Below are 115343 nucleotides of genomic sequence, written 5' to 3' on the forward strand. Positions count from 1 at the left end.
CTTTATGATAGGTTACGTTTAACAAGGGATTAAAATCCCTTGTTACAAAATAAATCATTCCTACGGAATTTATGGATATTTAAAAGTTAATTTTGTAAATTTTAACGTGTTAAATTTTTTGTTATGTCGAAATCCAGATAGAATAAATAGAGACCATTCTGCTCTCTTTGTATGTAGATTGATGTTATAACGAGGAAAAAAAACGCACAGTAAATTAAAGAGCCATCGGCTCGTCTTGTTTTGTAGATCGATATTTTAATACGGTTTCAAGAGAATGAATAACCAATTCAAGAGCCATTTGGCTCGGCCCATATTGTTTATCCGTATTTCGATTTGGTTAAAAAAGCGTATCACAGATCAAGAGCCATCGGCTCGACTTGTCTTGTAGATAGATGTTTTAATGGGGTTTCAAGAGAATGAATAACCAATTCAAGAGCCATTCGGCTCGCCCAAAATGTTTATCCACATTTTAATTTGGTTAAAAATGGGTATCACAAATCAAGAGCCATCGGCTCGACTTGTCTTGTAGATTAATGTTTTAATGCGATTAAAAAAAAACATAACCAATTCAAGAGCCATTCGGCTCGGCCCATATTGTTTATCCGTATTTTAATTTGGTTAAAAATGGGTATCACAAATCAAGAGCCATCGGCTCGACTTGTTTTGTAGATTAATGTTTTAATGCGATTAAAAAAAAACATAACCAATTCAAGAGCCATTCGGCTCGGCCCATATTGTTTATCCGTATTTCGATTTGGTTAAAAAAGCGTATCACAAATCAAGAGCCATCGGCTCGACTTGTTTTGTAGATCAATGTTTTAATGCGATTTAAAAAATAAACATAACCAATTCAAGAGCCATTCGGCTCGTCACATTTGGTACAATCGTATTTTAATCCGGTTAATTTATAATGATTTATATTGATTTTAGAAAAACCAGCTCGCCACAAAAATAGCGGTAATCACACAGATTACATCCACCAAAAGCATAGTGCCCAGAGCATAACGGGTATTTTTAATGTTTACAGAACCAAAGTAAACGGCTATTACATAAAAAGTACTTTCTGCGCTGCATTGAAAAATACTGCTTAGTCTTCCTGTTAACGAATCTGCACCAAACGTATTCATCGAGTCAATTAAGAAACCTCTTGATCCTGCAGAACTAAAAGGACGTAACATGGCTACCGGTAATGCATCTGTAATTTGTTTGTTTACGCCCATATTCGAAAAGATAAAAGCAATACTATCACTGATGATTTCAAATAAACCACTGTTTCTGAATAAAGAAATGGCAACCAACATCCCTAAAACATAAGGAAAAATAGTTACTCCGGTTTTAACACCATTATTGGCTCCAACCACAAAAGCATCAAAAACCGTCGTACTGGCTTCGGTAAATTTTTTCTCATGAAGGAATGAAAAAATCAAAGTAAAAGCGATAATTCCAACCAATATTAATCCCGAAAGATTAGAGGTAAAGTAGTTTTTTCCAATTAAGTCCAAGTGATTTACGTACATCAATAAACCGACAATGGCTGCAATTAGTACCATTAAACCAATAAGCAGGGAAGCGCTTTTGAAATTGATTTTCTGTTTGATTCCAACGATTAGAAAAGCAGCAATAGTACCAATAAACGAAGTAATAATACACGGTAGCATTACATCGGCAGGATTGCTGGCGTTGGCCGCAGCACGATAACCAATAATCGAAGTTGCGATTAAAGTAAGACCCGAAGCATGCAGACACATAAACATAATCTGAGCATCACTGGCTTTGTCTTTGTCGGGGTTAATTTCCTGTAAACTTTCCATGGCTTTTAAACCAAACGGAGTGGCCGCAGAATCTAATCCTAAAAAGTTCGCCGCAAAGTTTAGGGTCATATAAGAGATAGACGGGTGATTTTTAGGAATACTCGGGAATACTTTTACGAAAACCGGACTCAAGGCTTTTGCCAGTTTTCCGGATGCTCCCGAAATAATTAAAAGTTCCATCAACCCGCAGAAGAAGGCTAAATAAGCCATAAGCGGTAAAACCAAATCAAGTAGTGTACTTTTGCAGGTAGGCAATAAACCATCTGATTTTTGGACACCACTGAAAATTTTTACGGTTTTGTTTTTATAAACATAAGTGGTATCGGCATTAAGCGTATCACGATTGATGATTAGCGTTTGATCCGGTGCTTTTTTGATGCTGTCTTTGATAAAAGCAGGAAGTTGCTCGATGTATTTTTCTGAAATCAGGATCGGATCGTCTTTTTTTCCATTCAAAACATAATCAATAGTATACGTATTGGCAGTAAACAAGCTGATTACAATAAAGACAATTGAAGAAATAAAAATAGCCAACCAAAATCTACTTAATACCATAATTTTGTTTTTTTTGTAAATGTAATTATTTAGCCATAATAAGCGCAAAGATTTTGCTAGCGAAAACAGAAGTATTTAAAGAAAACCGAATGACTTTGCTGCAATTTTAGCTTATTCAATACTGATTTTCGATTCTAAATAGTTTTCAAAGGGTTTAATGGCTTCAAAAACCAGGCTTTTTTTATCAGGATTGATGGTCTCAAAAAAGCTGGTTTCTATTTTTGTATGTTCCTTTTTAACCGTTCGTTTCCAGGTTCCGATTACTTTTTCATTCTCAATAATTATCGGCCAGAAGATACCATTGTTGGTAAAAGCGTTTGGCTGATGCTCTTTGGCAATTGTAATTTCTCTGGTTTTATACGAGATTAGAATTTCGTCAAAAGAAGGGAGGAAATGGATTTTTTTAGAAATGGAAGTTTCTGTAGACAGGCCTTTCTTAAACCAGTATTTTGTACCATCAACCTCGATTGTGTCAAGCTCTGACTCGACTGAAAGAACTGCAAGTTTAGCTACGGTAGCAGGAAACCCCGACCACCAGATAAAATCGGGTAATGTTGCGGGGCCATGACTTTCAAAATAGCGTTTGACAAGTCGGGCTAAGCCTTCTTCTTTAGTCAGTTTGGTTTTTGTTTTTGGAACTTTTTCTTCCAGTAAAGAATAGGTTATTTGTCTGCCTTTCATGTTTCCGTTGCAGACAACACCATCTAACTCGGCATAACCCATGATCAGTGTACTTGAAAAATTTTGATCCGTTTCTTTCTTAAAACCCAGCTCGCGTATGATTTCTTCGCGAGTAAGACTTTTATGATTGGATAAAATCTTTTCGATTGAGGTATTGATTTTTTTAAGCTTCATCTCGTCCAAATCATATTTTTTAGCGGCCGAAAGAATAATTTTCTTCACCTGAGGCCCGGAAATGTCAAGCATCCAATGAATGTCAGTTGCCGAAACAAAATGCCAGGTAGGGCGTAAAATATGGGTGCGGATGATTTGACCTGAATTAATAGCCTCTTCAATCATTTTCTCTGAAGCGTCACATCGGGAGCCAATTGCCCATTTGGCCATGGTATAATCCTGTGCCTGCATGGCGCCTAAATGCTGTACAATTTCCTGAGGTTCATGAAAGTTGGTTTTCAGGATTTTCTGAGAAGCCATTCTGAGAAGTGCTATTTCCGGATGTGTCATATTTTAAACCATTTAGTGGTGTTTTGGTAAATCATTTACTGCTGCCTGGGGAACCATATAAGTGATGTAAGTTCATTTAAAATGTGTGTGAAAATATAGTTGAGAGAATTTATCTCGAAAAGTCGCAGAGGCGCAAAGTTTTTAGTTTTGTTACTCTGAATCTTTGCAAATTTTAAAAAAAAATTAAAAGTGTTATTTCCCCATGTGCCCTATTTAAACCATATAAGTGATGTAAGTTCATTTAAATCTGCTTAATCTGCCAAATCTGCGTGAAAATTTAATTTTAAGTATTAAAGAGATTTATCTCGCAAAGTCGCGAAGTCGCAAAGTTTTTATTGCTAATCTTTAACCTTTGTAACTTTGCATCTCAGGAACTTTGTCTCTTCAAAAAAGCTATACATGAATAATCTCATCTTCAATCAATAAATCTTCCCTACGCAAACGCAGAAAAATCTGTGCAACGGCTATTGTGTCTTTTTCGCAATAGGTTACAATACGGTCAATATCTTTCTCTACATAAAAAACATGAGCAACCTGACTTCCGTCGATATCGCCTTTTGGTGATGGAATGCCAAGAATCTTGGTCAGTAATTTTAGAGACGTAAAATGTTTATAATCGCCAAATTTCCATAACTCCAAGGTATCGAGATGGGCAATTTCCCAAGGTTTTTTCCCGAATAAGTTAAGTTTGTTTGGAATCGCAATCTGATTGATAATCATACGTCGTGCAATAAACGGAATATCAAACTCTTTAGCGTTATGTCCGCACAAAATATGCTGTGGTCCGTTGAAATGATTGTTCAGCAGGTTATTGAAGTCGCGGAGTATTTTCTTTTCTTCTCCAAAAAAGGAAGTCACTCTAAAATTTCGAATGTCGCCTTTGATGATAAAATAACCCACCGAAATACAAACGATTTTACCAAACTCTGCCCAAATACCGGCACGATCGTAAAATTCTTCAGGAGAGAAATCGTCTTTTCGCTGATACTGGGTTTTGTGATCCCACAAAGATTGCATCTCAGCATCCAGAGAAGTAAAGTGCTCCTCTTCCGGAACGGTTTCTATATCCAGAAACAAAATGTTGTTAAGGTTTATTTTTTCAATCATTTCTTTTGAGACTTCTTAGAGCATTAGACTTTTGCAAGTTGATTTAGCTTACAAATATGCGTAAAATTCTTACTATTTGGATAAAGAATTAGAATAAACTTTGCTGTTTAACAGGATTCTCATGTTCTAAAAGCCACTTTTTGCGCCAGATTTCTCCGGCGTAACCGGTAAGAGATCCATCTGTACCGATAACACGGTGACAGGGCACTACAATCCAAAGCGGGTTTTTGCCATTTGCCGATGCAACCGCGCGAATTGCTTTTACATCGCCCAGTTTTTTGGTCTGGTCCATATAACTTACAGTTTTTCCATAGGGAATCTCGAGCAGTGATTTCCAGACTTTTTGCTGAAATTCAGTTCCCTTTGGGTTTAGCTTTAAAGTGAAATCAACTCTTTTGCCTTCAAAATATTCCTGTAATTGCACAACAGCCTCTTGCAGTACTTCGGGTATTTCAACAGAAACCTGTCCATCCTTTGTTACCGAAATAACCGAGATGCCGTCTTCATCACCAACAATTGTTGTGATCCCGAGAGGAGATTGTATGTATGCTGTTTGTTCCATGTTTCTTTTGGCTGGTCTTTCACAAAGTTCGCAAAGTTTTTTTATTAAACATAACTATTTAAACCATATAAGTGATGTAAGTTCATTTAATACTGTTGCCTTTAGAGAATTGAACACAAAGTTTAAGTGTACTTGTTTTAGACATAGATATTTAAACCATATAAGTGATGTAAGTTTATATAATGCTGTTGTCTTTAGAGAATTGAACACAAAGTTTAAGTGTACTTGTTTTAAACATAGATATTTAAACCATATAAGTGATGTAAGTTCATATAATGCTGTTGTCTTTAGAGAATTGAACACAAAGTTTAAGTGTACTTGTTTTAGACATAGATATTTAAACCATATAAGTGATGTAAGTTCATTTAATACTGTTGCCTTTAGAGAATTGAACACAAAGTTTAAGTGTACTTGTTTTAAACATAGATATTTAAACCATATAAGTGATGTGAGTCCATATAATGCTGTTGTCTTTAGAGAATCAAACACAAAGGTTAAATGTACTTACTTTAAACATAAATAATTTGACCATATAAGCGATGTAACTGCATAAAATAATGGTGTTGCGTTAAGAGAATTAAGCGCAAAGTTTAAATGAACTTACATCACTTATATGGTTTAAAAAATCACACCGCTAATAATTTTCCAGCTTAAAGCTATAATCTAATAAAGTTTCAATTTTTTTACTTGAAATGATTTTCCGGTTATTTGATTTTTCGGAGCTGAATTTTGGTAAAGCTAAGTTTAAATCAATCGCTTTTTGTGTGTAATATTCCTCACGGGTAGGATGGAAGGGAGCAGCAGCATTGAAAACTTCGTTCCATTTGGCGAGGGTAATTATTTCTTCAATGATTCCAATACAATCCTTTTGATGAATCAGATTGACCGGAGCATCCGGATTTGTCAGGTTTTCTTTTCCTGCAAGAAACTTTACAGGTTGGCGATCTTCACCAATTAGTCCTCCAAAACGCAGAATCGTAGTTTCAAAATTGGGATTGTTTTGTAAAACTGCTTCTGCTAAAAGCAATTGTTTCCCGCTTTCGGTATCCGGATTTGGATTTGTTTCTTCGGTAATAGTGCTGTTTTCGTTTCCGTAAACAGAAGTTGAGCTCACAAAAAGTACTTTTTTTACGCTTGCTTTTTCAATAAACGGAATCAGATTTTTTATTTTTTCTACAAAAACTTTCTTTTCAGAATCCTGATTTTCTGCTCGTAATTTAGGTGGAATGTCAATAATTAGAACATCACTTTTGTCCAAAAACGGAATTATTGTTTCTGAAATTTGACCCTCTTCAATCGAAACTAAAAACGCATTTATTCCGGTATTTTGCAGAATTGAAAGTTTGCTGTCAGTAGTGGTCGACCCGTTTATCCGATTTCCTTTTGCGATTAATTGCTTCGCCAAAGGTAAACCCAGCCAGCCGCAGCCTAAAATACTAATTTGTGTCATTTGTAATTTTTATTCGCCTATAAAGGTAATGTAAAACGGACTTTGTCTTTTCCTTTTGCGCCAATTCTGTTGTAGAATTTGATTGCTCTTTCGTTAAATTGTGGTGTTTGCCATTGTATATTGGCACATTCTTTTTCAACGGCAATTAGCTTAAGTCTGTCGATCAGGAGTTCCCCAATTCCAAAACTTCGTACTTCTTCTTCCAGAAACAAACAGTCCATGTACATAAAATCGGCAGCATCCCAGGTTGAATAGTCAAAGGTATAGGAAGCGTAACCCACGATGGTGTCAGTAGTTGCAACAACTAAACAGTTTAGTTTTTGGTTTTCGCTAAATAATGCTTTTTGTAAGGCTTCTTCTTTTCCGGAAATTGAAAAATCAGCTTTTTCGAAGGCGGCATGTTTTTGGCATAAAAGGACTAATTTGGGTAAGTCTGCAAGTTCGCAGTTTCTTATTGAATATTCCATTGAAGATTGATTTCGGTTTGTAAAAAGGTAATAAAATGGTGAAAATAGTCCGGATACAGTTCCTTTTCGCGGATTGCGATAAAGTGTTTTCTTTTTAAACCGTTTTTGCCAATTTTAACCGCCTTGATCGGACTCGTTTTTAAATGCGGCAATAACGCCCATTTTGCCATAGACATAACCCCCATATCGGCTTTGACCATTTCTAAGGAAGCTTCCGTCAGAGGTAAAGGAGTGATTTTTTTTGGGACCACTTTGGCGGGACCCAGAATAAATTGATGAATGGTAACCGTTTCCATCGGAAGGGAATGAATCAGCAAATGTTCGTTTACAAAATCTTCTGCAACAACATATTTTTTGTTGGCCCAGGCATGGTTTTCGGAAACAGCCATGACAACTTCGTCCTGAAAAAGTTCCATGTATTTAATGTTATTGTCTTTTATCTGATCACTTACAATGGCAATATCAATGGTGTTTTCTAATAACTTTTGTAGTGGTATGTGAGTTGCCTCTGTAACAATTTTTAGTTCAACGTTCGGATATAAAAGATGAAATTGTTTTAGTACGGAAGGCAACCAGTGGTAACTCGAAAAACACTCGGTGCTAAGGCGGATTTCACCGTATTCGCCAAAAACCATTTGTTTGATTTGAGTCTCTGTTTGCGAAAGTTTGTCGAGAATTTCATTGGCAATCTGATACATTTTTTCACCGGCCTTGGTCAGAACCAGTTTTTTATTGATTCTCGAAAAGAGAGGAGTACCCAATTGATACTCGGCTTCTTTAAGTTGATGGCTCAGAGCTGATTGTGTCAGATGAAGTTTGTTAATTGCTTTGGTAATGCTTCCTTCTTCAACGATCGCTTTTATCAGTCTTAAATGACGTGTTTCCATTTTTAGAGAATTTATAGGTAAAGGAACAAAATTTTACGATGCCTTTTCCATGAAAAATAGTAATCAAGTAGATGAATTCTTTTCGTTTTTATGGTGTTTGATGTTCGAGTACTTTTGGAAAAACAAAACATTAAAACTGTAATTAAAATGGAAGCACAAATTAAACATTATGAAGACAAACTGGCTTACGAAATGGATCCGTCTGATTTGTTTGAAGCTTTGAATAGCGGCGAAAAAGTAGTTGTAATTGATGCCAGAAAAACATTTGGTTTTGAAACAGAACACATTCCCACAGCGATTAATATTCCGCATCGTGAAATGACGATCGAAAGCACTAAAGAGCTGGATAAAGAAGTGCTGTATGTAACCTATTGTGACGGTATTGGTTGTAATGCATCGACTAAAGGAGCTTTAAATATGGCAAAATTAGGGTTTAAGGTAAAAGAACTAATTGGTGGTATAGAATGGTGGAAATTTGACGGATATGCTACCGAAGGCACCAATGGAGTAAAAGCAGGATTGAAAATAGAGTGTGCTTGCTAAAGAAAAAGGACAGATTTTCGAATTGAAATCTGCCCTTTTGCATTTTTAAAATATCGTTTATGATTCGACTACTGCTTTTAGACTTTGCAGAATTGGACTTTCTTCGCCTTGAGGTTCTTCTTGGACGGCTCCCTCTCGCTTATCTTCCTGAATGATTTCGAGTTTTACCTTCTGATCTTCTTGAGTTAAAAGATAGGTCATAAGGAAATAGTTTTCAGGTTTGTCTTCTAATCCAGGTCTCGGAAAAAACAGGGAATACTTGATTTTTTTATGGTGAACTAACTCCAGAATAGTTCCCCATTGCTGAAAAACGTGTCCGTCCCATTCATTTCTAAATCGAATTTCGCTGCCTATTTTCCAGTCTGTGATTAAATCACTTTCGTATTGCCATTGTTTTACTAGAACAGGCTGTGTTAAAGCAGCCCAAACTTTTTCTATTGGAGCGTTAAAGACTATTGTTGAAATGTTTGTCGCCATAAAACTTCGTGTTTATTTTGGTTGAACAATAGATTTTAAACTGTCTTTTGAAACACTTGTACTGTCTTTTATTGGAGTTGCGGCAACAGGAACATTTACTGGAGCTGCTTCTCTTTTTATTTTCTGTTGCACCAAAACGGCATCATTCAAAACAAAAGGGGTTGGCATCATCCAGTCACTTCTTGGTTTGATGTTTAATAACGGGTTGGTCATTAAATCAAATGAACTTTCAATCAAATCCATATCAAAAACAGTTAATTTGTTGATGTAGAATTCCAAAACAAGAGGTTCGTTGCCTACAACATAATAACACAATACCTTAACATCATCGCGTTCTAAACGATTTCCTTTTTGTCCGGAAGTCGAAACGCCATTTGCTTTAAAGTTAAAAAACGTCATTTTGGTATTGGCATAAATATCGTAACGATTTACTTTCCTATTGGGTGTAATTTTTATTTTTAAGTACCTGTTGTTTCCAACGACACTGTCTTTTAAGAATGCTATTGTTGGTTTTGGAACCGTAACAATCGGTGCAATCGCACTATAAGTAAAACCAGAACCATATTTGCTGGTAATAGGTAGTGTATTTAAGCCTACTGCTTTATGATCGGTTTGTCCCAGATACGTTTTGGTCCAATCGTCTAAGTTGGTGTCGTAAGTAGTCCAAAGGGCTGAGTTGGTGTTCGCATTATAAACATACAATAAACTATTTGATTTTGCTTTTCCGTGTTCATATCCTGAGTTGATACCAGCGTAAGTGAAAAAGCCGATTGACAGGACAAAAAATAATATCGTCCAAACTCCTTTTTTGAAAAACGCACCAAATAGGGGTAGCAAAAGACCGAATAACAATACGGTCAGTATAGCGCTTACAAAAAGTATTTTTAATCCCAGACCAACAGGGAACATTATTATAAAAGGAGCAATAATGGCTAATGCCGGGATACTGAATAATAAATTTATACCTAAACTGTAATGTTGAGTGATTACAAAAATTCCAAATAAAAACACTCCAAAGTAAACCGGAATAATAAGGAAACCGGCTCCTGTCAGACTATTGGCTAGAAGAGCATTGATGATTATCCAAAGTAAAAGCGGTGCTACAAAATGGTTCATTGTAGTTTTTGCCTCCGAAAAATGGTGGTAGAAAGCAAAACAAATGGCGATACTTAATGTTACAAAAGCCCCGATATAGGCATGTCCATTGTAGGTAAATCCATTTAATAGGTCATTGTATTGCGGGTAAATTTGTAAAAGTATTTTCCAGCCTAAAAAAGTAACCAATCCGGAGATTATTATAGAACCAAATAACGGAACAAATCCTCTGAAGATTTCTCTAAAGGTGATGACACGTTTCGCTTTTCCAATAAAAATAAAAAGAATTAATAAACCCAAGGCTATGAAAGTCATTGGACCAACCCATGAAAATGGATAGCTAATAAAAAAGCCAAAAGGAACAGTAAAATAAACATTGTCTTCCGTTGCAGTTGTTGCATTTAGATCAATATTTGAAAAATAGTCTAACAAGGGCATTAAATACGTTCCCTGATGCGCCAGCGTATTTTTGCTTAAATGCTGAATGTCATCCTGTTGGGTGTGGTAGTTAAAATGACCATCGATAAAAGCAAAGTTAAATCCCTGTATGTTTCCTTGTTCTCTAAAAACGGTTAGATCGGTGTCGTTTGGAAGCATTTTGTAAATGCTGTACATAAGTGAATTAGAAACCGGGAATTTTGTTTTTGCGTTTGAAAATTCTTTCACCAATGTTTCATTTCCTTTATTGGTCTCCATTAACATATAACTTGGGCCTGAAGAGCCTCTGGCTTCAAAATTTAAAACTAAGCCCACCTCTTTTGCCCAAGGATGTTGATTTACAAAAAGAGCAGCGCCATTTAGTCCTAATTCTTCGGCATCTGAAAAGAGAATGATAATATCGTTTTTGTGCGGTTTTTTAGCATATAAAAAAGCACGAACACCTTCAAGAATAGTGGCAACTCCAGAGGCATCATCGCTAGCTCCTTTAGAGAAAGAATGCGGTGCGCTGTCATAGTGAGAAAGCAATAAAAGTGCTTTTGAATTGTTTGTTCCTTTTATACGGGCAAGAATATTCTTAGATTTTACGAGAAGACCTTTATCGTTAAGGGTGAATCCTTCCTGAACTGACGTTTCCAAACCGATTCGGTTGAGCTCAAGTTTAAGATAATTGGCTACTAATTCATGATTTGTCGAGCCTACATAATGGGGTTTTTGGGCTATGATTTTAACTTGATTTAGCGCGCGTTCGGTCGAGAATTCGGCAAGAGCTTCTTCATTTTTAGAAACCCATTGGGGCATCATTGTGGCGTATATAATGGCCAGAATGGCTATAACGCATAGAAAGGCTAGTATCGAAGTAGGATTTTTTTTCATGTTGAATATACTAAATTTCTTTTTTCACGAGCATATAATAATCATTGTCCAAAGAGCGATATCCCTGGTCGTATAGAAAATAATAAGTGTTCCCCGTTTTGGTCTGCAAAATATTAGTAAAAAAATCAAAATCAAAGCCTTTGTTCAACATTTTATCTTTTCTTGCTTTTGATTTTCCTTCTGTGTTTAACTCGGACAAAATACGGTAATTTTTGCGTAGCTTATTGTTTATATTTCGCATGAAATTTGTGGTGTCCTTATTGATTTTGTTGTTGTAGGCATTTCGGCAACTATCTGAACAAAATTTCTTGTCTTCACGGCCTACAATCTTTTCGGAGCATTCGAGGCATGTCTTCATGGATCCAACTTTTTAATTTCATATAAATCATTTCTTCGGTCTTTTAAGATTCGTACACTTCCGTGCTCATGGAGTTGTTTTAGTAAATTCAAATCAACATCTACAATTAAGGTCATCTCTGTATTTGGGGTTGCTTCGGCTTTTATTCCATTACTTGGAAAAGCAAAATCTGAGGGGGTAAATACAGAAGCTTGCGCATATTGAATATCCATATTGTTTACTTTTGGTAAGTTGCCCACACAACCAGCAATAGCAACATAACATTCGTTTTCTATAGCTCGTGCTTGCGAACAATGTTTTACACGGGTATAAGCATTTTGTGTATCTGTGAGGAAGGGAACGAATAAGATATTCATTCCTTCGTTGGCCATAATTCTTGAAAGTTCGGGGAACTCCACATCATAGCAGATCAGGATTCCAATTTTGCCACAGTCGGTATCAAAGGTTTTAAATTGAGATCCACCCTTCATTCCCCAATGTTGTACTTCGTTTGGAGTCACGTGAATTTTGGTATACATTTCGGATGTTCCGTCTCGTTTGCATAAAAAACCAACATTGTATAAATTACCATTATCTAAATACGGCATGCTACCGGTAATGATATTGATATTGTATGAAATGGCAAATTCCTGAAAACGTTTCCGGATCGGGTCAGAGTAACGAGCCAATTCCCGAATCGCTTCCGCTTCTGATAAATGATTGTAATCGGCCATTAATGGCGCAATAAAAAGCTCGGGGAATAACGCAAAATCACTTCCATAACCGGAAACAACATCAATAAAAAACTCGGCCTGCTCAAATAATGCTTCCACATTGTTTAACTGACGCATTTGCCATTGAATTAATCCCAAACGAATAACGCTTTTTTCGAGATTGATAAGTTTCGGACTCTCATCGTAATAAACATTGTTCCATTCTAAAAGCACGGCAAATTCTTTGGATTCTTCGTCACCTTCTAAATAGTTTTTAATGATGCGCAAAACATGAAAATCATTACTCAGCTGGAAGGATAGTACCGGATCATGTAATTCTTTGTGTTTTACTTTGTCGATATAATTTTTTGGAGTGAGTTTTCTGGCATGTTGTGCATAATTCGGAATTCGCCCTGCAAAAACAATGGCCTTTAGATTCAGTTGCTCACAAAGTTCTTTTCGGGCATCGTACAAACGACGGCCTAAACGCAAACCGCGGTATTGCGGGTGGATGAAAACATCGATACCGTATAGAATTTCACCATTTGGATTGTGAGTAGAAAAGGTATAATTGCCGTGAATTTGGTTGTAGTTATGTCTTTTATCGACCAATGTCTCATCGACGATCAAGGACAAGGCAGATCCTACCACTACTCCGTCGGCCAGAATAACTATTTGACCTTCAGGGAATATAGAGAGTAGTTTTTTAATATCGGCAGATCTCCAGTATGAATTGGCCATTTCGGGATACGATTCTACCATTGAGTTCTTCAATTGTTTGTAATCGTCAAATTCCAAATTTCGCAGTTCAACTTTATTGATTTGTGTTTGCATATCGTAGGGCTTTTCTCAAATATACAAAAATATTTCCATTTGCAAACGGTTACAAATAATTACAACCGAAAGTAAATGGTTGGTTACCGAATAGTTATTGAAAGCTGTAGCATCTTTGCCCTGTTGAATTTAATGTACGAATTAACTTATAATAACATTTAAATAGTATACGCCATGAAAAACAGAGTACAATTAATCGGGAACGTAGGAAACGATCCGGAAATTAAAACATTGGAAAACGGAAAAAAATTAGCGCATTTAAACATTGCAACAAATGAGAAGTACACCAATGAAAAGGGAGAAAAAGTAGAACAAACAGAATGGCATCGTGTGACAGCCTGGGGCAAAACAGCCGAAATTATCGAGAAATATGTTGTAAAAGGAAAAGAAGTTGCAGTAGAAGGAAAGCTTACACACAGAAGTTATGACGATAAAAACGGAGAGAAAAAATACGTCACAGAAGTAGTGGTCAACGAAATCCTGTTTTTAAGTAAATAATGTTTATCAACGTAATCAAACCCGACAGGTTTTTAAAAGCTGTCGGGTTTATTTTTTATAAAATTGAAGCGCCATTTATGTCAGTCGTCAATATTTCACTCATATAATCAAAAAAGGGTTTCATGTTCTTGAAGGTGTCCAGTGCCTGCTCTAAAAAAAGCGGACTCAATACTTCCTGATCTGTAAATCGTTTAATAAGTAAAAACTGTTTGTAGCGAAGTAAGTCAATAGCTTCATGATCGATATCAAATCCTTTGGGCTTTGTTTTAAGCTGTTCGCCTTGTAAAGTTCCAAATGTGCGGATAAAAGATTCTGAATGCAGTATTTTTTGCATAGGTTCCGGATCGTGGGCAAATTCGCTTCTCACGCGTTTTAAATCTGCCGCATTTGGTCCCCAAAAACCACCGGCGATAAAGCTATTTCCTTGTTCCAAATGATAATAATAACCACCTCGTCTTTCACTCGTGGCACGGGTATAACTACCGCCCCAAAAGCTTTTAAAAGGCGTTTTATCTTTAGAAAAACGAATATCACGATAAATTCGGTATACACTTTTTTTCCCGGAAGCGGTTTCTAAAACATCGGTTTTGGAGAGCTCCTGCAGTAAAGCACCTGCAAAAGTTTCAATATGATTTAATTCGTTGAGGTAAGTCGTTTTATGCGCATCAAACCAAGGTTTGTTATTGTTTGCTTTAAGCTCTTGCAAAAAATCAAGACTGGATTTTGGGATAGTAATTTGGTTTTTCATAATGAAACAACGGACTCTTAAGATTTATTTAATCAGGGAACTAATTTACAACTGTTCTTTTATTTTTTCAACGAAAGTGGAAATTAGATGTGATTGAATGCGATTTCAACCGCTAAGTTCGCAAAGATTTCGCCAGGTTCGTAAAGAAAAAGATTTCAAATGAGCTAATAGGACTTATATGGTGAAGTTAACGATGAAGTTCACAAAGATTCCGCGAGGAACACAAGAGAAAATCTAAAATGAGCTACTATCCCTTATATGGTGAAAAAAAATTGCTTTGGATAATATGTTTCTTAAACGAATAAAGGACTTTGATTTAAACTAAAAACCCATCAGTAATCTGATGGGTTTTCATATATATTTTAAGCTGTCTTTTTTATTAAGTCAAACATAGGACAACGAGAGCAACGTTTCTTTTCACTCTTTTTAAATTTCTCACAACAGCTGGATTTGCAGTTTTCGAGTTTTTTAATCTTGTCAAGGATTTCCTGATTTTTCTTCTTCTTTTTATCCTTTTTTTTGTCCTTGTCCTTAACCTTATCTTTCTTGCTCACAGTACCTCTCAATTATAAAATCGAGGCAAATATAAAAGAATAAAAGTTATTTTTATATGTTCTAAATAAACTTTAACTTTTTTATTTTGGGTTAATAGCTATTGAACTTGTAACGGTTAATTGCTGAATATCACGGTCAAACAAGTAAAGACCGCCTTTGTCGTCTCCAATTAAATTAATTTTATCTAAAATTGACTTCGCTGTAGCCTCTTCTTCGATTTGTTCCGATACGTACCATTGTAAGAAATTATGTGTAGCATAATCTTTTTCTGAAAAGGTAATATGAACCAATTCATTAATAGACTCTGACACAAAAAGTTCATGGTTGTAAAGCGTTTCAAACATTTCTTTAAAAGTCGAATAACTTGTCTTTGGCTCTTTAAGATCTGTAATTTGTGCATGTCCGCCACGTTCGTTTACATACTTTATCAGTTTAAGCATGTGCGCGCGTTCCTCATCTGATTGTGTGTACATAAATTGAGCAATTCCTTCTAATCCGTGTACCTCTGCCCAACAAGCCATTGAAAGGTAAGTTTGTGAAGACTCGGCTTCAATTCTGATCTGCTTGTTCAGTGCTGCTTCTATATTTTTTGATAACATAATCTTGATTTTTTTGTAAAGTTATATAATTTTAGGCAATTAAGAACCTGATTGCCTTTTGTAGGAATTAATTCAGATTCAGACTAAATACATTGAAATCAGCTTCTTCTAATTTAAATGTAGCTTATTTGTTTTTAATTCCGGTGGAATCAGTTCCATCTAAAGACTTCGTTTGGGTTTCAATTATAGCCGTCTGTAAATTTAAGCATTTTATATTCTTTGGTATCCGTATCATAATAACCCAGAATGAAATAATCTTTAAACTTTATGATACTTTGAAACGAAACTTCATCATGTTTGTCTACAAATAAATTGATTTTATCGGCTGCAAGAGGCTGCTGTTGCTCTGTGGTATACCCCAATTTTTTATCCCAGATACTTTCAAAGTACACAGTCTTGCTTTGAATATCCGGATAAGAAAACCCGTCAAAACTCTGATAGCTTGGTTTATTGATCCCTCCAAAAGTGATAAACAGATTCGTTTTGTTTTTAAAAACAGATAACCCGATGTCTAAAGTAGCCAGGTGTTGTAGAAATTTAGCCGTGTTTTTTAATTCTTTCGGACTATAGATGTCTCTTTGGATTAACAAAGGAGAATTTTTGAAACGTATTGTGTCATTTTTCGAAACAACAATGCTCTTTAATACTTGTTCGGACTCAAGATCTTTTATATCAAACAAAAATTCATCTTCTGTTGTGTTGATCTGATATAGTTTGTTCTCGTGATAAAAAGAGTTAGAGGATCTGGCCCATTTTTTAGCAGGAGGCTGCAGGAAATTCTTCTCTTTTATGTCCAGACTAGTCAGATTAATGTCGAACAATTGTGTGTTGGTGACATTCTGGTCCAAAGTCAGGATGAGACGCTGCGGCAATAAATACAATTTGGTTTTACTAACGGTTTTAAACAAAGGATTGTATTCACCGGATTCCATTTTTTCAATAGGGTTTTCGGTAAGAATCTGATTGAACGTTCTGGATTGTGTTTTTCGGTCTTTGAAGGTAAAAGGAGAAAAATCGAGTTCTCTTTCTTCCACAGTTCCATTCTTGAAGACGTATAGAATTAGTTTTGGCTCTGTTTTATGTTGCGTTAACAGATTAAATGCATTGTCTTTTTGATATTGGGTAACAATGGGCTGAATCTTTGCAGGAAAATTAAACTTCAAAGCCTTAACTGTTTTGTCTTCAAAATAATATTTGACAATTATAATGTCTTTCAGCTCTTCTGAGTACCAATACAAACTTGGATTTCCGTCTTCACCAAAGCTGTAGCCAAGCAAAGACCTTTTTTCATAATAGGTCATTGCACCGGCAAATTGATCTCTTAGAAACAGGGCGCTATTGTACTTTAAAATCGTAAAATTTCCCTGTGATGCCACAAAGACAAATACTTCGTGTGTTACAGCGTTTTCAAAATTTAAGATCTGATCGTTTTCCCGTATCTTTTTTAATTCCAGCGAATAAGAAGCCAGTACAGTCTGACTCAATAGCATAGATTGGTACATTACAGCTAAAAACAGAATTATTTTTCTCATATTTTTTAGAATAGAATCAATTCAAAATCGCGGACTTTATTTTGTTTAGGAATTCATTAACTCCTGAAAAGAGTCAACAAACTGTCCCAGGTGTAAACCATCCATTAGGCCATGATGCACATATACAGCCATCGAAATGGTTCTTTTTCCTGTTTCTGCCGTCATCATTTTCCCAAAAGAAACTTTAGGGCAACTATCTGGATAGGTAAAACTGCGGGCATGGGTAAGCGAGGTGAAATTTAACCACGGTATTGCCGAAAAATGAATGACATTATCGTCTTTAAATTCACGGGTATAAATTCCGGTTGTATTTTGAACCCGTTTGACTTCTGCTAAAGCATTTTGCTCAAAAATTTTGAAATCAGGATGATACTCCATTAAAGAAAACCCAAAAGTCCCATCTTCGCGACCAATTGTTGCCGAAGCATCAATACGATCGTGAATGTAGATTTTGTCCTCTGAGATTCGATATCTAAAATTCTCAATTGCATTTACGGCAACCAAAGTTTTATGTAAGTAATAGATAAAAAAAGAAGTATTCAGGTCTTTAGCGGATTGATAGGCTTTGGTACAGTCAATCTCAACGGTAGCGCCAAAAAAGGGTTCTTCCATTTGTTTAAAATGGGCAAAATGTTCTTTTCTATTCCAATTTTCCAGGTCTAAAAGTGTTTTCATTACAATAAATTATTAAGCACTTCGGTTATTTTTTCGAAGGAACTAAAATGTTGGTGTTCTACTTTATGATTGATTTTTTCGTGTTCCCAAGTGGTATGAAAAGGAATATGTACGGCATAACCGCCAATTTCCAGAACAGGCAATACATCTGATTTTAGAGAGTTTCCAATCATCAGAAATTCATGGGACTGAATGTCCAAACGACCTAATAATTTCTCGTAATCAATTTGTTGTTTGTCTGACATTACCTCGATATGGTGAAAATAATGACCTAATCCCGAGCGATGCAATTTGCTGTGCTGGTCTTTTAAATCTCCTTTTGTGGCTACTACCAATTTGTATTTGCCATGCAATGCCTCTAGTGTTTCTTCTATTCCGTCCAGAAGTTCAATGGGTTTCTCGAGTAATTCTTTCCCATATTGAATAATTTTCTGAATTACCTCAACCGGAATGGTATTGTTTGAAATGATCATCGCCGCTTCAATCATCGAAAGAATATAACCTTTGATTCCGTAACCGTATAAAGGTAAGTTTTGAATTTCTATTTTAAACAATTCCTGCGAAATGCCTTGGTGCGAAAGATAATCTTCCATCAAAGCACAGAATTTATGTTCGGTTTCCTGAAAGTAAGGTTCATTAACAAACAAAGTATCATCGGCATCAAAGGCGATTACTTTTAAATTTGGAATTTTGTTTTTATGTAACATATAGGGAGGTGTTTTTTTTTGTTTCAGGTTTTGCCGCCGACTAAAATGATTTTGAATACATCTGCTCGATTAGCTAGATCTGCGTGTTTTTTTGTTTCAGGTTTTGCCGCCGATTACAATGATTTTAAATACATCTGTTCGATCAGTTCAATCTGCGTGCTTTTTTTGCCACAGATTAAAATGATTCCAAAGATTTTCAAATAAATCTGCTTAATCGGCTAAATCTGCGTGCTAATTTTTTTGCCATGAATTCACGAATTATTTGTTCAAATCTGTTTGATTCGTTTCATTTGCCAGCTAATTTTTTTGCCACCGATTAAAATGATTTTAAAGATTTTCAAATAAATCTGCTTGATCAGCTAAATCTGCGTGCTATTTTTTTGCCACTGATTAAAGTGATTTTTTATAATTCAAATTCAAACAAAATCAGTGTTAACCTGCTTAATCAGTAAAATCGGTGTGTGAATTTCCCACCCCAAGTTCGCAAATAGTTTCAATTCAAATAAAAAAAAGAATCCGCGTAAATCCGTTTAATCCGCAAAATCCGAGTGCAATTTTCAGACCGCAATTTCACAAATGTTACTTAGAAAAAACCTTTTTCAACGAAATGGACTTATCATAAAACGTGATTCTGATTCCGAAAAGCAAAATGATTCCGCCAAAAACCATTTGTAAAGTTATTTGTTCTTCCAAAAACAACCAAGCTAATATCGAAGTAATTACAGCCTGACTCAATAAACTTAACGAAACCCTCGTTGCGCGCATGTGTTGCGTAGCGTAACTTATCGAAAGCCAGGCACACAGTTGACAAATTACCGCCTGAAGCACCAATACAAACCAACCCATATCAGAGAATCCTGTAAAAGGTTGATTTAGCGAATAACAAAGAATTCCCAAATAAATGCTGGAGGCCAACAAACTAATGGTCATAAAGGATAAAACATCAACATGAGAAAGTACATTTTTGCTGACTAACAGATAAATCGAATAAAGGATTCCGGATAGCACTGCAAAAAGAAAAGCCTGATCGAAGTTTAATTCCATGAAAAAACCAAAACCAACCAAAGTTATCATTCCGAATAAGGAGACAGCTGTTCCGATCCAGAAGTTTGTGGCGGGTTTTGTGTTCAAAAAGAAAAAAGAACCAATTCCAACCCAAAGTGGGGACAAGTTGGTTAGTAACGAAGCTTGTGTGGCACTTGAATCCTGAATGGCGATGTTCCAAACGGCAACATCCGAAGAGAATAAAACACCACAAAGTGCTGCCAAAAGAGTAAATCTTAAAGTTGGCATTTTAAAATTTTTACTCAAAAGCACATACGGTAAAAGCAAAATGACTGCAAAAAACATTCGGTAAAAAGCCGAAATTAATCCCGGTGCTAAACGTAATTTTACCAATATCGGGAAAATCGAAATACAAAGTATTCCGCCGATTAAAGCTAATCTTGGTTTTGTTATTTTCATTTGGAATGTCCTAAGCTTAGTAGCGCCGAAGCAAAGCTTAAATTATTGGAGTTAGGTTACTTTATTTGATTGTTGTTAATCTCAAAAAAATCAGGTAAACTTTCAGAGAAATAAAATCTTAAACGAAGTCGAAGATTTTTAAACAGTATGCTGAATTTTTATTTGGAATACGATACTATTCGAGAATATTTCCTAGTTGAGGTTTAACAATTCCCGGATTTCTGAAATTACTTCATCATTTGTATGAAAATCACTTTTTTTAATTTCGTTTCGCCCATTTTCGATAACTGTGTTTTGTTCAGATGACAATTCATAAAGAGCTTGCTCAGACGAATCAAATATAGTTTGAAGGGCATTGAGGAAATTCAAATCATTAGAATCTTTAATTCTTGAGATCAGGTTTTTTTTTATTTGTGCAGTCATGTCCATAACCTTTCTTTTATACTCAAATTTAAAGATTTATTTCTAAAATAGTTAGATTGGTTCCGATTATTTCTTAGAAGATCAAAATACAAAGTATTCCGCCAATTAAAGCTAGTCTTGGTTTGGTAAGTTTCATTAAGTTATTTTTTGCATTAAATGTATTTTACTATTGCAAAAAAGCCAAGGTTTTTTAACTAAAAATTCCCGGACGCTAATCCGGAAATTTTTATTTTTTAGTCTGCAAATTTTCTGATGATGTATTCTTTTGTTGTATTGTCGTAATATCCTAAATAATAATTGGAATCCATTTTAAACAAAGTTTGAGAAGAGACATCGGTAATGTCATCAAAAAATGTTCTGATTTTGTCAAATGCAAGTGGCTTGAGCTCCGTTTTGACATGATTGTTATCTTTGTCAAAGAGAGATTCTATTTTTACAACTTTTCGGTTGTTATACGAGTTAAAACTATCCATTGTAGGGTTGTAATAATATATTGTAGCTAGCGCAATGCCGCCAACAAGTCCAAATGCGCTAAAAGCCACTACTTCTGCTCCCGTATTTTTTTGTGCAGAGACACCTCCAAGTGTAATCAAAGTATTTTCACCAAGGTGATAACATGAAATTCCGGAATTTAGACTGTTTATTTTTCGGATAAACTGTGAACTGGTTTCTAAAATTCTTTTTCCTCCAAAATCACCACCTTCCTGATAGATCTCAGAGTTTTTAAAATCGATTGGGCTGCCTGCATCAACATGAAATTCTTTTAAATTATTTCCGTCTAAATCTTTTATAGTAAAGAAAAATGAATCTGATGAGCTTTTGATTTGATAGAGCTTATGGTCAAAATAGAATGAGTTTGAATTTAAGTCCGTACGGGGTATGATAAGAATGATTGGTTTGCCAATGACTTTTTCTGTTGCTGTAAAGTTTTTTAAATCTATGGTAATAAGTTGGGTATAATCTACATTAGCGTCAAGTGTAATTATCAATTGATTATTAGAAAAGTAACATTTTCTCTTTTTTGCACCATCAGTTATAGAAGTTGGGTTCTCGCTGATGATGTTTTGTAAAGAAAAAGGACTTTCAAACGGAAGTAAATTTTCCGCAAAAATCCCGTAGAGATTTGTTTTGGTATAATTGCTTTTATAAAAGCGAGAATTACTTAAGTCTATTATCCTTGTTTCATACTTACCTCCCTGGTCAAAGATGTGAAGCTTAAAAAGATTACTTTTTTTAATGACAGTTAAAATATAGAATTTATCTTCTGAACTAAATTTTTGTAAATAAATTTCGTCTTTAAAAGGCAAAGTATATTGGTGTATGACAATCTTGCGGGTTTGGAAATTATACAATTGTGAGAAAATCTGTTTGTAGTCATTAGAGGACCAATACAATCTAGCATTCATCTTGTTGGTATTGTAACCAATCATATTGTCATATAATTTTATGTTTGGTCTTTCGGCAGAAATACTATCGATAATCTGCATTTTTTCATTAAGAACAAGAGCCTTTACTTTTTGCTTATCACTAATGAATAAAGTGGTTTCTTTTTTTGTATTATTTACGATTTGAAAAACATCTCTGTTTCGTTTTAGTTCAATAGGAGTATAATTTACCAGATCTTGTGAAAAAGAGTTAATAGTATTGAGGAACAGGCAAATAAATAATAATTTTTTAATCATGGGTTTAATCTGAATTTTTTGGCGAAGATCTTGTTTTTTAATGAAATTTGAAGAGGTAGAAGAGGTGTTTTTTGATAATTATTGAAGTCCTGAGATTGTGCCTTTAATAAATTTAAAAAGAGAACGGTTAAAAATAAAAATTCCCGATTTTATCGGGAATTATATTTCTAGTCTACAAATTTTCTAATGATGTATTCTTTTGTTTTGGTATCGTAGTAACCAAAATAATAGGCATCTGTTTTAAATAGTGTCTGAGATGAAACATCATTGTCTTTGTCGAGAAAAGTTCTGATTTTATCAAATGCCAATGGTTGCAAATCTCCTTTCACGTGTTTTCCTTCTTTATCGAAAAGACCTTCCATTTTAACCACTTTTCGGTTAGAATAAGCGTTAAAACTCTCCATAGTAGGATTAAATGCGAAAGATCCGATTAAAGAACCAATAAATCCAAATTGGTTCATTACAGATTGTCCGCCTGATTGCTGAGATCCGGCAGAAACACCTCCGAAAGTTATTAAAGTAGTATCACCAAGGCGATAACACGCAAGAGCTGAATTTAGATTAGTTGTTTTTCTAATAAATTGAGAAGAAGTTTCGAGCGTTTTTTTGCCACCAAAGAATTCATTGCCTTCCTGAGAAATCTCTGAATTTTTAAACTCAATTGGTTTATCTTCCGTAGCAGTATATTGCTGTAGCAGATTGCCGTCTAAATCGTTTATAGTAAAATGAAGGATATCAGACGAAGATTTTGTCTGGTATATTTTATGGTCAAAATAGAAAGAATTTGAGTTGATGTAGATCGAAAATCCTGAACTGCTTATATCAGAAATAGGTGGAGATTTAATAATTTTTTCAACGGCAGAATATTTCTCCAGATCAATTACAATGACTTGTGTGAAATTTACATTCAGGTCAATTGTTATAACGAGTTGGTTTTTGCTAAAATAACACTTTCTCTTTTTCGAACTATCGTTTAACGAAACAGGGTTTTCAGTATTGATGTTCTGTAATGAAAAAGGGGCTTCGGCAGGTAGTAAATTTTGTTCCAACACACCATATAAGTCAGACTTTACATACTTGCTTTTGAAAAAATGAAATCCTTCCAGATCAATAACTTTTTCGATGTAATTGCCTTGTTTATCAAAGATGTGAAGTTTTAGACTATTACTGTTTTTTAGTACAGTAAGAATATAAAAGTTGTCATTTTCGCTGAACTTTTGCAAAACTTTTTCGTTTTTTAATGCTAAAGTATATTCTTTGGTGGTGATTTTTCGGCTAGTGAAATCATACAACTGAGCAAAGATATTTTTATAGTCATCAGAAGACCAAAACAGTCTCGTGTTGTTGCTGCTTCTATTGTAGCCAATCATAAAGTCGTATTTTTTTGCATCAGGTTTTGCTGTAGAAATACTATCTGTGATTTGCATTTTTTCATTAAGCTGAATAGCTTTTACATTTGTCTTGTCACTTAGAAACAAAGTAACTTCTTTGGTATCATTGTTTACAGACGGAAAAATATTGAGATTCTTTTTTAAAGTAAGCGGAGTTGAACTCACGATGTCCTGAGAAAAAGAAGTCATGCTGTTTAATGTCAAACAGATGAATAGTATTTTTTTGATCATGATATAGTTTTTTGCAAATATCTTGATTTTCTGATAAAAAAAGGGTTATGTTGAATGTTAATTATTTGATATACTGTTAAATATACGAATCTGTTAAGTGAGTTTCATACGCTTTCTTGTGAAAATATCATTTTGAATAACCTCCTGCTTTATCTCAACGTCATTAAGTTAAGGATCGCTTTAAAAAAGTCTCACGCAGATTTTAGCAGCATGTAATAAAAAAAATCCGCAAAATCCGCAAAATCTGCAGAATCTGCGTGAAAAAATCTCTTAACGAAATGACATTGAGCTTTAGCTGGAGGAATATAGTTACGATTAAACATTAAATGGCTTTAGCCAAAATATATCCAGCTTCTTTTGGCTAAAGCCAATTGCTCATCTCTCAATCAATGTACCTCCAGCTAAAGCAGGAGGCTATTCAAATAGCAACAAATGGAAAAAGAATAATTAACTAGCAACTTTTGTACAATCGATAATAATAGATACACAAAACCCTCGCTTTAGATGTGCAAAAATACTCATATGAGTAGATTTCCCGTGTTTCCGTAGGGTCATCATGGCGAGGGAGTGTTTATGTTAATTTTAAACGTAAGTTTAATGGTTATATCCTCTAATTCTGTCATTTCGACGAAGGAGAAATCACACCAGAAATTCCACATAGAAAATCGCCAATCTTTGTCGAGTTACGCGTGTGATTTCTCCTTCGTCGAAATGACAAAACGAGGTTTTTTTTTAATAAACTAAATTTTTACATCCAATTTTTTAGTTCTCCACAGTTTTTGAAATTGATCCTTTTTTTAGACAATTAATTATTGGTATAAAAAATAAAACGCGCGAATCTATTGGTAGTTTCACGCGTTTTGTTTTAGTCGCTAGGCATTCTTAATTTGATTACAAGCCTGCTCAATTTGTTGCTCCGAAAAGGGCTCCAGCGCTTTTGCTAACATGCGACTGGTTTTTAGACAGCCTTTCATCTTAGTCCTTAGTTCGAGGTTATTACCCATTTCAGTTTCCAGAATACTATCGAAGATTTCGTTTAGATAGTCTGGTTGGTCTCTGAACTCTCCTTCAAACCAAAGGGCGGAAAGGAAGTTTGCTACGGATAGCATTACATCTTGATGAGATGTGTTTTGATTTTCTTTAGTCATAATCGAAAAATTTAAAACGTACGAAACCCTCGCTTTAGGTGTGACTAAATATCTCGAAAGATAGATTTAGGGCAGTTTCCTGCTCCCGCACCATGGCAAGGGTTCGCTTATGTTAACTTTTAATAAAATTTATTGAAAGTTTTGTAAGATATTTAGTCGATACAAAAGTATTAATAAATATCGATTGGACTGCTTAATAAGTAAGAAAATTCCTTAATTATTTATATCCGTAAAGGTCTAATTTACCGTTTCACCATTCGGAGCATCAGCATCCGGATTAATGAAAACCAATTTGCCTTCTGCATTTGTAGTCATCAGAATCATTCCCTGACTTTCTACACCGCGTAAAGCTCTTGGGGCTAAATTGGCCAGAACAGAAACTCGTTTTCCGATAATTTCTTCGGGAGTAAAGCTTTCTGCAATTCCCGAAACAATCGTACGAACGTCAATTCCGGTGTCTACTTTTAATACTAATAGTTTGTTTGCTTTTGGCATTTTTTCAGCCTCGAGGATCGTTCCCACACGAATGTCCATTTTAGCGAAATCTTCAAACTGAATTAAATCTTTTTGAGGCTCAGCCTTTTTGTTCTCAGCGATATTAGCCGTTTTGGTAGCTTCCAATTTATCTATTTGTTTTTGTATTTCTGAGTCTTCTATTTTTGAAAATAAAACATCAACTTTCTCCGTTTCAATTACGTGGTCAGGAGAAATTAATTCTTCTAAGCTTATAATATCATTCCATTTAATGTTGTTGTTTAGTTTCAAGATAGCATTTAGCTTTTTCGCAGTAAAGGGTAAAAAAGGCTCAGATAGAATACTCAATGCTGTTGTAATTTGCAATGCTACATACATTTGAGTTTTTACTCTTTCCGGATCTGTTTTTATTAATTTCCAAGGCTCGCCGTCTGCTAAATATTTATTACCAAGACGCGCTAGGTTCATTAACTCATTTAATGCTTCTCTAAATCTATAACGTTCTAAAGAACTTGCTATTACAGCAGGATAAGCTTTTAATTCTGCCAAAGTTGTTTCGTCAACTTCTGTAAAAACATTTGGTTGTGGAACAGCTCCGTTGTAATATTTTTGAGTTAAAACAACAACACGATTAACAAAGTTCCCTAAGTTATCTGCTAATTCATTATTGTTTCTTGCCTGAAAATCTTTCCAGGTAAAATCATTATCCTTTGTTTCCGGAGCGTTAGAAGTCAATGCATAACGCAAAACATCTTGTTTTTCCGGGAATTCTTCTAAATATTCGTGTAACCAAACCGCCCAGTTTTTAGAAGTCGAAAGTTTATTTCCTTCCAAATTCAAAAACTCATTTGCAGGCACATTGTCCGGTAAAATATAACTTCCTTCTGCTTTTAACATCGCAGGGAAAATGATACAGTGAAAAACGATATTGTCTTTTCCGATAAAGTGCACCAATTTTGTGTCTTCATCTTTCCAATACGGTTCCCAGTCTTTTCCTTCACGCGCCGCCCATTCTTTGGTCGACGAAATGTATCCGATAGGAGCATCAAACCAAACGTATAGTTTTTTGCCTTCAGCACCTTCCACCGGAACATCAATTCCCCAGTCTAAGTCACGCGTTACCGCACGAGGTTCTAATCCACCGTCTACCCAGGATTTAACCTGTCCGTAAACATTCGGTTTCCAGTCGTTTTTATGTCCAACCAAAATCCATTCTTGCAAGAACTCAGTATATCTGTCTAAAGGTAAAAACCAGTGTTTTGTTGATTTTAAAATTGGAGTTTCTCCTGTAATCGTTGACTTAGGGTTAATTAAATCGGTTGCATTTAGCGTAGAGCCACATTTTTCACACTGATCGCCGTAGGCTTCTTCGTTACCACATTTTGGGCACGTTCCAACTACAAAACGATCTGCCAAAAACTGATTTGCTTTTGCATCGTACAATTGTTCTGTAACTTCTTCAATAAAATCGCCTTTATCATACAACGTTCTAAAGAATTCCGAAGCGGTATCATGATGAATTTTAGCAGAAGTTCTGGAATAATTGTCAAACGAAATTCCGAAATCAGCAAATGATTTTCTGATAATTCCGTCGTATTTATCAATAACTTCCTGCGGTGTAATTCCTTCTTTTTTTGCTTTCATCGAAATGGCAACACCATGTTCATCACTTCCGCAAATAAAAGCAACATCTTTTCCTTGTAAGCGTAAATATCTTGAATAAATATCTGCAGGCACGTAAACCCCCGCCAAATGCCCAATGTGAATAGGTCCGTTGGTATAAGGCAATGCAGCTGTAATAGTATATCTCTTTGGATTCTGTATCATAACTCAATTTTATTGGGTGCAAAAATAAGCAATAGAATCGAGATTTTAGTATGTCACTGAGATTCGGTATGAAAAGACAGAATTTTAGAGAGGAGATGTTTGGTGTTTTTTTAAGCGTTTTGAATTAATCTCGCAAAGTCGCGAAGTCGCAAAGTTTTTTTCGGTTTTGTGTTTCTTTTAAAAAAGGGGTGAAGTTTTTTTGAATTAATCTCGCAAAGTCGCGGAGTCGCAAAGTTTTTTTTTGGTTTGGGGGTAAAGTTTGGAGTCTTTTTCTTCGCGTCTTTGCGACTTTGCGAGATTTTAATGATCAGTGAGATTCGTTGCAAAAACATAGAACTTTGCAGAGAAGATGTTTTGTAAGTCTAAGGAAAGCCGAACAGTCAGGCTAAGCGAAGTCGAATTGTCAGGCTGAGCGAAGTCGAAGCCCCGATTCCTCTAAAGCTAACAAACACCAAAAACCGTATATTTGCAAACGCAATTACTAAGAGTAGAAATCATGGCAAAAGGACCCGAAAAAAACACCAAAAACAAGGCTTTACATACCAAATTGCTAAATCGGAAAAAGGCTAAAATTCAGGAAGAAAAAAGAGAAAGAGCCTTGCGATTGAAAGAGCTGGTAACAAAAATGAATCAGAAAAAGAAAGATGACGAGGCTAATAACCAATAAATTCTATTGTTTTTAAGTTGAAAAACGTTCGTTTAAATAGACTTAATTTAAACTAGCCTCTTTGGGCTAAAAAACCTCCTGTTCTTGCAAATCCTTAGCAATATATTTTGCAACCTTTGCCAAAAAAGCAAAGTTATGAGCAAGACTAAATTAATCATCAATAAAAACGGATCTATTAAGATAGAAGGTGATTTCGAAATAATGGATTCAGAAGGTACAGTATACGGATTACAAGGAAGAGCTGCATTAGGTCTTTGCCGTTGCGGATTATCAGCAAACAAACCTTTTTGTGACGGTGGACACCGTAATAATTTCGAACACGATTCAATTGCATTCGATTTGCCACCAATGAAAACGAATTAAGAATTTGATTTTTAGTTTATTTAAAATATAGAAAAACCGCATTACTGATGCGGTTTTTTTTATGTATTTGTTTTTTGAAAGAGCAATAAAAGCTGCTGATTTACATGGCATTTCAATCGATTATAAAAAGCTTGTATGATATTATAAATTGATTACTAATGGTTGTAAAGCATACGTTTAATTAAAGCATTGGTTTTTATTTGTTATGCGCCATTCTTTATCGTGATGATTTGGCTGATTATAAGGATTATGAATATTATTTTGTTCTCGCAATAATTGTTTCTTTGTAATTGCGGCGATTTGTTTTGGTGGCGACACGATTGATACCGCATTAAAAGGCATACAGTATTTTTTATATCAGGGAAAGGAATATTATCTTCGAATTATCGTTCATATTGTTTTATGTTTGGAAGTGATAAAAGTTCAAAACAACGTTTTTCATGCTGTTTTGGTAGCATTATTTATTGTTTGCGAACTTTCGTTTATTTTCAGATTATTTGATATGGACTAGAAGACCAATTTATTTGTAATAAGATATGGTACAAAAAAGAGTTAAAATATTATTTTTTATTCTTGTTTTTCTAAACAAAGGAATAGCTCAAAACAAGATAAATCTTTTTTCAGAAATCAACTACAATTCAATTCCCTCGCTAGCTTTAAAGGAATACAAATCGGTTCAGGATCGTGACAGCAGATTTCAAAATCCCAAGATTGCTTTAGGAGTCGGAATTTCAGGAGGTGGATCCAGAGCACAGTTTTTTAGTATGGGGGTGCTTTTGGGGCTGGAGGAAATAGAAGAAAGCAATTCGCAGCGTAACTTTTTAAGTGAAATAGACTATTTTTCAACCGTTTCAGGAGGCTGTTATTCAGCCGGATATTATTTAACCATATTGAAAAATAAATTGCATCATGACAACTGTAGTTTTAATGAGTTTTATTTTTCTAAAGCAGACGCTTACAAATCAGATATAAATAAATCAGCCAATGTTTTCTCGCTTCTCAATAATAGCAGAAACGAAAAAGGGGAAAAAGTATCCATGTCACAGCGTTTAGATTTGGAGGTTTTGCAGTTTGACAGTTCAAATCCGGAAAACCCGGAGAAATTTAAAACTCAAATGCTTTTGTCTGATTTTTTTATTCCAAAAGAAAGCAAGCAGAATCCCGAGTTGCCAATGCTGGTTGCCAACGGAACGGCTTATAATAATGGGGAGCGTTTCCCGTTTATGCCGCACATAATTCGGGGTTTAAAAATAAATTCTTCACTGGCTCCCAATAAAGCGCCGATTTCACTTAATGAAAATAACATCAATGATGGTTATGACTTCGCGTTGACGTATGCCATTACAGCTAGTTCCGCCTTCCCTGGTGTGCTTCCCAAAACAAAATTCGGGATCAAAGGTCAGGACAAAATACTATGTGTGATCGATGGCGGGGCTTCTGATAACATGGGATATCAAACCCTAATAGAATTACTTCATGACGATGTCAAAGTAGAAGATAAGAACAAAAAAGCCCTTTTTATAGATTGTTTGGGACAGGGAAAGAAGGAGCCCTTTATAAATGATGTAAAAATCAGATTGATTTCCTTGTTAGAGACCGCTTCCTTATATACCGTTCAGACGCGATACATCACTTTTGAAAATGATGTTGAAAATGTGTTGGAGAAGTATAAAATACCAATTAGCAATTACCAGGTGATTGGTTTTACAACATTACGGGATTACTTATCAAATTTGAAGAAAGATCAGGATTATGAAGATTTGGTTACAGAATTAAAAAACACGGATGACACAGCCAGTAACTGGTTGAAACTACAAACGGATTTTAAAACACAATTAGCTGCAAAGTTTGGGACTGATCGTTTTGCAAAAGACAAAAATGGCGAAGTAATTCTATCCAGTTTAGGAAAAGATATGTTTAAAGACTTTGGAGCGAGTGAAGTTTTAATGTTATATGAATATGCCTCCCATGTGGAAACAAAGTTGAAGACAAAAAACGAAGAAAAAGAGATGTTGTTATTGGCCGGACGTTTTGCGGTTTTTATAAAAACTAACGAATTAAAGGAGTTGCTAGTGGAACATAAAGGATTTTAGAAAGGACTAAAAAGCCGCATAATAATGTGACTTTTTAGTAGAAATAAGTAGTTAGATGTACAGTTCACCACGCATTGTAATAACAGAAGAACCTCCAACCAAAATATCATTTTTGCGTTCCATAACCTCAATCAAAGAAGCCTGGTTTAGTTTGACACCTTGCAGGATTTTATATTCTTTATTAGGTTCTGCATATCTGTTTTTTGTTAAAAAACCAATTAAAGGCCCAGCTGCAGTACCTGTAGCGGGATCTTCTTCAATTCCGATAATAGGATTAAAAAACCGTGCTTCAACAATATGATCCTCAGATTGATCGGAAATGGAGAAACAGTAGAATCCTTCAAATTGATATTCTTTTGAGATTTCTATTAAAAGTTTACTGTCTGGAGTACACTCATTAAGTAATTTACTATTTCTCAACGGAACCATTGTATGTGCAACCTCTGTCTCAACAACGGTCGGAACTAACATGTCGATTTCTAAGTCTTTTATTTTTAAACCAAGCGCAATGGCAATTTTATAAGTTGGTATCTGTTGTTTAATAACGGCAGATTTTTGGTGCATCTGCACAATAGGGTAGTGTGTTTCGGGATCAAATTTTACGGTTATAGGTATTGGAGCATTTTTCATAATCACAAAACGATTGTGCTCTTCTTGTTCTTCAAATATGGGGATTTTTTTTAATAATGCACCACAAACTGCACCAAGCAGATTGTGTCCGGCACCATCAATTTCAAAACCAATCGGCGTAAACGATCGTACATTCAGCGCTTTTTGTTCTGCAGAATAATAAACAAATGAAGTTTCAGAATAGCCAAATTCTTTCGCAATATTTTGATAGACTTCTAATTCTAAATTACCATCGGTAAAAACAACAGACAATGGATTGCCTTTATAACTTGTATTAGAGAATACATCTAAAACATAATATTCTAAAGCGATCTTTGCTCTCATTGATTTTCTTTTTAAATAGATTTTTCTTGATACGAACTAATTTCTTGATTTTATAAAATGCTACAAGTTAGCAATTGTTCTTATTGCCCATAAAAATAGTGTAAATAAGATAAAGTAAAGTAGTACTTTGTTTACTTTTTGGTTTTCAAACTTCATAACAAAAAATAAAAGGTTTGTAAAAGTGTCATTTCGAGCGAAGTCAAGAAATCATGCCTGAAATTCGACAAAACAATAAGTAGTATAGATTGAGTAAGCTAAGGCTTCTACTTGTTATAAAGGGCAAGATTTTGAAAACCAAAGGGCTAAAAGAATTATTGACAGAGTATTAAGGATTTTAGTTTTTATTTTTATCTCGTAGTGGCTTTAAGAGTAGGAAATATCTATATATTTGCGATCTTAAAAAAAATAAATAAAGCCATTTATGATGAAAAATCTAAAGAAAATTGTGTTTTTTGCTATCGCTGTTTTTGCGTTTGTTCTATCGTCTTCTTGTAGTAGTGATGACGCTCCAAAAGAGAATCCGGATGAAATCCAAACAAAAGGAGAATTTATCAAATTCAAATACAAAGGAACTTCTTATTCTTTTGAACCTGGAGTATCGAGTTCATTAAATTTGCTTATAAAGGGAAGTCAAGGAATAGACAATACCTACAAAAGTATTGGTTTATGGATGCCTTTGAATGTAACAAAAGGTAGTCACCCGATTGTTCTTGATTTGTCAAAGCTTGAAACAACCTATCAGGTAGATTTTGCCTTTATGCCAGAATTTAGTAATGTAAATGCAACATCAGGGACAATGAATATTACGCTTGTAAATAGCGAAAGAATTGAAGGAACATTTAATTTTTCTGCAACTAAAAACGGAGCAGCGGTTGAAGTTACAGAAGGTAGCTTTAGCGTGAAAGCACTAAGATAGATTTTAAGAATAAAAATTGTGATAAAAAGCAGCAGTAAGCAAAAGTTTACTGCTGTTTTTTTTTAGTAGCACTTTTCTTTTCTCCATTATTTTAGTCGAAATTTGCATCAAAACCCATTAAAACAAAACTCAAAATGGAATTCGGTAGAATCATTATTTCAGAAAGCGCAGCAGAGAGTGCAAACCCTCAGGACATTATCAACTCAAATATATCGGTAATTAATCTGATGCGTGAGGAAAAAATCGACGACGATTTGATTCACGAAGATGCGCTGATGAGTTATTATTTAGATTATTATACATCACAATATACCGAAGGCAATTTTGCACAATTCGTTTACAATTCAGGATGGAACAAAGAATTGAATGAATTGATCGAAGAAGGGCTCGCTTTAATTGGTGCTGAGAAACATTTAGAATTATTTCAAACACAGGCTAAAAGAGTTCGATTATTAAGCAGCGTTAAAATTGGTAAGTTTTTAAAAGGAAAATTAGAAGGTGTAAACCCAACAAGAGATTTATTAAACAATGATACCTTTTTCGAATTAGAAGAAAATCTGGTTACCCTTAATGCGGAATTTCTAAAATCACATCCCGATACAGAAGTGCTTTCGGTAGATGAAATGTTTGCGGTTTTAGAGGAATTTGTGGGGCATGAGATTAAGAGAGCTTAGTTTTTTTGTTCCACAGAGATTCGCAAAGAAAAAGTACAGAGAGACATAGAGTTTAATTTTTTGTTTCACAGAGATTCACAAAGAAAAAGCACAGAGACACACAGAGTTTAATCCAAATCTTTGCGAATCTCTGTGTCAGCTTCGCGCAACTTTGTAGTATTAAGAGAGTTTAGTTTTTTATTCCGCAGAGATTCACAAAGAAAAAGCACAGAGACACACAGAGTTTAATCCAAATCTTTGCGAATCTCTGTGTCAGCTTTGTGCAACTCTGCGAAATTCTCTTTCTAGATAATTTAAGCTCACGAGATTAAAAGAGCTTAGTTTTTGTTATTCCACAGAGATTCGCAAAGAAAAAACACAAAGAGACACAGAGTTTAATATAAATCTTTGCGAATCTCTGTGCCAGCTCCGTGCAACTCTGTGGAATTCTTTTTTTGGAGAATTGTGGCTCACGGAGTCCTATATAAATCTTAGCGAATCTCTGTGTCAGCTTCGCGCAACTCTGCGGAATTAACCTGAATTTTGGTAAATCGCCACATTAGTTTTACGAAACTCCGTGAAATTCTCTTTTACACACAACTTTGTCCTTAATCTTAACAAACATTTCCTTAAATTTGCTTCCTTTATATAAAAATAAAATAGTTACAAAAATCAAGCTATGTTACAAATCGCATTTATTAGAGAAAATCAGGAGAAAGTAATCAAGGCTTTAGCAAAACGAAATATCGATGCTAAAAGCGTTGTTGAAGAAGTGGTGCAATTAGATGAAAACCGTCGTGCTGCGCAGGCAGAATTAGACAATGTTTTATCTGAATCTAATAAATTGTCCAAAGATATCGGAGAACTGATGAAAGCGGGAGAGAAATCGAAAGCCGCAATCTTAAAAGAAAAAACAGTTTCCTTAAAAGAAAAAAGCAAAGAATTAGCCGAAAAAGCAGAAGCCTTGGCGGTCGAATTAACGAACAAATTATACACATTACCTAATCTTCCCGCAGATATTGTTCCGGAAGGAAAAACACCGGACGACAATCTGAATGTTTTTGAAGAAGGAGAAATTCCGGTTTTGCACGAAGGTGCACAACCTCACTGGGATTTAGTGAAAAAATACGATATCATCGATTTCGAATTGGGTGTAAAAATCACAGGTGCCGGATTTCCGGTTTACAAAGGAAAAGGAGCTCGTTTGCAACGTGCTTTAATCAATTACTTTTTAGATAAAAATACAGCCGCAGGATATAATGAAGTTCAGGTACCTCATTTGGTAAACGAAGCTTCAGGATACGGAACAGGACAATTGCCGGACAAAGAAGGACAAATGTATCACTCAACGATTGATGATTTGTATTTGATTCCAACAGCTGAGGTTCCCGTGACCAATTTGTTCCGTGATGTTCTTTTAAGCGAAAGTGAATTACCGGTTTTACATACGGCATACACACCATGTTTCCGTCGTGAAGCAGGTTCTTACGGAGCACATGTTCGCGGATTAAACCGTTTGCACCAATTTGATAAAGTAGAGATCGTTCGAATCGAGCATCCGGACAATTCTTATAAAGCACTTGACGGAATGGTAGAGCATGTAAAAAACATTTTACAGGAATTGAAATTACCCTACAGAGTTTTACGTCTTTGTGGCGGCGATATGGGTTTTACTTCAGCTTTGACGTATGATTTTGAGGTGTTTTCTACGGCACAAGATCGTTGGTTAGAAATCAGTTCAGTATCTAACTTCGAAACTTTTCAGGCCAATCGCTTGAAATTACGTTTCAAAGACAAAGACGGTAAAAACCAATTGGCACATACACTTAACGGAAGTTCATTGGCGTTACCTAGAGTTTTGGCCGGAATTTTAGAAAACTACCAAACTCCGGAAGGAATCGTAATCCCGGAAGTATTACGTCCTTACTGCGGATTTGACATTATAGATTAACTTTTATAGTTACAATACAAACCTAACAGGCTTTTAAAACCTGTTAGGTTTAATTTAGTAACGGCAACTACAACTCAAAAAAACTGAAATATGAAAAACATCTTTATCTATATCGTTTTGTTGTGGTCCACCCTTACATTTGCACAAAATGAGCAACTCGCTCAATATTACTACGATAAAGGCGATTTTGAAAAAGCCAAAGTCAGTTACGAACAGCTTTTAAGCGGTTCACCATCCAACAGTCAGTATTTTTTAAGAACTGTAGATTGCTACCAGCAATTACAGCAATTTGATATTGCCCAAAAAGCGATTCAGGAAAGATACAACCGATACAAACAAGGTATTTTCTTAGTAGAATTAGGATATAATTTTCAACTTCAGAAAAACGAATCCAAAGCCAAAGACTATTACGAGCAGGCAATTGAAAAAATCCGAACAAACCCAAATGATGTTTACGGAATCGGAAATTCATTCGAGAAAAAAGTATTGTTGGAATATGCTTTAAAAGCGTATCAGACAGCAATGGAAATACAGCCGAATTACAATTTTAATTTTCAAATCGGAATGTTGTACGGTCAGTTAGGAAAGACCGATTTGATGATTGATCTTTTGTTAACCGAATCCTACCAGAATCCGCAAAATGCCAATTTAATTCAAACACAATTGTCCCGTTTTATGAATGGCGAGGCAGATAATACGAGTTTTAAAGATGCCATGAGAAAGGCATTAATCCTGAGAACACAAAAAGATCAGGACGTGTTCTGGAATCATTATCTGAGCTGGTTTTATGTACAACAGAAGGAATTCGGAAAGGCTTTTATTCAGGAGAAAGCCATTTATAAAAGAGAACCGGAATCGTTGATGAGTATTGTGAATTTGAGTCAGTTTGCACTGAATGAAGACGACACCGAAACGGCCTCAGAAATTCTAAATTTTATTCTTTTAAATACCAGAGATTTAGATTTGTTGATTCAGACAAACGCACGTCTGATGGAGATTAAAATTGCAAAAGCACAAGAAAAAGACTACCCTGCAATCGATGCAGAACTGCAACAATTGCTTACAACCTATGAAATCACTCCTTTTACCTTATCTTTGCAAATAATTCAGGCACATTTTCTGGCTTTCAATTTAAAAAAACCGGAAGAAGGCAAGGCAATTATTAAAAAGGCATTAGAGCTTAATCTGAACGATTATCAACAGGCTGATGCTAAAATGGAGTTGGGAGATATCTTGCTTTTGGAAGAAAAATTCAATCAAGCCTTGATTTATTATTCGCAAATTCAATTGGATTTAAAGAATGATGTCATGTCACATGAGGCGAGTTTGAAAGCTGCTAAAACAAGTTATTACAAAACCGATTTTGAATGGGCTTTAAAACAGTTTAAAGAACTTAAATCGGCCAATACACAATTGATTGCCAATGATGCTCTTGAATATTTTTTGCTGATAAACGATAATACCGTTGCCGATTCGACACAAACGGCATTGAAACAGTTTGCTAAGGGTGATTTTTTGCTATATCAAAATAAAAAACAGGAAGCCATAGCCCAGTTTCAGGGGATTTTGAAAACCTTTAAAGGACAGGAAATTGAAGCTGTTACTATGTTGCGTTTAGGTAAAATTTATGAAAGTCTGGCAGATTATAGTGCAGCTTTAAGTCAATATCAGCAAATTATTGACCATCACAGCGAAGGAATTTATGTAGACGAGGCGTTGTACTTTTCAGCAGAAATTTACAACGATGAATTGAAAGACACAGAAAAGGCAAAGCCTTTATATGAAAAGATAATTTTTAACCATCAGGACAGTATTTACTTTGTTGATGCGAGAAAAAAATACCGCCAATTGCGGGGAGATACCAATTTGTAAAATTCCAAAAAAAGGAAATTCCAAATTCCAAACTCTGAGAATAATAAGAATTAAAAGAAGAGACAGAATGATTATTTACAACGTTACCACAAACATACACGAGAGCGTTCATGACCAATGGTTAAAATGGATGCAGGAAAAACATATACCGGAAATTTTAGGGACAGGGAAATTTTCTTCCGCCAGAATTGTAAAGGTTTTAATTGAAGAGGAAATGGGCGGTGTAACCTACTCTGTTCAATATGTTACGGATAGTAAACAGACTTTGGAGCAGTATTATATGGAAGATGCACCAAAATTTCGTCAGGAGGCTTTAGAGCTTTTCGCAGATAAAATGCTTTCTTTCAGAACAGAACTGGAAGTAGTTTCGGAACATTAGTATTTCAGTCTTAGTGTCAGTCTCAGTCTCCGTTTTCAGTTTCGATCTTTAAGATATAAGGATTCATTTTTATAAATAGATAATCTAATGGAAATTCGATTTCAAACTAAAGAAGAAAGCAATAAACAACAGCAAGAGGAATTTTTTAAGTTGTCTAAAGTAGAGAGATTCTATAGCTTTTTGCGTTTAATGGAGAGAGTTAGTCGATTTCCTGTGAAAAATAAGATTGATAAGAATAAAGACAATTTTCTTATTGTAATTAAAAGAGACTAGATATTTGTGAAATATTCAGCAGTTACAAGAAATAAACAAAAAATAAAGAGTTGTGTCTTAGCGCCTTCGTGGCTAAACCAAACCTTGTAGGCCTTTGTGGCAAATAAAATAGAATAATGGAAAAAGTAAAAGCTAAAAAACATTTAGGACAGCATTTCCTGAAAGATGAAAGTATTGCCAAAGCAATTGCAGATACTTTGAGTTTAGAAGGATATGATGAGGTTTTAGAAATAGGACCGGGGATGGGTGTGCTGACTAAATATTTGCTTGATAAACCAATTAATACCCATGTGATCGAGATTGATACAGAATCAGTGGTGTATTTGGGTGAAAATTATCCAAAACTTAAAGATAAAATTATCTCTCAGGATTTCCTGAAATACAATATTAACGAGGTTTACGAGAACAAACAATTCGCTATTATTGGAAATTTCCCGTATAATATTTCGACTCAGATTGTTTTCAGAACCTTGGAGTTCAAACATCAGATTCCGGAGTTTTCGGGGATGTTTCAAAAAGAAGTTGCAGAACGAATCTGCGAGAAAAAAGGATCAAAAGCATACGGAATCTTATCCGTTTTAGCTCAGGCTTTCTATCATACAGAGTATTTGTTTACTGTTGACGAAAATGTTTTTATTCCTCCGCCCAAGGTTAAATCGGGTGTGATGAAAATGACCCGAAAGGAAGATTATAGTCTTCCTTGTGGTGAAAGGTTGTTCTTTACAGTGGTGAAAACTGCTTTTCAGCAAAGACGAAAAACATTACGTAACAGTTTGAAAACATTAAATTTATCAGACCAATTGCGAGAAGACACTATCTTTGATAAACGTCCCGAGCAGCTGAGCGTTGAAGAATTTATTGTTTTGACTCAAAAAATAGAAGCCGATGGAGTTCAAAGTTAGCAAAGAATTAGTCCAACAATTAGAAGAGCACATTGTTAGTAAAAACGACAAAGAACTTGAAGTTTTACTGAATGATATGCACCATGCCGATATCGCCGAAATCTTAGATGAATTAGATTTTGATGAGGCAACTTACATCTTTAAAGTTTTAGATAGTGATAAAACGGCTGAGATTCTTTTAGAGTTGGAAGATGATTTGCGGGAGAATATCTTAAGCCGACTTTCGCCGAAAGAAATTGCAGAAGAGCTTGATGAGCTTGAAACCAATGATGCGGCAGATATTATCGCCGAACTTTCTCAGGAAATTAAAGCCGAAGTAATCTCAGAGTTAAATGACGTTGAACACGCAAAAGACATTGTCGAATTATTGCGTTACGATGAAAACTCTGCCGGTGGTTTGATGGGAAAAGAGTTGGTAAAAGTCAATGAAAATTGGAATGTACTAACTTGCGTGAAAGAAATGCGTATTCAGGCAGAAAACGTATCCAGAGTACATTCTATTTATGTTGTTGATGACGAAAACCGATTGAAAGGAAGGCTTTCGCTAAAAGATTTATTAACAACTTCCACTAAAACTCAAATTAGTGATATCTATATCCGAAAGCTGAATTTTGTAAACGTAGATACCGAAGATGTTGAGGTGGCACGTATCATGCAGAAATACGATTTGGAGGCGATTCCTGTTGTCGATGAATTAGGACGTTTGGTGGGCCGTATTACGATTGATGATATCGTAGACGTGATAAAAGATGAAGCCGACAAAGATTACCAGTTAGCAGCCGGTATTACACAAGACGTAGAGTCAAATGACAGCGTTCTTGAACTGACAAAAGCACGTTTACCTTGGCTTCTAATCGGAATGGTGATTGAAATTGTCGCTTCCTTTGTGCTGAAAGGCAATGAAGCAACCTTTCAAAAATATTCAACTTTAATTATTTTTGTGCCTTTACTTTCTGCAACAGCAGGAAATATCGGTGTTCAGGCATCGGCAATCGTTGTTCAGGGTTTGGCGAACGGAACTTTAAAAGAATTTAGCCGCGGATATTTCAGCAAAGAAATTAGCGTATCGATGATTTCGGGAACGATTATCTCGTTACTTTTATTAGGCTACCATTCGGTGATGTATCAGCAATATTTAGTAGGATTAGCAATTTCAATTTCGATGATCGTGGTAATTTTGTTTGCTGCAACCTTAGGAACTTTAGTGCCGCTTTTTCTACATAAAAATAAAATCGACCCGGCAATTGCAACAGGTCCTTTTATCACCACGACCAATGATGTCTTTGGAATTATGCTCTACTTTGGAGTCGCCAAATTGATTCTTGGATTTTAAATTTTTGCCACAAATTGATGGATTTCAGTGATTTAAAATGAATAAAATCTATGTAATTTGTAAGCGGAAAACAAACTGTTAATCAGCTCAGAAAACAGACCAAAAAACAACCAAAATGAAAGTACACATTATAGGAGGAGGAAACCTTGGTGTTTCTATTGCGCTCGGAATTGCACAATTCTCTAAACACAATCAGGTTACTGTTACAAGGAGAAATACAGCCAGTATTCAGTATTTGTCTGAATACGGAATTACAGTTTCATCCGACAATAAACAAAATATTCAAGAGGCTGATGTGGTGATCTTAACCATTAAACCGTATCAGGTTGATACCGTTTTGGCAGAAATTTTGCCGGTGATCAAAAACCAAACTATCGCTTCTGCTGTGAGTGGCTTATCTCTTGAGATGCTTCAAACTAAAACAAATAATGAATTTCCGGTGATCCGAATTATGCCCAATATTGCGGCTCAGTTTGGAGAATCGGCTACCTGTATCTCTTTCCCGGAAAAAGACAGAGAAAAAGCATTGCCAATTGTAGATTTGTTTCAGGATTTAGGGACTGCTCCTATAATCGATGAAAAACTGATGGATGCTGCAACTGTTTTGGGAGCTTGCGGTACAGCATATGCATTGCGTTATATTCGTGCTTCTATGCAGGCCGGAATCGAGATTGGATTTGACTCAAATACCGCTTTAGCCATAGCAGCGCAAACGGTGAAAGGAGCTGCAAAAATGCTTTTAGAGGAAAAGGTACATCCGGAACAATTAATCGATCGTGTTACGACACCGCAAGGTTGTACCATTGTGGGACTTAATGAAATGGAACATAACGGATTTAGTTCTTCTTTAATAAAAGGAATCAAAACTTCGCTGAAACAGATAAAAGGATAAACTTCGGGAAGTAAAATCCCAATTTTTTAAATCCCAAATTCCAACTTATGAACGTTGGGATTTGGGATTTTTTCTTTTTTGGCTGATGATAGTTTAAACTTTTCCTTTATCAAATTTCTCAAGAGAACATACGAGTATAATTTTTGTTTTCACAGAAATAAAGTGAATAAAGTCGGTATGATAACCGAGAAGTACTTTGCATTGATTTATAAATTTTTGCAAGGATGAAAACAAAATTATTTATTTTATTATTTCCAATACTTGGTTTTGGACAAACACAAGTTGGAGTTGATATTGTCGGGGAGCTTAATTCTAATAGCGGCAGAAGTGTTTCGCTTTCCGCAGATGGTAAGACACTGGCTGTTGGGGCACCCAGCGCTTCAGATAACGGAACATCTTCAGGTCAGGTTCGAGTGTATAGAAATACTGCAGAAGGCTGGACGCAGGAAGGTACTGCAATTAATGGAAAAGCGGCTTACGAAACCGTTGGTTCTTTTGTTTCTCTTTCTGCTGATAGTAATACGTTGGCTATTGTAACGAACAATGGTTTGATTCGGGTATATAAGAAAGAGGATGGAGATTGGAAACAGCAAGGGATTGATGTTAAAGTCGCTTTTTCTAATGGTTGTTTTTACGGTAATGGTCTTTCGCTTTCATCAAATGGTAATGTTTTTGCTGTTGTGGCCAGGGGACAATCAGATGGTGATGCCATACAAGCGAAAGTCTATAAAAATTGGAATGGAAATTGGACACAGATTGGAAATACAATTATTGGAGGAGCAAGCAGCTATTGCAGTACACAAAGTATTTCCCTTTCTGTAGATGGTAGTATCCTTGCTATTGGAGCCAGTGCCGGTAATGCCAATGGTGAAAATTCAGGTCAGGTACAGGTCTATAAAAATAATGATGGGAATTGGGTGCAATTAGGGACTACTTTTAATGGTAAAAAGGGGAGTTATTTTGGCGCAAGTGTTTCCCTCGCTGCGGATGGCGGTACTTTGGCTATAGGAGCATATGGTGCAAAGTCTAATGGGGAGTACTCAGGACAGGTTAAGGTATATAAATGGAACTCAACACGCTGGACGGAGTTAACAACAATTAATGGAGAAGCAAGCGGTTATTATTTCGGTATTAGTGTTTCGCTCTCTGCAGCCGGTAATGTATTGGCGATTGGAGCTACGGGAGGCAATGTCAATGGTGTCAATTCCGGTCAAGTGAAGGTCTACAAAAATAGGGTGGAAGGTTGGACACAGGTTGCCTGTATTAATGGTAAAGCCAATGATTATAGCGGTAATAGTGTCTCACTCTCGGCAGATGGTAGCATTGAGGCTATTGGCGCAACCTCAAGTAATAATGGTTTTAGCGGCAAGGTCAGGGTATTTGGTCCGCTACATCTTTAGACTGGAATTGTTTTGCAATTGTAAGTACTTTATATAGACCAATTTTTTAATCCAAAATTCCAACAACGTTAGGTTGGAATTTTGGATTTCGTTTTTTTCTTTTGATTCAAAGTATATTTCAAATAACAGAAGCCAAATAGTCCGGAAACTACAGAGGCGATTAAAATGGCTATTTTAGAAAAAACAATGGTTTCGGGATCGTGAAAAGCTAAAATGGTAATGAAGATTGACATGGTAAAACCAATTCCTCCAAGCATTCCCGCGCCTATGACATGAGCCCATTTGAGGTTTTTGGGAAGTGTACACATACCGGCACTTACTCCGATCAAAGAGAACAAAAAGATTCCAAGAGGCTTTCCAACTACTAGTCCTAAAATAATACCGTACGTGTTGGGATGGTTTAAACCTTCGTGCCAGTCCGATTCAATGGGGATACAGGTATTTGCCATAGCGAATAAAGGAAGAATAACAAAAGCAACAGGTTTGTGCAGGAAGTGCTCCAGTTTATGAGAAACAGAATTTTCGTCACCATTTCCAAAAGGAATTACAAAGGCTAGTATAACTCCCGTAATAGTAGCGTGAACACCGGAATTAAGCATAAAATACCACATCAGGACACCACCAATTAAATATGGAATAATATTGTAAACTTTCATTCGATTCAAGACAAATAAAAGAGCCCAAATTCCCAATGCAATGGCAAGATTTACAAAAGCTATCGTTGTGGTGTAGAAAATGGCAATAACAATGATCGCTCCTAAATCGTCGATTACAGCCAATGCGGTTAAAAATACTTTTAAAGAGGCAGGAACGCGGCTTCCCAAAAGCGATAAAATTCCGATGGCAAAAGCAATATCCGTTGCCATTGGTATTCCGGCCCCGTTTTGCGTAGCGGTACCAAAATTTAAAGCAAGGAAAATTGCTGCAGGAACAAGCATACCACCAAAAGCAGCCATAATTGGCAGTGAGGCATTTCTGATGCTGGACAGCTCTCCATGATAAATTTCACGTTCTAATTCTAAACCAATCAATAAGAAGAAAATCGTCATTAAACCGTCGTTAATCCAGTGTGTGATTGAATGTCCTCCCAAATCGTGATCCCAGAAACTAATATAATCAGCTTGCATAGAAGAGTTAGCCAGATAAAGGGACAGTATAGTGACAAAAAGTAAAAGAAGCCCTCCTGATTTTTCGTTTGCAAAAAAGGCTTTAAAAGTTTTGGTTAATTTCATGTGGAATATATTCTAAAGATGCGGAAACAAGAGAAAGGCAAAAAAGCCTGAGATTTCTCGATTATTCAAAGTTAAAAAAAATAAAGCCAATAAAAAAGTCAGAACGTTTTGTTTGGACGGAAACTATGTTTTTTGGAATTCAAAAATGAAGAATATGCTGTATTTTTGTTTTTCAATTCGTATAATTAAATTTATTTATGAGCACAAAAATTCTACATATCGACAGTAATAACCCTATTCTCTGGAAACAATTAGAGGAAGCTAATTTTGAAAATGAGGCCGATTTTAAATCTACTAAAGAAGAAATAGAAGCTAAAATTCACAATTATAATGGAATCGTAATCCGAAGCCGTTTTAAAATTGATAAAACCTTTTTAGACAAAGCCGTTAATCTGCAATTTATTGCCAGAGTGGGAGCGGGTTTAGAAAGTATTGATTGTGAGTATGCTGAAGCAAAAGGAATTCATCTGATTGCAGCACCTGAGGGAAATCGCAACGCTGTTGCAGAACATTCGTTAGGAGTAATTTTGTCTTTGTTTAATAATTTGAATCAGGCAGATACAGAAATAAAAAGCGGACAATGGAACCGCGAAAGTAACCGTGGTCATGAACTTGATGGCAAAACAGTGGGTATTATTGGGTACGGAAATATGGGGAAAGCTTTTGCGAAGAAACTGCGCGGATTTGAGACAACGGTTCTTTGTTATGATATTTTGGATAATGTTGGTGATGAAAACGCTAAACAGGTTTCTTTGTCGGAGTTGCAAGAAAAAGCTGATGTGTTGAGTTTGCATCTTCCATGGACTCCCGAAACAGATAAAATGGTCAATGCCGATTTTATAAAAGCATTTGCAAAACCATTTTGGATTATCAATACCTCTCGAGGTAAAAATATTGTAACGGCCGATTTAGTGGAAGCGATGAAAATGCAAAAGATTTTAGGGGCCGGTTTAGATGTTTTAGAATACGAAAAGTTATCTTTTGAGACGCTTTTTCAAGATAAAAATACACCCGAGGCTTTCCAATATTTACTGGAAGCAAAAAACGTTTTGCTGACACCTCATATTGCCGGATGGACATTTGAAAGTCATGAACGTCTGGCTCAGGTAATTGTCGATAAAATAAAAGCGCTTTATTCTGTTTCTTAACCTTTATTTTGGGTTTTAATAACGAGTCTTTTCCTGTAAATATTGTGACGATAATTAGTTTTATTTGTTAATTTTTAATAATATTGTTTTCGATTTTTTGAAGAATCAATCTAAATAGGATTTCTTTAGAATCTGAAGGAGTAACCGAAAATCCTAAAGAGTAGGAATTAACTAACAAACGATATTAATTATGATTGAATGGTACAAAAAAGTGGTTTTTGAAAACTATGCAAATTTTGATGGAAGAGCAAGAAGAAAAGAGTACTGGATGTTCTTTTTGGCAAACATTATTGTAAGCATTATATTTGGATTTATAGTAGGTTTTATTGCTGCATTAATCTCGCCTAGCATTACCCCTTTGGCAAACGTCTATAGCTTAGCCGTTTTTATTCCATCAATTGCTGTTGCAATCAGAAGAATGCATGATATCGGTAAAAGTGGTTGGTATATTCTGATTCCTATTTATAATATCATATTGTTGGCTACGGAGGGAGATAAAGGTACAAATGAGTATGGTGAAGATCCTAAAGGATATAGTGATACAATTGATGAAATTGGAAAATCAGAGCTATAATAATCTATAAAAGAACTATAATATGGAAGAGACAAAAACAGAATCCTGGAATACTCCATTAGCTCCAAGACAAGAAAACAAAAAAGTTCTTGCCGGAGTTTTGGGAATAATCTTTGGGTATTTAGGAATTCATAAATTCGTTTTAGGATATACCAAAGAAGGGGTAATTCAACTCGTTTTAAGTATTGTAACCTGTGGTATTGCAGGGATTATTGGTTTTATAGAAGGAATCATTTATCTTACAAAATCAGATGAAGATTTTTATCAGACCTATCAGGTTGGTAAGAAAGGATGGTTCTAAAAACATACAAATCCCATTGTAATAAATGGGATTTGCGCTTTTGTTCAAGAAAGTGTTTTGATAAAAATATACAATTAAATAAGGTTTGAAAGGAGTAAGTAAAAATTCCGGAGAACAGAAATTAACTAATAAACGATATTAATTATGATTGAATGGTACAAAAAAGTGGTTTTTGAAAACTATGCAAATTTTAAAGGACGTGCACGAAGAAGTGAGTATTGGTATTTTGCACTTGCTAACGGAATAATCTTTACTTTATTAATTGTAATAGGAGTTATAATTGGTAGCGTTCTTGGAGATGCATTAACGGGAGTTATTATAGGATATGTTCTTTTTGGAATTTATAGCTTGCTGACACTTGTTCCTACTTTGGGAGTTGTGGTTAGAAGATTGCATGATGTTGGTAAAAGCGGTTGGTTTTATTTAATTGCTTTTATTCCATTTATCGGAGGAATCTGGATTCTTATTTTGTTCTGTACCGAAGGAAATCATGGACCAAACCAATACGGGTCAGACCCTAAAAATCCGACTGAGGAGATTAATGAAATTGGAAAAGTTGAATTGCAATAATTAAAAGAAAAAACAATATAAAGATGGAAACTACAAAACAAGAATCATGGAATGCTCCACAAGGAGTGAAACAAGAAAATAAAAAAGTGGTTGCAGGAGTTCTTGCAATTTTATTAGGTGGATTAGGAATCCATAAGTTTTATTTAGGTTATACAAAAGAAGGAGTTATTCAGTTGATATTAGGTCTTTTGTGTGGAATTGGTGCCGTAATAGGACTTATAGAAGGAATTCTATATTTAATAAAAACAGACGACGAGTTTTATGAGACTTACCAAGTTGGTCAAAAAGGCTGGTTCTAAATAAGACAAGAACCATTTATTACGATGGTTTTTATACGAATACAATTCATCTCAAAAGAGATGGATTGTATTTTTTTTATGCAATTTTTGAAGGAATGTCTTTGGTGTTGTTATTGAGAAAGATAGCGGTATAATTTGGTTTTGGAACGAATTATTTCTGTGAAAGTTAAATCCAAAGGAGGAACTGAAAATCCTTAAGAGTAAGAAAATTATTAAAAAAAAAGAATAATCATGATTGAGTGGTACAAGAAGGTAGTTTTTGAAAACTATGCAAATTTTAGTGGAAGAGCGAGAAGAAGCGAATATTGGTACTACTGTTTAGCTAGTGCGCTAATATCTATGATTTTAGGAGTGCTTGATTATTTTGCTAACTTAAGCCCGGGAGGTTTGGAATTGGGAGTTTTTAGAGGGTTATACGGTTTAGTAGTTTTTATCCCAGGTTTAGCAGTAATGGTGAGAAGATTGCATGACGTTGGTAAAAGTGGGTGGTTTATATTTATTATTTTAATTCCCTTGATTGGTGTAATATGGTTCTTTATCTCCCTTTGTACGGAAGGAGATGATGGGCAAAATGAGTATGGTGCCGATCCGAAAGATGAGTTTGATGAAATGGACGAGATTGGAAAAGAATTAGCCTAATCCGTTTTAAGTAAAAAACAAAAAAACCGTTTCAGTTCGAAACGGGTTTTGTTTATTTAGTGTAAAGCGCTAATCTTCTTTTTCAGATAATTTACGCTCTAATTCTATTTGAAACTCTTCAATAACGGGTTTCATAGTGCTTTCCGGAATATCGGCGATTCTGATGTACATTAAGCCGTCTACAGCATTGTTAAACAACGGATCAACGTTAAAAGCTACTACGCGGGCGTTTTGCTTGATGTATTTCTTAATTAAAACAGGTAAACGTAAATTCCCCGGTTCTAGTTCATCAATGATTTTATCAAATTTGTTTAAGTCAGATTCGGCTTCATCAAATATAAAATCTTTATCAGCATCTTTCAATTTAACCTTATAGGCTTTTTTCGGATGTATGTATTGCGCGATATATGGATCGTAATAGTTTGATTTCATAAACTCAATCATCAGCGATTTAGAGAAATCAGAAAATTGGTTACTGATACTTACCCCACCCAAAAGATATTTATGCTCAGGATAACGCAAAGTGGTATGAATAATTCCTTTCCACAACAAGAACAAAGGCATCGGTTTTTGTTGGTAATCTTTAATGATAAAAGCACGACCCATTTCGATCGATTTATGCATCATATCATGTAATTCCGGTTCAAATCGGAAAAGATCATTCAGATAAAAACCTTCAATACCGTATTTTGGATAAATTTCAGAACCCAATCCCATGCGGTAAGCACCGGCGATTCTTTTGGTATCATCATCCCACAAAAACATATGGTGGTAGTATTTGTCGTACTGGTCTAAGTCAATAGACTCATTGGTTCCTTCTCCAACTTCACGGAAAGTAATTTCACGTAAACGACCAATTTCATGCAGCACATTCGGAATTGCTTTCGCTCTGGCAAAAAACACTTCGTAATTCTTGCTTTGCAATAAACGGCAATCACTGGATCGCAATGCGTTTACTTCAGCAATCATGGCGCTTTCACTTGCGGGTGTCACGATTTTTTTAGGTGCTTTCGGTATTTTTAAACTTGCAGTATCTATTAATTTGCTATCCTTTTCGAAAGGATTAGCAAGCATATAGGTTTTCTTTCTTAAAAATTCGGAATATTCTTCAAACGATTCAATTTCGTTTTGTTCGTTTACAGAAATCGGTTTTCCAATACGTACTTTGATAACGCGATCTTTTTGCGTTAACAGTTCAGACGGTAATTTTGCTGTGCGCAAAGTATCATCGATTTTGGAAAGCCAATAAAATAATTTGCTGTTTTTAGCGTGAAAATAAATGGGAACAACCGGAACTTTTGCTTTTCTAATCAGCTTCAAAGCACCTTCTTCCCAAGGTTTATCTACGACTAATTTTCCATCTTTGTAAGTAGAAACTTCTCCTGCAGGGAAGATTCCCAAAGGCTTTCCGTCGCTTAAATGACGTAAAGTTTCTTTAATTCCAACCACACTTGATTTGGCATCCTTATGATTTTCAAAAGGATTTACAGGCATGATGTATTTTTTAAGAGGAACGATTCTGTGTAACAGGAAATTGGCGATAATCTTAAAATTAGGCTCTCTTTCAAGCATTAATTTCAACAACAAAATACCATCAATTCCTCCAAGTGGGTGATTTGAAATGGTAATATAGGCGCCGTCTTTTGGTAAACGCTTTAGATCTTCTTCAGGAATTTCAAATTTAATTTGCAATTCATCAAGAACTCCGTTTAAAAACGGAACATCCTCTAAATGTTTATTGTGGTCGTAGATCTTATTGAGGGTTGATATTTTTAGAACCTTCATAAGCATCCAACCCGAAAAAGTACCTAATACTCCGTACTTGTCAACATTTATTGCCTTTGCAACTTCTTTCGCGGTAACTAAACCCATGTACTATTTTTAATTTATTAGAGCAGCGAACAAAGATAACAAAAAACTCTACTTTTTGCTGTTTCAAACGCAAACTTTCCACTTTTTTATTACATTTGAAATCCTAAAATAAAACTGTAATGAAAATCATTTCTTATAATGTAAACGGAATCAGAGCCGCAATTTCAAAAGGATTTATCGATTGGTTGCAACAGGCCAATCCGGATGTTATTTGTCTTCAGGAAATAAAGGCAACACAAGAACAAATTCCGGTAGACGACATAACAGCAGCGGGTTACCCGTATCAGTACTATTATCCTGCGACAAAAAAAGGGTACAGTGGCGTGGCTATATTGTCTAAGATAAAGCCAAATAATGTCATTTACGGAACCGGAATTCATCATATGGATTTTGAAGGACGTAACCTTCGTGCTGATTTTGACGACTGTTCGGTGATGAGTTTGTATCTTCCGTCGGGAACAAATATTGAAAGATTAGACCATAAATTTATGTTTATGGATGATTTTCAAACGTATATAAACGAGTTAAAACTTACAATACCAAATTTGGTTATTTGTGGGGACTATAATATTTGTCACGAAGCGATAGATATTCATGATCCGGTTCGTAACAAAACCGTATCGGGATTTTTGCCGGCCGAACGTGCCTGGTTGGATACTTTTATGAAATCGGGTTTTGTGGACAGCTTCCGTCATTTCAATAAAGATCCGCATCATTATTCCTGGTGGAGTTATCGTGCAGGAGCCCGAGGCAATAATAAAGGCTGGCGTATCGATTATAATTTGGTAAGCGACTCCTTGCAACATAAATTAAAGCGTGCCGTTATCCTTCCGGATGCCGTGCACTCCGATCATTGCCCGGTTTTAGTAGAGATTGAGTAATCTTGGTATCGTTATTGTTATAAAAATTACGTTTTCAAGTGATGCCCCTGCTTTATGCTGTGGTTTTTCTTTGTTCGAAAGGACAAGTAAAAAGCACGGTTATCGTGGAGCTTCAGTAAACAAGATGTTTTAAATTAGTAAACGCCTCAAATAAAAATTAAATAAAATGATTAAAAAAGCCTCAATCGGATTGCTAGTATTAGCCTTATCTACAACTTCTTGTGTCTCTAAGAAAATTTACAACGATCTGGAATCTAAGTATTCAGATCTAAAAAAAGAAAATCGTTCTGTTAGTGATGAAAATGCAGATTTAAAGAAAGCAAAAAATCAGTTAGAATTAGACCGTGATAAATTAACTAAAGATTTAGCAGGTACCAAAGCCGATCTTGAAAAACAAAAAGCGGATCTGGCTGCAGAACAAAAAAAATACAAAGTGTTACAGGATTCGTACAATGCACTTGAAAAAAACAGCAATGATGCTTTGGAAAGCAACATGAATAAAAACCGCGAATTGTTGGCACAACTAGAAGCAAAATCAAAAAAATTAGCCGAAGAACAAGCGCGTTTAGACAAAACTGCAAGCCGCTTAAATGAACTTGAAGCTATGATTGCTGCCAAAGAAGCCGCAATGAAAAAACTAAAAGATACCTTGTCTAAAGCTTTAAACGGTTTTGAAGGAAAAGGTCTGACAGTAGAACAGAAGAACGGAAAAGTATACGTTTCTATGGAAAATAAATTACTTTTCAATTCAGGAAGCTGGGCTGTTGGAGTAGAAGGTAGAAAAGCGGTTGTTGAATTAGGTAAAGTATTAGGTGATAATCCCGATCTTTCGGTTCTTATTGAAGGACATACTGATGATGATCCATATGTAGGTTCAGGGCCAATTACAAACAACTGGGACCTATCGACAAAAAGAGCAACTGCAATTGTGGCTATTTTGACTGAAAATGAAAAAATCAATAAGCAAAAATTAACGGCTGCCGGACGTAGTGAGTTTTCTCCTCTTGCCAGTAATGCGACTCCGGAAGGAAAAGCGAAGAACCGTAGAATTGAGATCATCTTAACACCAAGATTAGATGAAATCGCAGAGATGCTGAATAGTATTAATTAAGTTGCTAAGGTTCTGAGTTGCTGAGACTCTAAGATTTATATGCAAAAGGCTCAAGGATTTTCTTTGGGCCTTTTGTCATTTCAATGAAAACTTAAAGTTATAGTTTTTCAATAGCTTAGATAAATTATAGTTTTTCGTAACTTTGATTTTTTAAAACCTAAAATTATGGGACTTCCGGAATTAAAAGATAAGATAAGACTTCAGTTGGATTTGGCAGATGAAAGAGTGTTGCGAATTGTATCTTCTGTTTTTGATAATTATTTAAACGAAGTTGTTTCGTATGATGCAAAAGGATACCCTGTATCATTATCTGAATACCATAATAAAGTTGAAGAGGGACTAGATGATGTCAAGTATAATCGAATAGTCTCAAAAGAAAATTTATCAAAAGAAATGGAAGATTGGGATAATGGATAATGTTATGCCTGAAGTTTTTTGGACAGATAATGCCAAGTAAGACCTAAAAGAGGTTTATTCTCAACTAAAAGAAAGATATTCAAAAGAAATTGCTTTAAAAATCAGAGGTGAATTGTTTAATAGTACTGATAATATAATTTTTTTAGAGCAATTTCAATTAGATGAATATCGATTAGACTGCAGAAGAATTATTGTTAGAAATTATAAAATTTTATATCAGATTAAGGAAAATTCTGTTTTTGTAATTAGGATTTTTAATTCAATACAGAATCCATTAAAAAGCCTGAAATGACTGAAGTAGTTTAGGTTTTGATATGCTGAGACTCTAAGATTTATATCAAAAAGACTCAAGGTGAAATCTTGAGCCTTTTATCGTTTCAAATAGAAAAACTCAGCACCTTAGCAACTCAGCACCTCAGCACCTTTAAAAAAAAGTGTAACTTTTTTTTAACTTTTGTCCTACTCCCCATTGCTAATTCCCTTTGTATATTTGAAGTCTTATAATTCAGAACAGGCAATCTCAGAGCCTCAGAAACTTAGTAACTTAGAACCTCAAGAAAAAAAATGAAATACACAACGTTACCGCACACCGATATAAAAGTTAGTAAAATCAATCTTGGTACAATGACTTTTGGTCAGCAAAACACAGAAGCCGAGGGACATGCTCAAATGGATTACGCACTCGAAAGAGGAGTGAATTTTTTTGATACTGCCGAAATGTATTCGGTTCCGGCGCGTCAGGAAACTTATGGAAGTACCGAAAAAGTCATTGGTTCCTGGTTTAAAAAATCAGGCAATCGTGATAAAGTAGTTTTGGCTAGCAAAATTGCAGGTCCAAATCCGGGTTTCACCTATATGAGAGATCAATTAGATTTCTCGCCTGCTAGTATTAAATATGCGGTAGAAAATAGCTTAAAACGCCTTCAGACCGACTATATCGACTTGTACCAAATGCATTGGCCGGAACGAAAAACCAATTATTTTGGGCAACGTGCTTTTAACGGTCATGATGATGTTTGGGAAGATAACTTCAGAGAAATTCTGGAGACTTTTGATGTATTGATCAAAGAAGGAAAAATAAAACACATTGGAGTTTCTAATGAAAATGCGTGGGGAATGATGCGTTTGCTGGAAGAAAGTAAATACAATAATCTGCCAAGAATCAAAACCGTTCAAAATCCGTATTCGTTATTGAATCGTCTTTTTGAGGTGGGTTCTGCTGAAGTTTCAAAATATGAAAATATCGGTTTATTGGCTTACTCTCCTTTGGCGTTTGGTGTATTGACCGGTAAATTCTTAACCGGAGAAGAACATCCAAATGCAAGAATCAAACTTTTCCCGCAATACACGCGCTATAACAGTGAGCAATGTACACAGGCTACCCGTTTGTATCAGGAAATTGCACACAAACACGGTTTAACTCTGACTCAATTGGCAATGGGATTTGTGTTACAACAGCCATTTTTGACCAGTGCGATTATTGGAGCTACAACTTTGGAACAATTAAAAGAAAACATCGATACAATTGATGTGGTGCTTTCCAAAGAAATTATTGCTGAAATTAATGAAGTTCAGGCAATAATTCCCGATCCGGCACCGTAATATAAAACTAAACCCGACAGGTTTCAAAAACCTGTCGGGCTTAATTGTATAATTTTTAAAGATCAAATTCGTCATCTACTGATAAAGAATCAACAGGAACCGCTGTTGAATCCGGTGCTTTAATTCGCAATAACGAACGGGCATTTCCGGATATATAAACCGGTAATTGTCCAATAGTATCTTCGGGAATTAAAAGACCCCTGCGAAACATCAAATTCCGTAAGAATTTCTGATTCTTTATGGCGTAGTCTTTCAAATTACCCTGGTCATTAAACTGGTACATGAATTTTCGTGGTTTAGGAATAATCGTCGCTAAATATAAACATTCATCAACATTTAAAGCCGACGGACTTTTCTGGAAATAAAAATGACTCGCCTCTCCAATTCCGTATACGTTAGGTCCCCATTCGATAATGTTGAAATACACTTCGAGCATTCTTTCTTTGCTTGCGATGCGGTTATTTTCTAAGATATAAACCAATAAAATTTCTTCAAGTTTGCGTGAAAGGGTTTTTTCACGCGTCAAAAAGACATTTTTAATCAGCTGCATGCTGATGGTGCTGGCGCCACGCGAGAATTTTTTGGTTCGGATGTTTTTTAGAATCGATTGTTTAAACGCTTCATTGATAAAGCCACGATGCGAAAAGAACGAAGGGTCTTCCGTCGTTAAAACACATTTCCTTAAATAAGGCGAAATCTGGTCTAAAGGTGTGTAATTTGGATTTCCATTTCCAACTAAAACCGGACGCTGCATTACATTTTGAATAATAGCGCGATATACAAATTCACCATTTAATTTATTCAAGTCAGCCTCCCCATACTTTGTAATTCTTAAATCTTCTTTGTTTAGTTTACTGTCAAAAACCAGCGTGTTAGGTTTGTTTTTGTTGAATTTGAAATCTAGTTTGTAATCAAAATTCCCTGTTGCTTCCATTCCCTGAAAATGAGTAAACAATCCATCGGGAAGCGAGACAATAAAATCCTGCGCTTTCATTTTCGGAATAGCAACTTTTAAGGTGTAGATGGTATCTGATTCTGTATTATAAGAAACATATGGACGCACTTTTATTTTGTTCAACTGCATGGTCGAAGTACTGTCGATCGAGATAAAATCATTACCCAATAAGAAACGATAGTCAAAACGCGCATTTTTAATCACTACATCCTTGCTGGCGATTTTAGGGTGATTTATTTTTAGATTTGAAATCGAAGTGTAACCGTCAATGTGCAATTCGCTTCCGCTTTTCTCAATGTTTTCTACATTCAGACGTATAGAATCAAAACTCGCTTTTAGATTATAACGTTCATCCAAATACGGAACTTTTATAGCGCCGGTGTCTAAATTGAAAAAACGAATGTCTGCTTTTTTGTTTCTTGGATCAGCAAATCCTTTTATGTTCCAACGCTGGTCAAAATCTTTGCTTTGTACATGGAGATTGGTTTCGAGTTGTTTGTTGTTTAAAACGAGTTTATTTATGGCAACAGACGTTTTTTTGCCATTGTCGTCAATCTTAAAAATCAGGTTTTCCAATTTCATATCCGTAGGAACCAAATTCAGCAATTTGGAGATAATACGATAAGCAAAAGTAGCATACTTGCGTTTTTCGTTTTTATCGGTATCGGAAGGGTCTTTTTTAAGAAACGCATCAAAGTTGCGGATTTTTCCTTTTTTGACCAATTGAATGTATCCGTTATCTATTTTTAAAGTGCCAACCTGAACGTCACCAATTAATAAATTAGACAAGCTAACGCTGGTTTCTATTTTTTGAATATGAAAAAGAGTGTCCGCATTTTTTGGAGCCAGAATCACATCCGTCAATTTAATGCCGGATAAACCTTCAAAAGAAGCAGATTTTACAGAAAAAGTACTGTTGTATTCCACATTCATTTTGCGGGTTACTTTTGCAATGGCTTGTTTTAAAAGCGAATCACGGAAAAAGTAAAATCCTAAAAAAAGCACTGCTAATACCAGGGCTAGTATTAAGAGTGCTTTTTTTATTTTTTGTTTTGGAAATTTCATAAAGTAGGTTTATAGAAAATTAACCAAAAAGAATACTGGCTACATCTTCAATTTTAGCCACGAGTTCAATTTTGATTCCTGTGTTTTTTAAGGCAATTTTATTGTATTTGGAAACAAAGATAGTATTGAAACCTAATTTTTCGGCTTCCTGAATTCTTTGATCTACCCGATTTACCGGACGAATTTCTCCCGATAAGCCAACTTCACCTGCAAAACAAAATCCTTTTGTTACCGGAATATCTTCGTTTGAAGACAAGATGGCTGCAACGACCGCTAAGTCAATCGCGGGATCATCTACAGAAATTCCTCCCGTTACATTGAGGAAAACGTCTTTAGCGCCTAAACGAAATCCGGCTCTTTTTTCTAAAACGGCCAGAATCATGTTTAATCTTTTGGCGTTATAACCGGTTGTGCTTCGTTGTGGAGTTCCGTAAACTGCCGTACTTACAAGCGATTGTATTTCGATCATCAACGGGCGCATGCCTTCAAGAGTGCTGGCAATCGCAGTTCCCGATAATTCTTCGTCTTTATGTGAAATTAATATTTCTGATGGGTTGCTTACTTCCCGTAAACCACTTCCTAACATTTCGTAAATCCCCAGTTCGGCTGTTGATCCGAAACGGTTTTTTAACGAACGTAAAATTCGATACACATGATTTCGGTCGCCTTCAAATTGTAAAACGGTATCGACCATATGCTCCAGGATTTTTGGACCTGCAATGTTTCCGTCTTTCGTTATATGTCCAATCAGAATAACCGGAATGTTGGTTTCTTTGGCAAACTTGATCAGTTCGGCAGTGGTTTCTCTAATCTGAGAGATACTTCCGGCAGTTGATTCGATATAATCCGTATGTAAAGTCTGAATCGAGTCAATAATAACAATTTCAGGTGCCATCGCTTCGATCTGTTTGAAGATGTTCTGCGTTTTGGTCTCGGTCAATATATAACAGTTGTCACTATCCGGCGTGATTCTTTCGGCACGCATTTTTATTTGTTTCTGACTTTCTTCACCGGAAACGTATAGTGTTTTATAAGGTAATTTTAGGGAGATCTGAAGTAAAAGTGTACTCTTTCCAATTCCGGGCTCTCCTCCCAAAAGTGTTAAAGAACCAGGAACAAGACCACCGCCAAGAACACGGTTAAGTTCTCCGTCGGTTGTATTCATTCGAATCTCCTGAGCCGAATCAATTTCATTAATCTTTAACGGACGTGGTGCTTTACCCGTTGGAGTGGGTTCGCTCTTCCAGGCTACTTTTTCCTGTTTTTGAATAATTTCCTCGGCTATAGTATTCCATTCTTTGCAGGCATTACATTGTCCTTGCCATTTGGCATATTGAGTTCCGCAGTTCTGGCAAAAAAAAGAAGTTTTAACTTTTGACATTAGTTATGGTTTTTTTGAAAGCGTATTCATTTCGTCAATTTTCTCATACATCACATCCTTATTCAAATCTCCAATAGGCTCCATTTGGGAAGCATTTTGGTATTTTTTTGAGGCTCTTTTCGGGTCACCCATTTTTTCGTACATCAATCCTAGCTCGTATTCACCCAACATTGCTTTAGGATAATTGACATTTCCGATTTCTGCCATTTTGCCTAATTCGTCGTAAGCATTCTTTTTTAATATAATGTTCTCAATTACTTTAAAGTCGGTCATTCTAACCGGAATCTGGACTCCTAAAACTTTAGACATTTCATTGTACTTGTTTTCCAGGTAATCGGCGTAACCAGTTTCGAGGATTGCAATTTTGTTGTTGTATTCGTCTGAGTTTATCGGTCTGTAAGCCTCAAAAATTTGATATAACGCACTTGGTATCGAATGCAGAACTTCGGTGTAATGAGTGGTATTTTTAAAAAGATCGTATTTGTAATTTATCAACGGATTATTGGCAATTTTAATGTTGCCATCTAATTTCTCTATTGGTTCTTTGATCTTTTTGATATCACCGTCGGCTACCGAAAGATAGTAAAAGAATGGTGTTTTTAGTTTTGCTAGTTGTTCCGGAATTCGAACTTCCATTTTAGGAGCAAGTTCTGGACTTAAACAAATATAGGCATTAAAAAGAGGTTGTTCTTTGTACAAATAAAAATTGATAAAACTGGCTGTTGTATCATGTCCGGCAATAAGTCTGAAAGGAGAGGTGCGGTATTTTTTTTCAATATAAGGAACTAATTCAGCGCCAATAAATTCAAAAAAATCAGCTCCCTTTTCAAAAGGCAATCCGGTGTTTTGATCAATAGTAGTATCGTCGTAGCGTTCGCCATCTTTGTTTTGATGAACACCAATAATAATCATTTCGGGTAAATCGTCCCAATAAACACCATAATTTACAGCTCCTGAGAACGGATCAAATAAATAATCGCCGTCTAATAAGTATAAAACCGGGTATTTTTTTTCGGGATTAGCTTCGTAAGAGGCAGGAAGTCCGATAGTGATTCTTCTTTCTTCTCCCAGTTTCTCTGATTTGATGTTGTCAAACTTTTTCTGAGAGAAAACAGAAATTGAAATTAACGTAAGTAGTAGGTAAACTTTTTTCATGATTTGGGGCATTTCAGTGAATTAAAAAGTATTGAAATAGTGTAGCAATATAACATTTTATTTGCTTTTTTAGTATTTCGGAATTCTAAAAACGGTAATGCCTTAATTATCACTTACTATTTACTTTGGATAGGGGTAAAAGAATTCCTCTCTGATAAAAAAAATATCAAATGCTGAAGAAATACGGTGTAAAAGAAAAGCTTAGGTTAGCGAATTATCGTTTTCATTAGGGAAAATGATCCACGGTTTGAAGGTTTTAGCTTCTTCAAATTCCAGGGTTGCATAAGATATGATGATGATGATATCGTCTTTTTGAACTTTTCTGGCTGCAGGACCATTCAGGGTAATATCACCTGAATTTCGTTCTCCTTTAATAGCATAAGTTTCAAAGCGTTCGCCATTATTGATATTTACAATAGCTACTTTTTCGCCTTCAATAATGTTTGAAGCTTCCAGTAGTGTTTCGTCAATAGTAATACTGCCAATATAATTTAAATCGGCTCCCGTTACTTTCACACGGTGAATTTTGGATTTTATAACTTGAATTTGCATGGTGCAAAGGTAATTTAATTTAATGAAATGGTGTCAATCAGTCTTATAGAATTAACAAATACCGCTATAAACGCACGGTAGTTTTTGTCTTTATTTCTGTGGTCGATAGGTAATAAGGTAGCTTCATCAGCAATAACAAAATATTCTAAGGTAAACCGCTCATTGTTTTGGAAAGATTCTTCAACAAAGGCAATAGTTTCCTCGGGAGTACTGGTTTGAAAAAGTTCTTTAGCAGCTGTCAAAGTTTTGTAAATTAGGGCAGCTTCTTTTCTTTCTTCCGGTGTTAAACGTTCATTTCGGGAGCTCATTGCAAGTTGATTGTCTTCTCTGAAAATAGGACAACCAACAACATTTACCGGCATATTGTTTTTTTCTACCATTTTTTTGACGATTTGCAATTGCTGAAAATCTTTCTCTCCAAAATAAGCATTTGTCGGGGTTACAATTTCGAACAAGCGTTTTACAATTGTTCCGACTCCATCAAAATGTCCGGGTCTGAATTTTCCTTCCATTTGATTTTCTAATCCGTCGAAATCAAAATGCTGAGAAACCGTATCGCCTTCATAAATATCCTCTACAGACGGAGCATATAGAATTATTTTGTCGCTCAGAACACGCATTTTTTTGACGTCTTCTTCGAGAGTTCTAGGATATTTTGCCAAATCTTCAGGATTGTTAAACTGAGTTGGATTTACGAAAATACTAACTACAGTATCGTCGTTTTCTTTAAGAGATCTCTGCATTAAAGCCAGATGCCCCTGGTGTAAAGCGCCCATTGTTGGTACAAATCCGATGGTCGAATTTGTGGTTTTGATAGTTTTTAAATAGGCTATCAAAGCTACTTTACCGTAGAAAATATGCATGTCGGTATTATTAAAATTTAGTGCAAACATAATATATTAGTTAATAACTGCATAAAATTTTGTAATTTTGCAACGTTTTTATTACCAAAAATTAAGTAAAATACTATTATGAAAGATAAGAGGATATTATATGTATCATCTGAAGTCGTGCCTTATTTGGCTGAAAATGAGGTTTCTTTAATGTCTTATGACGTGCCGAAAATGATTAATGATCAAGGCGGTCAGATAAGAATTTTCATGCCAAGATATGGAAACATCAACGAAAGAAGACATCAGTTACACGAAGTAATTAGACTTTCAGGAATGAATTTGGTAGTGAATGATTTGGATATGCCATTGATTATTAAAGTTGCCTCAATTCCTAAAGAAAGAATTCAGGTCTATTTTATAGATAATGATGAGTATTTTAAACGTAAAGCAACTTTTGCTGACGAAGAAGGGGTTTTGTATCCTGATAATGATGAGAGAGCGATCTTTTTTGCCAAAGGAGTTGTAGAAACCGTAAAAAAACTCAATTGGGTTCCTGATATTATTCATGTTCATGGTTGGTTAGCCGCTATGCTTCCAATTTATATGAAACATTATTACAAAAATGAAGCATTGTTTTCTGAAACTAAAATTGTGACTTCTGTTTACGGACAGTCATTTGATGAAAATTTAGATTTGGAAATGATTAACAAGGTGAAATTTGATGGTGTGCCACACGAATCAGTAGCTGATTTGGAAACACCAAATTATGAGAATATTTTAAAGGCCAGTATATTGCATTCTGATGCTGTCATTATTGCATCACCGAACGTATCTTCAAGTTTAACAAAATTTATAGAATCTTCAGGAAAACCTTTTTTACCTTTCGCCACGAAAGATGCATTCGCTGATGCGTATACAAATTTCTACAAAAGTATGGGTCTTTAAATTTTAACATTATTATAAAACATGTATAATACTTCTTTTTTTAAGAAAACGCTATTAATTGCATCAGTTGTTCTTTTATATTCTTGTGACAAAGATTTTAACGCCATTGGCGACGATTTGATTGGAGATAATCATTTCGGATTAGAATCTGAAAAATACGATGTTGTGGCTTACGATCAGGAAATTAGTCCGATTCAGTCAAATGCATTCACAAATAGTGCTTTAGGTATTTATAACGATGGTGTTTTTGGAGAGCGAACAGCGAGTTATGCTACTCAGGTTGCACTTGAGAGTTACGCTCCGACTATTAGTAAGGATCCTAATCCGGAAGTTGAAACTGTAACACTATCTATCCCTTATTTTAGCCATGCGACAAGTACTAATAATGGTGTAACGACTTATGTGTTAGATTCTATTTATGGTAAACCCGGAGAAAAGTTTAAATTAAGTGTTTATGAATCAGGTGTTCAAATGCGTTCTTCTTATTTTGATAACGGATCTCAGTTTGCACAGTTGTACTATACGGATCAAAATGCTGATTTTAACACATTTAAAGATCAGGTGAATAGCGGTAAACTTTTGAATGATAGTGGCGATAAGTCACAAAATGCGGAGTTCTTTTTTGATTCATCTGAGCGTTCTGATGATGTAAGAGACCCGACGACGGGTGTGATAACTACAACTAAAGCTATTCCCCAAATGCGTCTGAATTTGAATAAGGAATTTTTTAAAACTAAAATTTTAAAAGCGACTGCTGCAAATCTTTCTTCGCAAGATGTGTTTCAACAGTATTTTAAAGGCTTGTATTTTAAAGTTGAAAAAGCAGTCGGTAGTCCTGGAAATATGGCTTTGTTGAATTTTGCGCAAGGGAAAATTACGATAAAATACAAAGTGAAAACGGATAGCACTACGGATCCGGAAGCTACAACAGAGGATAAATCTATGGTTATTAACCTAAGTGGTGCAACAGCAAGTTTGTTGAATGATGCTAAGGTACCGACTTATCAAAGCGCATTAGATTCAAAAAATGAAATTCTTGGCGATGAATCTCTTTATTTAAAAGGAGGTCAGGGATCACTCGCTATTATTGAGCTTAAGGATTTTGGTTCAAACTTAAAAGATATTAGAGAAAAAAAATGGATGGTTAATGAAGCTAATTTAGTTTTTCATATTGACTCAGAGAAGATGCTTGGAATACCGGATGCAACAGCTGGTACTCGTGAACCTAAAAGAATTTATTTGTATGATTTAACAAATAACACCCCTATTTTAGACTATTTAACAGATGCTACCGGTAGTGGAGCAGCGATGGGGAAAGTAGTGTATAGTGGTATAATTAATGTTGATCCTACCAGTAAAAAGGGAACTACTTATAAAATCAGGCTAACAAATCATATTCGAAATATTATAAGAAACACTACGGCAGTTAATGTTAAATTGGGCTTGGTGGTTACCGGAGATATAAGTACGGCCGGTTCAAATAAATTGAAATTGAAAAATAATTTTATTACTGATGCGCCAAAAGCATCCGTTATAAGTCCGTTAGGAACAGTATTGTTTGGAGGAACATCCACGGTTCCTGAGGCTAAAAGGTTGAGGCTTGAAGTTTACTACACGAAACCAAATTAATAAATATATATGTGTGGAATTGTTGGATATATAGGTCATAGAGAGGCGTATCCTATTATTATTAAGGGATTAAAACGACTCGAATACAGAGGATATGATAGTGCCGGGGTTATGTTGTATGACGGCCAGGATAGCATAAAACTTTGTAAAACAAAAGGTAAGGTTTCAGATCTTGAAGCTAAGACTAAAGAAGGATTTAGTACAAACGGAACTATAGGAATCGGACATACCCGTTGGGCAACTCATGGGGTGCCAAATGATGTGAATTCGCACCCACATCTTTCTAATTCCGGAGAATTGGTAATTATTCATAATGGAATTATTGAGAATTATGCACCTCTTAAAGAAGAATTAATAAAAAGAGGCTATACTTTTAAATCAGATACGGATACAGAAGTGTTGGTAAATCTGATTGAAGAAGTGCAGAAAAATGAAGGTATCAAACTTGGTAAAGCAGTTCAGATTGCTTTAAATCAGGTTGTGGGTGCTTACGCAATTGCGGTTTTTGATAAAAAGAATCCAAATGAAATTGTGGCGGCAAGACTAGGTAGCCCTTTGGCTATTGGTGTTGGAGAAGGTGAATTTTTTATTGCTTCTGATGCATCTCCTTTTATTGAGTATACGTCAAATGCAATTTATCTTGAGGATGGTGAAATGGCAAACATCAGATTGCATAAACCACTTAAAGTTAGAAAAATAAAGGATGATTCTTTGGTTGATCCTTACATTCAGCAGCTTCAGATGAATTTGGAGCAGATTGAAAAAGGAGGCTATGATCACTTTATGTTAAAAGAGATCTACGAGCAACCAAGTGTAATTAAGGATACATACAGAGGAAGACTTCATGCAAATGAAGGAATTGTTCAGATGGCTGGTGTTGAGGATAATATTGAGAAATTCTTAAATGCAAAGCGTATTTTAATCGTGGCTTGTGGAACTTCTTGGCATGCCGGTTTAGTGGCTGAGTATATCTTTGAAGAATTCACTCGTATTCCGGTTGAAGTAGAATATGCTTCTGAATTCAGATACCGTAATCCGATTATCAATAAAGATGATGTGGTAATCGCTATTTCTCAATCAGGAGAAACGGCTGATACTATGGCGGCTATTAAATTAGCAAAAGAAAACGGTGCTTTTGTATTCGGAGTTTGTAATGTGGTAGGTTCTTCTATTTCAAGAGAAAGCCATGCAGGTGCTTATACACACGCAGGTCCTGAAATTGGAGTAGCTTCAACTAAGGCATTTACAACTCAGATTACGGTTTTAACAATGATTGCTTTGCGATTAGGTAAAGCTAAAGGAACTTTATCAAATAGTGATTTTCATGCCTACTTACAGGAATTAGAGATAATCCCAGAGAAAGTAGCCGAAGCATTAGAAACAAACGATCGTGCAAAGGAGATTGCAGCAGCTTTTAAAGATGCTCCAAACTGTTTGTATTTAGGTCGTGGGTATAATTTCCCTGTAGCGCTTGAAGGTGCTTTAAAACTTAAAGAGATCTCTTATATTCATGCAGAAGGATATCCGGCGGCAGAAATGAAGCACGGTCCAATTGCCTTGATTGATGAGCATATGCCGGTAATTGTAATTGCACCTAAACAAGGTCATTATGATAAGATCGTAAGCAACATCCAGGAAATTAAATCACGTAGTGGTAAAATTATCGCTGTTGTGACCAAAGGGGATACTCAGGTTCGCGAATTAGCGGATTATGTGATCGAAATTCCGGAAACTTCGGATGCTTTATCTCCGCTAATTACTACTATACCATTGCAGTTACTTTCGTACTATATTGCAGTAATGAGAGGGTGTAATGTAGATCAGCCACGTAATTTGGCAAAATCAGTTACAGTAGAATAGATACTAAAAACATATAGATTTTAGAAAAGCGAGATTTAGGTCTCGCTTTTTTTGTGGCAAACTTTTGTCGCATTTTTTTGTTTTCTTTTTGATTAATATAATGTCTCGGAGTATTTAGGTTTTTAATTATTATCTGGTCATCATGCTGTATAATAAGAGAGGTTGAAATAATTAAAATAAGAACTGGTGATGCCTTAGGTGAGTTCGGAAATGTTTAAAAAAGTGTAGGTTTTGTAAGGAATTAAGTCGGGAAGTTTGTTAGTTTAGAAAAGTACATGTCAAAAGATAGTTATATAAATGCAAAGAATGCTATAAGTAAGGTAATTGATATTGCGATTTATTGTTTTAGAAATTATACACCTAATGAGTGGGACACTAAAACATTAGATGTTTTTGTAGAAGCTTATTTAGAATGTAGAGAAAGAGCTTTAAACCCGGAACCACGATATGAGACTTTGAAGAGTTTGAAATATGTGATTAATGATGTGTTTATATACTTTCAAGAAGGTGGTGGTAATTGTGTTGAGGAATTTTGGAAAGAAATAAAAAAGCAAAACTTGCCTTATAAACGAGAGAATAAGGTGGTGAAGATCCTAAAGCGAAAAAAGATTAATAACATTCGTGAATATGATTTTGTAATAGATGTGATTGTACCTTACCAGCAAGAAGGATTGATTAATAGTGAGGAAGTGACATTGTTAAATGAGTTAATAGGTAAATTTGAAAGGTTAGGAAAAAAATAAAGAGCGCGCATGATAATGTTGATCAACTACGTAACCTAACAAAATCAGTTACAATAGAATAAAAGATTAAAATATATTAAATGTTAAAAAAGCGAGATTTAGGTCTCGCTTTTTTTTATTATCAGATTTTTTTTCTGAACGGTGTATTTTTAGTAAATCCGTAATTTTTCCTTCAAAAATAATATGTGTGCATAGTAATTGTTTTGCATAAGGTTTATTATTTGATTTTAATTTAATAAAAGGCATTGCTAAATCGTCATAATTATCAATTAAAACATGTCGAATATCAGTTTATTTTAACATTTTTTTATACATATGGAAATTATTTGTATTTTGGTAGTATAAACTAACAAAAACTAACCAAATGAGAGTCTATTTATTAATTATGTTGTTTTTCAGCGGAATATCTTTTGCGCAGAATTCAATTACCGGTTCTGTTACCGATGCGAACAGACAAGCAATCCCAGGTGCTAATATTGTCGTGGTTGGAAGTTCTACCGGAGCTTCTACCGATTTTGATGGTACATTTAAATTGAATGTCTCTACTAAACCGCCTTTTACAATTAAAGTGACGGCTGTAGGTTTTGAGGCTAAAACAATCAATGTAACCTCCTTGAATCAAAAAATAGAGGTAATGTTAAAAGAAGAAGAAACTAAATTGAATGAGATTGTAGTTTCTGCTTCCAGAACTCCTGAGAGAGTGCTTGAATCTCCGGTAACTATTGAAAGAATGGGAATTCAGGATATTAAAAAAACAGCTTCTCCTTCTTTCTATGATGGTTTGGAAAACCTCAAAGAAGTACAGATGAATACCAGTAGTATGTCTTTTAAATCAATCAATACAAGAGGTTTTGCGACTGTAGCAAATACCCGTTTTATGCAATTGGTAGATGGTATGGATAATTCATCTCCTCTTTTGAATTTCGTTTTAGGGAATTTAATTGGTGTTTCAGAAATAGATGTTCAAAGTGTTGAGTTGTTGCCGGGTGCATCATCTGCTTTGTATGGGGCGAATGCTTTTAACGGAATTTTATTTATGAATAGTAAAAGCCCATTCAATTATCAAGGAGTATCTGCTTATTTTAAATACGGAATGACCTCACAAGATGCTGCAGGAGTAAATAATTACTACGATTTTGGAGTGCGCTTTTCACATGCGTTTAATAAATATTTTGCTGCCAAAGCCAACTTTACTTATATGGAAGCTACAGATTGGTATGCTACAAATTATAATGATAAAACAATTGCGGGAATTGACAGAAGCAATATTAACTATGATGGAATAAATGTATACGGAGACGAAGTTTCTACAAATATAAAAGGCGTAGGACAGTCTTTAGCTGCTTTAGGTCTATTGCCGGCGGCCGCAGTAAATTTATTGCCAAATACAAATGTTAGTAGAACAGGTTATAACGAAATTGATCTTACCAACAACAAAGCCGGAAATACTAAAATCGATTTTTCATTACACGGAAGACCTTTTGGAGATGACCGATTAGAAATTATCTGGCAAAGTAAGTTTGGTACCGGAAATGCGGTTTATCAAGGAGCGAATAGATATTACTTAAATGACTTTTTTATGCAACAACATAAAATCGAATTTAAAGGAAGAAACTTTTTCTTGAGAGGATACACAACTTCAGAAGATGGTGGACATTCTTATGATATGGTATTTACAGGGATAAATGTAAACAGAAAATGGAAAGATGATAAAACTTGGTTTGGTCAGTATGCGGGAGCTTATGCGCAAGCAACTTTAGGTGGAATGACACCTGAAAATGCTCATAGAGCTGCAAGGGCTACTGCAGATACTGGGCGTTTTTTACCGGGAACATCAGCGTTTAAGAATGCTTTTAATCAGGTAATTGCTGATGAGAGTGTGCTTACAGGTTCAAAACTGGTTGATAATTCAAGAATATACCATTCTGATTTAAATTATAATTTTAAGGATTTGATAAAAGTTGTTGAAATTCAAGTTGGAGGATCTTATAGATTGTATGAGTTAAATTCTCACGGCAGGATTTATACAGATGCAGATGGGCCTATTAATTACAGTGAATATGGTGCCTACACACAGGTAATGAAAAAGTTTTTAGATGAAAGATTGAAATTTACGGGTTCTATTCGTTATGATAAATCAAAAAATTTCGATGGTAATCTTTCTCCTAGAGTGTCTTTGGTTTATTCCGGAGGAGAGAAAAAGAATCATAATTTCAGGGGATCATTCCAAACCGGTTTCAGAAATCCATCCACTCAAGATCAGTATATTGGATTTAATGTTGGAAATGCAGTGTTGTTAGGTTCTGCACCGGATAATTTATTGCGTTTTACTGAGACTTTAAGTGTTTCAACAACACAAGGTCAGATTTATGCCGGTGGACCAACAGCGATAATGAATGGGGAAAATGCTTATGGTAATTCATATACAGCAAGTTCTGTAAATGCTTTTAGCGCATTAGCCGGAAGTAATCCTGGTGGTGCATTGGGGCTTTTGAGAAAAACAAATGTTGATTATGTTAAACCGGAAGAGGTTAAGGCATTTGAACTTGGGTATCGTTCCTTTATTAATGATGTTTCTATTGATCTTAATGCTTATTACAATATCTATAATCACTTTATTGGGAATCTAAATGTGGTAGCGCCATATTACGGTACTGCACAAGATTCGCCTACTGCTTCCGGGGGAGTGCCAAATCCTGAGTTTCTTAAGTCAATTCATGCACTTCAGAACGGGAATTACAGAGCATATCAGTTGTATACCAATACAGATGTTGAGATTAAATCGTTTGGGTTTGGTGTTGGTCTTTCTAAAAAAATAATTGCTGATTACGAATTAGGTGTGAATTACAACTATGCTCAATTTGACTTTGATCAGGCAAAAGATCCAAGTTTTGAAGCTGGGTTCAATACGCCGAAACACAGAGTGAAAGTATCTGTTGGGAATGAGAAATTATTCGAAAACTTCGGATTTAATGTTAGCGGAAGATGGAACAGCGAATACAAATGGGAATCTACATTTGCTGATGGTATAATCAAATCGGCTACTGTAATTGATGCACAGATTAACTATGCACTTCCAAAACTAAAATCAGTTGTGAAATTGGGAGCTGCAAATATTGGAGGAAAAGAATATGCTCAGGTACTTGGTGCCGGATTAATCGGTCAACAGTATTTTGCTTCTTGGACAATCAATCCATAATTTGAATTAACGGACGTAACAAACATTTTATTCGCTTTTTGGAATCTCGAATTCGGAAAAGGATAATTATAAAACATACTAAATCATGATAAAAAATTTCAAATGGCTTTTATTGGTTTCGATTACCTTTATGGCCTGTAATAGCGATGATGATACTGCGGCTGTAGTAAACTCATCTGATGGACAGCCCTTGACCTCGGGGACAGCTAATTTTTCGAAATACGTAGCTTTAGGAGATTCTTTTGCGGCTGGTTTTTCAGATAATGCTTTGTTTAAAGCAGGTCAGACAAATGCCTATCCAAATATACTGGCACAACAATTTGCATTAGTAGGAGGGGGTGTTTTTTCAACTCCTTTTATGGCAGACAATCTTGGAGGGTTTTCTTCGGGAGGTGCTCAGGTACCTTCGCTTGGTGTTAGATTGTATTTGGATGTAGCAACAAGTACACCTGTTCCGGTAAGTGGTATTTCGGGTACCGATATTAGTACACATTTGACCGGAGCTTTTAGTAATATGGGTATTCCGGGTGCAAAAGCAACGCATTTAGCGTTTGCCGGATATGCTACTGCTAATCCTTATTTCGGTAGAATAGCGTCTTCGCCTACGGCAACTGTTTTGGCAGATGCTTTGGCTCAAAATCCTACTTTTTTCTCTTTGTGGATTGGTGGTAATGATGTTTTAGGGTATGCTACAACTGGTGGAGACGGATCAAACCCGATTACTGCTCCTGCTACTTTTGATGCAGTTTACAAAAATCTGGCAACAGAATTATCTAAAAACGGGAAAAAAGGAGTTGTGGCAAACTTGCCATATATCAATACACTGCCGCATTTTACAACAGTTCCTTATAATCCGCTAACGATTTCGGTTTTGGGTAATGGGAATGCTGCTGTTGGAACGGCTACTATTAATGCGCTTAATGCACAATTGTACGGACCGTTAAAAGGGGCGTTAAATTATCTAGGTGTAACCAATAGAATTGAATTATTGTCTCTTACTGCTGCAAATCCATTGTTGATAAAAGACGAGTCTTTGCCAAATTTAGCCGCACAGCTTACAGCAGTTCTTACGCCTTCAGTGGGAGCGCAGACCGCTGCCTTTTATGGGTTGGTTTTTGGTCAGGCACGTCAGGCTACAGCAACAGATTTAGTGCTTTTAACCACAAGATCGGCTATCGGAACAGCTCCGACTGCTGCTAATTCAGGAATTGGAATGGCACCACCGGCTCCATTAGACAAGTTTGGAATTACTTATCCGTTACAGGACAAGTTTGTTCTGATCCCAACTGAAATAGCTGAAATCAGAACAGCTACAGATGCTTATAATGTGACTATTAAAGCAGCTCAGGAAGCAAACGGTTTAGCTTTTGTTGATGCGAAAAAGGTGATGGAAGATTTGTCTACTGCCGGAATTGTGGTAGATGGTTACACAATGACATCAACATTCGTAACAGGAGGAACCTTTTCTTTAGATGGTGTGCATCCGTCACCAAGAGGGTATGCATTGATCGCAAATAAATTTATAGAGGCGATCAATCTTAAGTACGGATCAAACTTAAAAGGAGTTAATTTAGGAAAGTATCAGATACTATATCCTAAAGTAATACAATAAAGCCAATTTTTTTTAGTAAAAGAGCCACTTGGTTTTAGACCATGTTGGCTTTTTTTTATTTTGTTAAAAAATACTTTTTTGGCGATTTTGGGCCTGACTTTTAGGAATCAAACAAAATCGTAGTATTTTTTATAAAAAAAATATTGATTTTATATTTTAAAAATTTATCTTTGCGCTCTGAAAAAAGAGGTATTTTCGATAAACCTAAATAGCTATTTAATAAATACATAAGTAATGTCAAAAGTAATAGGAAAAGTTGCTCAAATCATTGGACCAGTAGTTGACGTAGTTTTCAACGGAAAGGATGTTGAACTTCCAAAAATTTATGATTCATTAGAAATCACAAAAAAAGACGGAACATTATTAGTTCTAGAAGTACAATCTCATATTGGAGAAAACACTGTTCGTACCATTTCTATGGACTCAACTGACGGTTTGAGTAGAGGATATGAAGTAGTTGGAACAGGAAATCCAATCCAAATGCCAATCGGTCCAGACGTATATGGTAGATTATTCAATGTAATTGGAGATGCAATTGATGGTTTAGGAAACTTGCCAAAAACAGGAGAAAACGGTTTGTCTATTCACAGACAAGCTCCAAAATTTGAAGATTTATCAACTTCATCAGAAGTTTTATTCACAGGTATTAAAGTAATCGATTTGATCGAGCCTTATGCAAAAGGAGGTAAAATTGGATTGTTTGGTGGTGCAGGTGTTGGTAAAACGGTATTGATCCAGGAGTTGATTAACAATATCGCAAAAGGTCACGGTGGACTTTCTGTATTCGCAGGAGTAGGAGAAAGAACACGTGAAGGAAATGACTTACTTCGTGAGATGTTAGAGTCAGGTATTATTAAATACGGTGATGATTTCATGCACTCTATGGAAAATGGAGGATGGGATTTGTCTAAAGTAGATATGCCAGGAATGAGAGAGTCTAAAGCTACTTTCGTTTTCGGACAAATGAATGAGCCACCTGGAGCTCGTGCTCGTGTAGCACTTTCAGGATTATCTATTGCGGAGTATTTCCGTGATGGAGCTGGAACTGATCAAGGTAAAGACGTATTGTTTTTCGTTGATAACATCTTCCGTTTTACACAAGCAGGTTCTGAGGTATCAGCACTTTTAGGACGTATGCCTTCTGCAGTAGGATACCAACCAACTTTGGCAACAGAGATGGGAGCTATGCAAGAGCGTATTACTTCTACAAACAAAGGATCTATTACATCTGTACAGGCGGTTTACGTTCCTGCGGATGATTTAACTGACCCGGCACCGGCTACAACTTTTGCTCACTTAGATGCTACAACAGTATTGTCTCGTAAGATTGCTGAGTTAGGTATTTATCCTGCGGTTGACCCGTTAGATTCTACTTCAAGAATTTTGACTCCTCAAATTTTAGGAAATGAGCACTACGATTGTGCACAAAGAGTAAAAGAGATCCTTCAAAAATACAAGCAATTGCAAGATATTATCGCGATTCTAGGTATGGAAGAGTTATCTGAAGAAGATAAATTATCTGTATCAAGAGCACGTCGTGTACAACGTTTCTTATCTCAACCTTTCCACGTAGCGGAGCAATTTACAGGTATTCCTGGAGTTTTGGTTGATATTAAAGATACTATCAAAGGATTCAACATGATCATCGACGGTGAATTAGATCACCTTCCGGAAGCAGCTTTCAACTTGAAAGGTTCTATCCAGGATGCAATTGAAGCTGGAGAGAAAATGTTGGCTGAAGCATAATCAAGCCAAGCTTGATCAACTTAAAAAAATAAAAATTCCAAATTCCAATTTTGGATTTTGGAATTTTATAATTTGGAATTTTAAAAAATAGTTATGACTTTAGAAATAGTATCACCAGAAGCAAAATTATTTTCAGGAGAAGTAACTTCGGTTACAGTACCTGGAGTTGATGGAAGCTTTCAAATATTGAATCATCACGCTCCTATCGTTTCTATTTTAGAAAAAGGAACTGTTAAAATTGTAGCTTCAAGCTTCAGTTTTTCTAAAGAAGTAGCGGGTAAATTCACGAAAGTAAATGATCAAACCTATACTTTGGAAATTGAATCAGGTACTATCGAAATGAAAGACAATAAGATTATTGTTTTAGCAGACTAAGACGATTTTAGAATAAGTAAAAAAGCCAGACATTTGTCTGGCTTTTTTGTTTTTGTTTATTTTAGATGGACGGCTTTGTCGTGTTATTGTATTATTCCCCAAAAACCACTCGAAATATAAGTATGTACAGTAAGTCCTGATATAATTGACCAGGATATGATCCCTAAAGCACTTACTGCAAAGGTTTTTGCAAGTTGAAGTTTGGTGTCTTTATTTAAAAACTTATAATAAAAGAGTGTAAAATAAAAGAGCTGAAACAGTAGAAAAAACAAAGCTTGATAATTAGTCGATAAGTGGAATAATAAAGGTATGGGTAAAATTAAAAGCGTATTGACGAGTATACAAAAGCCTAACATGTACATACCTGCTACAAGATGCTCTGTATAGTTGTAGTTTTCTTTTTTGTAAAACAGCCAGAAAAAAAAGGCAAGTAGCGGTAGCGCCATCATCGCCATTAGATTGGAATATTTTTTTATGAAATGAAACATTTTTTCTTTTCGTTCGTAAAGATGTATGATTTTCTCTTTTTGAACAGGATCTGAAATAGCGCTAAGCTCCTGATTTTCTTTTGGGATATCAATAGGAGGTGTCTCTTTTGGAATATTGGAAATGAAAACAAAGATAGCGGCAACCAATAAGAAAAAATTAAGTGGAGGAAAGTACTTCTTTCTTTTACCATTGATATATTCCTTAGCTACAGTTCCGCTTTTTAATGTCAAAGACATAATAAGTTGAAAAATCCCTTTGTCTGCATGTAAAAAATAATGAATAGCTTCATGAAAAATCTCGTGCGGACTTATACGATGCAAATTTACTCTTTGACTGCACTCAGGGCAATAATTAAAATCCGGATAATTTTCTGTTTCACAGTTTTTGCAAATAATCTTCATTCTTCTCTTTTTTAATGCAATATACAAATTACTCATAATCAGTTTGTGAATTGAAAATTAGAAATATTAATATTTTAATTAACAATACTATTTATGTTAATCGTTAATGATACGTTGGGCTTTTTGCAGAGCCGAATGATTTTCATAAATAGTCTCATTCGCTTAAACAAACAGGATTTCGTGCAAGCTTTTTTGAAAAGATAGAATTCGAAAAGTTGGAATTTGGAATTTCATAAATTGGAATTTCATAACTTTGCTTTTATGAAATTACCCGAAAATCTTACCCAAAAGCTGGAAAACAGAAAGCAAAATAATTCGCTGAGACAATTACCAAGTTTTAATAATCTTGTTGATTTTTCTTCTAATGACTATATTGGGTTTTCTAAATCGGAATCTGTTTTTAAACTTGCACATCATTATTTAATCGAAAACGAACTCATTCAGAATGGAGCAACGGGATCACGATTAATTTCAGGGAACCATTCGTTGTATCAAATCACCGAATCTTTTATGGCGCAGTTTCATGATGCTGAATCAGCTTTAATCTTTAATTCGGGTTACGATGCCAATGTTGGTTTTTTTGGCGCTGTACCGCAGCGAAATGATGTTATTCTGTATGATGAATTGAGTCACGCTTCGATTCGTGATGGGATTATCATGTCTAATGCCAAATCCTATCGATTTAACCATAATGACTTTGAAGATTTAGAACGACTTATTCTTAAATTTCCGGATACGACTATTTACATTGTTACCGAAACTGTTTTTTCTATGGATGGAGATAGTCCGAATTTAGAAGAACTGGTCGTACTCTCTGAAAAATACAATTGCTTTCTGGTGGTTGATGAAGCACATACATTGGGTGTCTTTGGGGAAAAAGGAGAAGGATTAATGCAGTATTTGCAGTTGCACAATCGTATTTTCGCCCGCATCATGACTTTCGGAAAAGGATTGGGGTGTCATGGAGCAGCTGTCTTAGGGAGTGTTGAACTTAAAGAATACCTAATCAACTTTGCCAGAAGTTTTATTTATACTACGGGATTGTCTCCACATTCGGTATCTACAATTCTGACCGCTTACCAGCATTTGGAAACTGAAAAGTTGGTTATCGAGAAATTACGAATGAATATTATCTTTTTTAATCAGCAAAAAAACTTGTTGGGTTTGAAGCCCATGTTTGTTCGAAGTAAATCGGCTATTCAGTCGGCGATCGTTCCGGGCAACGAAAATGTAAAAAAACTAGCGCAACAACTACAAGATAAAGGGTTTGATGTAAAACCAATACTCTCTCCAACCGTTCCGGAAGGGCAGGAAAGACTTCGTTTCTGTATTCATAGTTATAATTCGGAAGAGGAAATCAATCAGATTTTAATATTATTAGGAAATTTCGTATTTTAGCTCACCGATTAAACTGATTAAGCGGGTTTACACTGAAAATAATGAGTGATTTATTACATGGAGAAGTTTCTAAGCCCATTCTAAGTGTGTTTTACGATGTTTATAACGAGCTTGGCTATGGTTTTCTTGAGAAAGTGTACCAAAATGCGATGTATCTTGAGTTAAAATCTCAGGGTTATGAAGTAGAGGCGCAGAAACAAATTAAGGTATATTATAAAAATCAGATTGTTGGTGAATATTATGCTGATTTGATAATTGAAGGGTCAATAATTGTTGAACTTAAGGCGTGCGAATGTTTACTTAGTTCGCACATTTCTCAATTATTGAATTATTTGAGGTGCACGCGTATTGAAGTTGGTTTAGTTCTGAATTTTGGTGAAACACCGGATTTCAAACGTTTAATCTATACAAACAACAGAAAAACCAACATTAATAACCCGCGTTAATCCGTATAATCCGTTAGATCAGTGACCAGCCATAAAGGGTATGGATTAAAAGGTTTACTACTCTAGAAACTGCTGTGTTTTCTCGCTTTCTGAAAAAAAAATTTTTTTTTTGTAACGTTTTTATGCTTTGATTACTTACGAGTCGTAATCAAATAAATCAAAACCATTATGAAAACAATATCACTTTTATCAAATTCAAAAAGCTTCCATTTTATTTCTATCTTTTTTACTTCGGCAGTATTTGGATTTGCGGTGGTGAATCAATTTTTGTTAAACCATCCGAACAAACACTTTCTTATTAGTGCTGTGTCCTGTTTTTTATTGTCTGTAGTTTTTTGGCAAAAAAGTAAGATCAGTGAATAAATAGAAGAATTTTTAAATAATTAAACCAAATAATTTTAATCAATCAACAAAATGAAAAATTTTATAAAATCAACAATTGCTATAGTACTATTTATTTTTAATGGAACAACCAACGCTCAAACGAATGCTCCTAAATTAGAAAATTCGCTTCTATGGGAAGTGTCAGGAAAAGGATTAACTAAACCATCTTATTTGTATGGAACCGTTCATATGATTTGCGCAGGGGATTATTTTCTTTCTGAAAAAACAAATAAGGCATTCGAGAAATCAGATAAATTGGTACTGGAAATTAATTTTGCCGACCCTAAAGAGATGGTGGAGTTGCAGGGAGTGGCAATGGGGAAAGAGCGGTTAAGCAAAAAGTTAACTGCAGAGCAATTGTCAAAACTGAATCTAATTCTGCAAAAAAATGCCGGAATGACGATACAACAGGTGGACGGTTTTAGTTTGTTGACCGTAATGAGTCTGATCTCAATGAAAAGCTTTGGTTGTACTGACCTGAAATTTTATGAATTGAATTTTATCGAAATGGCAAAAAAACGTCAAATTGAGGTTGGAGGTCTTGAAACCGTAAAATCGCAATGCGAGAGTTTTGAAAATGCCTATTCTGATGTTGAAATGATTGCTATGCTTGAAGAAACAAGTGCTGATGAAACGATTAAATTAGTAGCGAACTATAAAAATGAAGATGTGGAGTCTTTGTATAAATTGACGACAGATGAAAAAATAATGAATCTTAAAGCTAAGAAATACATGCTTGACGATAGAAATGCTAATTGGATCAAGATTATGCCGGAGCAGATGAAAAAGGAAAGTGTCTTTTTTGCAGTTGGAGCGGCTCACTTGGGTGGTGATACAGGAATAATTAATTTGTTGAGAAAAGCGGGATACACAGTAAAACCAGTGATGAATTAGAGCTATTTTGAAAGAGAAAGAAAAAGAATTTTTAAATCGAATAGAAAGGCATAAAGGAATCTTGTACAAAGTGTCAAAAATGTACATGGATACGGCCGATGATCAGCAGGATTTGTTTCAGGAAATTGTTTGTCAGCTTTGGAAATCGTATGAGTCCTTTAGAAATGAAAGCCAATTTTCGACGTGGATGTACCGGGTGGCTATTAATACGGCAATTGTTTTCCTAAAGAAAGAAAAACGGAAGGTTGATAAATACGAGATTGCTTCAGAGAATATTAAAGAAGAGGAGGATGATTCGCACATAAAAGAAAGTCAGATTGATCATTTTTATAAAGCAGTTCAAAAATTAGAAAAAATAGACAAAGCAATTATTTTTTACCAATTAGAAGGATTTTCACATAGAGAAATTGGAGATAATTTAGGAATCTCAGAGGGAAATGCCAGAGTAAAATTAAACAGAGCAAAAGAAAAACTAAAAGAAATAATAAAAAATCAGGGATATGGATTTTAACGACATACAAAACGCATGGAACAATGAAAAATCGGATTCGATCATTCTTCCGGATAATTTAGAGAAAATCAGGTCCGCCAATACACCTTTGGACAGGATCAGAAAAAATCTGAAATATGAGCTAATTTTACAGGTTGTCTTAGTTTTTTTAATCGGATTTGTGCCTTATATCTGTTCGTTTGAGCAAAAATTTATTGTGCCTTTCTATTTGTTATACAGTATGGCTGTCGCTGTTACGATATATTATTTGGCGAAGCTGTATTTGTTTTACAAGCGATTGAACACCGTTGCATTAAGTACAAAAGACAGTTTATACGAGACTTATTTTGATATCAGATTAAATATGGAATTGTATAAAACGTTCGGGTTTGCATTGACGCCATTTATGATCTTGTATTTAGTTGTTTTTGTTTATTTTAAGTCTTCAAAAGAAGCTGATTTTGTGATGTTTGAATTTAGCAATGCAGAAATTATAAGTGTCTTTTCGGTGGTTGTTTTTGCGATTCTTTCTATGGGATTGGGTTTAGAGTGGTGGGTTCATTTTTTTTATGGTAAGTACGCCAAAGAAATAAAGAAGGTTATAGATCAATTAAAAGAAGAGTAGTTAAACAACAAACCCATCGTAATGATGGGTTTGTTGTTTTTATTGGTATTTTTGCATACTATTAAAAGAGAGCAATGAAAATATTTATTACAGGAATTTCTACAGATGTAGGTAAAACGGTGACTTCTGCAATTGTGGTTGAAGCTTTAGAAGCCGACTATTGGAAGCCTGTTCAGGCCGGAGATCTGGATAACTCGGACAGTGATAAAATCAAGTCAAAAATTTCAAATTCTAAATCCCGTATTTTAGAAAACAGCTACCGGTTGAATACACCTGCAAGTCCGCACTTGGCAGCAGAAATTGATGGAGTGAGAATTGAATTGAGCGAAATCAAAGAGCCAAAAACCGATAATCATTTGGTGATAGAAGGAGCCGGTGGAATTTTTGTTCCGCTGAATGAAACCGATTTAATTGTCGATTTAATTCAATCCGATTACAAAGTGATTGTAGTATCAAGGCATTACTTAGGAAGCATCAATCATACTCTGTTGACTATTGAAGCAATAAGAAACAGAGGTTTTGAAGTGGCGGGGATTATCTTTAGCGGAAACAAAAACAAAGCTACCGAAGATTTAATTTTGAATAAAACAGCGGTAAAATGCATCGGAAGAATAGATGAAGAACCTTATTTTGATCAAAATGTAATCCGGGAGTACGCAGATTTGTTCCGCGAGAATTTGTTAGCAATCTAAAATCAACATTCTAAAATCTAAAATTAGATGACCTTAACAGAAAAAGACAGCCAATATTTATGGCATCCTTATACACAGCATAAAACCGCACAAACTCCAATAGCCATTTCGAGAGGAGAAGGCGCTTTGTTGTGGGATGAGAATAATAAAGAATATATTGATGCGATTGCATCGTGGTGGGTAAATCCGTTTGGGCACAGTAATAAATTTATTGCCGATGCGATTTACAAGCAATTAACGACTTTAGAGCATGTTTTGTTCGGCGGTTTTACGCATGAACCTGCGATAAAAGTGGCGGAGAAGCTTATTGAAATTTTACCAAAGAATCAGCAGAAAATATTTTTTTCAGATAATGGTTCAACAGCGGTTGAAGTAGCTATAAAAGTGGCACTGCAATATTTTTTCAATAAAAATGAAAAAAGAACCACTATAATTGCTTTTGAAAATGCCTTTCACGGAGATACTTTTGCGGCTATGGCGGCAAGCGGAATCTCTTTTTATACCCAAGCTTTTCAAGGAATGTTTATTGATGTGGTACGAATTCCGGTTCCTGTGAAAGGATCGGAACAGTTAAGTTTTGATGCATTGAAAGCCGTGATTAAAAACCATACTTGTGCCGGATTTATTTTTGAACCTTTAGTTCAGGGGGCGGCCGGAATGGTTATGTACGAACCTGAAGCTTTGGCCACCTTACTTCAAATTTGTAAAGAGAATAAAGTTTTAACCATTGCCGATGAAGTAATGACGGGCTTTGGTAAAACCGGAAAAACCTTTGCAATGGATTATGTTACCGAAGAACCCGATATGATTTGTTTGTCGAAAGCATTAACGGGAGGGACTATTCCGATGGCGATTACGACTTTTACACAGGAGGTTTTTGATGCGTTTTATGATGATGATATTAATAAAGCCTTGTTCCACGGTCATACTTTTACGGCAAATCCAACCGGATGTGCAGCGGCTTTGGCCAGTATTGATTTGTTGCAGACAGATGAAATGCAGGACAACATTCAAAGAATAAATAAAAGTCATCTAAATTTTCAGAAGAAAATCGAGAACCATCCAAAAGTAATTACTGCCCGAACTTTAGGGGTTATTTTTGCAGTTGAAATAAAATCAGATTCAGAAGAAAGTTATTACGGTTCGATGCGAACTAAGCTTTACAATTTCTTTATTGAAAAAGGAGTTATTTTAAGACCGGTTGGTAATATTGTTTACATTTTACCTCCATACATTATGACTGATGCGCAGCTTCAAAAAGTCTATTCGACTATCGAAGAAGCGATTGATATGGTCTAATTGACTTAAACCATATGAGTTATATAAGTTCATTTAAACTAAGTTTAGTTGACTTTAGTAGCTTAAATATTTAATAACGTTGCAAACTTTGCAGGAACATTGCGAACTTTGCGGTTAAATAAAAAACATTGAATAAAAAAATCTCCATAACAGCTTTCTCGTCTATTTCTCCATTGGGTAATAATGCGGAAGAAATCTGGGAAAAATATCTGGATAATCAACATTGTTTTTCGAAGCGATTTTTAGATCAGCAGCAAACTTCTGTTGCGGCTTTGGATGTTGAATCAAAACAAATTGTAGCCGAGGTTCGTGAATCGGATATTAAGTACAAATTTTTAGACGACTCTGTTCTGTTTGCTTTGACTGCTTCGCGAAAAGCGGTCGAAAAAGCAGGTTGGAATAAAGAGGACGTTTTCGGAATAAATATAGGTTCTTCCCGTGGAGCTACCGATTTATTCGAAAAGCATTATAAGGAATATATCGATACCGGTAAAGCACAGACTTTAGCTTCCCCAACCACAACTTTGGGTAATATCTCGTCCTGGATAGCGCACGATCTACAAAGCGTTGGTCCGGAAATCTCGCATTCGATTACCTGTTCAACAGCACTTCATGCTCTTTTAAATGGTGTGGCATGGTTGAGATCAGGAATGGCGGATAAATTTTTGGTAGGAGGGAGTGAAGCGCCTTTGACCGATTTTACGATCGCTCAGATGAGAGCACTAAAAATATATTCCCGTGTTGATCAGGAGGAAGAATCGTGGCCTAATCTTGCTTTTGACTTTGAGAAAACGCAAAATACTATGATTTTGGGTGAAGGGGCTGCGGTATGTTGTCTCGAAGCCGGAGAGAAAGAAAATGCTATAGCCTATATTACAGGCGTGGGCTATGCAACAGAAATTTTAGAACATAATATTTCGATTTCTGCAGAAGCGGATTGTTTTCAAAAGTCCATGAAAATGGCTTTAAAGGATACTAATTCGGAGGAAATTGATGCGATTGTAATGCATGCTCCCGGAACCATAAAAGGAGATCTTACGGAGTTGCGTGCTATTGAAAAAGTCTTTGGGGCTAAAACACCTTTATTAACGACTAATAAATGGAAGATCGGACATACTTTTGGCGCTTCCGGAATATTGAGTCTGGAACTTGCTCTTTTGATGTTGCAGCACAATACATTTGTTAATGTTCCTTTTGCCGAAGTACAAAAACAAAGTAAGCCATTAAAAAAAATATTGATTAATGCCGTTGGCTTTGGAGGCAATGCGGTCAGTATTCTAATTGAAAAGGCTTAATTGAAAACATTTAAATAAAGCATAAAAAAAATCCATTTGTCTGAACAAATGGATTTTTTTTATGCTTAAATCGGTGTTTATATCTTATTGAAATATAACTTTTTTGGTGGTTGTATGATTGTTGTCTAAGATAACCTTAATCAATAAAACCTGATTAGCGGATTGTAAATTTGCGATTTGCAATTCCGTTTCACCAATTTTCTTTTTGTTATAAAGTAGTTTTCCTGAAACATCATAAATCGTAACTTCTTTAATCGTTTCTTTTGCAGAGATTACTTTTATTACTTTGTTTATAGCCGTAACAAAAACATTGTTTTCGGTGTTTTCAAAATCTCCGGTTCCTAATGTTTTATCTGTATAACGCAGTACGAAACGATCCGCAAAAGTTCCTTTTGCAGTTGTAAAGGTATATTTCGCTGTTTTTAAATTATGGATTTTCCCTGTCGTTTTGTCTTCAATGAAAATGTTCTGATTGATCAGATCGCCTTCTATTTTTCCTATTGAGATGGTATAATCACCCGCAGCGGCACTACGATACCCTAAAGGAACAATATCAGTGTCTGTAAAAGGCAGAGCACGTCCTTGAATAACAAGATTACGATCGTTGTTGATACTGTAAAAGTCAAGAGCAGGATTACCGTCAAAAGATTCACCGTCATATCTGTTTTCGTAACTATTTGTTGCACCGTTGACATAACCAAGAAGTGTTTGTTTGAAAATCCCTTCCTTATTGATGATGTTAATCCAGATGCGATTTCTGCTTGCTTTTTCTTTTGATGGTCTTGCCGGTTTAAAGAACTGACCGTTATTTGCGCCACCTTCTCGCATATAGTTTTTAAAAGAAACTGTTCCCGGGCTAGCCGCACTTGCAAAGAAAGATTGTCCTGCAGCGATATAACCGGATGGCTCAGAATCGTTATTTCCAGGAGCATCATCGCCGGTAGGTGCTTTGGTATTTACTCCCCCTGTTAGATTAAAAGCAGCGTAATCATCAGCAAGATATTTCAGACCATTTGAACCGCCTATAGGGGTATTGTGTGTCCAGAAATAAAGCGTTCCGTTCATGAAAGGATTGTCATCTAAAAAACTATTAGCGTTCAGAGCAGATGCGTAAGGGTTACCGATGAGGTAAAACTTATCAGCCTCTACGGTCTCACCGTTTAGAGCACCATTGTTTGGAGTACCTTTAAATTCAGCAGTGAAATCCGCTCTATCTACATTAGAAAAGGTTTGAGGACCACGAATAATGTATCCTTTACCAATTATCATTTCGGTATTTGAATTGGTGATGACCCATCCTGTTCCATTAAAGCCCATGTATTTATCAGACAAAGTTAAAGGAGATACATCTACTAATTTTTTAGGATTTACAGGCGTAGACCAGTATCCGTAATCAGTAAGGCGAAGTGATGTTTTGCGTTTGTAGGTGATGATCCCTGAATTGATAGTAGGATCATCATTGGTTTGTACTAAACTTGAATTGTTCTCAAAAGTCAGACTCGCTGTGTTTGCAACTGTCAGGCCATTGGTGATTTTTAAAGTATTTCCAATGCTAATTACAACTTTAGCTGTTAAGCCTATTGTACAGCTACAAGCATTTACATCCGCTGTTGACGTGTAGTCTCCTTCAAAAAGAACGGGTTGATTAATTGTTGGAGGTCCATTGGTCCATCCTGCATTCCAGGTTGCCAATTGAGGTATTGGGTTTATAACAACGTTGACTGAAGATACAGACGGACATGCACCGCTACTAACGGTATAAGTATAGGTAGTATTAGCTGCAAGACCTGTTATTGAAGTTGTTGCTCCTGATCCTGTTGTTTGAACAGCACCCGGTGTTCTTGTTAAGGTCCAGGTTCCTGTAGCAGGTAAGCCACTTAATTGTACACTTCCTGTTGCTATTATACAGGTTGGGTGTGTTATTGTGCCTACTATTGGTGCTGTTGGTCCTGCGTTTACTGTTGTTGCTGTAGAAGATGTAGCAGATGTTGCTATACAGCTATTAGTATCTGTATAGTTAATCGTTACTGTTTTACTTCCAGTAGTTAAATATCTTAAAGTTACGGTATTGTTTGTGTTTGCGCCTCCTGAAACAATAGTGTAATCTGTTCCGGCAATTCCAGGGAATACCCAAACGTAATTAGACATACCAGCTTCAGTGGTGTACGTAACATTTGTTCCAACGCACGCACTTGCTCCTGGTTGAGCTGTAAAAGTTACGATAGGTAGCGCATTAACTGTAGTTGCAGTTGATGAAGTTGCCGTAGTTGCGGTACAACTATTGGTGTTGGTATAATTAACGGTTACCGTTTTACTTCCGGTAGTTAAATATCTTAAAGTTACGGTATTGTTTGTGCTTGTACCTCCTGAAACAATAGTGTAATCTGTTCCGGCAGTTCCAGGGAATACCCAAACGTAATTGGTCATGGTAGCTTCAGTAGTATAGGTAACATTTGTTCCAACGCAGGTACTTACTCCCGGTTGAGCTGTAAAGGTTACAATAGGTCGAGCATTAACTGTAGTTGCAGTTGATGAAGTTGCCGTAGTTGCCGTACAACTATTGGTGTTGGTATAATTAACGGTTACCGTTTTGCTTCCGGTAGTTAAATATCTTAAAGTTACGGTATTGTTTGTGCTTGTGCCTCCTGAAACAATAGTGTAATCTGTTCCGGCAGTTCCAGGGAATACCCAAACGTAACTAGACATAGTTGCTTCAGTAGTATAAGTAACATTTGTTCCAACGCAGGTACTTAATCCTGGTTGAGCTGTAAAGGTTACGATAGGTCGAGCATTAACTGTAGTTGCCGTTGATGAAGTTGCCGTAGTTGCGGTACAACTATTGGTGTTGGTGTAATTAACAGTTACCGTTTTACTTCCGGTAGTTAAATATCTTAAAGTTACGGTGTTGTTTGTGTTTGTACCTCCTGAAACAATAGTGTAATCTGTTCCGGCAGTTCCAGGGAATACCCAAACATAATTAGACATAGTAGCTTCAGTGGTATACGTAACATTTGTTCCAACGCAAGTACTTGCACCCGGTTGAGCTGTAAAGGTTACGATAGGTAGCGCATTAACTGTAGTTGCAGTTGATGAAGTGGCCGTAGTTGCTGTACAACTATTAGTGTTGGTATAGTTAACGGTTACCGTTTTACTTCCGGTAGTTAAATATCTTAAAGTTACGGTGTTGTTTGTGCTTGCACCTCCTGAAACGATGGTGTAATCTGTTCCGGCAGTTCCAGGGAATACCCAAACGTAACTAGACATAGTAGCTTCAGTAGTATAAGTAACATTTGTTCCAACGCAGGTACTTACTCCCGGTTGAGCTGTAAAGGTTATGATAGGTCGAGCATTAACTGTAGTTGCAGTTGATGAAGTTGCCGTAGTTGCGGTACAACTATTGGTGTTGGTATAGTTAACGGTTACCGTTTTACTTCCGGTTGTTAAATATCTTAAAGTTACTGTGTTACTTGTATTTGTGCCTCCTGAAACAATAGTGTAATCTGTTCCGGCAGTTCCAGGGAATACCCAAACGTAATTGGTCATTGTAGCTTCAGTAGTATAGGTAACATTTGTTCCAACGCACGCACTTGCTCCTGGTTGAGCTGTAAAAGTTACGATAGGTAGCGCATTAACTGTAGTTGCAGTTGATGAAGTTGCTGTAGTTGCTGTACAACTATTGGTGTTGGTATAATTAACGGTTACCGTTTTGCTTCCGGTAGTTAAATATCTTAAAGTTACGGTATTGTTTGTGCTTGCACCTCCTGAAACAATGGTGTAATCTGTTCCGGCAGTTCCAGGGAATACCCAAACGTAATTAGACATAGTAGCTTCAGTAGTATAGATAACATTTGTTCCCACACAAGCACTTGCTCCCGGTTGAGCTGTAAAAGTTACAATAGGTAACGCATTAACTGTAGTTGCAGTTGATGAAGTTGCCGTTGTTGCTGTACAGCTATTAGCGTTTGTATAGTTAATCGTTACTGTTTTACTTCCGGTTGTTAAATATTTTAAAGTTACGGTGTTACTTGCATTTGTGCCTCCAGAAACAATAGTATAATCTGTTCCGGCAACTCCTGGGAATCCCCAGATGTAATTAGTCATACTAGGTTGAGTAGTATAGGTAACATTTGTTCCTATACAAGTACTTGTTCCCGGTTGCGCTGTATAACTTACGATTGGTCGAGGGTTTACGGTTACTGTCAAAGTAAACGGAACCCCTACACAACCCGATGTAGTTGGAGTAACGGTATAAGTAGCCGTTTGTGGCGTTGTGGTTGTATTTGTAAGTGTACCAATAATGTTACCATTTGGAGTACCAGTACTTGCTGTACCTCCCGTGATGGCTCCCGATACTGCTATAGTTGGGGTTGTCCAGGTAAAAGTCGTTCCGGATGGGATAGTTCCGTTGGTTCCCGTTGTTGGTGTTGCTGTAAATTGAGATCCTGAACAAACTGAAGCTGTCATTGGAGTAATGGTAGCAGAAATCACATCAACCGCTACTGGTGTAGAGTCAGTTGTTGAAGCAGTACAGGTTATCTTTGCACGATAAAATGTTTTTACAGTTTGCGTAGTAGTAAAGGTTGATTTAGAGTTTGTAACATCTAAATATCGGATAAGTAAATTATCAATAGTATGGATGTCAGTTATAGCTCCTGTTCGTGCTGAAAATTTAAATTTCCAGGCTGATTTATCCGTTGAAAGATAGGCAGCTGGTAATAAAAAATTAGAGACTACTGTAATTATAGTACCTGAAGAATTTACCATAGTAAGAGACAGGTATCCTTTGTTATCTACTGACAAAACAACATTTCGTGCTGTAGTAGTTCTTATGTTGAAAGGAACATCCAGAGCGGAAGTAAAAACACCTGTTCCATTATAAAGAATACGAATACGGCTACCATTTGCTACACCCTCATTATCATAGGTGTCAAATTGAACTATAATACCTGAGCCTTCTCCAAGCTCTCCGCCACTATCGGTATTTGTCAATGCTCCTGCATAACTTAAACTAAAACCATCAGCACCGCCTCCGCCTCCGGCAGTATAATCAAATGAAGTTGTAAAAGCATTTATATTAGAGCCGGGAGATTTGTCAACTAAGAAACCTCCTTTTTGGCTAGTAGCAGCGGGCGTTAATACTAATTGACCACCGGTTATACTTGCATTTCCGGAAATACTGGTGTTGGCAGGCAGTGAACTAAAGGCTTCAGTACCGAAAAAAGTGGTTGGTGTCGGGGTAGCATTAGTCCATGTATCAACACCATTTGGTGAAGTTTGCCATACATAAGTAGCACCATCTGAATAAGTAGTTCCCAGAGATAATGTAAATGGGGTACCTGGGCATACCGTTGTGGCTGTTGATAAAGTAGTACTGGCAGCTGGTGTTCCTGAGCATACATCACCAACAATTATCGTATAGTCCTCAACCTGTCCCTCTGGACTTGTTACGGTTGTGGTACAAGGATTTGTAACATAGTCAGTAGATTGACCGATGATGCGCATACGGGTACTTCCTACGGTAGCATCAGTAGGTATTTGAAAATAAACCGACGCAATTTTGCCATCCGCTCCGTTAGAATTGTTAATGGAGCCAATGTTAAATTTTTCACCAGTGTCAGTAAAATCATTGTCTTGATTCCAGTCTATATAAGCAGTATAGAAAATGTTGCTGTTTGATGCCGTAACACCTTTTACAGAGACCGTGTAATTTTGTCCTTTAACTAAAGTGGTATTGACTCCTGTGAAACTTTCGTAACTGGTGGTTCCTGTACTGTTGTTATCTATTGTATTCAGCTTTACATTGGTAATTTGTCTTACCGTTGTAAAATTGGTAAAACTACATACGCTTGGGGTCCAAGTATAGGTTAAACCGTTGGTAGGTAGTTCTCCTGATCCGTTACCGGTATTACAAGTACTACTATTAACTCCTCCTGCTGTTGATGCTGGCCAGTTATTTGATGTGGTTCTATTGTTAAAGTCTGCATTAGATGCGCCTCTTAGACCTACTTGTACAGTTAAATCTGTGTTATAGCTACTAGTACAAGCACCATAAACAATTTGTACTTCATTAGTGGTTTCATTTAATCTAATTTGAAAATTGAAATCTCCATTACGTGAGTTACCACTGTAATAACGTCTTGCATTTGTCCATTGTACTACAAAAATTCTGTTGGGTGCTGTGCCAATAGTATTGTAAATTATTGAAGAACCGTTGCTTATCAAATCTCTTCCTAAAGCACTAATTGCACCACTATATCCGGTTGTTGATGAAATAGGGCTGTACTCATTAGTGTTTGAATAAATTGGAGATGCTGAAGGGCTAAATGTTAGAAAACCATTTGTGTTTACAGAACATTCTGTGTAATTTATACCGTTATATTTAAATGTAAAACCTAATAAAATATTTGTACTTACATTTTCATCCCATGGGCTTGGAAAGATTGTCGTTCCGGTAATGCTTGCGTATGTTCCGGTTGCTTGTGCGAAAGAATAATTAGCAACCTGTGCATTCCCAATTCCGGTAAAAAATAGTAAAAAAAGAAATTGAAGTAAACCAAACACCTTATAACTTTTGGGTTTGTTTATTTTTTGACAAAATAAGAAATCAACGAATAAAAGTAATTTTTTAATCATCAGCGTGTGGTATTTATATTTTAAATTTGTTTTGGGCTAAAACACATAAAAAAAGCACCGGTTCTCTATTATGTCGGATAGTAAACCTGAGTAGTGTTTTTCTTTTGGTTTTAAATTTTAGAATCAGTTATTTAAGTGCTTGTTTTTGAGCATTATTGAATAATCCAATTCGGCGTACAAAAATATTATAATTCTGCACATATACAACATTTTAGAAAAAGAGTTTCTGAGATAATTGAAAAATAAAGGCCGAATTTTAACAACAAAATGACTATTTTTCGCAAGAATAGTTAAAAAGCAGGAAAAAAGCTATGAATTCAACATGTACCCCAAAGGAGGCCTTACTCAAATTAGAACATTTTTGCGCCTATCAGGAGCGCTGTCATGCAGAAGTGGTTGCCAAATTGTACAGTTTAAAGATGACTTCAGATGAAATTGATGTGATAGTAGTTCAATTGATTGATGGTAATTTTTTAAATGAAACGCGTTTTGCCTGCAGTTTTGCCAGAGGTAAACACCGCATTAAATTTTGGGGCAGAATTCGGATCACAAATGAGTTAAAAGCCAGACAGATTTCCGCGGTTAATATCACTTTGGCATTAAAAGAAATTTCGGCGGAAGAGTATGAAACTACTTTTGAACAACTTTCGGAAAGATGCTGGAATAGTATTCACGAAAATAACACCCTTAAAAAAAGGAAGAAATTCTGCGATTATCTGTTGCGAAGAGGTTATGAAAGTAACTTGGTTTATGAAAAAATGAAGGAACTGGAATAAAACTCGATTTTCTTTTCCGGTAGTAAAAATCTAATTTTTGCGTTACTTAAAAAAGGCATTAGCACTAATCAGACTGCTAGTGTTAAACCTCATTTAGTACCCTGGAACCTATGTTTGTAAATTGAGGCTTTCTTGCATATTACGCATCAAAACTCGCTTTTTTAGACTTTTTAAATTAAAAAACACGCTATTTACAACTGTATTTTACGATTATTCTTATATTTTGTCGCTTTGCTTTTATAAGAATTAACACAGTTTGATGCTTTTTATGATGTATTTCATCGAGTATTTCTTTTGCTTTGTCGATTATACGGGTTTTCTTAAAACCACTTTTATGACTAGTACGTAGTTGTCTCTATCTTTGCAAGCCCAAAATTATATGCCTGCATACTAATCAGATAGAAACAACTAAAATGACAAGAAAATTACTTTTATTTTTACTTTTACCCTTTATTGGTTTTGCACAAGAAGATTTAGTAAAGTGGAATGGTCCTGGTACTAAAGCGGCCTCTGTTAATACGAATTACACAGCAGCAGTTGCTGCAGGGGATTTAAGTAATGGAAGTAATTTGACTGTAACTCCTGCGCAAGGAGAAGGGTTTAAAGGAAGTCCATGGACAACCTCATTTGCTATTGACGATACTAAATATTTTCAATTTACAACGACAACAAAAACGGGATATAAAATTAAATTGAATGCTTTCAAATTCACTTATAGAGGCGATGCTAATTTGTATGTGAACCGCTATCAGGTTCGTTATTCCAAAGATAATTTTGCCACCAGTACTTTATTAGTAGACGAAACAACAAGCCCGGGAAGAATAAACAAGTCATTGAATTTGTCTAATGTTACCCTATATGCCGGAGAAACGATAACCATTCGTATTTATGGCTACAAACTAAAACCCAATAGCGATCCTAATTCACCATTGTTCTTGATTAATTTGAGTTCAATTGAAAATGGCAATACAACACCTACGATTACAGGTTCTGTTTTGCCTTATGATGCCTCTGACTTGAATGCAAATGATGATCTTGTTTCAACGAAAGAAAAAAGAGCAGTAACCTTTGATCCGTTAACTAACGATACCCACTATAACGGTTCAACGATGACTTACACGCAACCGCCAACGGCTCACGGAACGGTAACAAACACTGACAATATCCTTACTTTTATACCTGCAACAAATTTTAAAGGAACCAGTTCATTTACGTATACGTTAAAAAAAGGGAACAAAACAGCTACAGCTACAGTTTCGGTTTTTGTTGAAGAAGCTACACCTCGGCTAATCATCTGGAATGGTGCAGTAGATCAGCCCAAAGCAGTTGTCACTGATGCCAATATCATTGCAAATGACATTAGTGCTTCAGGTGTTAATCTAACCACAAACAGTAATCCAAATTATTTTAATCTTACTAATGTTCAAACCAGTACGATTAAAAATACGGTAAATCTTAACAAATATGCTCAGGTAAGTGTTAGGCCAAAAGGCAATTACAAACTGACTTTAACGCAATTTAAGTTTATATACAATTCTCCTTCGGGAAATGAAGGAGCAACAAAATACGAAGTACGTTACTCCACAGATCCTACTTTTCCTGATGACGGTAAGATCCTTTTGGGGTCAACCACAGCAGTACAAGGTACAGATACTGAGGTAACCCTTAATTTTCCTGCTAATACTGTGGTGACTAGCAGTCCAAATCAAACATTTTATATTAGAATTTATCCTTATGGGGTTCAGAATATTTACAACGGATATTTTAGAATCAAACACGATTACGGAGGAGAATTAGGGCCAACCATTTCGGGTATTGTCGATACGTCTAACTTACTTACGGCAAATCCGGATCTAATTACGACCGATTCCAATACGGCTATAATTGTACCGATTCTGGAAAATGATGAAAATTACAGCGCATTGGCATCTATTACTTCAACACAACCGGCTTCAGGAGGGTCTGTTCAAGTTAATGATAAAACCAATGTGACTTTTACTCCTGCAGTGGGTTTCACCGGGACGAGTTCTTTTGTCTACACCTTGTATGACGGGAAAAATTATTCGTCTGCAACCGTTACAGTTACGGTAACGCCACCACCGTGTGTTCCCTCTTTAACAGCCGGAGTTAACAGCTGGAAAGGTTATGTTTATACCTATACAGGAAATACTCCCGCGATGACTACTTATGTTGGATCTGTTGCAGAGAAAGCGATGTTTGACCGAAAAATAGGTACAGATGTAATTACAGGAGATACAAGTGTTGCGCCAAATGCATTTTGCGGTACAGTACCAAGCGAAAGGTTTTATGTTCGCTACCTAATGAAGACTACAACAGAGGCCGGTAAATTTAACTTTACAGTAGGGGGTGATGATGGTTACCGTTTGTATATTGATGGTGATTTAGTGATAGACAACTGGCAGGATCAAGGTTATGCAGTAAGATCTACGCTATATAACCTGACAGCAGGGACACATAATTTTGTTTTAGAATACTACGAAAAAGAAGGTGCATCCAGATTATCCATTATGTATGGAATAATAAAAGGAGATACTTTACTGCCTTTCGGAGATAATAAGTGGAATGTTTTTGGTTTTAATTCAGCAAATATTGCCTTAGTGGCAGACACCTATGCAGGAACTTATGTAGATACAAGTTTAGATATCAATACACAGTCAAAGTGGAATGCTTTGGTATCACCCTCTTATTATTCGGGTTGGGAAGGTGCTCCAATGCCCGTTGATCAGTTTACCATTACCTATAAACGTAAAGGTTTTCCTTGCGGTCGTTATCAATTAGAACTTGTAAATTGTGATGATGTGGGTGAAATTTATATTGATGGAGTCAAAATATTTACACAATCTATTTATACCAATACTACTTCATTAATTAACGGAGGAAAAACGTATCCTTTAAATAAAACGTCAACTGTAGAAGTACGTTTAAGAGAAGATGGGGGTGATGCCAAGTTAGCCCTTAATTTTATTGATACTCCTTTTGTTTATGATGGATCAGTGGCACCTCAGAGCGGCTCTTCAATTACGGTGAATAAAAGTACAGTTCTGACTAACGATTTAGAAGTTTGTACTTGTACCATAGCAGCAGGAAAGACATTGACGATCGCGGGAGACAAAACTCTTACCGTTAATGAAAATATTGTGGTAAATGGAGATGGTAAACTTATAATAAAAAACAATGGTTCCTTGGTTCAGACCAATGATAATGCTACTTATACCGGAGCTGTAAATTCGTTTAATATGGAACGGATTTCAACTCCAATGGCAGATTTCGATTATACCTACTGGTCATCAGCAGTAGCAGATAAAAAATTGAATGTTTTGTCACCCAATACGCTAGCCGACAAGTACATGTCATTTAGCGGAACAAATTGGATAATTGAAAACGGAAATACGATTATGAAACCCGGTAAAGGATATATTATTCGTGTTCCTAAACGAGACACCGGATATCCAAATGGTAAAGATTATTGGAACACTAGTACGTATTCTCAAACGGTAAATTTTATTGGAATTCCTAATAATGGAATTATTAAAGGGGAATCTCTTTTGGCTGATAAATTTTATTTAGTTGGTAATCCATATCCTTCGGCATTAGACGCTGCTAAGTTTTTAAATGCGAATACTTTTATAAACGGTACTATTTACTTCTGGACCCACAATACAGCAATTGGCGTGGTAGGAATACATAAATACAATTCAAATGATTATGCAAGTTATAATCTTACCGGAGGTGTAGCAACGAGACCTTCTCAGGCACCCGGACGCAATATGAATACGCCCTCTGGTAAAATTGCATCAGGAGAATCTTTTTTTATTAGTACAAATGATGTCGGAATGGTTACTTTTAATAATAGTATGCGTCCGGTGGGTGCTAACAATCAGTTTTTTAAAAGAGATAATACGTCAAAAAATATAGAAGCAGAGAACGGTCGCATGTGGTTAAACATGACCAATGAAACCGGTGCTTTTAAACAAGTTTTGATCGGATATATTGAAGGAGCCACCAATGATTTTGAAAACAGATTTGACGGTGAAAGCTTTGATGGTAATGCGTATATCGATTTTTATAGTATAGATAATGGTAGAAATTATGTAATTCAGGGTCGTGCCTTGCCTTTTACGGATACCGATATTGTTCCTTTAGGATACCGCAGTTCTATTGAAGGTGAATTTGCAATTTCTATCGAGCAGACAGATGGTGATTTGGTTAATCAGGTTGTTTACTTAGAAGACAAAGTAACAGCTAAAGTTCATGACTTAAGAGCTGGAAAATATACCTTTACGACTGCAAAAGGAACTTTTTCGGATCGTTTTGTACTACGCTACACAAATAAAACATTAGGAATTGATGATTTTGAAAATACAGACAGTGATCTGATTGTTTCCGTAAAAAATAAGGCAATCAAAGTAACTTCAGAAAAAGAAAATATTAAAGAAGTTATGGTTTATGATCTTTCGGGGAAATTGCTTTACGAAAAGAATAAAGTTGGAGCAACTGAATTGCAAATAGCAAATTTACAATCAGCCAATCAGATGGTATTGATCAAGATTGTTTTGGAAAATGGTCACACAACTACCAAGAAAGCTATATTTCACTAAAAAACACTAGTTAAGCTTATAGAAAATCCATTTGTCAAAGGCAAATGGATTTTTTTTTTGCGTTTTCTTCAAATTGAAAATTAACATACCCTAAATATCCCGTCAAGTGGGTATTGTCAGATTTATAAAAGAAAAATAAATTGCAGTTAAATCTTACAAGTATTTAACTCAATCTATCTGACTTTGATTAGAAATATAATTCTTTTAGTATTAGTAGTCAGTTTTATCAATAAAGCCGACTTGTATGCACAGCAAGGAAAAGTGGATAAGCACTTTAATATACGTGATGACGGGACTATCGGGGATGGTTTTGATAATACAGTTAGAACCTTATTTTTGCAGTCCGATGAAAAACTGATCGTAGGAGGTGATTTTCTGACTCTTAATGGAATACAACTCTCTTATTTGACTCGGTTGAATACAGACGGATCGATTGACGAGAGTTTTCAGATGGGAAATGGTTTCAACGGAAAAGTCTACAGCGTCTGTGTGCAACCGGATGGAAAAATTATTGTTGGTGGAAGTTTTACAGCTTACAACGGCGTCAGCGCGGGTCGACTAATTCGTTTAAATACGGATGGATCACAAGATATATCATTCAATACAGCAATTGCAGCTGCGACAGGAATCATCTATAAAGTGGGTTTGCAATCGGATGGAAAAATAATTATAGTGGGCAGTTTCACCAAATACAATGCCGTTACCGTAAATAGAATGGCACGTGTTTTACCCAATGGAACATTAGATTCTTCTTTTAATATAGGAGCCGGGGCTTCAGCACTCATTACTAATGTTGAAATTTTACCGGATCAAAAAATTATAGTAACGGGCGCTTTCACTTTTTTTAATGGAGCTGCGGCAAACAGAATGGTTCGTCTGTATCCTGATGGCAGAGTTGATGAACATTTTTGTATTGGAGCTGCTTTTAATGATGATGTAAATGCAATAGCGATACAGTCCGATGGAAAAATTATTTTAGGAGGAAAATTTACAAATTATAACGGAAACAGTGCCAACAGGATTATCCGGATCAATTATGACGGAACCCTCGATTCTGGTTTCCTATCAGGCTCCGGTCTCAGTAAAGATGCGGTTCAGGTAATCAAAATTGATGCTTCGGGGACTATTGCTGTTGGAGGGTCTTTCACAGGCTACTACAATAATAGTGAGGTAAACCGTTTATTTTTTTTAAATGCTAACGGAACGATAAGAAACGATTTCTATACTGGAGCAGGACCGGGATCTGCTTCCGTTTTAGGATTAGAGAGTACGGCAGACAGATCTTGGTATATCGCGGGATCATTCTCTGTATTTGATAGTCTGAATCAGGGTAGACTGACTAGAATTGATAGCGGAGGAGAACAAGATACCGGATATTTAGCTGCCGGAATTGGTTTTGATAATTCTGTTTTAAAAGTTTTGCCGTTGCCCAGTAAACAAACGATGGTATTTGGGAATTTTACCAGATTCAATGGAGCTTTTTCTTCAAGAATTGCCAGAGTTTTAGAAAATGGAGCCTCGGATGATACTTTTAATTCCAAGCAATTGGGAGCGAATAACAGCATAAAAATGGCCGTTTTACAAGGAGATGATAAGATTGTCTTTGGGGGGAATTTTACAAAATACAACGAATCAACTTGCAATAGAATTGCTCGTATTTTAGCAAATGGAACCGTTGATCCAACATTTAGTTTAGGCTCAGGCTTTAATAATCAGGTTTATGCAATGGCACTTCAGCCCGATCAAAAGATAATTGTTGGCGGTAATTTTACGTCATATAATACTGCACAGGTTGGAAGAATAGTCAGATTGTTGGCAAACGGTTTGCTTGATGTTGATTTTAATGTTGGTTTGGGTGCCAATGCTATTGTAGAGGCCGTACTGGTTCAACCGGACGGAAAAATTCTGATTGGCGGGAGATTTACTTCTTTTGACGGTACTATGGTATCAGGTTTAGTACGTCTTCATGAGGACGGAAGTATAGATGCCACTTTTAACACAGGTAGCGGGTTTGATAAAAAAGTAAGTGCAATTGCGTTACAATCGGATCAGAAAATAATAGTAGGAGGATCATTTTTAATGTACAATGGGGCTCCACAAAAACGGATTCTGAGATTGAATTCCAACGGAAGTCTGGATACGACTTTTGATTCTGGATCCGGTTTTAGTAAAGGAGATGTACTTAGTATTTTGGTACAACCCGATGATCGTATCCTAGTGGGAGGAACTTTTTCAGGTACTTACAAAAGTACAGCTTGCCTAAGGTTAATACGGTTATTAAGGTGGGGGGATTATGATAACAGCTTTCAGGCAAATTTAAACAATAAGGTACGTACGATGCATTTTACTGCTGATCGCAAACTTATGATTGGTGGCGATTTTAATTCCGTCTCCGGAGAATCAAAACATAGGGTTGCTCGTTTGAAAATTTGCTTAGAAGCGACCGATTGGAATGGTATCGCATGGTCAAATGGTTTTCCGTCCGCTGGAAAAGAAGTCACTTTTTCAGAAGATTATCCGGGTTTAACAGCGACAGCGATATGTAACTGTACAATCAAGGAAGGGAAGACTGTTACGCTTTTAAGTGGTAATACTTTAGGAATTGAATTTGATTATAACGGTTTGGGGGCGCTGGTTTTAAATAATGCGGCCAGTTTATATCAAGATGATGATGAAATTGTAAATACGGGAATCGTGCAGGTTCTAAGAAAATCATCTCCGATTTTAAAATTTGACTATACCTATTGGGCCTCTCCGGTAGTGGATCAAAAATTGATAGCTGTTTCTCCGAAGACATTATCGGATAAGTTTTTCTCCTATAACTATGAGTTAGATAATTGGAGCATTGAAGATCCGCAACATACTATGACCCCGGGGAAAGGATATTGTATCCGCGGACCTCAGGATTTTTCAGCTACCGCAGCTTCGGCATATGACGCAATATTTAAAGGAGTTCCGAATAATGGGAAGATTAGTTTGGGTTTAGGAAAAGAAAATACTTTTAATTTAATTGGGAATCCATACCCCTCAGCTCTTAGTGCAGATTTGTTTTTGGATAAAAACAGTCAAAACATCAAAGGAACTCTTTATTTGTGGACACATAATACTCCGGTTAAAGATCATAAATATACTTCAGATGATTATGCAGTTTATAATTTGCTGGGAGGTGTAGGAACAAGAGCAGCACTTTCTTCCGGAATGGATCAGACCGTACCGGATGGAACAATTGCTTCGAATCAGGCTTTTTTTGTTGTAAGCAAGAATACTGGATCTGTTGCGTTTGACAACAGCATGCGAATTATGGGTCAAAATACTTCTTTTTTTAAAACAACGGTAAGCAATAAAAAGGAAATCAGAAGCGGAATCGAAAAACACCGTATTTGGTTGGATTTTGAGAATACGGAAGGCATTTTTAAACAAATCCTGGTTGGTTATGTGTATGGAGCACCCGATGCGTCGGTTGATAGTTTTAATTCGGAATCTTTTAAAGGAAATAAATGGGCGGATTTTTATAGTATCCTCGAAAATAAACATTTGGTAATTCAGGGAACAACAGCAGTATTTGACAAATCTGATTCAATTTCTCTGGGTTACGAGACTGCTGTTGAGGGGGAGTTTAGTATTAAAATTGCTAAAAAGGAAGGGCTCTTCGAGAACTTGAATGTTTATTTAGAAGACAAAACGAAGGGAATAACACATAACTTACAGGAAGCCCCCTATCTGTTTACTACTGACAAGGGAGTTTTTAAGGAGCGTTTTGTAATACACTACACCGAAAAGACCTTAAAAAAGGAAGCTTTGGAGAAATTGGAAGACGGCGTTCAGATAACCGTAAAAGACAAGTCCATAAATGTAGTAGCAGCAAAAACGAACATTAAGTCAGTTCATTTTTTTGATGTTAGTGGAAAACTACTTTTTTATAAAGATAAAATCGATGCGAGGTCATTTCAATTTTCAAATCCGTCATGCAGCAATCAACTTCTAATAGTAAAAGTTGTTTTGGAGAACAATCATACTATAGCTCAAAAAATAGTATTCTGATATTAATTAATTCAAGTCACTAGTTAATAATTAGTTGATTCTATTTGAAGAAAACACAAAAAGATTGATTTGCCTCCTGCTTCAGCTGGAGGTAAATGATTGAGAGGTGAATCATTGGCTTTAGCCGAAAGATCCGGGGTATAATTCGGCTAAAGCCATAAAATCATGAACTACTTGTAATCCTCCAGCTGAAGCAGGAGGCTATTCAAAAAGGTACCTTTGCAAATATTTTAATTTTTATTAGAAATTTACATTATTATAATTCAGAAATAGGGTATAGGGGGTCTAATTTCAAACATAAAACAACTAGCAACTTAAATTAATTAATTCAAGCCGCAGGTTCTCTTATCTCTAAAATGAAACAAGTTATTAGGATTGTCAAAAAAAGTCTCACGCAGATTTTAGCAGATTGAAAAAAATCCGCAGAATCTGCACAATCTGCGTGAAAAAAAAACATTTGATTCGATGCGATTATTTTTTGGGTTAGCTACATCAATGATGCAAGACAGAATGTTTTCTTTTTCATGGCTTGAAAATCTCATTTTTTTATCAGTAAATAAAGACACTCGACAAAATGCGCTTTTTGCCGATGAACTACCATTTTTAAAGGAGAATATGCTGTTTTTATATCAACTCATAATTATTTAAGTGTCTAATTCTTACAATTTTATGTGAAATATTTTGTTGTCTTGTAAATAAAATTGTACCTTGTTGCTATGCTTGTACGACAAACGTACCTATAAGCCCGACGAAGTACATCTCTTTTCTGTTTTTCTCTGCCAAAATATTGATTGCTATTTTAAATACCACAAATTAAAAAGCAGCATTTTAGTATTTTTTTTGCTTTTAATTATAAGTTGATTTTGATAGTCAAAATTATTTTTTGAGGTATTTAGAGTTTCATTTTAACCAAACGTCTGTTTGGTTTTAATTTTTCTTTTTAACTTAAAAAGTAGTGCGATGAAAAAAAAATTACCAGCTTTCCCGCTTCAATTTTTAATGCATTGTTTTTCTCAAAAGAAGCTGCATTATAAAAAAACATCATTTCTAAAGGTAAAACTCTCCTTTCTGTTTTTATTTGTTTTTGGCTCTTTATGGGCGCAACCCCCTCACACCTTTACGGCTGATGGTTCATTAGTAGTTCCGGCTGGAATTACTTCAATGGATGTACAAGCTTGGGGTGGTGGTGGAGCTGGAGGAGGAGCCAGTGGAGCCGGATTATTAGCTGGAAGAAGCGGCGCTGGTGGTGGTGGTGGTGCTTTTGCACACGGTGCTATCACAGTTGTGGCAGGAAATACCTTGGCTGTTAAAGTGGCAGGAGTAACGACTGGTACAACAGCTACCGGTGGTAATGGCGGAAGTTCTACGATAACTGGTTTTGAAACTATTCTCTTAGCGGTTGGTGGACATGGAGGTGTTGCGAATACGGCAGGAGGAGCACCAGCCGGAGGTGCCGGAGGGTTAAATACGGCTTCGTTTGGTTCAATAACAAAAACCTCTGGTGTCACAGGGGGAAATGGTGCTTCTGCTCTATTAAGTCTAGGACTCTCTTCGGGAGCCGGAGGAAAGGGAGGTGATACCGGAGGAGGTGCCGGAGGAGCTGCTCTCAGCAGTCTTTTATTGGGTAATGGCCCCGGAAATTTTGGAACTCCTCCTGGTGGAGGGGGGAGTGGAGCAATGAACTCAGCGTCGGGCGGCGCTCAGAGTGGCGGTAATGGCGCACGTGGCCAGGTTATCGTTACTTATACTTGTCCAACTTATAGTATTACAGGAATTTCAGGAGCAGGTGTTTGTAATTCGGTTGGGAGTACTTCCGTAATAACGGTAACTTCCAGCGCAGCTTCTTTACCTATTGGAGTTTATACAGTAACATATAATCGAACTAATCCCACCGGGACTGCACTTACTGCAGCTATGACGGTTACCTCTGCAGGAACGGGGACTTTTACAGCAGTTGGTTTGACTACTATAGGAACAAGTACAATTACTGTTACCAATCTTACATCGGGAGTGTGTTCTTCAAATATTGCGGCAAACAATACAACAAATGTAATTGTTTCTGCAACAACTGTTGGAGGAACTATAAGTGGCGCAAAAACAATTTGTGCAGGAGCTACAAGTGGTTTGTTAACTTTGAGTGGATATACCGGAACCATTTTAAAATGGCAATCATCAGGTCCATTTGGAACGTGGGATGATATTGTTAACACAACTACAACTTATACGTCAGGACCACTTACTGAAACGATAGATTTTAGAGCCGTAATTCAAAACGGTTCTTGTGCTGCTGTAAATTCTGCTACCGTTACTATAACGGTCAGTCCCTTACCACAGGGAAGTTTAACAGCCAATGGTCCGTTTTGTGCAACGGGAGCTGGACAATTAACTTTTACGGCAACCGCAGGAACAGGTCCTTATACAGTAGTCTATCAGGAAAATGGTGGTGCGAATCGTACGCAGACTAATGTGACCAGTGGTACCGCTTTTGCGACTTTTACAACTCCTGTTACGACCTCTACGACTTATACGTTAGTTTCTGTAACAGGGGCTGATACTTGTGCGCGAAGTTTGGCATTTACAGGGGGCTCGGCAACAATAACAGTTAATCCTTTACCCCAGGGTAGTTTAACAGCCAATGGTCCGTTTTGTGTTACAGGTTCAGGGCAACTAACATTTACGGCAACAGCAGGTACTGGTCCGTATACTGTAGTGTATCAGGAAAACGGAGGCGCGAATCGTACGCAGACTAATGTGACCAGTGGTACCGCTTTTGCGACCTTTACAACTCCGGTTACGACTTCTACGACTTATACCTTGGTTTCCGTGACAGGAGCAAATAGTTGTGTTCGAAGCTCCGGATTTACGGGAGGCTCGGCAACAATTACGGTTAATCCATTACCTCAGGGTAGTTTAACAGCTAATGGTCCTTTTTGTGCGACGGGAGCTGGACAATTAACTTTTACAGCAACTGCAGGAACAGGTCCTTATACAGTAGTCTATCAGGAAAATGGTGGCGCCAATCGTACACAGACTAATGTGACTAGTGGTACTGCTTTTGCGACTTTTACCACTCCGGTTACAACTTCTACAACGTATACTTTGGTTTCTGTAACCGGAGCTGATACTTGTGTTCGAAGCTCCGGTTTCACGAGTGGTTCGGCGACAATTACGGTCAATCCACTACCACAAGGTAGTTTAACAGCCAATGGTCCTTTTTGTGCAACGGGAGCTGGACAATTAACTTTTACGGCAACCGCGGGAACAGGGCCTTATACAGTAGTTTATAAAGAAAATGGCGGAGCAGATCGTACGCAGACTAATGTGACCAGTGGTGTTGCTTTTGCGACTTTTACCACTCCGGTTGCGACTTCTACAACGTATACTTTGGTTTCCGTAACAGGGGCAGATACGTGTATTCGAAGCTCCGGCTTTACTGGTGGTTCGGCGACAATTACGGTTAACCCATTACCTCAGGGTAGTTTAACGGCCAATGGTCCTTTTTGTGCAACGGGAGCTGGACAATTGACTTTTACAGCAACCGCGGGAACAGGTCCTTATACAGTAGTCTATCAGGAAAATGGTGGTGCCAATCGTACACAGACTAATGTTACCAGTGGTACTGCTTTTGCGACTTTTACCACTCCGGTTACAACTTCTACAACGTATACTTTGGTTTCTGTAACCGGAGCTGATACTTGTGTTCGAAGTTCAGCATTTACAGGTGGTTCTGCTACTATCACAATAATTCCACAACCAACTGCGCCCGTTAATGGAGGAATTACTGATCCAACATGTCTAACGCCGACAGGTACGTTAGTTTTAAATGGATTGCCCAATATGAGTAATTATACGATAACGCAAAGCGGTTCTTTCCCCAATACTTATGCGGGAGGTGCTGGCCCTGATCCAACAACATATACAATTACCGGACTTGCACCCGGAACCTATAATTTTATTGTTCAATATAGTGGTAGTTGTGCTTCACCACCCTTATCGAATATAGTTATAAATCCGCTTGTAACAAACACTTACACTACAGCAGGAGGCTGGTCGGGTGGAACGCCAACAATAAATCATAATATTATCTTTGCTGACGATTATGCGACAACAGGAGATATAAACAGTTGTACCTGTAAAGTAAATGCAGGGAAAAAAGTGACCATAAATGCATTAAACACGCTAACGGTAACTAATGCATTAACTGTTGATTCAGCACCGGGAACGGAATTACTGTTTGAGAATAATGCAAGTTTAGTTCAGGCAAATGATAATCCGTTACTGAATTCGGGCTCTATTAGTTACAAACGTACAGGTAAACAGATTTTTATATATGATTATATTTATTGGTCAACACCGGTGAGTCCACAAAAATTAGTGGATGTGTCACCCTTAACGTTATCCGATAAATATTTTAGTTTTAATGGAACAAACTGGGTGATGACCAGTTCCAATACCGAAATGATAATTGGTAAAGGTTATATTATTCGTGGACCTCAAAGTTATTCAAATACGGTAAGAGCCGATTATACAGCTCAATTTGTTGGCGCTCCAAACAATGGTGCTTTGTCCGGAGAAACAATGGATGCGGGTAACTTTTATTTAATCGGAAATCCATATCCTTCTGCTCTGGACGCGGATCTTTTTTTACCTGCAAATTCTTTTCTGGATGGAACTATCTTTTTCTGGACCCATAATACGCCTATAGGTAGAGTAGGACCATATAAATACAACGCAGATGATTATGCGAGTTATAATGTTGTTGGAGGTGTAGCAATATCTGCAAAAAGTGATCCCGGGCATACGGATAATCCGGCTACGGATGCCGGGGTTAAACCAACAGGTAAAATTGGGGCAGGACAATCTTTTTTCGCCACAACAGTTAGTGCCGGAACGGTTGCTTTTACTAATGCAATGAGGTTGGGGGGTGCGGATAACAGTCAGTTTTTTAAAATAAAAAATACTTCAAAAAATACCGATTTAGAGCGACACCGCATATGGCTTGATCTGGAAAATGAGGAAGGAGCATTTAAACAATTGCTGATTGGTTATGTGGAAGGAGCAACAAACGGTCATGATAATAGATTTGATGGTGTAACACTTGACGGAAATCCGTTTTTGGATTTTTATAGTATTAACAGTAACAAAAAATATGTTATCCAAGGGCGTGCGCTGCCTTTTTTAGACACCGATACAATTCCTTTGGGATATCGTTCTGCAATTGTAAGTGATTTTACTATTTCTATAGATGATTCCGATGGGAATTTGGTACATCAGGCCATTTATATCGAAGATAAAATAACCGGACAAGTACATGATTTAAGAGAAAGTGATTATAAGTTTTCAACCGGAATAGGTGTCTTTGACGATCGTTTTATATTGCGTTATGTCAACAAATCATTGGGAGTTGGCGAGTTTGAAAATAAAGGAAAAGAGATTATTGTAAGCGCAAAAGATAAAATAATCAATATCAATGCTTCTGAAAGTACAATTAGTGAGATTCTTATTTTTGATGTAAGCGGAAATATGATTTATAAAAAATCAGCGATTAATGATCCGACTTTTCAAATTGTAAATTTAAAATCTCAGGATCAGCTTCTTTTTGTAAAAGTTAAGTTAGAGAATAATACAGTATCAATTAAGAAAGTGATGTTTTAAAAGCTAAAACGAGTGTGATGACTTGTTTTTCTTGCAGAGTCGCAGTATTGTAAAGAATCAAACTTTGCGTTTCTGCGACTTTGTGAGGAATAATTTTCAGGTTCAAAGATACAGAGGCAGAGTGAGACAAAGGTTAAAAAACTTTGAAACTCCTTTATAGTTAAAACAAGTTTTTAAATACCTTTCCTAAATAAAGGTTTCTCTTTGTCAGACTGAGCGAAGTCGAAGTCAGACAAAGAGAAAAAACTTTGCGTTTTCGCGTCTTTGCATGATTAATCAAAAAAACGCGCTTTATTAATACTGATGAACGTAACAGGGGAAGATCCTTCCTTAGTCAGACTTGATACAATTGTAAAATTTGTAAATAGAATCAAATTTCGAGATTTTTCCTTCTCATTTTCCTAAATAAAAAAATTGCTTTTGACGATAAGCCAAAAGCAATTTAAAATAGTATTTGAGATTTATAAAATCTTTTTATTAAACTTTTGCTTTACCTGAAGCTTCAAGATTTCTTTCAATGCTATGCCCCGGTCTTGACCATTTTGGTTTTTCACCCAGTTGGACAAATTGAGAGTCAGCTGCTTCAACCGTTTTAGGTTGCGAAACTTTTGTAAAAGGTTTTTGTGGATTCAATCCTAATAATTCGAACATTTTCATGTCTTCGTGAACATCAGGGTTTGGTGTAGTAAGCAATTTATCTCCGGCAAAAATAGAATTTGCTCCGGCAAAAAAGCACATTGCCTGTCCTTCGCGACTCATATTGGTTCTTCCTGCAGACAAACGAACTTGTGTATCCGGCATTACAATTCTTGTTGTAGCAACCATACGAATCATTTCCCAGATTTCAACTGGTTTTTCATCTTCCATTGGTGTTCCTTCAACTGCAACCAAAGCATTAATTGGCACAGATTCCGGTTGTGGATTTAAGGTAGAAAGCGCTACTAGCATTCCTGCTCTGTCTTCAATACTTTCGCCCATTCCAATAATACCTCCACTACAAACCGTAACATTGGTTTTACGAACATTTTCGATAGTTTCTAAACGGTCTTCAAAACCACGGGTTGAAATAACATCTTTATAATATTCTTCAGAAGTATCTAAATTATGATTGTAAGCATATAAACCAGCTTCTGCCAGTCGTTGTGCCTGATTTTCGGTGATCATACCCAAAGTACAACAAACTTCCATGTCCAGCTTATTGATAGTACGAACCATTTCTAATACCTGATCAAATTCTGCTCCGTCTTTTACGTTTCTCCAGGCAGCTCCCATACAAACACGAGATGATCCGCTTGATTTAGCACGCAAAGCCTGAGCTTTTACCTGACTTACACTCATTAAGTCGTTTCCTTCAACTCCGGTGTTATAACGCGCAGCTTGTGGGCAATAACCACAATCTTCAGGGCATCCTCCTGTTTTAATAGATAACAGTGTAGATACCTGTACTACGTTTGGATCATGGTTTTGTCTATGAAGTGTTGCTGCTTCATACAGCAAGTCCATCATAGGTTTATTATATATTGCGATTATTTCGTCTTTTGTCCAGTTGTGTTTCGTAATGCTCATTGATACATTTTTTTGATGCTCCAAAAGTAGTTAAATTGTTCTAATCAACCAATGATGTGTTCTGTAAATGAATATTTGATAGGCATTTTCAAAAAAGAAACACTCTAAAATCATAGAATTATATTTTTTTATGATTTTAGAGTGCTAAAATGTTTGTTTTACTTTGAAAAATTAATCGGCTACATACTTGTTATTCCAGTATAACATCATCATTAAAGTGACGATAACCGACGATGCGATCCCTTCAAACAATAAACAGATACAGTAAGTTGGTACTGAGGGATTTCCTCCAAACATAAAAGTCTCTGATAATGTTTTAACATAGGCATCTCCACCTCTTGCATAACTATAAACTAACAGCCCGAAAACGCTCATTGCGACACCAACGACAGAGGTTGCCATCGCAGAAACGGCATTCGAAACAAAGTTGGTTTCTCCTTCGTGAAGGTTCATTCGCATGGTTTTATTTACGCCATAAAATATAAAAAACACATTTAAGGTTCGTAAATAGAATAAATGGGCTAAACCTAATACATTCATCAATAAAAAATAAACGCCAATTCCAAGGAATATCAAAAAACCGTTGGTTATTTCTTTAGGTAATTTCATAATGGTTATTTTTAAAGAAGTTAATAGTAAGCGATTGACAAACAGAGTTGTATATCAAATTTACTAAAAAAATAACTACGATGATTTAAAAACGATAAAAAGTATAAGAGGAGTTTCTAAAGCTGATTGATAAAAGCTAAAGCATTTGTTTTATCCTGATTGAGCTGCTCTTTGAGTAAGTCAACAGAGCCGAATTTCTGTTCTTCGCGAAGATAAGTTAGCAAAGAAATTTCTATTTTTTTACCGTAAATATCAGCATCAAAATCAAAAAGATGCACTTCTATGGTTTGTTTGTCCCCGTTTACAGTGGGGTTAAAACCGATATTCATCATTCCAAAAACTTTTCTTCCATTATAGAATGTTGTCTGAACGACATAAACACCATTTTTCGGGATTTTTTTATAATCTTCCTCAATATGGATGTTGGCAGTGGGGAATCCGATTGTTCTTCCGAGCTGTTTTCCTTTTACAACTTCACCACTTAAAAAGTAATTATAACCTAAATATTCGTTGGCCAAAGTAATATGACCTTCGTCTAAAGCTTTTCTGATTTTGGTTGAACTTACCGAAACATCCTGAATTTCCTGAGCCGTAATTTGTTCCACTTCAAAACCATATTCTTTTCCAAATGCAATCAGATCATCAATATTGGCCGTTCGGTTTCTGCCAAAGCGATGATCGTGGCCAATGATTATTTTTTGAATATGAAATTGATCTACTAAAATAGAATGCACGAATTCTTCGGCAGTTAATCTGGAGAAACTTTCGTCAAACGGATGTATTACCAGATTTTCAATTCCGGTTTGCTCCAGAAGTTTTGTCTTTTCAGCAATGGTATTCAATAGTTTTATTTCCGATTTTTCCTGCAGTACCATTCTGGGATGCGGAAAAAAAGTAAGCACTAAACTTTCGTATTTTCCATTTTCGGTATTTTGAGTAATTCGTTCCAGAATTTTTTTATGACCAATATGCACACCATCAAAGGTGCCAAGAGTTAAAATAGTTTTCTTGGTTGACCGAAAATCGTTTATAGAATGAAAAAGCTTCAAAGCAAATTATTTAAGATGCTGCAAATTTATACTATCTATTTTAAATTTGATACTCAGCTCAATTGATTTTTTTAATGAAATTGAGTGTCTTTTTGTGAAAAGAGCAAGAGTCATAGGTAAAAAAGGGAAAATCACTTTATTAATGTAGGAATTCACTACACGTATGGAAGCGAAATTTTAATTTAATTAGCTTATCTTTGATGTTTAAAAAATACTTTTGAATTTATGAAAAAACTACTACTTTTTATATTGATTCTTTTTTATAGTGCCGAAATCAATGCGCAAAGCGATGTTTTATGGCAAAAAGTAAGTTCAGCTTCTAATCTTGGTAGAAAAGTAACGGCTGATGATTCAGAAAAAATGTATTTCAAATTAAACTCAGATTTTCTGAAGACAAAGCTGTCCACTACCACCGATAAAAAAGCAAAAAGTACTACTACTGAAATTACTTTTCCAAATTCGAACGGAGTTTTAGAGCGATTCTCTGTTTGGGAGTCATCGAATTTTGATCCTGAATTACAGGCAAAATATCCGGACATTAGGGCATATGAAGGTAATGGGATCGATGATAAATCAGCAAAAATTCATTTTAGTGTTTCTCCGGACGGAGTACAATCTATGGTACTACGCGCAGAAAAAAATCCCGAGTTTGTAGAAAAGAACCCGGATAATAAAACGCAATATGTTGCTTTTACTTCAAAAAACAGTCTTTCAAAATCAACACTGATTTGCTCTACGAAAGAATCTACAGCTAATAAAAAAACAGCTAATAAGGCCAATACTGGAAAGAGCAGTTCAAATAATAAAGTTTTCAAAACATTGCGATTGGCTTTGTCATGTACGGGAGAGTATACTACTTTTTTTGGAGGGACAAAACAAGGTGCATTAGCAGGTATGAATGCTACTTTAACAAGAGTTAATGGTGTTTTTAACAGAGATCTCGCCATTAAAGTAATTTTGATTGCGAATAATGATGTCCTTATTTATACGGATGCGAATACGGATCCTTATTCAGTTGCTGATGTAGGTGCTGAAGGAGCCTGGAATCAGGAGATTCAAACTACGTTAACCAATGTTATAGGTAATGACGGTTATGATATCGGACATTTATTTGGTGCTTCAGGCGGAGGAGGAAATGCTGGTTGTGTAGGTTGTATTTGTACGAATCCTACAAGCTCTGAACCATTAGGAAAAGGGAGTGCTTATACTTCGCCTTCAAATAAAAAACCTCAAGGAGATACTTTTGATATTGATTTTGTGGTTCACGAATTTGGACACCAGTTAGGAGCCGAACATACTTTTTCGTTTGATGGCAGTCAGAGAACAAATGTTAATGTAGAGCCCGGTAGTGGTTCTACAATTATGGGATATGCCGGGATTTCTAAAGGTTACGATGTGCAAAACAGATCAGACGATTATTTTGCCTATGTTAGTATTTTGCAAATTCAGAATGTGCTTTCAACTGCGAATTGTGCAGTGAGTTTGCCTTTAACCAACAATCCGCCAACGATAAGTGCGGGTCCAGATTATACTATACCAAAAGAAACCGCCTTTATTCTAAAAGGAACAGGTTCTGATCCGGATGGAGATACAGTAACGTATTGTTGGGAGGAAAATGATGTTGCAAGCATTACAGCTGGAGAGACCAGTATAGCTTATCCTACTAAACCGGATGGACCTTTGTTTCGTTCTTTTTTACCGGTTACGTCACCAATTAGGTATATGCCCCAGCAAAATGATGTGTTGAACAATAAATTAACATCTACATGGGAATCCGTTTCTTCTATAGCAAGAACCTTGAATTTTACTTTAACAGGGCGTGACAATGCTGCTCAGGGCACAGCGCAGACTAATACGGATGCTATGGTTGTTGTTGTGAATGCTAACGCAGGTCCCTTTGCAATTTCGTCGCAAAATACAGACAATATCGGTTGGATAAATGGTAGTCTGCAAACGATAACCTGGACGGTTAATAATACAAATACTTTAGCGGGTTCTTCCAATGTTAATATCAAACTTTCAACAGATGGGGGATTGACATTTCCAATAACTTTAGTATCAAATACGCCAAATGACGGTTCGGAAACCATTACTGTTCCTGCTGATCTTAAGGCTACCGCTTGCAGGTTATTGATCGAGCCAACGGCTAATATTTATTATGCTGTAAATAGTAAACAGTTTGCAGTAGGATACAACACTGTTGCAAATACAAATACGTACACTTTTGCTGCGCCAATTGTAATTCCGGATAACGATTTGGTATATACTACAAGAATAATTACGGTATCTGCTCCTACAGGGAAAAATACGATTACGGCAGGATTAAACGATGCTGACAGTGCTGCTAAAAAAACAGTGACTACTGCTGATGCAGCTGAAATTCTTGATGTAGATTTGAATATTAATTTTACGCACTCTTTTTTATCCGATGTTCAGATAAGTATAAAGAGTCCAAAAGGGACGATAGTTCCATTGTTTGATGGAGGTTGTGGTAGTACTTCAAACACCTTATCTTTAAAATATGATGATGCAGGTGCTGCTCTTTCTTGCGGAGCAAACACCTTGCAAATCGTTGTTCCGGCAGGTAAATTAAGTGCATTCAATAAAGAGAGTCCTTACGGAGACTGGACTTTAATGGTTCGCGATATTGATGTCGGAGAAACAGGAACCATAAATGCTGCATCGATTACAATTAAGACTCAAAAATTTACATTAGGAACGGACAAGGTTGAGGCGCCTATTGATTTTGTTCTTTATCCAAATCCAAATAAAGGTAGTTTCACGATTCAATTTTTATCGGAATCAGGTTCAGGAATTAACGTTTTTGTAAATGATATTTTGGGAAGAACTGTTTATTCAAACTCTTTTGCAGGATCGGCTATTTTTAATCAAAACATTCAACTTGCAAATGTGTCCTCAGGGATTTATCTGGTAAGTGTTATTGATGGCAACCGAAAAACCGTTAAGAAAATAGTAATCAATTAAGGTAAAATCTTTTTAACCTAAACGGGACTGCTATTCGAAATTTAAATCAGTATTGGACTATATTTAATCTGTTTTTTTATTTTGTACAAGGTCTTTTTTGAGCTTGTAGGGGGTAAAACATAAATTAAGATACCTACAAGGTCAAAAAAGAGCTTGCAGGAAAATAGGAATGCTTGAAAATAAGCAGTTTAATAATCAAACTTGGTTTTTTAGTGTGCGATTGCCATACAGACAATGCTGATTTTTACGCCCGGAATTTTTAATAAGGCCCGGGAACAAGCCTCCAGTGTCGCTCCTGTGGTAAGAACATCATCGACAATTAAAAAGTGTTTATAATGGTGTTCTTCTGAAAAATGTACATCAAATATATTTTCGATATTCTCTGAACGTCCGGAAAGGTTCTTTTTGGATTGTGTTTTAGTGTATGTTTTGCGGTAAAGAATAGTATCGTCATATGGAGTGTCTAAACCTTCGGCCAAGGCTTTTCCAAAAGTTGTGACCTGATTATAACCTCTTTCTTTAAATTTTCGTTTGTGCAGTGGAACCGGGATCAGAGCATGAAAAGGGATTTCTAATGGTAGTTTCTTCAGATCTTCGGCGTACCAATGCCCTAAAACAGTTCCAATTTCTTCTTGTGCCTTGTATTTTAGATTGTGAATGAGTTCCTGAACGATCCCTTTTTTATTGAAATATAGAAAAGCGGAAGCATGCTCGATAGCAATTTTTCCGTAAAATTTCTTGACCGCTTCATTTTGAGGATCTAAATGATATTGTGTAAGTGGTAGTTCATGACGGCATTTGGTGCACAAAACAGATTCATAAGTCATTAAAACGCTGTGACATCCGGCGCAAACTTTAGGAAAAAACAGGTCAATAATATAATTAAACACAAATAGAAAGAATTTAGTTACAAAAATAACGAAATCAATCCTTCAAACTTTATTATTTTTCTTTTTTTTAATGGTACTTTTTATATTTTTGCATCACTATGGCAAAACAAGAAGATTTATTTAAGAATGTGGTTTCGCACGCAAAAGAGTACGGATTTATTTTTCCGTCAAGCGAAGTATACGATGGATTGAGTGCAGTATATGATTATGCACAAAATGGCGTCGAGTTAAAAAAGAATATTCGTGAATATTGGTGGAAATCAATGGTTCAGATGAATGAAAATATTGTCGGCTTAGATGCTGCAATATTGATGCACCCTACGACCTGGAAAGCTTCAGGCCACGTTGATGCCTTCAATGATCCATTAATTGACAATAAAGATTCGAAAAAAAGATACAGAGCAGACGTTTTGGTTGAAGATCATGCTGAAAAGATCAATCTGAAAGCCAAAAAAGAAATCGAAAAAGCAAAAGCTCGTTTTGGGGATGCTTTTAATGAAGAAGAATTTATTACAACTAATGCACGAGTGGTTGAATATCTTGCAAAAGAAAAAGAAATTCGTGAAAGACTTGGACGTTCTTTGGGCAATGGTGACCTGGAAGATGTAAAAGCTTTAATCGAAGAATTGGAAATCGCTGATCCTGAAACAGGTTCCAGAAACTGGACAGATGTAAAGCAATTTAACCTAATGTTCGGAACCAAATTGGGAGCTTCTGCAGAATCTGCAATGGATTTATATTTGCGTCCGGAAACGGCTCAGGGTATTTTCGTGAATTTTGCCAATGTGCAAAAATCTGGTCGTATGAAAGTTCCTTTTGGAATTGCTCAAACGGGAAAAGCCTTTAGAAATGAAATTGTAGCAAGACAATTTATTTTCCGTATGCGTGAATTTGAACAAATGGAAATGCAATTTTTTGTACGTCCGGGTGAAGAAATGCAATGGTACGAACACTGGAAAACAACACGTTTGAACTGGCATTTATCTTTAGGATTAGGAAAAGAGAATTACCGTTTTCACGATCACGAAAAATTAGCGCACTACGCTAATGCAGCGGCTGATATTGAGTTTAATTTCCCTTTCGGATTTAAGGAATTAGAAGGAATTCACTCTCGTACAGACTTTGATTTAAAAGCGCACGAAAAATTCTCAGGAAGAAAATTACAATATTTTGATTCTGAATTGAATGAGAACTACGTGCCATACGTAGTAGAAACTTCAGTTGGTTTAGATCGTATGTTCCTGGCGGTTTTTGCAACTTCATTGCAAGAAGAAACTTTAGAAGATGGTTCTACAAGAACGGTTCTAAAATTACCGGCAGTTTTAGCGCCAACAAAAGCAGCTGTTTTACCATTAATTAAAAGAGACGGTTTGCCTGAAATTTCTAAAAAAATCATCGAAGATTTAAAATGGGATTTCAATGTAGCGTATGACGAAAAAGATGCAGTAGGGCGTCGTTACAGAAGACAAGATGCTTTAGGAACTCCATTTTGTATTACAGTAGATCATCAGACTATCGAAGATGAAACGGTTACGATTCGTCATAGAGATACGATGAAACAAGATCGCGTGAAAATTGCTGAATTAAGAGCCATCATTGAGAACGAAGTTTCAATGAAAAACTGGTTAATGAAGATGTAATTTTTCAAATAGAAATATAAAAATCCCAAATTCCACATCAGGAATTTGGGATTTTTTTTAATTTAGACCTTGTATTTCATCGGACATATAGGTATTTTATCTTTATGTTTTAACATTTGTTGGTAATGTGTTAACAATGAAATGTTTATGCGTTTGTAATTCGTAGCTTTAATTGTAGATAGAATCAAGACATTCCGATATTGAAAAAGTATTCGTATATTATTATTGATGATGACACTGAAAGTATTTTGAAAACCAGAACTGTTGCAGCTGGTTTTTCGGACTTAACTTTTGTGGGATCAGCTGTGAATTACCAACAGGGATTAAATCTGATTTTGCAACACAAACCCGCTCTTGTCTTTTTAGAAATTGATCCTAAAGACCCTTTAAGCAAGTTATCGCTTTATTTTATCAATGAATTGTACCGGTATTTATCGATTATTCCTAAAATAATTATTACCACTTCAAAAACAGAATGGGCCTACGAAGCAATTCAATACGGTGTTTTTGATTATGTACTGAAACCGGTTTTGGAGATTGACTTGCAGAAGCTTATTTTAAAATTGAATAAAACCACTTTGGTGACAGAATTAGTCAGTACAAGAAATGATAGCTCTGCTCCGGTTTGTGCTCCCGCTAAGGACTGCGAGAAACCGCTTGTTATTTGTATAAAGTCATATGGTGATTATCGTTATCTCAATGCAGAAGATATCATCTATTTTCAGGCCGATAATAATTCAACAGACATCTACCTTAATACAGGTGAAATGATAACGGCTTTTAAAACGCTTAAACATTTTGAGAATGTTTTATCTTATCCTTTTTTCCGAATTCACAACAGTTATATCGTTAATCGGAATTATGTGGCACGCATTCATAGCGGAAACTCAGTTTGTTACATAAAAAACACGGCGAAAAAGATTCCTTTCTCAAAAACATACAAATCAAATGTTGATTTAATAATCTCGGATTTTAGTATAGGGAATTATTTAGAGGTCTAAAAATTAAGTGTTTACGTTGATTTGGTGTCTGTTTACTATCAATTGGGTATGTTTCACCACAAACTAATTTTTTTGTGCAATTTTTTTTTGATTACGGGCTTAGTTTTACACCGTGGTTCTTTTCTAAGAATCACATGCCCCAAATAAAAAACATAAACTAAAAAAATCAAGATCATGAAAAAAGCAGCTCTAACAATCGGATTATTATCTTTAGTAATGGTAGTAACTTCTTTTACTACTCCGGACGAAGTAAACAATGCAGCCGATACAGATGTAAACATTATCAACCCAATAGACGGTACTTCAATGGGAAGGCGTAAGAGTGATGTTAACGGACATGAAATGCAAATGAATGTAAATGCGAATCAATCCGGGAGTTTTACTACAGATAACCAGTCAACACGTGCGAATGTGAAATTGGATTAAAAAAAATAAAAATACAAGAGAAGGCTGTCAATTTTTTGACAGCCTTTTTTTTAGCCTATAGTTTTAGTATTTTTGATGAAACTCAAAGACACTATTGAAAAATAATTACTTAATATTATTCCTTCTCTGTATTGTTTTTTTTGGCTGTACCAAGAAAAACAAAAGCGATAAAAATGTCAATTTATCAGAAGATAGTCTTGCCACTTATTTATCATTGGCAAATGATATCAACCTGCCTTTTAACTACAAACAAGGGTACAATAAGAAGGCTTTTGCCATTGTTATAAATCAGAAAAATGATTCGCTTAATAAAGTTAATCTTTTTAAAATTGCCAATCGATATTATAACATGAGTGATTGGGTTTCTTATCTTGAAACCACAGAACTAATTTTAGATCGGTCAAGAAGCTCGCGGGATTCGCTTAATATGGCTAAAGCGTATAGTTATCTGGGAGATTATTATACGGTACATGCAGTTACAGACAGTGCCTTTTTGAATTATTTCAGAGCAGAAAAGGTGTATCTTAAAATTAACGATCACTATAATTTAGCCAAAACTTTTTTAAGCAAAGCAACACTTCAGTACAATGAAGGTGATTATTTTGAAAGTGAGATCAACATTTTTAAAGCACTTCGGATTTTAAAGCAACAAAAAAATGTGAACGACCTGCTTTATGATTGTAATAACTTGCTTGGCATCTTATATAATGAAAGGGAAGAGTATCGAAAAGCGCTTGAATTCCATCAGAATGCATTACGCATTCTTGCAGATAAATCAATTCCTGCGGACTTTCAGTTAAAAGCAACCTCATTGAATAATATTGGGTTTGTTAATTTAAGAATGCGCAATTACAGTAAAGCAAAAGTATATTTTATAAAAGGTCTTGAGGAGAAAAATTTATTCAGGGAGAATACCATATTGTATACCATTATATTAGATAATCTGGCGTATTCTAAATTTAAATTGCAAGAGTCGGATGGACTTCCGGGACAGTTTTTTAAAGCATTAAAAATTAGAGACAGTATTGGGTTAAAATCAGGTGTTGTGTTGAGTAAAATACATTTGTCTGAATATTATGCTTTTAAGAAAGACACTTTTAGAGCAATTCAATATTCTAAACAAGCACTGGTTTTGTCGCGTAGTTTAAAAAAAATCAGAGATATCCTCGAAGCGCTGAAACAAATAGAAGTAGTGGATCCTAAAAATGCTTCTGTTTATACTAAAGAATATATCCGATTGAACGACCGAATGTTGAAGGCGGAACGAAAAATGGGAGAGAAGTTCTCCAGAATTGAGTATGAGACCAATGAAATAAAAGACCAAAACTCGAATCTTCAGGAGAAAATTAAAACCTTAGTTTATGTTTTTAGCATCTGTACTTTGATTGGTTTGGTTTTTTATGTTTACAAAACCCAAAAAGCCAAAAACAGGGAGTTACTTTTTAAACAACAACAGCAAATTGCAAATGAAGACATCTATAATTTGATGATTTCACAGCAAAATGATATTGAAATGACTCGCATAAAGGAAAAGAAAAAAGTGGCTCAGGAGTTACATGACGGTGTTTTGGGAAGAATGTTTGGTGTTAGGATAAGTTTGGATAGTCTGGATAAAATAGAGGAAGCTGATGCGTGCTTAAAAAGAAAAAAATATTTGGCAGAACTTAAAAATATCGAGGAAGATATACGGGAAATTTCGCATGATTTAAATAGAGAAAAATCCGAATTAATTAATAATTTTGTCTTGATTTTGAACAAGTTGTTTGAAAATCAACAACAGACCTACCCTTCTAAGTTGGTTACTGCTTTTGATTCCCAAATCAAATGGGAACTGGTCAGTAATGCTGTGAAAATTAATCTGTACCGGATTATCCAGGAAGCACTTCAGAACTGTAATAAATATGCGCAGGCAGAAACGATTACAGTTGAATTTAAAAGCGAGATAAATCATCTGGCCGTAGCTGTTTTTGATGATGGAATTGGATTTAATGTAAAAAGAACCAAAAACGGAATCGGATTGCACAACATCGAATACAGAGCTGCAGAATGTAAGGGAACCGTAACCATAAAATCTGCCAAAGGAGAAGGCACGCTGCTTTTGGTAAAAATACCCATCGATCAAAAAATTAACCTACAAAAGAAATGACAGTTGACCCAAACACTACAATTTCACAATTAAGTAAACAAAATATTTTAATTGTTGATGATCATCCTTTTATTATTGAAGGATACAAAAATGCGATAACGCGTTACAATACCAAACAATATGAGTTCATTATTGCACAGGCTCATGATTGCAGATCAGGATATGATTTGATAGAAAATAGTACAACACCAAATTTTGATGTTGCGTTTTTAGATATTAGTATGCCGCCGTATGAAGAAAAAGATATTTTTTCGGGCGAAGATCTGGCAAGATTAATCGCAAAGAAAATGCCGCATTGCAAGATTGTTTTGCTAACGATGTATACGGAATTGTTGAAAATTAAGACGATTATCAGAACCATAAACCCCAATGGTCTGATTATTAAAAACGATCTTACTTTTGATGAATTGCTGTTTGCATTTGACAGAGTGATGAAAAATGAAAAGTATTACAGTCAGTCGGTACAAAAAATGCTGAATCAGTCGCCTCATAATTCGATTGAAATTGATGAATTCGACAAGCAAATTTTATTTCATTTATCAAAAGGAACTTCGGTAGCAGACATGCCACAATACATTCCGATTTCTATAAACGCCATAGAAAAAAGAAGAACGAATCTAAAAGAGCTTCTCAAAATAAAATCCGGATTGGATGACGATTTGGTAAAAGAAGCTAAAAGTAAATCGCTTTTTTAGAAACGAAAGCAAATAAAAAACGACATCTTTTGGATGTCGTTTTCTGTTTAAAAAGCTTTTATCTATTCGCTTAAAGCATCCCAACCGCGGGCCTTTAAAGCAATTTTAGTATTGGCACGGGTTACCAAATGAATTCCTTCACTTTCTTCAGCCATATGGCCGATGATAGAAAAATTCGGATTCCCTTTTATTTTTTCAAAATCATTGATGTCAATGGTAAATAATAATTCATAATCTTCACCACCATTAATCGCAACGGTTGTGCTGTCAATATTAAATTCTTCACAAACATTAATAAATTGCGGGTCTAATGGAAGTTTGTCTTCGTAGAGATTACAACCCACTTTAGATTGTTTGCATAAATGAATAATTTCTGAAGATAATCCGTCAGAAATATCAATCATAGAAGTTGGTTTGATTTCAAGGGCGTGTAACAGCGTACGAACGTCTTTTCGTGCTTCAGGTTTTAACTGGCGTTCGATTAAATAAGAGTACGCGTCTAAGTCAGGCTGACTGTTTGGATTCACCTGAAAAACCTGTTTTTCTCTTTCTAAAACCTGTAATCCCATATATGCCGCACCAATGTCACCGGTCACCACTAAAAGGTCGGTTTGCTTGGCTCCGTTTCTATAAACGATTTCATCCTCATTAGCTTCACCAATGGCAGTAATGCTAATAATTAGTCCTTTTTGCGATGAGGTGGTGTCTCCGCCAATAACATCTACTTTATATTCTTTTGCAGCGTGTGTAATCCCTTCAAATAATTCTTCTAAGGCTTCTAGTGGGAAACGGTTAGAAACAGCCACAGAAACCGTTATTTGAGTTGCTTTGGCGTTCATGGCACAAATGTCAGATACATTTACAACGACTGCTTTGTATCCTAAATGTTTTAAGGGCATATAAGCCAAATCAAAATGAACTCCTTCAATTAGTAAATCGGTAGAGACCACTACTTTTTTGTCTTTAAAATCAAGAACTGCGGCATCATCACCAATACTCTTTAAAGTAGATTCCTGGATAACATCGAAGTTCTTGGTTAAATGTTCAATTAAACCAAATTCACCTAATTGCGCTATACTGGTACGTTGCGGATTTTTATCTTCTATCATTTTTCTATGTTCCAATGTTTTTAAGCTGCAAAGGTACAGGTTTTATTTAGATTTATTTTGACCGCGTATCGGCGATAAAAGGTGATAAATAATAAAAAATTACAAAAAAGAATAAATTTTATTTTCCTGCTGACAAACTGTTGTCACCAGCCCGTTTTACTTTTGAAGTACTAAATAATTAAAACTTTAAAATCATGAAAACATTAGCAGCTCAAGTTATTACTCCGGAAGATTTGTTGAAACACTGGCAAGGACATCGTGCATTGACACGTCACGTAATCGAAGCTTTTCCTGAAAAAGATTTCTTCGAATTTTCAATAGGAGGAATGAGAACCTTCGCAAAATTAACAGATGAACTTCTGTCTATTGCAGTTCCGGCTCTAAAAGGAATTGTAAACAGAGAAGTTTCGCCTTATAGTGAACCAGAAGAAAAATTGATTTTTAAAGCGCAATAC

88 protein-coding genes and 1 pseudogene (1 of these 89 only partly in view) are annotated in these 115343 nt (G+C 35.9%); 52 read left to right on the forward strand and 37 right to left on the reverse strand.

The window, feature by feature from the left end; genetic code table 11:
- Positions 1-926: 926 nt before the first annotated feature.
- From ACHRV3_RS16610 to ACHRV3_RS16640, 7 genes are all read right to left on the reverse strand, one after another.
- On the reverse strand, positions 927-2366 hold the full coding sequence (locus ACHRV3_RS16610; RefSeq protein ID WP_047776957.1) for a nucleoside recognition domain-containing protein: 1440 nt from the start codon (positions 2364-2366) through the stop codon (positions 927-929).
- Between the two features lie 111 nt (positions 2367-2477).
- On the reverse strand, positions 2478-3551 hold the full coding sequence (locus ACHRV3_RS16615; RefSeq protein ID WP_395435476.1) for a winged helix DNA-binding domain-containing protein: 1074 nt from the start codon (positions 3549-3551) through the stop codon (positions 2478-2480).
- Positions 3552-3944: 393 nt separating this feature from the next.
- A complete protein-coding gene (locus tag ACHRV3_RS16620) occupies positions 3945-4658 on the reverse strand; it encodes a 3'-5' exonuclease (RefSeq protein WP_395426334.1) in 714 nt (237 codons plus the stop codon).
- Positions 4659-4746: 88 nt separating this feature from the next.
- Positions 4747-5220 (reverse strand): methylated-DNA--[protein]-cysteine S-methyltransferase, encoded by a 474-nt coding sequence (locus ACHRV3_RS16625; protein WP_395435475.1) that lies wholly within the window; start codon positions 5218-5220, stop codon positions 4747-4749.
- A gap of 634 nt (positions 5221-5854) precedes the next feature.
- A complete protein-coding gene (locus ACHRV3_RS16630) occupies positions 5855-6670 on the reverse strand; it encodes an SDR family oxidoreductase (protein WP_395435474.1) in 816 nt (271 codons plus the stop codon).
- A gap of 17 nt (positions 6671-6687) precedes the next feature.
- Positions 6688-7137 carry a GNAT family N-acetyltransferase gene (locus ACHRV3_RS16635; RefSeq protein WP_395435473.1) on the reverse strand — a complete coding sequence of 150 codons (450 nt, stop codon included), beginning with the start codon at positions 7135-7137 and terminating at the stop codon, positions 6688-6690.
- The gene (locus tag ACHRV3_RS16640) at positions 7122-8024 is read right to left on the reverse strand and encodes a LysR family transcriptional regulator (protein ID WP_395435472.1); all 903 of its coding nucleotides are present in this window, start codon (positions 8022-8024) and stop codon (positions 7122-7124) included. The genes ACHRV3_RS16635 and ACHRV3_RS16640 overlap by 16 nt, the downstream gene beginning before the upstream one ends.
- A 147-nt stretch (positions 8025-8171) precedes the next feature.
- Between ACHRV3_RS16640 and ACHRV3_RS16645 the strand changes: the two genes are divergently transcribed.
- Complete coding sequence (locus ACHRV3_RS16645) at positions 8172-8567, forward strand: rhodanese-like domain-containing protein (protein ID WP_395435471.1); 396 nt, start codon at positions 8172-8174, stop codon at positions 8565-8567.
- A gap of 57 nt (positions 8568-8624) precedes the next feature.
- Here ACHRV3_RS16645 and ACHRV3_RS16650 read toward each other — a convergent pair whose 3' ends face one another.
- From ACHRV3_RS16650 to ACHRV3_RS16665, 4 genes are read right to left on the reverse strand one after another with little or no spacing between them, the layout of a single operon-like run.
- Complete coding sequence (locus tag ACHRV3_RS16650) at positions 8625-9044, reverse strand: SRPBCC family protein (RefSeq protein WP_230003917.1); 420 nt, start codon at positions 9042-9044, stop codon at positions 8625-8627.
- Positions 9045-9056: 12 nt separating this feature from the next.
- Complete coding sequence (locus tag ACHRV3_RS16655; RefSeq protein WP_395435470.1) at positions 9057-11453, reverse strand: M28 family peptidase; 2397 nt, start codon at positions 11451-11453, stop codon at positions 9057-9059.
- Between the two features lie 10 nt (positions 11454-11463).
- Positions 11464-11811, reverse strand: a complete 348-nt coding sequence (locus ACHRV3_RS16660; RefSeq protein ID WP_047776981.1) for a hypothetical protein — start codon at positions 11809-11811, stop codon at positions 11464-11466.
- Entirely contained in the window at positions 11808-13337 is a 1530-nt protein-coding gene (locus ACHRV3_RS16665; RefSeq protein WP_395435469.1) for a GNAT family N-acetyltransferase, read from the reverse strand. The genes ACHRV3_RS16660 and ACHRV3_RS16665 overlap by 4 nt, the downstream gene beginning before the upstream one ends.
- Before the next feature lie 174 nt (positions 13338-13511).
- On the opposite strand from ACHRV3_RS16665, the gene ACHRV3_RS16670 reads away from it, so the two are divergent.
- On the forward strand, positions 13512-13835 hold the full coding sequence (locus ACHRV3_RS16670) for a single-stranded DNA-binding protein (RefSeq protein WP_047776984.1): 324 nt from the start codon (positions 13512-13514) through the stop codon (positions 13833-13835).
- A 55-nt stretch (positions 13836-13890) separates the two neighbouring features.
- Here ACHRV3_RS16670 and ACHRV3_RS16675 read toward each other — a convergent pair whose 3' ends face one another.
- From ACHRV3_RS16675 to metG, 11 genes are all read right to left on the reverse strand, one after another.
- Positions 13891-14583 (reverse strand): DUF2461 domain-containing protein, encoded by a 693-nt coding sequence (locus ACHRV3_RS16675; RefSeq protein ID WP_395435468.1) that lies wholly within the window; start codon positions 14581-14583, stop codon positions 13891-13893.
- Positions 14584-15218: 635 nt separating this feature from the next.
- On the reverse strand, positions 15219-15737 hold the full coding sequence (locus ACHRV3_RS16680; protein WP_047776987.1) for a ferritin: 519 nt from the start codon (positions 15735-15737) through the stop codon (positions 15219-15221).
- A 179-nt stretch (positions 15738-15916) separates the two neighbouring features.
- On the reverse strand, positions 15917-17269 hold the full coding sequence (locus ACHRV3_RS16685; RefSeq protein WP_395426342.1) for a hypothetical protein: 1353 nt from the start codon (positions 17267-17269) through the stop codon (positions 15917-15919).
- Positions 17270-17314: 45 nt separating this feature from the next.
- Positions 17315-17944 (reverse strand): chloramphenicol acetyltransferase, encoded by a 630-nt coding sequence (locus tag ACHRV3_RS16690; RefSeq protein WP_230003909.1) that lies wholly within the window; start codon positions 17942-17944, stop codon positions 17315-17317.
- The gene (locus ACHRV3_RS16695) at positions 17944-18651 is read right to left on the reverse strand and encodes an HAD family hydrolase (protein ID WP_047776990.1); all 708 of its coding nucleotides are present in this window, start codon (positions 18649-18651) and stop codon (positions 17944-17946) included. Before ACHRV3_RS16695 ends, ACHRV3_RS16690 begins: the two co-directional genes overlap by 1 nt.
- A 579-nt stretch (positions 18652-19230) precedes the next feature.
- A complete protein-coding gene (locus tag ACHRV3_RS16700; protein WP_395435467.1) occupies positions 19231-20115 on the reverse strand; it encodes a DMT family transporter in 885 nt (294 codons plus the stop codon).
- A gap of 192 nt (positions 20116-20307) precedes the next feature.
- Positions 20308-20538 carry a hypothetical protein gene (locus ACHRV3_RS16705; protein ID WP_395435466.1) on the reverse strand — a complete coding sequence of 77 codons (231 nt, stop codon included), beginning with the start codon at positions 20536-20538 and terminating at the stop codon, positions 20308-20310.
- Positions 20539-20771: 233 nt separating this feature from the next.
- Entirely contained in the window at positions 20772-22220 is a 1449-nt protein-coding gene (locus tag ACHRV3_RS16710; RefSeq protein WP_395435465.1) for a hypothetical protein, read from the reverse strand.
- Between the two features lie 167 nt (positions 22221-22387).
- Positions 22388-23842 (reverse strand): hypothetical protein, encoded by a 1455-nt coding sequence (locus ACHRV3_RS16715; protein ID WP_395426349.1) that lies wholly within the window; start codon positions 23840-23842, stop codon positions 22388-22390.
- An 872-nt stretch (positions 23843-24714) separates the two neighbouring features.
- Positions 24715-24990: a hypothetical protein gene (locus tag ACHRV3_RS16720; protein ID WP_395435464.1), complete on the reverse strand. Its 276-nt coding sequence runs from the start codon at positions 24988-24990 to the stop codon at positions 24715-24717.
- Positions 24991-25227: 237 nt separating this feature from the next.
- Positions 25228-27291: a methionine--tRNA ligase gene (gene metG / locus ACHRV3_RS16725; RefSeq protein ID WP_395435463.1), complete on the reverse strand. Its 2064-nt coding sequence runs from the start codon at positions 27289-27291 to the stop codon at positions 25228-25230.
- 466 nt (positions 27292-27757) lie between these two features.
- On the opposite strand from metG, the gene ACHRV3_RS16730 reads away from it, so the two are divergent.
- The 3 genes from ACHRV3_RS16730 (at position 27758) to ACHRV3_RS16740 (ending at position 30414) form a co-directional block, all read left to right on the forward strand.
- On the forward strand, positions 27758-27958 hold the full coding sequence (locus ACHRV3_RS16730) for a hypothetical protein (RefSeq protein ID WP_395435462.1): 201 nt from the start codon (positions 27758-27760) through the stop codon (positions 27956-27958).
- Positions 27959-28093: 135 nt separating this feature from the next.
- Complete coding sequence (locus ACHRV3_RS16735) at positions 28094-28321, forward strand: CDGSH iron-sulfur domain-containing protein (RefSeq protein WP_056248078.1); 228 nt, start codon at positions 28094-28096, stop codon at positions 28319-28321.
- Between the two features lie 536 nt (positions 28322-28857).
- Positions 28858-30414 carry a patatin-like phospholipase family protein gene (locus tag ACHRV3_RS16740; RefSeq protein ID WP_395435461.1) on the forward strand — a complete coding sequence of 519 codons (1557 nt, stop codon included), beginning with the start codon at positions 28858-28860 and terminating at the stop codon, positions 30412-30414.
- Positions 30415-30465: 51 nt separating this feature from the next.
- Here the strand turns inward: ACHRV3_RS16740 and ACHRV3_RS16745 are convergent, their stop codons facing one another.
- Positions 30466-31368 (reverse strand): PhzF family phenazine biosynthesis protein, encoded by a 903-nt coding sequence (locus ACHRV3_RS16745; protein WP_047777009.1) that lies wholly within the window; start codon positions 31366-31368, stop codon positions 30466-30468.
- Positions 31369-31789: 421 nt separating this feature from the next.
- On the opposite strand from ACHRV3_RS16745, the gene ACHRV3_RS16750 reads away from it, so the two are divergent.
- The 9 genes from ACHRV3_RS16750 to ACHRV3_RS16790 all read left to right on the forward strand — a co-directional run bounded on the left by ACHRV3_RS16750 (position 31790) and on the right by ACHRV3_RS16790 (position 41939).
- Complete coding sequence (locus tag ACHRV3_RS16750; RefSeq protein WP_395435460.1) at positions 31790-32284, forward strand: hypothetical protein; 495 nt, start codon at positions 31790-31792, stop codon at positions 32282-32284.
- Between the two features lie 134 nt (positions 32285-32418).
- Entirely contained in the window at positions 32419-32958 is a 540-nt protein-coding gene (locus ACHRV3_RS16755; protein ID WP_395435459.1) for a hypothetical protein, read from the forward strand.
- 658 nt (positions 32959-33616) lie between these two features.
- A complete protein-coding gene (gene serS / locus ACHRV3_RS16760) occupies positions 33617-34888 on the forward strand; it encodes a serine--tRNA ligase (RefSeq protein WP_230003893.1) in 1272 nt (423 codons plus the stop codon).
- 90 nt (positions 34889-34978) lie between these two features.
- A complete protein-coding gene (locus ACHRV3_RS16765; RefSeq protein WP_395435458.1) occupies positions 34979-36760 on the forward strand; it encodes a tetratricopeptide repeat protein in 1782 nt (593 codons plus the stop codon).
- Between the two features lie 67 nt (positions 36761-36827).
- Complete coding sequence (locus ACHRV3_RS16770; protein WP_047777108.1) at positions 36828-37139, forward strand: DUF4286 family protein; 312 nt, start codon at positions 36828-36830, stop codon at positions 37137-37139.
- 389 nt (positions 37140-37528) lie between these two features.
- Positions 37529-38314 carry a 16S rRNA (adenine(1518)-N(6)/adenine(1519)-N(6))-dimethyltransferase RsmA gene (gene rsmA, locus ACHRV3_RS16775; RefSeq protein ID WP_047777019.1) on the forward strand — a complete coding sequence of 262 codons (786 nt, stop codon included), beginning with the start codon at positions 37529-37531 and terminating at the stop codon, positions 38312-38314.
- Positions 38298-39647, forward strand: a complete 1350-nt coding sequence (gene mgtE / locus ACHRV3_RS16780; protein WP_047777021.1) for a magnesium transporter — start codon at positions 38298-38300, stop codon at positions 39645-39647. Before rsmA ends, mgtE begins: the two co-directional genes overlap by 17 nt.
- A gap of 115 nt (positions 39648-39762) precedes the next feature.
- Positions 39763-40539: a pyrroline-5-carboxylate reductase gene (proC, locus tag ACHRV3_RS16785; protein WP_047777022.1), complete on the forward strand. Its 777-nt coding sequence runs from the start codon at positions 39763-39765 to the stop codon at positions 40537-40539.
- 224 nt (positions 40540-40763) lie between these two features.
- Positions 40764-41939, forward strand: coding sequence for a WD40 repeat domain-containing protein (locus tag ACHRV3_RS16790; RefSeq protein ID WP_395435457.1), 1176 nt, complete (start codon positions 40764-40766; stop codon positions 41937-41939).
- Between the two features lie 68 nt (positions 41940-42007).
- Here ACHRV3_RS16790 and nhaA read toward each other — a convergent pair whose 3' ends face one another.
- The gene (nhaA, locus tag ACHRV3_RS16795; RefSeq protein ID WP_230003886.1) at positions 42008-43171 is read right to left on the reverse strand and encodes a Na+/H+ antiporter NhaA; all 1164 of its coding nucleotides are present in this window, start codon (positions 43169-43171) and stop codon (positions 42008-42010) included.
- Positions 43172-43368: 197 nt separating this feature from the next.
- On the opposite strand from nhaA, the gene ACHRV3_RS16800 reads away from it, so the two are divergent.
- From ACHRV3_RS16800 to ACHRV3_RS16825, 6 genes are all read left to right on the forward strand, one after another.
- On the forward strand, positions 43369-44319 hold the full coding sequence (locus tag ACHRV3_RS16800) for a 2-hydroxyacid dehydrogenase (RefSeq protein WP_395435456.1): 951 nt from the start codon (positions 43369-43371) through the stop codon (positions 44317-44319).
- 190 nt (positions 44320-44509) lie between these two features.
- Positions 44510-44893, forward strand: a complete 384-nt coding sequence (locus tag ACHRV3_RS16805) for a DUF805 domain-containing protein (RefSeq protein WP_205625357.1) — start codon at positions 44510-44512, stop codon at positions 44891-44893.
- A 22-nt stretch (positions 44894-44915) separates the two neighbouring features.
- Positions 44916-45194, forward strand: a complete 279-nt coding sequence (locus tag ACHRV3_RS16810) for a TM2 domain-containing protein (RefSeq protein WP_047777029.1) — start codon at positions 44916-44918, stop codon at positions 45192-45194.
- 144 nt (positions 45195-45338) lie between these two features.
- Positions 45339-45764 (forward strand): DUF805 domain-containing protein, encoded by a 426-nt coding sequence (locus ACHRV3_RS16815; RefSeq protein WP_395426361.1) that lies wholly within the window; start codon positions 45339-45341, stop codon positions 45762-45764.
- Positions 45765-45787: 23 nt separating this feature from the next.
- Positions 45788-46063 carry a TM2 domain-containing protein gene (locus ACHRV3_RS16820; protein WP_047777032.1) on the forward strand — a complete coding sequence of 92 codons (276 nt, stop codon included), beginning with the start codon at positions 45788-45790 and terminating at the stop codon, positions 46061-46063.
- A gap of 231 nt (positions 46064-46294) precedes the next feature.
- The gene (locus tag ACHRV3_RS16825) at positions 46295-46702 is read left to right on the forward strand and encodes a DUF805 domain-containing protein (RefSeq protein ID WP_047777033.1); all 408 of its coding nucleotides are present in this window, start codon (positions 46295-46297) and stop codon (positions 46700-46702) included.
- A 69-nt stretch (positions 46703-46771) separates the two neighbouring features.
- On the opposite strand, the gene ACHRV3_RS16830 is transcribed toward ACHRV3_RS16825, so the two are convergent.
- Positions 46772-48574: a lysophospholipid acyltransferase family protein gene (locus tag ACHRV3_RS16830; RefSeq protein WP_047777035.1), complete on the reverse strand. Its 1803-nt coding sequence runs from the start codon at positions 48572-48574 to the stop codon at positions 46772-46774.
- A gap of 119 nt (positions 48575-48693) precedes the next feature.
- Here ACHRV3_RS16830 and ACHRV3_RS16835 point away from each other — a divergent pair, with 119 nt between their 5' ends.
- The 5 genes and pseudogenes from ACHRV3_RS16835 (at position 48694) to ACHRV3_RS16855 (ending at position 52585) form a co-directional block, all read left to right on the forward strand.
- Positions 48694-49455, forward strand: a complete 762-nt coding sequence (locus ACHRV3_RS16835) for an exodeoxyribonuclease III (protein ID WP_047777036.1) — start codon at positions 48694-48696, stop codon at positions 49453-49455.
- Between the two features lie 166 nt (positions 49456-49621).
- Positions 49622-50566 (forward strand): OmpA family protein, encoded by a 945-nt coding sequence (locus ACHRV3_RS16840; RefSeq protein WP_395435455.1) that lies wholly within the window; start codon positions 49622-49624, stop codon positions 50564-50566.
- A gap of 165 nt (positions 50567-50731) precedes the next feature.
- Entirely contained in the window at positions 50732-50983 is a 252-nt protein-coding gene (locus tag ACHRV3_RS16845) for a hypothetical protein (RefSeq protein ID WP_395435454.1), read from the forward strand.
- Between the two features lie 52 nt (positions 50984-51035).
- Positions 51036-51275, forward strand: a pseudogene (locus tag ACHRV3_RS16850) (type II toxin-antitoxin system RelE/ParE family toxin); the annotation flags it as partial.
- Positions 51276-51547: 272 nt separating this feature from the next.
- Positions 51548-52585, forward strand: coding sequence for an NADP(H)-dependent aldo-keto reductase (locus ACHRV3_RS16855; RefSeq protein ID WP_395435453.1), 1038 nt, complete (start codon positions 51548-51550; stop codon positions 52583-52585).
- A gap of 55 nt (positions 52586-52640) precedes the next feature.
- On the opposite strand, the gene ACHRV3_RS16860 is transcribed toward ACHRV3_RS16855, so the two are convergent.
- The 5 genes from ACHRV3_RS16860 to panC form a co-directional block, all read right to left on the reverse strand.
- A complete protein-coding gene (locus ACHRV3_RS16860; RefSeq protein WP_395435452.1) occupies positions 52641-54605 on the reverse strand; it encodes a transglycosylase domain-containing protein in 1965 nt (654 codons plus the stop codon).
- 19 nt (positions 54606-54624) lie between these two features.
- On the reverse strand, positions 54625-55986 hold the full coding sequence (gene radA / locus ACHRV3_RS16865) for a DNA repair protein RadA (protein WP_230003866.1): 1362 nt from the start codon (positions 55984-55986) through the stop codon (positions 54625-54627).
- 3 nt (positions 55987-55989) lie between these two features.
- Positions 55990-57141, reverse strand: a complete 1152-nt coding sequence (locus ACHRV3_RS16870; protein ID WP_047777046.1) for an alpha/beta hydrolase — start codon at positions 57139-57141, stop codon at positions 55990-55992.
- A gap of 201 nt (positions 57142-57342) precedes the next feature.
- Positions 57343-57693 carry an aspartate 1-decarboxylase gene (gene panD / locus ACHRV3_RS16875; protein WP_047777048.1) on the reverse strand — a complete coding sequence of 117 codons (351 nt, stop codon included), beginning with the start codon at positions 57691-57693 and terminating at the stop codon, positions 57343-57345.
- Between the two features lie 14 nt (positions 57694-57707).
- Positions 57708-58586, reverse strand: a complete 879-nt coding sequence (gene panC / locus ACHRV3_RS16880) for a pantoate--beta-alanine ligase (protein WP_395435451.1) — start codon at positions 58584-58586, stop codon at positions 57708-57710.
- A 78-nt stretch (positions 58587-58664) separates the two neighbouring features.
- Between panC and ACHRV3_RS16885 the strand changes: the two genes are divergently transcribed.
- The 8 genes from ACHRV3_RS16885 (at position 58665) to ACHRV3_RS16920 (ending at position 70635) form a co-directional block, all read left to right on the forward strand.
- Positions 58665-59471: a glycogen/starch synthase gene (locus ACHRV3_RS16885; protein ID WP_230003861.1), complete on the forward strand. Its 807-nt coding sequence runs from the start codon at positions 58665-58667 to the stop codon at positions 59469-59471.
- A gap of 21 nt (positions 59472-59492) precedes the next feature.
- Positions 59493-61100 (forward strand): DUF4270 domain-containing protein, encoded by a 1608-nt coding sequence (locus ACHRV3_RS16890; RefSeq protein ID WP_395435450.1) that lies wholly within the window; start codon positions 59493-59495, stop codon positions 61098-61100.
- A gap of 9 nt (positions 61101-61109) precedes the next feature.
- Positions 61110-62960 carry a glutamine--fructose-6-phosphate transaminase (isomerizing) gene (gene glmS, locus ACHRV3_RS16895; RefSeq protein WP_230003857.1) on the forward strand — a complete coding sequence of 617 codons (1851 nt, stop codon included), beginning with the start codon at positions 61110-61112 and terminating at the stop codon, positions 62958-62960.
- Between the two features lie 275 nt (positions 62961-63235).
- Positions 63236-63703, forward strand: a complete 468-nt coding sequence (locus tag ACHRV3_RS16900) for a hypothetical protein (RefSeq protein ID WP_395435449.1) — start codon at positions 63236-63238, stop codon at positions 63701-63703.
- A gap of 364 nt (positions 63704-64067) precedes the next feature.
- Positions 64068-66902 (forward strand): TonB-dependent receptor domain-containing protein, encoded by a 2835-nt coding sequence (locus ACHRV3_RS16905; RefSeq protein ID WP_395435448.1) that lies wholly within the window; start codon positions 64068-64070, stop codon positions 66900-66902.
- A gap of 85 nt (positions 66903-66987) precedes the next feature.
- Positions 66988-68514, forward strand: coding sequence for a G-D-S-L family lipolytic protein (locus tag ACHRV3_RS16910; RefSeq protein ID WP_395435447.1), 1527 nt, complete (start codon positions 66988-66990; stop codon positions 68512-68514).
- Between the two features lie 234 nt (positions 68515-68748).
- A complete protein-coding gene (gene atpD, locus ACHRV3_RS16915; RefSeq protein WP_047777068.1) occupies positions 68749-70260 on the forward strand; it encodes a F0F1 ATP synthase subunit beta in 1512 nt (503 codons plus the stop codon).
- A gap of 93 nt (positions 70261-70353) precedes the next feature.
- Positions 70354-70635, forward strand: coding sequence for a F0F1 ATP synthase subunit epsilon (locus ACHRV3_RS16920; protein ID WP_047777070.1), 282 nt, complete (start codon positions 70354-70356; stop codon positions 70633-70635).
- Between the two features lie 83 nt (positions 70636-70718).
- Here ACHRV3_RS16920 and ACHRV3_RS16925 read toward each other — a convergent pair whose 3' ends face one another.
- Positions 70719-71525: a DUF3667 domain-containing protein gene (locus tag ACHRV3_RS16925; RefSeq protein ID WP_395435446.1), complete on the reverse strand. Its 807-nt coding sequence runs from the start codon at positions 71523-71525 to the stop codon at positions 70719-70721.
- Positions 71526-71786: 261 nt separating this feature from the next.
- Between ACHRV3_RS16925 and ACHRV3_RS16930 the strand changes: the two genes are divergently transcribed.
- From ACHRV3_RS16930 to ACHRV3_RS16965, 8 genes are all read left to right on the forward strand, one after another.
- The gene (locus ACHRV3_RS16930; RefSeq protein ID WP_395435445.1) at positions 71787-72923 is read left to right on the forward strand and encodes an aminotransferase class I/II-fold pyridoxal phosphate-dependent enzyme; all 1137 of its coding nucleotides are present in this window, start codon (positions 71787-71789) and stop codon (positions 72921-72923) included.
- Between the two features lie 41 nt (positions 72924-72964).
- Positions 72965-73369 (forward strand): GxxExxY protein, encoded by a 405-nt coding sequence (locus tag ACHRV3_RS16935; protein WP_047777076.1) that lies wholly within the window; start codon positions 72965-72967, stop codon positions 73367-73369.
- A gap of 414 nt (positions 73370-73783) precedes the next feature.
- Entirely contained in the window at positions 73784-74647 is an 864-nt protein-coding gene (locus ACHRV3_RS16940; protein ID WP_395435444.1) for a TraB/GumN family protein, read from the forward strand.
- A 7-nt stretch (positions 74648-74654) separates the two neighbouring features.
- Positions 74655-75158 (forward strand): RNA polymerase sigma factor, encoded by a 504-nt coding sequence (locus tag ACHRV3_RS16945; RefSeq protein WP_395435443.1) that lies wholly within the window; start codon positions 74655-74657, stop codon positions 75156-75158.
- Positions 75148-75762: a hypothetical protein gene (locus ACHRV3_RS16950; RefSeq protein WP_047777082.1), complete on the forward strand. Its 615-nt coding sequence runs from the start codon at positions 75148-75150 to the stop codon at positions 75760-75762. Before ACHRV3_RS16945 ends, ACHRV3_RS16950 begins: the two co-directional genes overlap by 11 nt.
- Before the next feature lie 74 nt (positions 75763-75836).
- Entirely contained in the window at positions 75837-76454 is a 618-nt protein-coding gene (gene bioD / locus ACHRV3_RS16955; protein ID WP_395435442.1) for a dethiobiotin synthase, read from the forward strand.
- Between the two features lie 27 nt (positions 76455-76481).
- The gene (gene bioA / locus ACHRV3_RS16960; RefSeq protein ID WP_395435441.1) at positions 76482-77753 is read left to right on the forward strand and encodes an adenosylmethionine--8-amino-7-oxononanoate transaminase; all 1272 of its coding nucleotides are present in this window, start codon (positions 76482-76484) and stop codon (positions 77751-77753) included.
- Positions 77754-77881: 128 nt separating this feature from the next.
- Positions 77882-79048 carry a beta-ketoacyl synthase N-terminal-like domain-containing protein gene (locus ACHRV3_RS16965; protein ID WP_395435440.1) on the forward strand — a complete coding sequence of 389 codons (1167 nt, stop codon included), beginning with the start codon at positions 77882-77884 and terminating at the stop codon, positions 79046-79048.
- An 84-nt stretch (positions 79049-79132) separates the two neighbouring features.
- Here ACHRV3_RS16965 and ACHRV3_RS16970 read toward each other — a convergent pair whose 3' ends face one another.
- Positions 79133-85681, reverse strand: coding sequence for a T9SS sorting signal type C domain-containing protein (locus tag ACHRV3_RS16970; RefSeq protein ID WP_395435439.1), 6549 nt, complete (start codon positions 85679-85681; stop codon positions 79133-79135).
- Between the two features lie 311 nt (positions 85682-85992).
- Between ACHRV3_RS16970 and ACHRV3_RS16975 the strand changes: the two genes are divergently transcribed.
- The 4 genes from ACHRV3_RS16975 (at position 85993) to ACHRV3_RS16990 (ending at position 100772) form a co-directional block, all read left to right on the forward strand.
- On the forward strand, positions 85993-86457 hold the full coding sequence (locus tag ACHRV3_RS16975) for a regulatory protein RecX (protein ID WP_047779341.1): 465 nt from the start codon (positions 85993-85995) through the stop codon (positions 86455-86457).
- A gap of 413 nt (positions 86458-86870) precedes the next feature.
- On the forward strand, positions 86871-91076 hold the full coding sequence (locus ACHRV3_RS16980; protein ID WP_395435438.1) for an Ig-like domain-containing protein: 4206 nt from the start codon (positions 86871-86873) through the stop codon (positions 91074-91076).
- Positions 91077-91259: 183 nt separating this feature from the next.
- Positions 91260-95117: a T9SS sorting signal type C domain-containing protein gene (locus tag ACHRV3_RS16985; RefSeq protein WP_395435437.1), complete on the forward strand. Its 3858-nt coding sequence runs from the start codon at positions 91260-91262 to the stop codon at positions 95115-95117.
- 960 nt (positions 95118-96077) lie between these two features.
- Complete coding sequence (locus tag ACHRV3_RS16990; RefSeq protein ID WP_395435436.1) at positions 96078-100772, forward strand: T9SS sorting signal type C domain-containing protein; 4695 nt, start codon at positions 96078-96080, stop codon at positions 100770-100772.
- Positions 100773-101249: 477 nt separating this feature from the next.
- Here ACHRV3_RS16990 and bioB read toward each other — a convergent pair whose 3' ends face one another.
- The 3 genes from bioB to ACHRV3_RS17005 form a co-directional block, all read right to left on the reverse strand.
- Positions 101250-102338 (reverse strand): biotin synthase BioB, encoded by a 1089-nt coding sequence (gene bioB, locus ACHRV3_RS16995; protein ID WP_395435435.1) that lies wholly within the window; start codon positions 102336-102338, stop codon positions 101250-101252.
- Positions 102339-102509: 171 nt separating this feature from the next.
- Positions 102510-102947, reverse strand: coding sequence for a hypothetical protein (locus ACHRV3_RS17000; RefSeq protein ID WP_047776608.1), 438 nt, complete (start codon positions 102945-102947; stop codon positions 102510-102512).
- Between the two features lie 116 nt (positions 102948-103063).
- A complete protein-coding gene (locus ACHRV3_RS17005) occupies positions 103064-103996 on the reverse strand; it encodes a bifunctional riboflavin kinase/FAD synthetase (RefSeq protein WP_395435434.1) in 933 nt (310 codons plus the stop codon).
- A 225-nt stretch (positions 103997-104221) separates the two neighbouring features.
- On the opposite strand from ACHRV3_RS17005, the gene ACHRV3_RS17010 reads away from it, so the two are divergent.
- Positions 104222-106981 carry a reprolysin-like metallopeptidase gene (locus ACHRV3_RS17010; RefSeq protein ID WP_395435433.1) on the forward strand — a complete coding sequence of 920 codons (2760 nt, stop codon included), beginning with the start codon at positions 104222-104224 and terminating at the stop codon, positions 106979-106981.
- Between the two features lie 209 nt (positions 106982-107190).
- On the opposite strand, the gene ACHRV3_RS17015 is transcribed toward ACHRV3_RS17010, so the two are convergent.
- Positions 107191-107871, reverse strand: coding sequence for a ComF family protein (locus tag ACHRV3_RS17015; RefSeq protein ID WP_395435432.1), 681 nt, complete (start codon positions 107869-107871; stop codon positions 107191-107193).
- 98 nt (positions 107872-107969) lie between these two features.
- Between ACHRV3_RS17015 and ACHRV3_RS17020 the strand changes: the two genes are divergently transcribed.
- From ACHRV3_RS17020 to ACHRV3_RS17040, 5 genes are all read left to right on the forward strand, one after another.
- Complete coding sequence (locus ACHRV3_RS17020) at positions 107970-109511, forward strand: glycine--tRNA ligase (protein WP_047776615.1); 1542 nt, start codon at positions 107970-107972, stop codon at positions 109509-109511.
- Between the two features lie 200 nt (positions 109512-109711).
- Positions 109712-110512 (forward strand): LytR/AlgR family response regulator transcription factor, encoded by an 801-nt coding sequence (locus tag ACHRV3_RS17025; protein WP_395435431.1) that lies wholly within the window; start codon positions 109712-109714, stop codon positions 110510-110512.
- A 174-nt stretch (positions 110513-110686) separates the two neighbouring features.
- Positions 110687-110938 carry a hypothetical protein gene (locus ACHRV3_RS17030; RefSeq protein WP_047776618.1) on the forward strand — a complete coding sequence of 84 codons (252 nt, stop codon included), beginning with the start codon at positions 110687-110689 and terminating at the stop codon, positions 110936-110938.
- 94 nt (positions 110939-111032) lie between these two features.
- Positions 111033-113084, forward strand: a complete 2052-nt coding sequence (locus ACHRV3_RS17035; protein ID WP_395435430.1) for an ATP-binding protein — start codon at positions 111033-111035, stop codon at positions 113082-113084.
- Positions 113081-113779: a response regulator transcription factor gene (locus ACHRV3_RS17040; protein WP_395435429.1), complete on the forward strand. Its 699-nt coding sequence runs from the start codon at positions 113081-113083 to the stop codon at positions 113777-113779. Before ACHRV3_RS17035 ends, ACHRV3_RS17040 begins: the two co-directional genes overlap by 4 nt.
- A 62-nt stretch (positions 113780-113841) precedes the next feature.
- On the opposite strand, the gene thiL is transcribed toward ACHRV3_RS17040, so the two are convergent.
- A complete protein-coding gene (thiL, locus tag ACHRV3_RS17045; RefSeq protein WP_395426390.1) occupies positions 113842-114888 on the reverse strand; it encodes a thiamine-phosphate kinase in 1047 nt (348 codons plus the stop codon).
- 194 nt (positions 114889-115082) lie between these two features.
- Between thiL and ACHRV3_RS17050 the strand changes: the two genes are divergently transcribed.
- A protein-coding gene (locus ACHRV3_RS17050; protein WP_047776624.1) for a DinB family protein crosses the window boundary here: on the forward strand, positions 115083-115343 show its 5' portion. Its footprint extends 219 nt past the window's final position; 261 of the gene's 480 nt are visible here — the first part of the coding sequence; its start codon is at positions 115083-115085; the stop codon falls past the right edge of the window.

This window comes from Flavobacterium sp. FlaQc-49 (genome assembly GCF_044005985.1).
Lineage (GTDB): Bacteria > Bacteroidota > Bacteroidia > Flavobacteriales > Flavobacteriaceae > Flavobacterium > Flavobacterium cupriresistens.

Coding starts and splice junctions, on each gene's coding strand:
- ACHRV3_RS16610 (WP_047776957.1), bottom strand. CDS start 2,366: ATGGTATTAAGTAGATTTTGGTTGGCTATTTTTATTTCTTCAATTGTC.
- ACHRV3_RS16615 (WP_395435476.1), bottom strand. CDS start 3,551: ATGACACATCCGGAAATAGCACTTCTCAGAATGGCTTCTCAGAAAATC.
- ACHRV3_RS16620 (WP_395426334.1), bottom strand. CDS start 4,658: ATGATTGAAAAAATAAACCTTAACAACATTTTGTTTCTGGATATAGAA.
- ACHRV3_RS16625 (WP_395435475.1), bottom strand. CDS start 5,220: ATGGAACAAACAGCATACATACAATCTCCTCTCGGGATCACAACAATT.
- ACHRV3_RS16630 (WP_395435474.1), bottom strand. CDS start 6,670: ATGACACAAATTAGTATTTTAGGCTGCGGCTGGCTGGGTTTACCTTTG.
- ACHRV3_RS16635 (WP_395435473.1), bottom strand. CDS start 7,137: ATGGAATATTCAATAAGAAACTGCGAACTTGCAGACTTACCCAAATTA.
- ACHRV3_RS16640 (WP_395435472.1), bottom strand. CDS start 8,024: ATGGAAACACGTCATTTAAGACTGATAAAAGCGATCGTTGAAGAAGGA.
- ACHRV3_RS16645 (WP_395435471.1), top strand. CDS start 8,172: ATGGAAGCACAAATTAAACATTATGAAGACAAACTGGCTTACGAAATG.
- ACHRV3_RS16650 (WP_230003917.1), bottom strand. CDS start 9,044: ATGGCGACAAACATTTCAACAATAGTCTTTAACGCTCCAATAGAAAAA.
- ACHRV3_RS16655 (WP_395435470.1), bottom strand. CDS start 11,453: ATGAAAAAAAATCCTACTTCGATACTAGCCTTTCTATGCGTTATAGCC.
- ACHRV3_RS16660 (WP_047776981.1), bottom strand. CDS start 11,811: ATGAAGACATGCCTCGAATGCTCCGAAAAGATTGTAGGCCGTGAAGAC.
- ACHRV3_RS16665 (WP_395435469.1), bottom strand. CDS start 13,337: ATGCAAACACAAATCAATAAAGTTGAACTGCGAAATTTGGAATTTGAC.
- ACHRV3_RS16670 (WP_047776984.1), top strand. CDS start 13,512: ATGAAAAACAGAGTACAATTAATCGGGAACGTAGGAAACGATCCGGAA.
- ACHRV3_RS16675 (WP_395435468.1), bottom strand. CDS start 14,583: ATGAAAAACCAAATTACTATCCCAAAATCCAGTCTTGATTTTTTGCAA.
- ACHRV3_RS16680 (WP_047776987.1), bottom strand. CDS start 15,737: ATGTTATCAAAAAATATAGAAGCAGCACTGAACAAGCAGATCAGAATT.
- ACHRV3_RS16685 (WP_395426342.1), bottom strand. CDS start 17,269: ATGAGAAAAATAATTCTGTTTTTAGCTGTAATGTACCAATCTATGCTA.
- ACHRV3_RS16690 (WP_230003909.1), bottom strand. CDS start 17,944: ATGAAAACACTTTTAGACCTGGAAAATTGGAATAGAAAAGAACATTTT.
- ACHRV3_RS16695 (WP_047776990.1), bottom strand. CDS start 18,651: ATGTTACATAAAAACAAAATTCCAAATTTAAAAGTAATCGCCTTTGAT.
- ACHRV3_RS16700 (WP_395435467.1), bottom strand. CDS start 20,115: ATGAAAATAACAAAACCAAGATTAGCTTTAATCGGCGGAATACTTTGT.
- ACHRV3_RS16705 (WP_395435466.1), bottom strand. CDS start 20,538: ATGACTGCACAAATAAAAAAAAACCTGATCTCAAGAATTAAAGATTCT.
- ACHRV3_RS16710 (WP_395435465.1), bottom strand. CDS start 22,220: ATGATTAAAAAATTATTATTTATTTGCCTGTTCCTCAATACTATTAAC.
- ACHRV3_RS16715 (WP_395426349.1), bottom strand. CDS start 23,842: ATGATCAAAAAAATACTATTCATCTGTTTGACATTAAACAGCATGACT.
- ACHRV3_RS16720 (WP_395435464.1), bottom strand. CDS start 24,990: ATGACTAAAGAAAATCAAAACACATCTCATCAAGATGTAATGCTATCC.
- metG (WP_395435463.1), bottom strand. CDS start 27,291: ATGATACAGAATCCAAAGAGATATACTATTACAGCTGCATTGCCTTAT.
- ACHRV3_RS16735 (WP_056248078.1), top strand. CDS start 28,094: ATGAGCAAGACTAAATTAATCATCAATAAAAACGGATCTATTAAGATA.
- ACHRV3_RS16740 (WP_395435461.1), top strand. CDS start 28,858: ATGGTACAAAAAAGAGTTAAAATATTATTTTTTATTCTTGTTTTTCTA.
- ACHRV3_RS16745 (WP_047777009.1), bottom strand. CDS start 31,368: ATGAGAGCAAAGATCGCTTTAGAATATTATGTTTTAGATGTATTCTCT.
- ACHRV3_RS16750 (WP_395435460.1), top strand. CDS start 31,790: ATGATGAAAAATCTAAAGAAAATTGTGTTTTTTGCTATCGCTGTTTTT.
- ACHRV3_RS16755 (WP_395435459.1), top strand. CDS start 32,419: ATGGAATTCGGTAGAATCATTATTTCAGAAAGCGCAGCAGAGAGTGCA.
- serS (WP_230003893.1), top strand. CDS start 33,617: ATGTTACAAATCGCATTTATTAGAGAAAATCAGGAGAAAGTAATCAAG.
- ACHRV3_RS16765 (WP_395435458.1), top strand. CDS start 34,979: ATGAAAAACATCTTTATCTATATCGTTTTGTTGTGGTCCACCCTTACA.
- ACHRV3_RS16770 (WP_047777108.1), top strand. CDS start 36,828: ATGATTATTTACAACGTTACCACAAACATACACGAGAGCGTTCATGAC.
- rsmA (WP_047777019.1), top strand. CDS start 37,529: ATGGAAAAAGTAAAAGCTAAAAAACATTTAGGACAGCATTTCCTGAAA.
- mgtE (WP_047777021.1), top strand. CDS start 38,298: ATGGAGTTCAAAGTTAGCAAAGAATTAGTCCAACAATTAGAAGAGCAC.
- proC (WP_047777022.1), top strand. CDS start 39,763: ATGAAAGTACACATTATAGGAGGAGGAAACCTTGGTGTTTCTATTGCG.
- ACHRV3_RS16790 (WP_395435457.1), top strand. CDS start 40,764: ATGAAAACAAAATTATTTATTTTATTATTTCCAATACTTGGTTTTGGA.
- nhaA (WP_230003886.1), bottom strand. CDS start 43,171: ATGAAATTAACCAAAACTTTTAAAGCCTTTTTTGCAAACGAAAAATCA.
- ACHRV3_RS16800 (WP_395435456.1), top strand. CDS start 43,369: ATGAGCACAAAAATTCTACATATCGACAGTAATAACCCTATTCTCTGG.
- ACHRV3_RS16805 (WP_205625357.1), top strand. CDS start 44,510: ATGATTGAATGGTACAAAAAAGTGGTTTTTGAAAACTATGCAAATTTT.
- ACHRV3_RS16810 (WP_047777029.1), top strand. CDS start 44,916: ATGGAAGAGACAAAAACAGAATCCTGGAATACTCCATTAGCTCCAAGA.
- ACHRV3_RS16815 (WP_395426361.1), top strand. CDS start 45,339: ATGATTGAATGGTACAAAAAAGTGGTTTTTGAAAACTATGCAAATTTT.
- ACHRV3_RS16820 (WP_047777032.1), top strand. CDS start 45,788: ATGGAAACTACAAAACAAGAATCATGGAATGCTCCACAAGGAGTGAAA.
- ACHRV3_RS16825 (WP_047777033.1), top strand. CDS start 46,295: ATGATTGAGTGGTACAAGAAGGTAGTTTTTGAAAACTATGCAAATTTT.
- ACHRV3_RS16830 (WP_047777035.1), bottom strand. CDS start 48,574: ATGGGTTTAGTTACCGCGAAAGAAGTTGCAAAGGCAATAAATGTTGAC.
- ACHRV3_RS16835 (WP_047777036.1), top strand. CDS start 48,694: ATGAAAATCATTTCTTATAATGTAAACGGAATCAGAGCCGCAATTTCA.
- ACHRV3_RS16840 (WP_395435455.1), top strand. CDS start 49,622: ATGATTAAAAAAGCCTCAATCGGATTGCTAGTATTAGCCTTATCTACA.
- ACHRV3_RS16845 (WP_395435454.1), top strand. CDS start 50,732: ATGGGACTTCCGGAATTAAAAGATAAGATAAGACTTCAGTTGGATTTG.
- ACHRV3_RS16855 (WP_395435453.1), top strand. CDS start 51,548: ATGAAATACACAACGTTACCGCACACCGATATAAAAGTTAGTAAAATC.
- ACHRV3_RS16860 (WP_395435452.1), bottom strand. CDS start 54,605: ATGAAATTTCCAAAACAAAAAATAAAAAAAGCACTCTTAATACTAGCC.
- radA (WP_230003866.1), bottom strand. CDS start 55,986: ATGTCAAAAGTTAAAACTTCTTTTTTTTGCCAGAACTGCGGAACTCAA.
- ACHRV3_RS16870 (WP_047777046.1), bottom strand. CDS start 57,141: ATGAAAAAAGTTTACCTACTACTTACGTTAATTTCAATTTCTGTTTTC.
- panD (WP_047777048.1), bottom strand. CDS start 57,693: ATGCAAATTCAAGTTATAAAATCCAAAATTCACCGTGTGAAAGTAACG.
- panC (WP_395435451.1), bottom strand. CDS start 58,586: ATGTTTGCACTAAATTTTAATAATACCGACATGCATATTTTCTACGGT.
- ACHRV3_RS16885 (WP_230003861.1), top strand. CDS start 58,665: ATGAAAGATAAGAGGATATTATATGTATCATCTGAAGTCGTGCCTTAT.
- ACHRV3_RS16890 (WP_395435450.1), top strand. CDS start 59,493: ATGTATAATACTTCTTTTTTTAAGAAAACGCTATTAATTGCATCAGTT.
- glmS (WP_230003857.1), top strand. CDS start 61,110: ATGTGTGGAATTGTTGGATATATAGGTCATAGAGAGGCGTATCCTATT.
- ACHRV3_RS16900 (WP_395435449.1), top strand. CDS start 63,236: ATGTCAAAAGATAGTTATATAAATGCAAAGAATGCTATAAGTAAGGTA.
- ACHRV3_RS16905 (WP_395435448.1), top strand. CDS start 64,068: ATGAGAGTCTATTTATTAATTATGTTGTTTTTCAGCGGAATATCTTTT.
- ACHRV3_RS16910 (WP_395435447.1), top strand. CDS start 66,988: ATGATAAAAAATTTCAAATGGCTTTTATTGGTTTCGATTACCTTTATG.
- atpD (WP_047777068.1), top strand. CDS start 68,749: ATGTCAAAAGTAATAGGAAAAGTTGCTCAAATCATTGGACCAGTAGTT.
- ACHRV3_RS16920 (WP_047777070.1), top strand. CDS start 70,354: ATGACTTTAGAAATAGTATCACCAGAAGCAAAATTATTTTCAGGAGAA.
- ACHRV3_RS16925 (WP_395435446.1), bottom strand. CDS start 71,525: ATGAAGATTATTTGCAAAAACTGTGAAACAGAAAATTATCCGGATTTT.
- ACHRV3_RS16930 (WP_395435445.1), top strand. CDS start 71,787: ATGAAATTACCCGAAAATCTTACCCAAAAGCTGGAAAACAGAAAGCAA.
- ACHRV3_RS16935 (WP_047777076.1), top strand. CDS start 72,965: ATGAGTGATTTATTACATGGAGAAGTTTCTAAGCCCATTCTAAGTGTG.
- ACHRV3_RS16940 (WP_395435444.1), top strand. CDS start 73,784: ATGAAAAATTTTATAAAATCAACAATTGCTATAGTACTATTTATTTTT.
- ACHRV3_RS16950 (WP_047777082.1), top strand. CDS start 75,148: ATGGATTTTAACGACATACAAAACGCATGGAACAATGAAAAATCGGAT.
- bioD (WP_395435442.1), top strand. CDS start 75,837: ATGAAAATATTTATTACAGGAATTTCTACAGATGTAGGTAAAACGGTG.
- bioA (WP_395435441.1), top strand. CDS start 76,482: ATGACCTTAACAGAAAAAGACAGCCAATATTTATGGCATCCTTATACA.
- ACHRV3_RS16970 (WP_395435439.1), bottom strand. CDS start 85,681: ATGATTAAAAAATTACTTTTATTCGTTGATTTCTTATTTTGTCAAAAA.
- ACHRV3_RS16975 (WP_047779341.1), top strand. CDS start 85,993: ATGAATTCAACATGTACCCCAAAGGAGGCCTTACTCAAATTAGAACAT.
- ACHRV3_RS16980 (WP_395435438.1), top strand. CDS start 86,871: ATGACAAGAAAATTACTTTTATTTTTACTTTTACCCTTTATTGGTTTT.
- ACHRV3_RS16990 (WP_395435436.1), top strand. CDS start 96,078: ATGAAAAAAAAATTACCAGCTTTCCCGCTTCAATTTTTAATGCATTGT.
- bioB (WP_395435435.1), bottom strand. CDS start 102,338: ATGAGCATTACGAAACACAACTGGACAAAAGACGAAATAATCGCAATA.
- ACHRV3_RS17000 (WP_047776608.1), bottom strand. CDS start 102,947: ATGAAATTACCTAAAGAAATAACCAACGGTTTTTTGATATTCCTTGGA.
- ACHRV3_RS17010 (WP_395435433.1), top strand. CDS start 104,222: ATGAAAAAACTACTACTTTTTATATTGATTCTTTTTTATAGTGCCGAA.
- ACHRV3_RS17020 (WP_047776615.1), top strand. CDS start 107,970: ATGGCAAAACAAGAAGATTTATTTAAGAATGTGGTTTCGCACGCAAAA.
- ACHRV3_RS17030 (WP_047776618.1), top strand. CDS start 110,687: ATGAAAAAAGCAGCTCTAACAATCGGATTATTATCTTTAGTAATGGTA.
- ACHRV3_RS17040 (WP_395435429.1), top strand. CDS start 113,081: ATGACAGTTGACCCAAACACTACAATTTCACAATTAAGTAAACAAAAT.
- thiL (WP_395426390.1), bottom strand. CDS start 114,888: ATGATAGAAGATAAAAATCCGCAACGTACCAGTATAGCGCAATTAGGT.